Source organism: Actinomycetota bacterium, from assembly GCA_030776625.1.
Classification (GTDB): Bacteria; Actinomycetota; CADDZG01; order CADDZG01; family WHSQ01; genus MB1-2.
Genome location: JALYHL010000003.1, coordinates 108,038 through 223,380 on the forward strand (window position 1 = coordinate 108,038; position 115,343 = coordinate 223,380).

A 115,343-nucleotide genomic window follows, 5' to 3' on the forward strand; every position below is an offset into this window, starting at 1 on the left:
GCTTCATGCGCCTCTTCGGGGACCTGATCGGGGGCGCGATCGTCGATCGGAAAGGCGAACGCTGGACCGCGGTCGCGGGGATGGCATTGCTCGCAGTGTGCGCCACGGCGACGGGGCTTGCGCCGAACTACGCCCTGGCGCTCATGTCGTGGGCGATCGCGGGCGTAGGGTCGGCGGTGTCGTTCGCGGCGCTGTTCAGCTACGTCGTGAAGGTCGCGCCGAAAGACAGGGTCGGGCGCGTGCTGTCTTTCTTCTACGGCGCGTTCAACGTCGGTGTGATCGCCGGGGGCGCGGTCGGAGGTTTGGTCGCGGCTCGGTTCGGTTTGGCGGCGCCACTGTTCATCTACACGGGCATCCTGGTGTTCGCGGCTGCCTTCTATGTGCCGCGCTTCATCCCGACGATCGAGCAGGCGCCGGTAGAGGTCCCACTGGACGCCGCACGGGCTGAGGGACTCGCTAACGAGGAAGCTCCCTTGCCGAGCAAGGGGCCGATCCGCACGATGATGCGTTTGCCCGGCTTCGTCACCGCGCTGGTTCTCAACCTGATCTATCTGTGGATGGTCGGCTCCGTCTTCAACACGCTTCTTTCGCTGTTCGCTCAGGACGAGCTAGGCGTGTCGACAGCAGGGATCGGTGGGCTGTTCGCGCTCGCTGTAGCGGCGGAGTTCCTCATCTTGTTTCCTGCGGGGGCGTGGGCGGACCGCTTTGGGCGCAGAGCCGTCCTGGTTCCTGCTCTGGCCGCGCTAACGATCTCGCTGGCGGCTACGGGATTCGCGACGTCGGTGTGGATGCTCGCGGTGTTCCTCGTGCTGTTGTCGATCGCGGGAGGCTTCGCGGGCGTTCCGCCTGCGGCGATGATCTCAGATGTCGTACCCGAACAACAATCCGGGCGAGCGATCGGCGCGTTCCGGTTCTTCGGAGACCTCGGCTTTTTCTTCGGGCCCCTCATCGCGGGCGCGACGAGCAAGAGCTTCGGCTTCCGAACTGCATTCATCGTGACGGCGATCCCATCTGCAATCGGTCTCGTCTTGACCCTCCGCACCGCCGAGACCCTGCAGGAGAAGAACCGGGGCCTCGCCCGCTGAAGCGCCTGGATGATCGCTACCGTTACGTGTGGCGTACCACCCGCCGAGACGCGGGCCAGGGCACTCCTTACAAGTTCCGGGCGGTACTTGCTCACCACGACCGCTCGCGTCCTTTTCGGCGAGTGATGAAGACTCAGACGTAGACTTCGGCCATGGGCGGCGCAGAGGTCCTTCTCGTTCTGGTGGGGTGGGGAATACCTCTGGCGCTGGTCGTCTTCGTCGTTAGCTCGTTGTGGACGATGACGCGTTCCATGGGGGCGATCGAGCGGCAGCTGTCCGACATCCGCGAGCTCCTCGAGCGCGACCACACTGTGCTCTGAACGGTGAGCGGCGCGCAGCCATCCCATCAGCTCACCTTCCACAACGAGGACGCACCTTCTTCGGGTGTGACTAGGCGCAAGCGATGACCTCGCTCGCTCGCGGCCACCGCTCGACGTGGCCGGAGAAGACCAGATAGGCCGCGGAGTTGTCGTTCGGATCCAGCCAGAGCTCCATGAACTCGGTCCGGTAGCCGGTGTTCTCCGCCCCCTTCGGCAACTCAACATCGTCATCGAAGCTCGTCATGGTGCTTCCTGGTGGGAAGACCTTCTTTGGGTCACGCACGTACTGTCGCGATTCTGAGATGTCCGACGCGTTGTGTCCGAGCGGCCAGCCCACGTGCATGATCACGCCCGACTCCCAGTCACAATGGTCTGGCCCAGTGATGGCATTGATGACGTTCGACTCATCGGGTATCTCTTCGTCGTTGGGCCCGTACCAGGTGCTTCCCGGATAGGGCTCGAACTCGTAGTCGGAGGCGAGCTCGCTCTCAGCGGCTTCGTCGAGCTTGTTCCCGACGAAGGAGCCGCCGCCGCCGGGATCGCCACAGCCCCCGAGCGCGATGAGCGTCGACAGCGCCAACACCATGGGTCGTTTCATGCTGCGTTCGACGGTACAGGTCAGACTTAGGTTCCCGCAGCTGGACCGATTTAGGCTGCTGGAGCAAAGATGGAAGGGGGATGGCATGGGGCAGCGGCGCTGGATCTCGGTGCTCTTACTGGTTCTCGGCCTCGTATCCATCGGTGCAACCTCAATGGCGGGGAGGCCGAGCTGCGAGGGGCAGCCAACGAAGGTCGGTACGTCGGGAGATGACCGCCTCGTCGGAACTACCCGCACCGACATCATCAACGGGCTCGGGGGCGATGACGTCATCATCGGCAAGGGCGGCGGCGACTACCTCTGCGGGGACGAGGGCAACGACGTCCTCCGCGGCGGCCCCGGCCAAGACACCATGTATGGCGGCGACGGCAACGATCAGGCGTTCGGAGCCGGTGGCGGGGACACGCTGAACGACAACGCCGGGCGCAACCTCCTCGACGGCGGCGACAACAACGACTTCTTCAACAGCGAATCGCCGGGCCGGGACAAGGTAGTGGCGGGGCGCGGCGACGATTCGGGCGAGCTAGGTGGTGGTCCCGACGTTGTGCGCGCCGGTGGGGGAGCAGACCGGTTCTACACGCAAGCGGGTGACGATCGACTCTTCGGCGGCTCCGGTCCGGATCTGCTCGACGGCATGTCGGGGCGCGACGAGATCGACGGCGGCGGTGGCCGTGACGACTGCCGTCACGGAGAACGAACGACCTCCTGCGGGTAGCGAGTCGCGGCCGGGAGCAGCCCCTAGCGGGGGCGGGAGCCGTAGTCGCCGAAGGGGTTGTCTCTTTCTCGTACAGCCTCGCGGTAGCCAACCTCTTCGGCGCGATGCACGAAGTCCAGTCCCTCTTGCGTGTGCCTGGCGATACCGTCGAACAGTGTGCCCAGGGTTCTCGTCGAGTTGAGGCCCATGTTGTCCGCGACCTGGTTGCAGAATAGCTTCATCATCACGAGCTGCGACAGTGGGAGACGTGCCATCCGCCGCGCCAGTTCCCATACATGCTCCTGCAGCTCGGCATCGGGAACCGTCTCGAGGATCAGACCGATCCGGGCGGCCTCGGCGGCCGGGATCTCGTCGCCGGTGAAGAGGTAGCGCTTGGCCCGTTCGAACCCCATCCGATAGACCCACATCGGTGTTGTCGGCACGCCCCATACGCGCGCGGGCGGGTAGCCGAAGACGGCGCTCTCGCCGGCGACGATGATGTCCGAACACAGCACCATGTCGGTGCCACCCGCGATGCACCATCCCTGCACCCCGGCGAGCGTCGGCTTCGATGCGTGCCAGAGCTTCATGTACACGTCGACGAAGCTGGACATCAGCTTGAAGTCCGTGACCGAGTCCCACGTGCGCTCGGCGCTCTCCTGTTCACGCTGATACTCGGTGGACCAGTCGAGTCCATAGCCTGCGCAGAACGCGGGACCCTCCGCGGTAAGGAGGATCACGCGGGCCTGCGCATCCGCTTCCGCCTCATCGATAGCGTCGCGTAGGTCATCCCGTAGCTGCTCGGTGATCGTGTTGTACTCATCCGGGCGCGTAAGCACGATCGAGAACACCCCGTCTGCCAGCTCCGTCCGCAGGCTCGGCAGTCCGGTCATCGGAGCGCGGCCTGAGTACAACTCATGGTTCGAGACCGTACTAGCTACCTCCTCGACCAGAATATGTGCGCCGATTGCACTTCGTTCGACGTCGACACGCCCGGAGGTGTGCGCGCCACAGCCATGAAGCCACGACCCCTTCCAGCGACCGCTGCCTTGCTACGTTTCGCGGCCGCAGCCCGGTCTTGACGAACGCTCAGTCATTCCGCCGCTGTGGATCGGACTCGGATGGTTCTCCTTCATCGGCCGCGAACTCGTCTGCGGGTCCTGCCGCCCGATGCATAGAGGACCTGAGCCACAGCAAGAAGAACCCAACCACGAGTCCGGATCCCACCATCGTCCCTATGCCGGGGTAGACCGCCGATTCGAGCTCAGGACTCTCAACCGTCCGGTGTAGCCACCAGAGACCGGCTTGATACCCGCTGAATCCGCCGCCGATGACGCACGTAAGCACGAAGATGACTTTCATGCGGCTGGAGGGTAGACGGGATTAGTCGAATAGCTCGTCCTAGCGCAGTCGCCGATCACCCCACGCCCACGGCGTTGACGGCCCGACCCGCTGTGGCCGCTCCGCCCTGGGCTGTGCGCTTCTGGCGCGACCTACCGAGTCCTGCACTATTGCGCCCGGAAACGGCGAAACCCGACAATAGGTTCGTGGCGATCGGACGAGGCGGCGACGGGAACGGGCATGCCTGCCGAGACGGATTACGCCTATGGGGTGCCCATCGTGGTCCGTGACCCGCGCCCCGAACAGCCAGAGCGGCGCGGCACCTTGCGGGTCCTCATCGTCGACGACATGCCTGAGATCCGCTTCCTGTTCGAAGTTGCGCTGTCGAGGGAGCCTAAGATCCGGCTCGTCGGTCAAGCCGGGAACGGGCGTGAAGCTGTTGAGAAGACAGAGTTCCTGCGGCCCGATCTGGTTGTGGTGGATAGGCAGATGCCGGTGATGGACGGAGTCGAGGCCACCCGCGCGATCAAGGAGCGGTGGCCCCAGGTCGAGGTGGTGGCCTTCACGTCATCGGGTCATCTTCAGGGTCACCACGAGATGCGGGACGCGGGGGCAACGGCGGCCTTCGATAAGAGCGACCTCAAGCCGTTGCTCAACCTCATCCGCGAGCGAGCCGAGGCCCGCGGCGCGGCGTAACAATCTCGCGGTCTGCCCAACTCGGGAGAAGGTTGCGAAGGTTGTCGGCACCGGCCGTCAGCAGCGACATGCGTAGATCCAGTCAAGCGTTCACCTTCGTCATGCAGCGTTCGGATGACTTCGGGCGTCTATGCACCATCAACCAACTTTGGAGCTTTGAAGCCATGACAGTGCGACTGGATCAGCGGCTGAGTCGTTCCGCAGCCGTTCTCGTCATCCTCGCGGGGATCCTCATGGTCGGCAGCCCGCCTGCCGAAGCAGGCACGGAGACTTGCGCGGGGCTGCCCGCAACGATGGTCGGAACCGCGGGACCGGACCGCCTCGACGGTGGGCCCGGCGATGACGTCATCGTCGCGCTGGGTGGCGGTGACGTGATCACGGGCAAGGGCGGCCGCGACGTCATCTGTGGCGGGAAGGGCCCCGACGAGATCAGAGGGGGCCTCGGTGGCGACACGATCTCCGGGCAAGACGGTCACGATGTGTTGGATGGCGGCGCTGGCACGGACTGGGTCGGGAGCGAGGGCATGTCTACCAACGGCAGTGCCTACCGTCTCCGCTTCCAGGTGGCGGGCGGCTATCCCGAGGCAGGAAACGACGTCCATCGAGGCGGGGCCGGCCGCGACCACATCACCTTCTCGCCCGGCAACGACCGGATGTTCGGAGGTAGTGGCATAGACCAGGCTTCGTTCACGAGCGAGGAGGTGCCGTTCCGCGCCGACCTTGCACGCGGCGTCGCGTCCGGCGCTGGGAGTGATCTTGTTGCCGGGATAGAGAACCTGACGGCCTTCACCCGCGCCGACATCACCCTCACGGGCGACGAGAATCCGAACCAACTCGTGGGGAGCACGAGCTCAACCGAGCCTTTCTTCGCGAACGGCGGCGGCGGAAACGACGTCTTGTACTCGTGGAGCCCGAGTCGAGGCTCGAACGGACCGGGTCCCGTCACGTTCTTGGGTGGATCGGGAGACGACCTGATCGTCGACGCGTTCGGAGGAGCCGAACCCATGGATGTGTTGCGAGGTGGCGCGGGCAACGACGAGCTCTGGAACCGGTCCGGCGGTGCCACCCTGTACGGCGGTCTGGGCGACGACGCCCTCATCGTGAACGGACGCAGGGGTGACAAGGCCGCGGTCGGTGGGCCTGGCACCGACGTCTTGCGCTTCGACGTCGACATCGCGCGGGTGTATGTCGATCTATCTCAGGGCATCTTCGAGGCGTTTCGCTACCACGAGGCGGGTTCGGGAACCGGGACGGTCGCGGAGGTCGAGGATGTCGAGACCGAGAGCAGTACCTACGGCAACCTCGACGATCAGAACGGCGACGTACTGATCGGAGACGACGGGCCGAACAGGTTCAACGCGACCGGCGGCCACGATCGGATCGATGGTCGCGGTGGAGATGACTCGTTGTCGGGCGGAACCGGTGACGATGACATCGATGGCGGAGACGGGACCGATGTCATCGACGGCGGTGCGGATCAAGACGCATGTCGCAACGGTGAACAGGTCACGAACTGCGAGACCTAGCTCCGCGCCATCTCAAGCAGTCCTAAATACGGTGATGGACCCTCTTAAAGGCGCGCCAGCGTCTCTGCGAGGGGGCGAGATGGTGCCATCGCTAGACGCACGTTGCGGCCCCTACAGGTGACGACCGTGGTTCGGGTCGGGTCCGAGTAGGCGACTGCGCCGTCGGCGATTACCTCTTGTTCCGCGTAGTTGTACGCCTGCTCGTGCCACTCCATCAGCGAAGAGCACAGCACGCCGCGATGTTGCCTGTGTTCCATCAGCGACATCGCGAAAACGCTTGTGATGTTCTCCGGCCGCTGCCCCCAGACCACGTACCGTCCGCCTGCCCAAGCCGCCGCTCTTCCCAGCGGGTTGCTGAGAGCCAGAGCCTCGCGGTCGGCCGGCGCTTCGAACATCGCTTTCAGGTGCATCGCTCCGATCGTTCCTTCGGCATAGAGCTTCCACGGCTTCGGTAGCTTCGGGAATCCGGGCGGCCGTTCCGGTCGCACCTTCGCGAGGTAGCGATCGGGAAACATGATCTCTGCGCTGCTGGTCGGCGGCCGCGAGTAGGCACGGTCCACTCCGTCCCACCCCTGCTTCAGATACACGCTGCACACGAACGACAGGCCCCAGCGATACGGAAAGATGAACCGCTCGATGATCGCGTGTGGAGTGCCCGCCTCGCGTTCCAGGTTGTAGGTCTTGTCGTTCGTCAGGAGCCGCTCGAGCGTCTTGTCGATCGCCCGCTTGTTCGCGAATCGCGCCGACACCTGTAGTTCGGCAAGTGTGGCATCGCCCTCGATCAACGAGCTCATCGCGAGACTTTCGTCATCCACTAGGCGCGGCGACTTGCTGTGCGGCAGACCGAAGACCTGGTCGACCGCAGCATGACCGAGCTCGTGGGCGAGGATCACGTATTCGCTGTCGAGCTTTCCCTCCTCGGCGAGCACGATCTTGTCTTCTGCTGGGACGTAGAACCCCGCGACGAGATCGGCGCTGTCACCCTTCGGGTTGGTGCTGCCGTCGGTGCCCAGCAGCCGGAACCCGAGACTCCACTGGAGCCAGTCGTTGATGGCGCGATCTTTGGCCTCGAGCTTGGTCTGCGTCTGTTTCGCTAAGCGGCTGAACTCGGTGCGATCGACCATCTGGATATCACTGGGCGCGGTGAAGTCCAGCTCCCGAACGGTCTCCACCTGATCCATTACGAAGTCGATGGGGCCGAAGTACTGCCCGGCTAGCGACGCGATCTCGACGCGCTCCTTCGGCATGCAGCGCTCGATCTTTTCTGGGTCGAGGCTCAGTTTCACGCGCTGAGGACTGACCTTCGGTGGTGCCTCGAACTCGTGTCGGGTCGCGCTGGGGCCGCCGGTGGTGACCGAGGCGCCGCGCGTCGTGCAGCCGCCAACAAGCGCACACGCCGCGAGCAGAACACAGAGACGTTGCCGCATCGCCTGCACTCCCCAGATCACTTCGCCCGATCGTGCGACGATCCTATGCCTACGCGCACGTCCAACTCCTAAACCACGGTTAGGGGCCGAACCGAGCGCAGGACAAGTTGCTCGCTGGACATCACTCCTTGCTCGTGGCCTTTTCGTTGATGCGACGGCCGGCGCGGGCGCTGGCGTCTGCAGCCGAGCGAGCTTTTTCGAGAGCGTCTGAGGTCATGTCACCGGCACGACCCCCCTTGTCATCGCCCTTGACCTCACCCTTCTTGGCAGCCCGGTCCACGGAGGCCTGTATGCGACGAGAGCTGTCGGGCGAGAAGACGCCGAGCACGAACAGCACGACGCACACGATGGCGAACACGACGATGAGAAGCAGAACTTTCATCCCGGGTCTATACCCGGTTCCAGCAGTCGTAGCGGTAGCCGGGCGAAGATCGAGAGGCTATTCAAGAAGATGATCGTTGGGACCCGCAGGGAACAAGCGGAGGCGCCTGGCGTCGGGGTCGCTCGCCTCGATCATCGCGAGCAGCTTCTCTAGGTCGTCGGTGGCGTGGATGAAGCGGCCTGCGAGGGCGTCGTACCTCCCGGAGCACAGCTCCACGATGACTTCGCCCGTGCGTTCGACGGGAGTCCAGTCGTCCTCCGGTACGTCATCGAAGATGTCGATCTCGTCGGTCATCGCCGTCTTCACGAGGCCCGGGCTGAGCTCGAAGACGAAGCACCCCGTGCCGGCAAGCTCGGCGTTCACTGAATCCGTCAGCCGTATCAGGCCTGCCTTCGAGATGCTGTAAGCAGAGAAACCGTGCAGCGGGCGTGTTCCGACGAGGCTGCCGACATTGAAGATGCGCCCACGACCACGCTCGATCATCTTGGGGAGAACCGCATGAGTCATGAGCATCGGCCCCCGCAGGTTCACCTCGACCACGTTCCACCACTCATCAGGGTCAACGTCGACGAGCGGGGTCGTCTTCGGCATCACCCGGCCCGCGTTGTTCACCAGTACGTCGATATGTCCGAACGCCGCGAGGAAACCGGCTACCGCTGCGGAGACCTCCTGGGGTGAAGACACATCCGCCCGCATCGCCTCACAGCGTCCTCCGAGGTCTTCGATCTGGCCCTTCGTCTCTTGCAGCGCTTGCTGGGTTCGCGCTGTGATCGCTACGCCGGCTCCTGCTTCCGCCAGCCGCAGCGCCACGCTGTGGCCGATCCCACGACTAGCGCCCGTAACGAGGCCCACCTGGCCGCGGAGCGGCTGCGGTTCTTGTCCCATGGAGGGCGATACTCGCAGACCGCTGTGGCCTGGTGCGGGAGCGACCGCCAGACTGGTGTCGGTGCGGCTCGAGCGGGCGGATCAGTATCCGGAGATCACTCGTTATAGGTGCCGTGATGCACGGTGGCGGGGTCGAATCCGGCCTCGCTGATGATCGGTCCATCGAGCCCCGGATCACCGTCGTTCGGCTCGAGCGTCACAGCGAACCGGGGGTATTCGGTCGGGTTGACCCCGACGGCGAACGGGATCTCAAAGTCATCAGGTTCTTGCAACCTGAAGGTTCCAACCGCGACCTCGCCGGCGGACCCGATGACCCAAACCGCATAGTGGGAGCCGGGCGGCGTGGGATCAAAGCCTTCCACCGAAAGCGTGACACGGAAGTTGTCATGACGGTAATGGTCTACGACTGCGCTCGCCGGACCGGCGCCTTGTAGCGCTATCACTTGGGTTTCGTGACCGCGTGGGATCTTGTTGTCTTCGGCGACTTCACCGGCGGGCTTCTCGCCGATCTCGATCGCCGATCCCAAGGCCACGCCCGCGGTGAGGATCGCAGCGGCTGCGAGTAGGCGAGCGATCTTTTGCCGCCTTGGCTCGAGCGTCGTCACGGTCGCGCGACCGGTCCCTTCCGGGGGTTCCCGACCGACGGCGGCCAGTACCGAGCGCTTCAGTTCCGGACGTGGCGGTTCGACGGCATGATCCAGAAGCGGTGCAAGTCGCGCTGCTTCTACCGATCCAAGAACCGCAGCCCTGAGCTCAGCGGGGGGCGGTCCCGTACCGAACGAGGTCAGGCCAAGGATCGCTTGCCGGAATGTCGTCAACTCCTCACGGCAGGCTCCGCACGTCTCGAGGTGCCGTTCGACCTTCGCAGTGTCGAGGGCTGGGTCGTTCCTCGCGTAGAGCGGCAGGTCGATCGTGACGTCGTTGCAGCTCATCGTTCCACTCCTGCGGATCTCTCTTCCAGGGAGCGACGGAGCCGCTTCAGACCGCTGTAGATACGAGTCTTGACGGTTCCCAGAGGGATCTCCAGTCGATCTGCTACTTCTGCATGTGTGAATCCGGCGATCACGAAGAGGTCGATGACCCTTCTCTGGTCCTCCGGAAGGGTGGACAGAGCCAGGTTCACTTCCCAGCTCGCGCCTAGTTCGTCGGTGGCATCCGGTACGGATGCTTCTTCAGGCGAGAACTCCGAAGGCACGGGGGTCCGACGTTCGCGGCGCGACGCGTCGATGGCGGCACGCTTGGCGATCGTGAAGATCCATGCGCCTGCGATGCCTTTATGCGGGTCGAAACGGGCGGCGTTCCTCCAGATCTTCAGGAAGGTGTCCTGGACGACCTCTTCGGCTCGTTGCCTGTCGTTGGTCGTTCTGAGGGCGACGGAGTAAACCGGTCGTTCGAAGATGTCATAGAGCTCTCCGAACGCGTCCGTGTCGCCTCCCGCGATCGCGGCCAGAAGTTGGCCCCGATGAAGATCGACGTCGTGCTCCACGTTGTGGCGCTCCCTCAACTGGTTCGATGTCAGCATCTACACATACATACGGGCAAAAGGCGCGGCCGGTTTGCCGCTGGTCCGACGGCTAGAACCGTAGGCGAAGCGACGCGACAGTCGCTGCAGAGGTGGTCGCTGCTTCTGTTCCCGCTCTTTCTCGCTGTACTCGACAAGCTCTATCCAGGCGCGGTGGGGGCGCTAAGTGCGGTGATCGGATGCCAAACGAGGCCATCGCGCCTAACCTCGCCCCCGACCGGTGAGGAGGCGATGAAGATGAGGGTTCAGAAGCCGTTGCGCAGGGCGGCCGGAGCGGCCGGGTGAGAGCCGCGAGGTTCAACGCCGACAGTCGAGCGCTCGCGCTGACGGATGTCCCGGTGCCCGAGCCCGGGCCTCTCGAGGTCCTGGTCAAGGTCGAGGCGTGCGGGATCTGTCTCTCGGACGTCCACCTGATGGACGGCTCCATTCCCCCGGTGGTACCTGAGGTGACGCCGGGGCACGAGTCCGCCGGCGTGGTGGCCGCGGTCGGAGAGCTGGTGCCGGGGTGGAAGGAAGGCGATCGGGCCGTGCTGGCCGGCGGGCGACCGTGTGGCTCGTGCGCCCACTGCCGCATCGGGCGCGCCGAAGACTGCCTGGCCTTTCAGATCATGGGATTCCACTACGACGGCGCGTGGGCGGAATACGTGACCGTTCCGTACTTCGCTATGACACCTCTTCCCGCGGGCATCCCGTTCGAGCAGGCGGCGATCCTTGCCGACGCGGTCGCAACTCCGTACGCGGCGATCACCGAAAGGGGCGCTCTGAAGCCGGGTGAGGTGGTCGGGCTGTGGGGGATCGGCGGGCTGGGGACTCACGCCGTGCAGATCGCTCGCCTCTGCGGCGCGAGCTTTATCGTGGCGGTCGATCCGCTCGCAACCGCGCGCGACCGTGCGCTGAGGCTCGGCGCGGATGTCGCTCTTGATCCAGGCTCACAAGACGTCCCGCGCGAGATCCGGGTCCTGACCGACGGGACCGGGCTGGATCTGGCACTTGATCTCGTGGGGGCGAATGTGGTGCTGCAGCAGTGCGTCTCTTCGCTCGGGCTCGGGGGGCGCGCGGTGATGGTGGGGCTCTCGCTCGAGTCTTTGCACCTGGAACCAAGTCTTCTGTTCGGGATCCAGAAGCACTCCGTCCTCGGCCACTTGGGCTACGACCGCCGGCACCTGGACGCCCTGGTGCAGTTGTTGGCCCGGGGGAGGCTGGACCTCTCGGCATCTATCTCGGACGTGATCCCTCTGGACGACGTCGCCGATGGCGTCCGGCGGCTTGCGGAGAAGGACGGAGATCCCGTTCGGATAATGGTCCGTCCGCAGGGGTGATCGCAGGGGCAGAGCGTCGCGCCGGACCCCACCCGCTTTAGAGCGGCTTCTTCTTCGGCTGGACGTGGCCGATGTGCCAGCCGTTGCAGAAGCGGCACGGATAGATATCTAGATCCAGCTCGCCGCTTTCCTCGCGGCGATGAGCTGCGGTCGCTTCAGCCTCTGACGACGTCTCGTAGCGTCTCTTGGTCTCACAGCTCCGGGCGCGGATCCTTCTCCGAGACGGCATGGTGGGAGGCTAGCCGCGGGAGGAGCCGGGCCCTGAACCGCCAATACTTCGTCATGGGTTGGTGGAGGCGGGCCGCGGCGATTCACTTAGTCTGCGTCCTAGCCACGGCGGCTTCCCTGGTGGTCCCCGCGGGTTTGGGTCAGGCCGGGCCGGTTCGGGTGCAGCGAGGGACCTTCGAGGCGGCCGAAGCAGCCTGGCTCGTGCGCCAGGACGGCGGCATCTACATGTATTTCGTGCTGGCCTACCGGCTCAGCAAACCGCTCGGACCCGATAGGACCCGGTTGTTCGTCGACCGTTCCCGATGCCGCACTCATCGCGCCAAGCGGAAGCGGCTCGCCTCGTGCTCGCTCGAGGGGCGGGTGCAGGTGCTCGAGGCGAGTGACCTACGCGTTGGCCCTCTGCTGTCGGATGCAGTGCTGCGCTTCGGGCCCCACCGGATGAGATGGACGGGGACCCGCATGCGGGAACCTCAGGTCGATCCATTCGTCGACCCGAGCGCCGCCTTCGCCGACGCGTATCTGGAGCGAATGGCCGGGGCCGCCGGGAGGCTGTTCGGCAGGAAGATGCCCCGGCGGGCTCTCGACCACGCGTCTCTGTCTCTAGGCGCCTACGTCTCTGTGATAACCGCCGGGCCGAACGCCCGAGACGAGATCCGGTTCGAGGCAACGGCGGAGTTGCGGGAGAGGCGTTAGTTAGTAAAGCCGCTCCCCAGCCACCCGCACTTCTCCACGGTGCTGCACGCGGGCGCGTCTCTCGCTCCAGCCGTCGCCGCTGTGGGTGCACGAGGCGCCGGCGCCGCCGGGCGCGAACGAGCAATCGACAGATCCTGGTCCCGATGGCCCAGCATCGACGTGCGACTTGTCGCCGACCCCCACCACCTCCGTCTCCAGCTCGCCGTAGACGTACGTGTCGTCGGTGACGCGGACCCAGTAGTCCGTGGTGCGCGGCATCTCGCCCCTGGAGACGCCGGACCCGTCGGCCGCGTCTCCGGAGGCTGCGCCCTCCGATGCGATCTTCTGGTCGCCGCTCCGCCAGAACCGGTCGTTCGCGGCGCGAGCTGGTGCTTCGACGGAAGCGCGTTTCGAGGCGGTGGCGCCTCCGGTGTCACCCGAGGTGGCGGAGTTGCCGGCGCCGGCTCGTGCGGCTGGCTCTCTCGCTTCGCTGGGACTCTGGGGAACGACCGTGATGCCGATAGATAGCGCTGCGAGGAGCCCCAGCACCATGGTCGAAGCACCCTCGGGGTGCGACGGAAGCATCCTGCCGATGAAGATCTCTGCCTCCCGTACCAGGCGTCGGAGCTGCATGGCGACGGTCACCCCAAGCACCGACACCTGATCCATCAGGTCGTGCAACCGCTGACGCGCGCGCATGCGAAGCATCCGCGTCGCCGTCGCGTCCGGAATGCCCGATGGCCGAGTTGTCACCTCGTCGAGGATGACCTGACGCTGCGCGGTCGTCATCCGCGCCAAGGCTCCGCCGATCGCGCGCAGCTCGAGCCGAGCAAGACCCCGCTGTTCGACGTCTTCTCTCGACGGCGCATCCGGCACGATCGCCGCGAGCTCGCTCGAGCTGCCCTTTCGCATCTCGTCCCGCAAGAGGTTGAGCGCGATAGTCGCCGTCAGCGGCCACAGAGGTCTCGCCTGGTCGATGTCCTTCCACATCCGGATCAGCCGGAGTCCGGTCTCTTGAACGATGTCCTCGATCAACCACGGCGATAGGCGCTTGCGCCTCAGAAGGTGGTTGAGACGTGCCGCGAGGCCCGGCCACTGGTTCTCGAACTGGCGTTGCTGATCAGCCGTCATGGCTCGCCTCCGCGAAGACGCCTGGGGAGCAGTGCGGGGAATCGTACCGGAACAAGACATTTCGCCTGGTTGCGGGACCGCGTTACGCGTGGCCGGAAACGGCGTACTAGAGGGAAAGGTAATAGCGCTATCGAGAAAGAGGTGACGTGGCACTGGCAGCGTCGACCACACAGGAACCGTCGCTCTTGGAGCCGACGCCGGACGAAGTCGCTCTGTTGAGGTTGATGGCGCGCGGGTTCACCGACGAGGTGGTAGCGCAGAAGCTGGGCCTGACTGGGAGGACGTTGCGACGGCGTCTGCGCAGCGCCATGGACAAGCTGGGCGCCAGCTCGAGATTCGAGGCGGGCTTCAAGCTGGCAGAATCCGGCTGGCTCGAACGCGGCGGACCGAACGAACCAGTCTCCTCCTGACGCCGATATAGCGCTTAGACGTCTTCGATCGCGGTGGCGTACAGTCCGCCCTCGCGTTCTTCAAGCGCGACCTTCACCGGGTCTTCGCCATCCATGTGCTCGTGGAGGTGTTGCAGGTCGAAGCCGTAATCCCGCTCCGGGTCGATCAGGATGCGTCGCGCCTCCTCGCCTGGAGCCACGAGCTCGAAGCTCTCGATGGGTCCCTCTGCCGGTTCGATCGAGCTGATCAGGCCGGTGAGAGACGCCGGCGCCGGCTCCGGGGGCGCGGTGGCCTCACCGCCGTCTGAACATGCTGCGAGGAGCAGCAGCGCGGCTAACGCGAAGAGGTATCGAGATCGAGTGCGCACGAGTTGATGCAGAAGCGCTTTCCCTGTGGGCCGGGCCCGTCATCGAAGACGTGACCGAGATGACCACCGCAGTTCTTGCACGTGACCTCCGTGCGCACCATCCCGTGGCTGCGGTCCTCGTGAAGTTCGATGTTCTCGACGTTCTTCGGCTCCGTGAAGCTGGGCCATCCGCTGCCTGAGTCGAACTTGGTGTCCGAGCTAAACAGCTCGGTTCCACACGCGGCGCAGCGATAGGTGCCGTCGTCCTTGGTGTTCACGAACCTGCCTGTGAACGGCGGCTCCGTCCCCTTCCCGCGCAGGACCGCGTACTGCTGGGGCGTCAGCTTCTCCCGCCACTCTTGATCCGTATTGGTCGTGCTCATGGTTGCCTCCTCGATGTGGTCGAGCTAACACAGCACAACTGTCGCATGCTCCCGCGTCTACGTTGCACTACCCTCAGCCGATGGGTAAGCGGATCGCGGTGGCGCTGCTTCTAACGAGCGCCCTCCTCACCGGGGTAGCCCCCTCCGCCGCCGGGTGGTCCAACGGTCGCGCCGGGCCCGACTCCTTCGGCACCCACGACTGGATCCTCGACCGCGCGGCCCGCGCCGTCGCGTCCGATCTTCCGTGGCTCCGGCTGCGGGTCGCACTTCGCGCCACGGACGACCCCGACACGAGAGACGGCATCGACCACGCGAGCGGGAGCTGGTGGCACGTATGGGATGAGTGGGGCTCGACCTACGGCGGCGCGCCGGAGGCCGCAAAGGTGTGGTTCGCGCGAGCAGCCCGCCGCCACGAAGCGGGGCGGGACCGGGCCGCGAGCCGGGCGGTGGGGATCCTGGCGCACATCGTGGGAGACGTAGCGAACCCGATGCACACCGATCAGACGGACACGGAGGAGCGGATCCACTCGTCCTATGAGGTGGCGGTCGACTCCCGCAGCGAACGCGAAGACAACGTCTACAGCTTCTCCTTCAACGGCCGCGATCCGGCGAGGCCGTACCGCAAGACCCGCAGCGTCGCTCGCACGGCGCACCGCTACTACGGCGAGCTCGTCAGAAACTACGACCGCTACGGGTACAACGCGGCTGTTCACCGGATCACGCAGATGCAGCTGCAGCGGGCGGCGAATGCCTTGGCGGATCTGCTCGCGCGTCTGTAGGCATCTCCCGTTATGGCGCGGGTGCGGGGGGAAGGCTCCGGTACAAATCGCCGAAGGGAGGAGTCATGGATCCGTTGCACCTGCTGACCGAGGATCACGAGAAGGTCAAGAAGCTCCTGGAAGAGCTCGACAGCACCACGGCCGACGCCTCGGACCGCCGCCGCCAGCTCTTCTCGCAGATCAGGCGTGAGATGGAGATCCACGAGACGATCGAGGAGGAGATCCTCTACCCGGCTCTGAAGTCACACGCGGAAGCCAAGGAGGTTGTGCTCGAGGGCTACGAGGAGCACCATGTCGTCGACACGATCATGGCGGAGCTCGACGATCTCTCCTTCGAAGACGAGACCTGGGGCGCCAAGCTGAGCGTGATGAAGGAGAACATCGAGCACCACATCGAAGAAGAGGAAGAGGAGATGTTCGTGAAGGCGCGCGAGCTGCTCGAAGAAGCGGAGCTGGAGGGGCTCGGAGATCGGATGGCAGCGAGAAAGAAAGAGCTACAAGGCTCCTAACCGCTCCTGGACAACACGGCTGCGATCTCGCCCCACGGCATCCGGCCCATCCCCGACGAAGCGTGCCCTGGCGTAGAAACGCCTGGCGACGTCGGCCCAGCCCTCAGGTCTGCCGACTCCTTCGTGGGCGGCCGGAGGAGCCGGCAGGAGTCCGGCGAATAGGACGAACATGACCTCGTTCCTGCGGCGGCTCGCAGCGCTGTCTCTGCTCCTGGCCGTCGTCGCGCCCGCTCTAGTCGCGCCCGCTGTCGCCCGTACACCCGGCGCACCGCCGGACTCGGGCCCTGGGCGCCCGACCTACTCCGAGTTCACTTACGAGCGCCTGCGCGTTCCGATGCGGGACGGCGTGGAGCTGTCGGTGGATATCTGGCGGCCGGTCACGCCGAAGGGCGTGGACGTGCCGGTGATCTTGAGCCTCACGCCGTATCACGTCCTCTACAAGGCGCTCGACCCCAACGAGACAAACCTCCCGTCGGGTGACGCCGCTCTGTTCGTGCCGAAGGGCTATGCCTACGCCCGCGCCGACGTCCGCGGCACCTATAACTCTGGTGGTTGCTGGGATTACGGCGGCGTCAAGGAGCGCCAAGACGGTTACGACCTGGTGGAGTGGCTGGGGACCCGGGAGTGGTCGAACGGCAAGGTCGCGATGACGGGCGGGTCCTACGACGGCACCACAGCCAACGCTGCGGCGGTCGAGCAGCCGCCACACCTCGCGACGATCGTCCCGGTGTCTGCCATCAGCCGGTGGTGGGGTTACGCGTATCAGCAGGGCGCGCGAGCGACCTACTCGGGCGAGAGCCTCGATATCGACCCGCCTGCGGTGACGCCGACCGACTTCCAGTTCGGCTACGGGTTCCTCCCGCCGCCGGATCCCGGAGCCCTGACGCACGCCAACCAGATCGCGATGCGCTGGAACCTGTGCGATCGGGTCGAGCAGACGCTGCGGGGCTACAACGAGCAGCCCGACTACGACCGCTTCTGGAAGGAGCGCGACTACCTGCGGCTCGCTCACAAGGTCCAGGTGCCGGTGCTGGTCTCGCACGGGCACCTGGACTTCAATGTGAAGACGTGGGAGGGCACGGCCTGGTTCAACGCGCTCGACACGGAGAAGGCGATGGTGCTGGGGCAGTGGCCGCATGCGTCTCCGCGCGGGAAGTATCCCGAGTGGGACACGTTCCTCGAGAGGTGGTTCGAGCGCTGGCTCTACGGCGTCGAGAACGGCGTCGAGGACGAACCCGGCGTGCGGGTGCAGACGAACGACAAGGAGTGGCACGTCCAGAACGACTGGACCCCGCGCAAGGTGGCGAGGCTCCCTCTGCGTTCGGAGGACAAACAGCGCACCTACTTCGACGACGGGACGATGACCGAATCAGAGATGCTGCGGACACCCCCGTCGAACGAGCGCTGGGTCGGAGCCGAGATCCCGAACAGCTCCGGGATCCGGATCGCGGGCCGCCCGGTGCTGCGGCTGTCTGCCTCCAGTGACAGGAGCAGCACGCACTTCGTCGCCATCCTCTGCGACGTCGATCCCTCTGGACGGTGCGGCGTCATCTCGCGCGCTTTCATGAACGCTCGCTACCGCGACGGCCTCCACAAGGGCAAAGATCTGGAGCCGGGCAAGCGGTACACCTTCGACCTGGAGTTCATCGACAAGGACCACATCGTTGCGGCCGATCACCACCTGGAGGTGCGGATCTCGTCTTCCAGCAACACCTGGGTGCTTCCGGATCGGCAGCGCGCGACCAACACGTTGTTCCTCCGCGACTCGCAGCTCTTGCTCCCGCTCGGCCCCTAGGTGCGTTTGCTCGCGCTGCTGCGCGGGTAGTGCCTCTCGTGATCCGGCAAGGAGCCGAGACTCGATCAGGGGGGTGTCAAGACGATGCGCCAACTTGCGAGTGAGAAGAGCCTGTCGAAGTGGTTGGTCGCGCTCATGGTCGCGCTGTCCGCCTTCGGAGGCGTTGCCTGTGAGGAAGGCAACGGCGAAGGCGGAGGCGACGGTGTCGATACGGATGTCGACGTCGACGCCGACACGGAAGGCGGCGAGGGCGGCGAAGAGGAAGGTGACGAATAGGAGCCGGTAGCTCCTCCTCCCTCTCGTCGCGTTAGGCGTCGACCGGTCGGCTATAGCCGAACGCCAGCTCGTCGTAACAATCTCTGAGCCGCTGCGCGGCCTGGTCCCAAGTGGGCAGTCCAAGGGCGAACTCCGCGGCGCGTTGTTCCAGCGCGGCGCGGCGTGCGGGCCGGCGCAGGAGCCGGACCACCGCATCCGCGAAGGGAGCCGGCCGATCGTGGATCTCGAGCGCCGAGCCGACCTCCGGCCCGAATCCTTGCGCGCCGACCGAGGTGGTGACGATCGCTTTTCCGCGGCTGAGCGCCTCCAGAACCTTCACCTTCACGCCGCCTCCCACGCGCAGCGGACAGACGACGAGGGTCGCCGACGTCAGGTACGGCTCCACCTCGGCCACCCTTCCGGTCACGGTTACGCCTCCGGAAGCCGCTGCGAGGTCGGCCACGCTGGCGGGGGGTGCGTTCCCCACCAGCAGGAGCTGTGCGGAGGGGACCCGGGCGCGAACGCGCGGCCAGATCCGATCCAAGAGGTAGAGCGCGCCGTCGACGTTCGGCTCGTACGCGTAGTTCGCGATGAACGCGACCGTGTTCTGGAGCGGGGGAACGTGCCGCTCCGGCACGTCTCGAAGATGGTCTGCTCCGTCGGGAACCACCCGGACGTCGAGCCCCGGCTCCGCCGCAAGGATCGCCTCGCGGTCGTCGTCGGTGACCGCGGCGCACAGAGCGGCCGCTCGCCAGGCCTCGGTCTCGGCCTCCAGCGTCAGGAGGTACTCGCGCAGGATCGCCTCGCGTTCGTCGCGGCCGACGGCCGCCTCCGCCTTCTGACGCCATAGCAGGTACTCGACGTTCTGCTCCACGAGCAACACCGGAAGGCCAGCCCGCTTCGGCAGGTGCTGCATCACATAGAAGCCCTCGACGTGAACGACGTCGGGACGGGACCGTTCCAGTTCGGCCGCGAGGTACTCGCCCATCGCGGACGATCCGTGGCGGCGGACCTGAAAAGCGCGGGCCCCATCGCCCCGTGAACGCTGCTCTAGAGGGTCGACCGGGAGCAGCTGGATATCGCTGCAATAAGGACTGAGGCGGTCGATGTTCGCCGCGTCCTCCGCGTAGGTCTTCGACACCGCGCAGAGATGGATGTCGAGGTCGCCCCCGAGGCGCTTGATCAGTTCGAACTCGCGCAGGCGGCCCCCGCTGAACGGGGGGTACGGCAGGTGACACGTGAGAAACAAGATGCGCGTCACACCATCACTGCTCCTTCGGACCGTCGGCAAACCCAGCCCTGAGGCTACCGGGGAGCTCGCTGGGGGGCGTTTCCGACGGGACGCCCGCGAGGTGCGGCGGCCCGACGTACCGTTGCTCCAGCCTCTCGTCCTCCACCGAACCAGGGTTGTAACCCAACACCTCCGCGACCGCCAGCGCGCGGGGGTGGTCGAAGATCTGGCGCCAGTCGAACTCGATCCAGCTCCGGTGGTTCCACCGGTCAACGGGGCGGTCGACCCGCGCCGCCAATTCGCGGTCCGCGTCGAGGTGCAGGAAGTCCGCGAGCCGCTCCAGCGTGTCGGGATCCGCTGAGAGAACGTCTTCGCTCTTGCAGCGAAGGAACGGGATCTCCGGGTAGCGGCTCTGGATCTCGAGCCCGTACAGATGCACCTCGGTCCACCAGTAGAGGCACTTCTCATAGGGGCTCATCTCGCTCCACCTCGCGGCGTACTCCGGCTGGAAGACGCGCGGACATCCGGGATCCAGCGCTGCGAGCCTGGTGTAACCATCGTCACGGGGACTGCCTGCGTAGCACTGGTGAACCATGTGCGAGATCGAGGTTGGTACGGGATGACGCGTTAGGTGGATCACTGCGAGACGCGAGCCGAACCGCTCGACGAACAACGGCACGGCGGCGAACAGGGGCCAGCCCGTCTCCACGTAGAGCCGTTCTCTTGGGAGCGCGTCCACACGCTCGAGGTGCGCCGCCACCTCCGGGGTTGCGGCCAGGGCCCCCGTGTCTTCATAGGAACGAAAGAACAGCCGCGGTCTGTAGAGGGGGCCGAGCGGTTCGTGGGTTACCGCGGCGCGTTCTCCGTACAGCTCGGAGAGGTTCGACGCCAGCCACTGCGTCCCGCACCGTCCTGTGGAGATGAACAAGAAGACAGTCCGCGTGTCTGACATGAGCGCGTTCCTACCCCTTCATCTTCATCATCATCTTCTGAACGGTTTCCCTCTAGGGTGTCGCCCGTGAGCCGGATCGTCGACACCTCTCGTCGCGCCGCGGCGGAGACACCGGCAGAGGCTCCTGCTGCTGACGCCGCGCCACGGCGGGACGGCGACGAGGCCCTGATTGGCGTCGTCAACTACTTCCACATCCACGACGGAGCCGCCGTCGAGCGCGTCGTGCGCGGGCTGGAGAAGATGGATGTCACTCACGTCCGCACGGCAGTCTCTTGGTATGACTGGGAGACCGAGGGGGGACCCGAGTGGTACGAGTGGGTATTCGCACAGTTGTGCTCCCGCTTCTCCGTTCTCCCATGCCTTCTCTACACTCCGCCCGCTAAAGGTGTCCTCCCAAAGACGTCGTCGCCCCCGCGCGACCCCGAGGACTACGGCCGCTTCGTCGACCTCTTCTTGAGCAGCTATCCGGGCGCGTTCGAGCACGTCGAGTTGTGGAACGAGCCCAACAACTACATCGAGTGGGACTGGACGGTGGACCCCGAGTGGAACATCTTCGCCCGGATGATCGCGAGCGGCGCCGGGCGCGCTCACGCGCACGGCGTGGACACCGTCCTCGGCGGCATGAGTCCGCTGGATCCGAACTGGCTGAACCTGATGTTCCTGCGCGGCGCGATGCGTGACATCGACGTCGTCGGGATCCATGGTTTCCCGGGCACGTGGGAGGCTGTGTGGGAGGGCTGGGGAGCACACGTAGCGCGCGTGCAAGAGGTTCTGGATCGGCACTCGTCTCCTGCCGAGGTGTGGATCACCGAGTGCGGTTTCTCGACCTGGGCACACGACGAGTTCCGCCAGCTGCAAACGCTGGTCGATGTCATGGATGCTCCCGTCCCGCGGGCGTACTGGTATTCCGCCGAGGACCTCGACAGCGCCCGCGAGACGCTCGATGGTTTCCACTGCGATGAGAGGGCGTATCACTTCGGCCTGCACCGGCGCGACGGCACGCCGAAGTTGAGCGCCCGGATCTGGGGCGGGGGAGGCCTCGCCGCGGTCAGGCAGCTCAGCGGCTTGTGCCTTACTGATGCAGTACTCGACGCATCCTCGCCCGGGACTCTCGTCACCGGGGGAGCGGGGACGCTCGGCTCGGCGCTGGTGGAGCGGCTGGCGGCTGCGGGTCGGCACGTCGTCGTGCTTGACAACCTGTCGCGGCCCGGCAGCGAGCACAACCTGCGCCGGTTGAAAGAGTCCTACCCCGAGCTCGTTCGCGGCGAGATAGGGGACGTGCGGGATCCCTTCGCGATCCGGCGGTCGCTCGAAGGCTGCGACGAGGTCTTCCACCTCGCCGCCACGAGCCCGCGTTCCGCGCTGTTGGACCCGCCCCTGGACCTGGCGGTGAACCTGCAGGGCACGATGAACCTCCTCGAAGAGGCGCGGCGGATGGATGACCCTCCGGCTCTCGTGTACGCGTCGTCTCTGGAGATCTACGAGCCGGGTCTCAACGGGGTCCCGATCGCGGAGAACCAGCCCCTGTCGTTCCAGGGGATAGGCGCATGCTCCAAAGGCGGCGCCGATCAGTACGTGCTGCGCTATGGAAGCGTGTTCGGCTTCCCGACGATTGTGTTCAGGTTGGGGTGCGTCTACGGCAGCGAGGTGGATGAAGACCCGTGGCTCGAGTCGGCGTTGCGGGACGCCGCGACCATCGCGATCCGAGATCTCTTGTACGTCGACGACGCTGTTGCGGCTCTCCTCCTCGCGAGGGAGAACCACGGCGCGCTGAGCGGGGGGGCGTACAACATCGGCGGGGGCGCTGCGAATGCGGTGAGGCTCGCGGATCTCCGGGAGGAGCCTCTCGGAGCCGCGACGGCGAACACCGGAGACCTCTCCTCCGGCGGTTACCGCTCGTACGTCGCCGACACAGCCGCCTTTTCGACGATCACGGGGTGGCGGCCAACCGTGGGAGCGGGCGAGGTGGTGTCCCGCTTGATGACCCAGTTGCGACCGAGGCCCGACGAACGCTCGCTCGAGGCGTAGCGACTCATAACGCGCCGGTGCGCGCGATGTTGCCGAGCCACTGCGCGCTCGGCCTCGGGGTGCGCTCCTGCGTCGCCCGGTCGACCGCGATCAAGCCGAACTTCGGCCCGTAACCATGGTTCCACTCGAAGTTGTCCAAGGCGCTCCAGTAGAGGTAGCCGAGGACCTCTAGCCCATCGAGGAGGCAGCGATGAATCCCGCGCAGCGCCTCGGTGATGTAGGCGATCCGCTGCGGGTCGTGATCGGTGGCGATCCCATTCTCGGTCACCACCACGGGCTTACCCGTCACCCCTGCGGCCCGCCGCACGCAAGCCTCCAGTGCCTCCGGGCGGTACTCCCAGCCGAGTCCAGTTAGCTCGGCTCCCGCGCGCGGCGGCCTGATCCCCTCGGGTCCGACCTCGTGGCGCGTATAGGCATTCACGCCCATGAAGTCGTCATCCTGGGTAGCGGCCAGAAAGACGTCTTCGCGCACGTCACGGATCCTGTCCAACTCGACCTGGCCACCATCGACGGGATGCATCTCAACCATCGCCAGCGCCATCCCCACCCGCGCCCGGGTCCCGGACCTGATCGCCTCTACGCCCAGACGGTGCGCCCGGATGAAGGTCTCGTTCACCCGCTCTCTTGTAGCGGGATCCCGTCGCCCCGGCGGGAAGATCCCGTCCTGGTAGCCCAGCAGCGGCGGCATGTTGGGCTCGTTTATAGGGATCGCCCACTCGAAGAGATCACCCAGATGCTCGGCGGCAACCTGGCAGTAGCGGGCGAAATCCTCGGCAGTGTCCGGCCGCTCCCAACCCCCTTGCGCGGCCACCCAGCGAGGCGAGGTGAAGTGATGGAAGGTCACCATCGGCTCGACCCCGTGCTCGTGGCAGGACTCGAGCATCCGGCGGTAGTGGTCCAGTTGCGCCCGCGAGTACTCGCCCTGCTCCGGTTCGATCCGGGACCACTCGAGCGAGAACCTGTAGGTGTTGAAGCCGAGGTCCGCGATCATCTCGATGTCGCCGGGGTAGCGATGGTAGTGGTCGCAGGCATCACCCGACCGCTCGGCGCAACCGCTGCCCGCCTTCCTCTCCCACAGCCACCAGTCGGACGCGTGATTGCCGCCTTCCACCTGGTAGGCCGAGGTGGCGGTGCCCCATAGGAACCCCGGCGGGAACGAGAGCGCGCTCACTCCGGGAGCTTACGCGGGGGCGTTTTGACTACGGTGCGCGTCCAAGGCCGCCGCCCGCGCCACGCACAGCATCAACCGAAACGGCTTGGGAGGTATAAAGGTGCCGAGAACGGCTGAACCACCGCCGTCCGATGCGCCCACCGTCCAGCGCAGCTAGTGAGCCCACCGGCTGCCGGTGGAACCCCGCGACCAGGAGGACGACTTGAGCAGAGTTCTTATCACCGGTGGCGCAGGGTTCATCGGCTCGCATCTGGCGGATCATCTACTCGCTCACGGCTACGAGGTGCGGGCGCTCGACGACATCAACCCGCAGGTCCACGAGGGGGGAGAGCCGCCGGGCTACCTCGACGACCAGGTCGAGCTGATCCGCGGCGACGTGCGCGACAAAGACACGATCACGGCCGCCCTGGAAGGGGTCGAGAGCGTAGTCCATCTCGCGGCGCGGGTCGGCGTCGGCCAGAGCATGTACGAGATCGCCGAGTACGTGGACGTGAACACGACCGGGACGGCCGTGCTGCTCGAGGCTCTGCTGGACCACCCCCCGAAGAGGCTCGTCGTTGCCTCCAGCATGAGCATCTACGGCGAGGGGCTCTACGAGACCGCCGACGGCGCTCCCGCGGCTGCGGTCGAGAGGACCCGGGCACAGCTGGAGCGAGCGGAATGGGAGCCGGTGTCGCCCGACGGGCGGCGACTCCGCCCGGTCCCGACGCCGGAGATCAAGGCCCCCTCTTTGTCTTCCGTCTATGCCCTCAGCAAGTTCGACCAGGAGCGCCTTTGCCTGCTCTTCGGCTCCGCCTACGACATCCCCACGGTGGCCCTGCGGTTCTTCAACGTCTACGGGACGAGGCAAGCGCTGTCGAACCCGTATACGGGCGTGCTCGCGATCTTCGCGGCGCGGCTCCTGAACGACCGCCGGCCGTTGATCTTCGAAGACGGCGACCAGAGGCGGGACTTCGTGAGCGTGTCGGACGTGGCCACCGCCTGCAGGCTGGCCCTGGAGAAGACCCAGGTGACCGGCATCGCCCTCAACGTCGGCAGCGGCGACAGCGTCTCGGTGCGGGAGATCGCGGAGAAGCTGGCGAAGGTGCTGGGGAAAGAGCACATCGAGCCCGAGGTGACGGGCAAGTACCGGGTCGGAGACATCAGACACTGCTTCGCGGACGTGTCGCTCGCGGAGCAGCTCCTGGGCTTCCGTCCCTCCGTCGCCCTCGAGGACGGGATGGCCGAGCTTGCCCGCTGGCTCGAGGGACAGGTTGCTACCGACCGGGTGGACGCGGCTGCGGCCGAGCTCGCCGCCCGGGGGCTGACGATATGAGCGGCGGCCAGGTCCTGATCACCGGCGGGGCCGGCTTCGTCGGAACGAACCTCGCCGACAGGCTCTTGTCCCAGGGGAACCGCGTCACGATCCTCGACGACCTCTCACGACCTGGGGTCGAGCAGAACCTGCGCTGGCTTCAAAACGAGCACCCGACCGGGCTGTTGGTTGAGGTCGCCGACCTTCGCGACGAAGCCGCGCTCAGCCGGGGGGTCACCGGCTCTGCGGCCGTGTTCCACCTCGCCGCCCAGGTTGCCGTCACGACCAGTCTGCTCGATCCCGTCGACGACCTCGGGGTGAATCTCATCGGAACCGTGAAACTGCTCGAGGAGATCCGGCGTCAAGACGATCCTCCGGCGCTGCTGTTCACCTCGACGAACAAGGTGTACGGCGCACTTCCCGACGTCGACCTGCTCGAACGCGAGGCGTCCTACGAGCCGGCGGATCCAGACCTGGCGGCCCGGGGCATCGACGAGGAGCGGCCGCTTGCCTTCTGCAGCCCTTATGGATGCTCCAAGGGCGCGGCGGACCAGTACGTGCTCGATTACTGCGCGAGCTTTGGCCTGAAGACGGTCGTCTTCCGCATGAGCTGCATCTACGGCCCGCACCAGTTCGGCACCGAGGACCAGGGCTGGGTCGCGCACTTCTTGATCCAGGCGCTGAAGAGGCGGCCGCTCACGATCTACGGCGACGGCAAGCAGGTCCGCGATGTGCTCTTCGTCGACGACCTGATCGACGCGATGCTGCTGGCACAGGAGCGGATCGACGGCGTGCAGGGCCGAGCTTTCAACATTGGCGGGGGCCCCCGGAACACGCTCAGCCTCTTGCAGTTGATCGGCCACATCGAGGAGCTGGCGGGGGTCCGGCCGGTCCTGGAGTTCGAAGATTGGCGCGTGGCCGATCAGCGGTACTACGTATCCGATACCTCGCGGTTCACGGCCGCGACCCGCTGGACGCCGCGCGTTCCCGTCCTGGAGGGCGTTCGGCGTCTCCACGACTGGCTGCGTGAGCGGGCGGATCAAGGAGCCGCATCGCTCGCCGGGACGGTGTCCAGATAGAGGCCGCCTCTGCGGCGGCGCCCGCTGCTACCCGAACGGGGGTTGCCACGATCGTGGCCGCGCCGCGGCGGGTGGAGGTGGCCTCACAAGCTCCGGCCGAACCGGGTCCCGGACAGATACGGATCGCGCTGGAGGGGTCCGGCCTGTGCGGCTCGGAGATCCCGGTATGGGAGGGGAGGCCGTGGTTCGAGTACCCGCAGTCTCCCGGAGCGCCGGGGCACGAGGGATGGGGCACGATCGACGCGCTGGGAGAGGGCGTCGACGGCCTCACGGTAGGCCAGCGCGTCACCGCACTCTCGTATCGCGCCCACGCTACCTACGACGTTGCAGACGTTCATAGCGTTGTCGGACTTCCTGCAGCGCTCGGCGACCGTCCCTTTCCGGGCGAAGCATTGGCCTGCGCGATCAACGTCTTCCATCGGACGGAGGTTCGGGCCGGCGAGGTGGTGGCGATCGTGGGGATCGGCTTCCTCGGCGCACTCCTGACCCAGCTGATATCGCGCGCCGGCGCGACCGTGATCGCGATCACGCGGCGCAAGTACGCGCTGGAGGTGGCGCGCTCGATGGGCGCGGCGCACACCATCGCTCTCGGTGACGGTGACGCCGTCGTCCGCCGGGTGGAGGAGCTGACCGGCAGCGCGTTGTGTGATCGGGTCGTGGAGGTGACCGGCAAGCAGCAGCCGCTCGACGTCGCGGGTCGCGTCACACGCGTTCGAGGGCGTCTCGTGATCGCGGGCTTCCACCAGGACGGGCCGCGATCCGTGGATATGCAGCTCTGGAACTGGCGCGGCCTCGACGTCATCAACGCCCATGAGCGCGACCCCGGGGTGTACGTACGCGGGATGCGGGAAGCGGTGGTCGCGGTGGTGGAGGGACGCCTCGATCCCGATCCCCTTTACACCCACCTGTTTCCGCTGGACGCGGCCGCAGCTGCCTTCGATGCCGCGACCGCCAGGCCCGATGGGTTCATGAAGGCGTTGCTGGTCACATGAGGTCGGCACTAGAAGCAGGCGGACGCGGGACCCAGGTGCTTGGGCGGCCGCGGCTGGGCTTCGCCGGAGTCGGCTGGATCGGGCGTCACCGCCTCGAGGCGGTCGTCTCAGCCGATCTGGCAGACATAGTTGTCATCGCGGATCCTTCGGCCGAGAGCGCGCAGGCGGCGCGCGACGCCGCGCCAGGTGCTGCGGTCGTCGATTCATTCGAAGAGGTGCTCGATCACCAGGACCTCGACGGAATCGTGCTCGCCACCCCCAGTGCTCTCCACGCATCGCAGTCGATCTCTTGCCTCGAGCGCGGCCTCGCCGTGTTCTGCCAGAAGCCTCTCGCACTAACCGCGCCGGAGACCAAGAGCGTGCTGGAGGCCGCCGCGGCCGCGGATCGGCTCCTCGCGGTCGACCTCTCCTATCGCTGGACCGATGCGCTTCAGAAGATGCGTTCCCTGATCGGGGCCGGCGAGATCGGTCGTGTGTTCGCGGCCGAGCTCACCTTCCACAACGCGTACGGGCCGGACAAGCCGTGGTTCCTGGATCCGCGGCTGTCCGGCGGAGGGTGTGCGATCGATCTGGGCACTCACCTGATCGATGCCGCACTGTGGGCGCTGGAATGGCCGCAGGTCGCCGCAGTGTCGTCGCGTTTGCTGCGCCGAGCTAGGCGCGTCACATCCGGCGAGGAGGTCGAGGACTACGCCACCGCGGAGTTGGAGCTCGCGGATGACGTGCGCGTTCGGCTCGCATGTTCGTGGTTCCTGCACGCAGGGCGGGACGCGCAGATCGAGATCAGCTTCTACGGCGAGGACGGGTCCGTGTCGCTTCACAACGTCGGCGGGTCCTTCTACGACTTCAAAGCCGAGCTCTGGAGGGGCACAACCACCTCCGTGATCAGCGAGCCCCCGGACGCGTGGGGTGGGCGGGCGGCGGTCGAGTGGACGCGCCGCCTCGCTGCCGGTAACGGCTTCGACTCCGACATCGATCACCTACTTCAGGTATCCGAGGTGCTGGACCGCATCTACGGGAGGGCGGCGTGAGGGTCTTGATGACCGCCGACGCTGTGGGCGGTGTGTGGACCTACGCGCTGGAGCTCGTCGACGCACTGGCAGCCAGCGACGTGGAGGTGCACCTTGCGGTCATGGGTCCTTCGCCCTCGGACGCGCAGCGCGCCGAGGCAGAGGCTTCATCCATCGCGGGTCTGCATGAGAATCCGGGCCCCCTGGAATGGATGCCGGATCCGTGGGATGAGCTTGCCGACTCGGGCGAGTGGCTGCTGCGGCTGGAGGAGCTCCTCCGGCCCGACCTGATCCACCTGAACTCGTACGTCCATGGCGCATTGCCTTGGCGCGCTCCGGTTGTCGTGGTGGGTCATTCCTGCGTCCTGTCATGGTGGGAGGCGGTCCGAGGAGAGCCAGCCCCGCCGGCCTGGAACCGCTATCGGGATGAGGTCGCTCGGGGTCTCGCCTCTGCGGACGCAGTGGTCGCGCCGTCCTCCTGGATGCTCGACGAGCTCGGCCGGCTTTATGCCGTGCGCGGCGGCAGGGTTGTCCTGAATGGATTGCGGCCGCGACCGGACGCGGCTTCTCGGAAGGAACCGGTGGTGCTGACCGCCGGGCGCTTGTGGGACGAGGCGAAGAACGTTGCCGCCGTTCTGAGCGTCGCTCCAGAGCTCTCCGGCCACGTAGAGATCGCAGGGACCGAGAGCGGTGCGGCTAGAGACAACGTTCGCTGCCTCGGCCGGTTGCCGCGGGCACGGCTTCTGGAACGGCTTCGTCGTGCCGCGGTGTTCGCGCTACCGGTCCGTTACGAGCCCTTCGGCCTCGGCCCCCTCGAGGCGGCTGCTGCGCGATGCGCTCTCGTGCTGGGAGACACCCCGAGCATGCGCGAGCTGTGGGGGGATGCGGCCCATCTCGTCCATCCGGATGACCACGCGGGCCTCCGGGACACGTGCAACGGCTTGCTGCTGTCGGACGATCGTCGGGCTCTGTGGGCCGAACGCGCTCGCCGCCGCGCCGCTGAGCTCACCGCAGAGCGGATGGCCGCTCGATACCTGTCGCTGTATCAGGTCCTCACGGTACGGGAGCATGCCGGCTCGCGGGAGGCGTCGTGAAGGTAGCGATCTTCTGTCACTCGCTCGTGTCGGGTTGGAACCACGGCAACGCCCACTTCCTGCGCGGCATCGTGACGGAGCTGCAGGATCGCGGGCACAGCGTCAGCGTCTTCGAACCCCGAGACAACTGGAGCCGGACGAATCTGGTGCGCGACAAAGGCGCGGGCGCGGTCGCTCGGTTCGAGGCGAAGTTCCCGGCACTGCGCAGCGAGGCATATGACCTGGACAACCTCGATCTCGCTGCGACCCTCGACGACGTCGACCTCGTGCTGGTGCACGAGTGGAACGAACCGGAGCTGGTGAGACGTGTCGGCGCGCATCGCGCCAGCCGCCCCGGACTCCGGGTGCTCTTCCACGACACCCATCACCGCGCGGTCACGGCGCCGGAGCAGATGCAGCGTTTCGACCTCAGTTACTACGACGGCGTGCTTGCGTTCGGCGAGGTGATCCGGCAGATCTACGCGGAACGAGGGTGGTCCGAGCGCACCTGGACGTGGCACGAGGCGGCCGATACCACGGTGTTCAAGCCGACCCCGGGTGTCGACCTCGAGCAGGATGTCGTGTGGATCGGCAACTGGGGGGACGACGAGCGCACCGAGGAGCTGTACGAGTTCCTCCTCGGGCCCCTTGGAGACCTCGGTCTGTCCGCCACGATCTACGGCGTCCGCTACCCGGCCGCGGCGCGAGCCGAGGTCGCCGCTGTGGGTGCGGAGTACCGCGGCTGGCTGCCGAACTACGAAGTACCTCGAGCGTTCGCGGCCAGCTCGCTGACGGTGCACGTGCCGCGCCGACCTTACGTGAGAGCGCTTCCTGGCATCCCGACGATCCGCGTCTTCGAAGCGCTGGCCTGTGGGATCCCGTTGATCTGCTCGCCGTGGGATGACGCCGAGCACCTCTTCAAGCCGGGCGAGGACTATCTGGTAGCGCACAACCGGCAGCAGATGACGCGCCACATGAAAGAGATCCTGAACGAGCCGGAGCTCGCGGCTTACCTCAGACGCAGTGGACTGGAGCGGATCGCCCAGCGACACACCTGCGCGCACCGCGTGGACGAGCTCCTGCGCGTGTGCACGGAGATCGGGGTTGCGTCGTGAGGATCTCGTTCTTCGGCTCCAGCCTCGTCTCCTCGTATTGGAACGGCGCGTGCACCTATTACCGCGGCATCATCCGGGCTCTGAACGAGCTCGGGCACGAGGTGACTTTCTACGAGCCGATCGCGTACGAGCGGCAGGAGCATCGAGACATCGACGATCCACCGTGGGCCACCGTCGTCATCTATCCCGCGGAAGCCCCAGCGGACGTGCTGTCGACGGTCGAGCGGGCGGCGGGCTCCGACGTGGTTGTGAAGACGAGTGGCGTCGGTGTCTTCGACGAGCTGCTCGAAGAGTCGGTGCTGACGCTGGGCTCGGCCTCCACGACGACGATCTTCTGGGATGTCGACGCTCCTGCAACGCTGGGCCGGATGGAGGCGGATCCATCAGATGGACTGCGGTCTCTGATCCCCGTCTACGACATCGTGTTCACCTACGGCGGCGGCGACCCGGTCGTGGCGCGCTATGAGGCCCTCGGCGCCAGGCGCTGCGTGCCGGTCTACAACGGACTGGATCCGACGACGCATCACCCGGTGGAGCCGGAGCCGCGGTTCGAGGCGGACCTCTCCTTCCTCGGCAATCGTCTTCCGGACCGGGAGGCGCGAGTCGACGAGTTCTTCTTCCGTGCGGCGAGCTTGCAACCAACCAAGACGTTCCTACTCGGCGGTAGCGGCTGGGACACGAAGTCCTTCAGCGACAACGTCGACTACATCGGCCACGTCTCGACCATCGATCACAACGCCTTCAATTGCAGTCCGGGTGCGGTGTTGAACGTGAGCCGTGACTCGATGGCAACGAATGGGTTCTCGCCTGCCACCCGCGTCTTCGAGGCGTGCGGCGCGGGGGCTTGTCTCATCACCGACTACTGGGAGGGCATAGACCACTTCCTGGAGCCCGACAGTGAGGTGCTGGTGGCGCACGACGGAGAGGAAGTCGCAGAGATCGTGAGCGCGCTAGATGTCGCTGCTGCGCGTCGCGTAGGCGAGGCGGCGAGGCGCCGCGTGCTTCGCGACCACACCTACGCAAGTCGCGCGGCCCAGGTGATGGAGATCCTCGAGGGGCGGTTGGCTCCGTCCGGAAGGTTGCACGGGTGACGGAGCCGTTGCGCATCGTCATCCTGGGGCTCTCCGTGACCTCGTCGTGGGGCAACGGCCACGCGACCAACTACCGAGGGCTGATGAAGGCGCTCTCGCAGCGGGGCCACTCGGTTCTCTTCCTCGAACGCGACGTGCCTTGGTACGCGTCGCAGCGAGACCTGCCGGAGCCTCCTTACGGCCGAACCGTCTTGTACGACTCTCTGGCACAGCTGTACGACGCTCACGACCAGGACGTTCGCGACGCCGACCTGGTCGTGGTCGGCTCGTACGTGCCGGAGGGCGTCGAGGTGGGGAAGTGGGTGACGTCGCAGGCGCGAGGTGTAACCGCCTTCTACGACATCGACACGCCCGTGACCTTGGCGAAGCTCGCCCGCGGGGATCAGGAATACCTGGCCCCCCAGCAGATCGCCTGCTACGACGTGTACCTGTCCTTCACGGGGGGCCCCACGTTGAACAGACTTGAGAGCGAGTACGGCGCGCGCCGAGCCCGGGCCTTCTACTGCATCGCTGATCCCGAAGCACTCTGGCCGGAGCCCGGCGGCACGCGTTGGGACCTCGGCTACCTGGGGACCTACAGCGACGATCGGCAGCCGGCGCTCGACGAGTTGCTGGTCCGCGCCGCGCGTCTCGATCCCGCGCTGAGTATGGTCGTGGCGGGCCCGCAGTACCCAGAAGACATCAACTGGCCCGTCAACGTGCAGCGGATCGACCACCTTGCCCCCGCGCACCACCGCGGCTTCTACAACTCGCAGCGTTTCACCCTCAACATCACGCGGCGCGACATGGTGAGCGCCGGGTACTCGCCGAGTGTGAGGCTCTTCGAGGCCGCTGCGTGCGGAGTGCCGGTGATCTCCGACGCCTGGCCGGGGCTGGAGGAGTTCTTCGTGCTCGGTGAAGAGATCCTCATCGCGGGCAGCGCGGAGGAGACGCTGCAACACGTCTGCTCCACCTCGGATGAGGAACGGCGCGAGATAGGGGAACGCGCGCGTCAGCGCGTCCTGAATGAGCACACCGCCGAGCATCGGGTGCGCGAGCTCGAGACGTACGTAGACGAGGTGCGACGGGGTCGGCCCCATCTGGGATCGCCTGCGCGGATGGCTACGTGACCCTGCAGTCGATGGGTGGGGGTGACGCCGCCTCTGCCGATATTGGCAAGAAGATCGTGGAGCTCGCTCCTTGGTTCCACAACCTGCATCTCCCCGATGGGAGCCAGACCGCGCCCGACCACCCGCTCGGAGACTTCCCTGCTTTCAAGTGGCGCCAGATAGCAGATGCGATTCCGGACGACCTGACCGGATGGTCGGTGTTGGACATCGGCTGCAACGCCGGCTTCTATTCGTTCCAGCTCGCCCGCCGCGGTGGGAGTGTTCTGGCGATAGATCACGACGAGCACTACCTGAGCCAGGCGAGATGGGCGGCGAGCGTGTTGGGTCTCGAGGAGCGCGTGCGGTTCGCGGGCATGGGCGTCTACGACCTCGCGCGTCTCGACCGGACCTTCGATCTCGTCCTGTTCATGGGCGTGCTTTATCACCTTCGACACCCGCTGCTGGCGCTCGACATCGTCGCGGAGAAAGTGGTCCGCACGCTTGTGTTCCAGACTCTGACGATGCCCGGAGACGAGGTCGTGACCGCTCCGGACGACGTGGCCTTCGAAGATCGACAGGAGCTGCTCCGGCCGGGCTGGCCCAAGATGGCGTTCGTGGAGAAGTCGCTCGCCGGCGATCCCACGAACTGGTGGGTCGCGAACCGCGCCTGCGTCGAAGCGATGCTGCGCTCTGCAGGGCTCGAGGTCGAGGCCGCTCCTGCTCACGAGGTCTACGTCTGCCGCCGCGCCTCAACAGATGGATCGCCCCACAAACAGGAGCTGGAGGCAGCAACCGGTCGGGCCGCCAACGAGGCCTGTGACGATCGCCGATAGGCCCGCGTCGTTGTAGCTATAGCCTCGGTCGATGGAGCAGGGGAGTCTCGTGGCGGTCACCGTGGTCGGGAAGGATCGACCCGGGATCGTCGCCGGTGTAACCGGTGTGCTGTTCGAGGCAGGCTGCAACCTCCTGGATGCGACATCGACCATCCTGCGCGGGCACTTCTCGATGATGCTGATCGTGTCGGCACCGGCCGAGACCGGTGCCGAAGAGCTGGAGGCGCGGCTTGCCATCGTCGCCGATCAGCTTGGGCTGATCGCGACGGTTCGCTCCGTCGAGCAGGCCGCGGGCCAGGTTTCTCGTTCGACCCACGTGGTCTCCGTCTACGGCGCGGATCAACCGGGGATCGTCTACAAGGTGGCCCGGCACCTGTCCGAAACCGGAGTCAACATCACCGCTCTCAGCTCACGCGTCATCGGGTCCGAGGAACGCCCGGTCTACGCGCTCCTGCTCGAGATCGCCGCCGCTGCCGACGTAGAGGAAGGCCTCCAGTCGTTGCGGGACGAGCTCGGGCTCGACCTGTCCGTGAATCCCATCAGCTCCGAGGTGCTCTAGGCGGGTGTCGATCCGCCCGGTGTTCCAACTGCCCGACCGCGTCTTGAAGACGACGGCAGCGGAGGTGGGGCCGTCGCTGGATCCCGATCTTGCTCAGGATCTCGTCGACACGATGAGGGCGTCTCCGGCTTGCGTAGGACTCGCCGCTCCCCAGATAGGTGTGGCCAGGCGCGCCTTCGCACTTGACGTCTCGGCGCACCCGAAGGCTTCTGTGAACCACGGGCTCGTCGTGATGTTCGACCCGGTGATCCTCGAGGCGACCGGCCGCGAGGTGGCTCGCGAGGGATGTATGAGCGTGCCCGACCTCACCGCGAACGTCGCCCGCGCCACCCACGTGGTGGTGCAGGGGACGACACCTGATGGCGATCTACGCGTGGTCGCTGCCCAGGGGTTCGAGGCACGGGCGTTCCAGCACGAGTTGGATCATCTGGATGGACTGCTGATACTCGATCGCGTCGCGTCTTTGCACCACGACGTGTTCCAGCGTAAGACCTACCGGTAGACCAGCGCCTTACTGGACGGTGACGGTCTTGCCCGCGCGCCTGCGCGAGCGAGTCACGCGATCGCGTCCTGCGCGCTTTGACTCATACAGGGCTTCATCCGCCGCGGCGATGAGCCTCTCGGGGTCGGGCGCGTGGGTTGGGAAGGTGGCGACGCCCGCGCTGGCGGTGATCGGCACGGGGTTGTCCGCCTCGCCGATGGCGCGCCGCAGGCGCTCGGCGACCACAAGTGATTCCTTCGAGGCGCAGGAAGGCAGCACGACCGCGAACTCCTCGCCGCCGTAGCGGGCAGGGACGTCGAAATCGCGGCAGCCCTGCGCGATCGTGGCAGCCACCTTCTTGAGCACTTCGTCGCCCATCTGGTGACCGTGGGTGTCGTTGATCGCCTTGAAGTGGTCGATGTCGAACATGACGAGCGTTACCTGCTCGCCACTGCGTCCGGCGCGACTCACCTCGCGCTCGAGGACGCTCTGGAAGGTCCTGCGGTTCGAGACCCCCGTGAGGGCGTCGGTGTCAGCCATCTTCTGGACCTGCTGGAGCAGCCACGCGTTGCGCAGCGCCAACGAAGCGTGAGCGGCGAACTGCGACACCATCGCGACCACGCGTCGTTCGATGCGCGCTCCGCCGTCCGTGGCATATTCCACCGCGAGCACCCCCAGCGGCTGACCTTCTGCGAACAGCGGCGTGATCACCACGTTGCGGGCGAAGGGGAGCAACGTCGCGAGTTGCGGATCGGCGTCCGGGTCGAGCTGCTTCACCAGGATCGTGTCGTGCGCATCCCACGCCCGTTGCATCGCCGAGTCGACCCCGGGTTTCGCCTCGGGGGAGTCGCCGGGCCCGCGGAACGCCATCAGCGAGGGATTCCCGCCGTTCGGCGCCGCCACGACCGCGCCCCTGTTGAACCCGAAGGCGTCACACACGTTGTTCAAGAGCGCATCGGCAACACCGCGTGGGTCGTCCTCGTCCTCCAGTCCGTGCGCCATCTCCGTCAGTGCCTCGAGGTCCACCTTCCGCCGTCGCAGCTCTCGTTCGTTGATCGAGGAGAAGGCGGCGGTGCCGAGCGCGAATACGAAGAAGCCCAGCACCGTGAGGATGGACTCGGTCCGCAGCGACCCCTGCTCTGCCGCGGGATCGATCGTCTGGATGATCTCGGCTGCCTGCGCATAGAACACCACGAAGAAGAGCAGCGAGTGCCACAGCGCGATCTTGAGGCCGGTCGTGTAAGCGGCCAGGAGCGTCACGGCGATCAAGTGAAGGTAGAGGAGGAACTGAAGCGGACTCTCGCTGCCACCGGTCAGGTACGTGACCCACGCGAGATAGATCCCGTCGATCAGGAGCATCCCCGCCACGACCGCAAGCCCGCGTCCGCGTCCGGTGCGTCGTAGGCCCTCGGCGGTAGCCGACAACAGCAGGTACCCGGCGGTGAAGAGAACGAGGTCAGAGAGCGATGCGCCGATCGCGTCGGCGGCGAAGAGACCTGCGGCAAGAACGACTACGGCAAAGGCAACGCGGAGCGCTTGGAGAAAGCCCATCCGCTCCGCAAGGGAGACCAGCTCACTCGATTGTGGGCGGGCTCCCGATGCCGCGGAGCTCTGGCTCACTGGAAGCTGAGGAGGTCTTGTTCCGAGTCGATCGGGGCAAGAGCCAGCTTGGCGTCCTTTCGGTCGATGCGTCCCTGAACCATCAGGAAGGCGCCCACCATAAGGGCAAGTCCAAGCGGGAAGGCCAACTTCTTCGTTGCTTCGACGGCAGCCTTGGTCAGCTGGGTGATGAAGCCCTCACGCTGCGGAGGAGCGATCGCAACGGGCGTCCGGTTCGCAGCGGCGAGACGGGACTTCTTCTCCAGGTCGAACAGCGCCGAGCGCTTCGCACGGGCGGCCGCATCCCGGCGACCGTCACCGGAGAGGCTGTCCCGGTAGGCGGCGCGGTGAGCTTTCTTTCCTCCGCCGGCCGTGTTCTGCAGGTTGCGCTCCTTCGTGCTGACCTTGCCGTCGCCGTCCAGGTCCTTCGGCTCGAGCGGGTTCTTGACGGTGAGGTCGGGGTTGATGACGCCGCCGCCGCCCGAAGCCGTTCCGCTGACGGTGTCCGTCGTGCTGGTTGCGGTCTCGCCCGTGCTCTTCGTCGTGTCGTCGACGGTCTTCTGCGTCTGGTCGATCGTGCTGCCGCCGGTGTCGGTAACGGTGTCGGTGGTGTCCTTGACGGCGCCGCCAGTGGTGTTGCCGATTCCATCCTGCACCGGCTTCGTGGTCCCGATCGTCTCCTGCACCGGGTCTTTCGTCGTGCCGACCGTCTCCTGCACCGGCTTCGTCGTGCTGTCCACTGTGTCGGTGACGGTTCCGATGGGGTCCGACGTCCCGGGGATGTCCGTGGACACCTGCGCCGACGCGACAGGCCCGAGCGCGTTGAGGGCGACGAAAGCCAGGACGACCAGGGTCGCTGCTGCTCGGGTCTTCCTCGTGCGCTCCGTCACGTTGGCTTCCTCCCCATTCGGGTAGTGGCTCTGACCTTTTGGGTATCGGCAGCAGGAGCGGGGAGCTTTACTAGAGCGGACTAGTCCTTTCGGACCATCTCTTCCCTCGACCGAGGGATTGGCCACCCTCACGCACACCGGTTCTTAACGTGCGCCGAGAGAGAAAGTTGCGGCGGTTTTCCGTTGACCCTCCGCGAACGACTGACTACTCTTTGTCTCCGTATCGGTCGAGTCCGAGGGGGCTCCTCATCTTTCAGGGGGTGTACTTGAGCAGGCGTTTGCTTGCGGCTTTTGCCGTAGTAGGTCTGGTTTCGTCGTCGATGGCGACGGCGACAGCAGGATCCGCCGGCGGTAACCGCGCGGATGGAGCCAAGGTGCGGGCCATGGAGGCCGTGACGGCCGCCGAGGCTCCGGACGATCAGCACGGGGGCCAGGTGGGGCATCTCCCCGGCAGGCAGAAGAACATGAGGCTCCTCGGCAAGCTCGACCTGGCCGACGGTATCCAGGGGAGCGTCACCGACGTCGACGCCCACAAGGGGTTCGCCTACCTCGGCACCGACTATGCGATGTGTCCCGAAGAAGGAGGCACGGGAACGGGCGTCCACGTCGTCGACATCCGTCGCCCGCGCAATCCCAGGAAGGTCGCCTTCATCCCAGCAGGGGCCCGCGTGGGCGAGGGCATCCACGTCCTCCACGTAGACACCCGCAGCTTCACGGGCGACCTGCTGCTGTTCTCGAACGAGTCTTGTTCCGACGACCGCCCCGGCGGCGGGATCTCGATCGTCGACGTCAGCGACCCACGCAACCCGAAGATGCTTGCCGACCAGGTCGGGGACACGGACGCGAATGACCCGGAGGACCCAACTCCGCTCGAGGAGCCGAACGACGTCCACAGCGTCATGGGCTGGGACGCCGGTAAGAGGGCGTACGCGATCCTGACGGACAACTTCGAGTTCCTGGACGTCGACATCATGGACATCAGCAACCCGCGCGCTCCGACGCTGATCGCCGAGACCGGCTACGACGAGTGGCCGGGGATCAGCCCGCAGCTCGCGCACGGAGACCTCGTCCTGCACCACGACATGTGGGTCAAGAAGATTGGCGGCGACTGGTTCGCGATGGTGTCCTACTGGGATGCGGGCTGGGTGCTGCTGAACCTGAACAACCCCGCGGAACCGGTGTTCGTGAAGGACTCCGACTACCAGACGCCGGACCCGCTCGCGCCCGCCTTCCAGCTCCCTGAGGGGAACGCGCACCAGGGAACGTGGAGCAGCAACAACAGGTTCTTCGTTGGTACCGACGAGGACTTCGCTCCGTTCCGTATCCAGAGGCTGTCGATCACCTCGGGTCCGAACGCAGGTGACTTCGACGCCGCGGCCGTGGGCGGCGGCGCCGCACCCAACACGCTTCCGGATCAGGTGATGAACGGGCCGACCGTCTACGGCGGGTACGGCTGTCCGCCGGAGACCTACGAGGGCTCGACGCCGGTGCCGCAGCGCTCGGACTTCAACCTCGACCTCCAGCGCGGCGAGGAGGCGATCCTGGTGCTGCAGCGAGGTCCGGTGGAGGACCCGAGCGAGCCGACGGATCCCTGCTTCCCAGGTGAGAAAGCGGCTGAAGCGATCGAGGCCGGGTGGGATGCGGTTCTGATCGTCCAGCGCCACCTCGGCGACCCCGAGCTCGACTCGGCGTTCTGCGGTTCGGGGGGCTACCCGGCCGACGCTCCGCCGATCGTCACCGCTTGCACCACGCACACCGCGTTCCACCACATCTTCAACTCGCCGCCGGCGTACGACCTGCCATACGACCCGGCGAAGGAGCCGGACATCGGCGACGTAGGCGAGCGGATCTCGACCACGGGTGACTTCGACGGGTGGGGCTACGCGCACCTGCTGAACGCGCGGACGCTCCAGGAGATCGACGTCTACGCGCCGCCCGAGGTCCACGACCCTCGGTTCGCGCTCCAGAACTTCGGCGACCTGACGGCGCACGAGGTAGAGACGGACCGTCGTCGCGGCGTGAACCTCGCCTACTTCTCCTGGTACTCGGCCGGTGCCCGAGTGACGAAGTTCGGCGCCAAGGGCTTCCGGGAGGTCGGGGTGTACATCGATCCCCACGGCAACAACTTCTGGGGCGTCGACACCGTGAAGCGTGGCAAGAAGCGCCCGATCCTGCTGTTCTCGGACCGTGACTTCGGGCTGTTCGTCCTGAAGTACACGGGGCCGCAGTAGCAACTCTGGGCTCGATCGGTTCACAAAGAAGGCCCCCGGGGACACCGGGGGCCTTCTCCTCTATATGGGGGCCTCCAGAGGCTTGACCGGACCCGCCGCGGACTGTGTAGAATGCCCAAGCTGCAACCGAGAAGAAAGGTCTGTTCTTGCGCAAGACTCTCCCAGGGGTAGGTGCCTAAGCCAGCTTCTTGCTGCCGCTTCGAGTTCCTTTCCCCGCCGTCCAGAAAGTTCGGACCGGCGGGAATTTTTTGCCCCGGGAACGCTGTTGTGAGTCTCTGCTGCGGGAACACACCGCACTTCTCAGAACCTTGGAAACTCCATAGCGAGCGCGAGCATCTATGCCAAGTTAATAAGGGCGTACGGTGGATGCCTAGGCGCTAGGAGCCGACGAAGGACGCGGTAGGCTGCGAAAATCCCCGGGAAGGAGCCAAACATCCATTGATCCGGGGGTGTCCGAATGGGGAAACCCACCAGTGGTCATGCACTGGTACCCAGGTCTGAACACATAGGGCCTGTGGAGGGAACCGGGTGAATTGAAACATCTAAGTAACCCGAGGAAGAGAAATCAAATTCGAGAGTCCCTTAGTAGCGGCGAGCGAAACGGGATCAGCCCAAACCTCTGTGGTGTTAAAGCCTGGTGGCGTTGCCACAGGGGTGTTGTGGGACCCATCTGAACCGGCACCAGACGGTTCAGGGAGTTACAAAGTCAGCGGTTAGCCGAAGTTTCTGGAAAGTAAAGCCACAGAAGGTAATAGCCCTGTAGGCGAAAACCGACTGACCTCCCGATGGTGTTCCCAAGTAACACGGAGCCCGAGAAATTCCGTGTGAATCTGCGGGGCCCACCCCGTAAGGCTAACTACTTCCTAGCGACCGATAGTGAACCAGTACCGTGAGGGAAAGGTGAAAAGTACCCCGGGAGGGGAGTGAAATAGTACCTGAAACCGTGCGCTTACAAGCAGTCAGAGCGTCGTCATGACTTCGGTCATGGCCGTGATGGCGTGCCTTTTGAAGAATGAGCCGGCGAGTTACCGATGTGTGGCGAGGTTAAGGAGAGATCCGTAGCCGTAGCGAAAGCGAGTCTTAATAGGGCGCCCTTAGTCGCATGTCGTAGACCCGAAGCCGGGTGATCTATCCATGGGCAGGCTGAAGCGAAGGTAAGACTTCGTGGAGGGCCGAACCCACCAGGGTTGAAAACCTGGGGGATGACCTGTGGATAGGGGTGAAAGGCCAATCAAACCCGGTGATAGCTGGTTCTCCCCGAAATGCATTTAGGTGCAGCGTCACGTGTTCAGTATCGGTGGTAGAGCACTGGATGGACTAGGGGCCCAACAAGGTTACCGAATTCAGCCAAACTCCGAATGCCGATACTCCAGAACGTGGCAGTGAGACTGCGGGGGATAAGCTCCGTAGTCGAGAGGGAAACAGCCCAGATCGCCAGCTAAGGTCCCTAAATCTTCGCTAAGTGGGAAAGGATGTGGAGTTGCATAGACAGCCAGGAGGTTGGCTTAGAAGCAGCCACCCTTTAAAGAGTGCGTAACAGCTCACTGGTCGAGTGATTCGGCGCCGACAATGTAGCGGGGCTAAGCGAAGTACCGAAGCTGCGGGATTGTTCACTTTCGAGTGAATGATCGGTAGGGGAGCGTTGTAACAACTGCGAAGGTGTTCTGTAAGGAATGCTGGAGTGGTTACAAGTGCGAATGCCGGCATGAGTAGCGAAATGGAAGCGAGAAACTTCCACTCCGTATGTCCAAGGGTTCCTGGGGAAGGCTAATCCGCCCAGGGTAAGTCGGGACCTAAGCCGAGGCCGAGAGGCGTAGGCGATGGACAACTGGTTGATATTCCAGTACCACCACACGCGCGCCCACTCCGAATCATCTTGCTAAGGGAACCCTTCGGGGCTACCGACCCAGGTGTTCTAGGAGAACGAAGGGGTGACGGAGGAGGGTAGTCAGACCCACGCGTTGGTCGACGTGGGGTAAGCAGGTAGGAGGATCCCTTAGGCAAATCCGGGGGATCATTAACTCTGAGACGCGATGCCGACCCGATTGAGGGGAAGCTGATGAGCCCATGCTCCCGAGAAAAGCCTCTAGTGAGTTCGTGTGGTGCCCGTACCCCAAACCGACTCAGGTGGACAGGTAGAGCATACCGAGGAGATCGAGAGAACTCTGGTTAAGGAACTCGGCAAATTGGACGCGTAACTTCGGGATAAGCGTCGCTTCTGGTGGTGTAGGGACTTGCTCCCGAAGCTGCTGGGAGTTGCAAAAACCAGGCCCAAGCGACTGTTTACTAAAAACACAGGAGCGTGCTAAGACGTAAGTCGCCGTATACGCTCTGACGCCTGCCCGGTGCCGGAAGGTTAAGGGGAAGGGTTAACTGGGCTTCGGCCCAGTGAAGCTCTGAACCTAAGCCCCGGTAAACGGCGGCGGTAACTATAACCGTCCTAAGGTAGCGAAATTCCTTGTCGGGTAAGTTCCGACCTGCACGAATGGCGTAACGACTTGGGCACTGTCTCAACCAGAGACTCGGCGAAATTGCAATACGAGTAAAGATGCTCGTTACCCGCGGAAGGACGGAAAGACCCTAGGACCTTTACTACAGCTTGATATTGGAGTTCGGGGCAGTTTGCGTAGGATAGGCGGGAGGCTTTGAAGCGGGGACTCCGGTCCTCGTGGAGCCATCCTTGAAATACCGCCCTGATTGTCTTGAGCTTCTAACCCGGGTCCGTTATCCGGATCGGGGACAGTGTCAGGTGGGTAGTTTCACTGGGGCGGTGACCTCCCAAAATGTAACGGAGGTGTTCAAAGGTTCCCTCATCCTGGTCGGCCATCAGGAGTTGAGTGCAATCGCACAAGGGAGCTTGACTGCGAGAGAGACATCTCGAGCAGGTACGAAAGTAGGAGATAGTGATCCGGCGGCTCCTCGTGGTAGGGCCGTCGCTCATCGGCTAAAAGGTACCCTAGGGATAACAGGCTGATCGTTCCCAAGAGTCCATATCGACGGAACGGTTTGGCACCTCGATGTCGGCTCGTCGCATCCTGGGGCTGGAGCAGGTCCCAAGGGTTGGGCTGTTCGCCCATTAAAGCGGCACGCGAGCTGGGTTTAGAACGTCAACTTCCAGGCGTCCCCACCGAGTAATCGGTGGGTGCACATCGGCTTATATCGGTGAAACCCTAACTGTCACACCTTCTCAATAGGTTGTGATGATGAGGGCAATGCCGAGGGAAGGCCATTCAACAAAGACAGCGACATCGGATCTTTCCTACCTTGCGGGATTCTTGGACGGAGATGGAAGCATCCATTTCCAACTCGTCCGACAGAAGGAGTATCGCTTCGGGTTCTACATCCGAGCGACCATGTCTCTTTCTCAGTCAACCCCCGATCGTTACGGGCTGGAGCATCTTCAGCGTTTGATCGGAGGGGGGTACATAAGAGATCGAGGCACCGGCATGAGTGATCTAGTGCTCACAAGCCGCCCTTTGTTGGAAGAGGTCCTGACCGGAATCAAGCCTTACGTCATCTTCAAGAGGCGTCAGGTCGAAAGAGGGCTGGAGTTACTCAGCCGGCTCCGGAGAGGAATGAGTCCAGAAGAATTCCTAGAGGTGGCGAAAGCAGTCGACGACTTTGCATCCCTAAACCATTCGAAAACGAAGCGGATCTCCGCCGTGGATGTTGAACAGCATCTACGTGGCACGGGAAGACTGGCCCCCGTATCGACTTCTCTTCCAGTTCAGGAGAGAGATGGGTTCTGCAACGGCGCAAGCCGGAATCTATGGAACCCATAACACGCCGGCCCCTCGAAAGAGGGTGAAGACATAGTCAGTGCCTGCAGAGATGCAGGACTCACATGCGTGAGACAGTTCGGTCCCTATCCTCCGCGGGCGTAAGAGATTTGAGAGGAGCTGTCCCTAGTACGAGAGGACCGGGACGGACGCACCTCTAGTGTGACAGTTGTTCTGCCAAGGGCATGCTGTTTAGCTACGTGCGGATCGGATAAGCGCTGAAAGCATCTAAGTGCGAAGCCGACCTCAAGATGAGATCTCTCACCGGGTTAACCGGGTAAGGCCCCTTGCTAGACGACAAGGTTGATAGGCCGGAGCTGTAAGCACAGCAATGTGTTCAGGCGACCGGTACTAATAGGCCGAGGACTTGGTTTTGCTCGCGCTCGCTCTGGAGATTCCAGGGTCGCTGTTTCGCCTCGCAAGAGGCGGCAACGGCATGTTGAAAACTGAATACAGGTTTCCGGTGGCTTTAGCGAAGGGGACACACCTGGTCCCATTCCGAACCCAGAAGTTAAGCCCTTCAGCGCCGATGGTACTGCCCGGGAGACTGGGTGGGAGAGTAGGACGCCGCCGGGATTTCTCTAGGGGAAGCCGCCTTTCGGGGCGGCTTCTTCGCGTTATGGGGGCCGAAGGTTCGGAAGGTGCCAATCCGCGGGCTGGCGGACCTGCTAGCCCGCGGCGGCCTCATCTGCCGCAGGCGTTCGGGTGAACCGGCGCATTAGTGGCTAAAGCCCCTTCCACCGGCCTCCGATGGTCCTTACGATGACCCCCATGAAGAACCCTGGTCGGATCGCCATGATCCTGACGGTCGCTCTCGCAGTCGCGTTGGTGCCGGCGGCCTCGTTCGGTGCGACGAAGACGGTGACCGCGCGCTCTTCCGCGTGGGGGCCGGCGAAGGTCGAGATCGTGCGTGGCACCACCCTCGAGTGGGTGAACCCGAGCTCGTTCCTCGAGCACTCGGTAAAGGCGTACGGCGGCGGGTGGCGCTACAACGCGTACCTCGGTCCGGGAGGTGACGTCTCGAGGCGCTTCCGCGATCTCGGCAGGTTCAAGTACCGCTGCGAGATCCACTCCACCAAGGCCGCGGGTCAGCCTTGCGAGGGGATGTGCGGTGTCGTAAAGGTCGTTCGTCCCAGCTGATCCTGCTCGCTCAGCGGACCTCGAACCGGCTGACGTTGCGAGACTTCTCGAACGACCGCTCGACGTTGTCGAGCTCGTCGATGCCGCGCGACCAGGCTTTGTAGAACTTGATGTTCGTTCCCCGGCTGGGCCGCAGCTTCTCGGGCAGCGTGTAAACGACGGTATCGGCGCCGGCCCGGCGGATCCCCCACAGCTTCTTGTTGCACGGCCCGGGGACGAAGCCCCTCGCTTTCCGACTGAACCACCGGCACGAGCCGTTGGTCATCTTGGCCCGCAGCGCGACCTGCACCGTCTTCACGCCGGCGCCTTCATCTTCGCTGAACACCAGGATGTCCCGGACGTTGCGTGGCGAGTAGGTGTAGCCGTGCAGCGGCTGGTGGAACGCGGTCACCGGAGGCGTGGTGTCGGAGCTCGGCGTCTCGTCGTCGCTGATCACGACCTCTACCGTGGCGGGCTCCTGCAGCTCCGATCCGGCGGGGGCTTCGAGGGTGACGGTGAACGATTCCTCGCCCTCGGCGCTTCGGTCGTTGACAAGCGGGATCTCGATCGGCTTGCTGATGCGAGAACCCGCCGCGATCTCGATCATGCCTGTGGTTTCGGTGTAGTCGTCGCCCGAGACCGCGCTTCCGTCGCCGGTGGAATAAGAGACAGAGGTGGCGGTAGACGAGTCGCCGGAGCGGACGACGATCAGCTCGACGGTCCCGAAGTTCTCGAAGGTAGAGGTCGACGCCTTCGCGAACGAGAGCCGGGACAGTCCGTCGTTGTCGATGACCGTCACCGTTCCAGTGCGGTTGGCCGATAGCGCCATCCGGCCGGTTGCGTTGCTGAGCGCGACGTCGATGGTCTCGAGCGTCTCGGCCTCACCGTCGTCGATCACCGGGATGTCGATGTCTCCCGCGTCGATCGGCTCCCGGAACGTGATCGTGCGGGAGGTCGCGGTGTAGTCCTCCCCGGCCGTTGCAGTGCCACCTGTGGTTGAAGCGTCCACCGTCGCCTCCGAGCGACCGTGGCAGCAGCGTTCGGCGGTGACGGTCGCGAGGCCCGAGTTTTCGATCGCGAAGGTCTCGGTGCGCCGGATGAAGACGATGTCGTGGCTAGCCGGTGCTGCAGCCACCGCCGCGGTGGGCGCCATCAAACCGAACACAAGCACAGCCGCCACTGATCGCCGCAACGTTCCCCCTCGCTGGCCGCCGTTGGTCTCCGGCGCTAGATGCTAGTCCTAGAATGAGCGCATGAGGACCAAGATCTTCCGGCTAGCGGTGGTCGCGGCCGGAACCGCTGCTGTGCTGGTGGCGCCGGCGACTTCGTTCGCGAACCACACGGTGGTGAAGGCGACGGCGCGCGACACGTGGAACGACAGCTACAACCACGTGGTCCCAGGCACACGAGTCGTGTGGAAGAACCCCGCGCGTCTGAACGACACACACGACGTCACCGCCTACGGGCGCAACTGGGACAGGCAGGTAACGCTGCGGCCCGGCGAGTCCACGGCGAAGAGGTTCCGCAACACCGGGACTTACAAGTACCGGTGCCGCATCCACTCGCAGCTGAACAACGGCGAGTGCGAGGGGATGTGCGGTGTCATCCACGTCGCCAGATACTAGATAGCGCCTCCCGGGCGCATGGCGACTCCCCGTAAGCCTCCTCCGTCGCGGCGCGGCCAACCGCCTGCTGCACGCGCGGGCGGTCGCCGGCACCGGTCGGTGCAGCCGCGCCATCAGGAGCGCTCGCCGCAGCGGGAGGAGAGACGCTACGACGCCGTTCACCTGGACGACGCTCTGACGGCAGAGCTCCGGGCGACAGCGCGGCCCGGGAAGGGCGACATCCTCGTGAAGGTGTTCGCCGATGCGGTCGCCGCCTACGACGCTGGGGACCTGGAGGAGGCGATCCGGCTCGGGGAACAGTCGAAGCACATCGCGCTGCGCGCCATCCCGGCGCGTGAGTTCTTGGGTCTCGCTTACTACGCGGCGGCTAGATGGCAGGAGGCCGCGCGGGAGCTTGCGGCCTTCCGGCGGTTATCCGGATCGACCTCGCAGAACCCCGTGATCGCAGACTGCTACCGCGCGACCGGAAAGCCGGAGAAAGCGATAGAGATCTGCGACCAGATGCGGCCCGGCGAGGTCGAGCGAGCCGCGTTCTACGAAGGCAGCATCGTCGCCGCCGGCGCGCTCGCGGATATGGGCCGCGTCGAGGAGGCGGTCGAGCGCCTTCGATCACTGGACCTAAGGCCCGCTGTAGCCGAGGCTCACCACATCCGCGCCTGGTACGCGCTCGGAGACCTCCTCGAGAAACAAGGACGCTTCACCCAGGCGCGTGAGTGGTTCGAGGCCGTGGACGCGGCGGATCCCGATGCGACCGATGCCGCGGAGCGTGTGGCACGGCTGCGTGGCGGCAGCTCCTAACCCGCCTGGCGCGCTTTGTCCTTCTTGTCGAAGTAGCGCAGGTACCCCGAGACGTTCATCCGGTACGACGTCGTCAGCTCCATCCGCGCCGCGTCGGCGTCGGGTAGGCGACTCTCGAGCTCCTGACTTGCCGCGCGTTGAACTGCTGCGGTGACCTCGTCGAGATCGCTGGTCGACGTACGGGCCGCGTCCACCCACGTGGCCCATTGGTTCAGCACGTCGGACGCCTGCGAGCAGGCACCGTCAACGTCGCCGCCGGTTGGGCCGAAGTGGGTGAGCCACAGTGCGGTCGGACGGGTCCGGCGGATCTTCTCGATCGATCCAAGCGTGCGCTCGAGGTTGAACTCCGGCGGGGGAGTCGCCGGACGGAAAGCATCCACGCCCTGTGGGCTCACGCCGAGAGCGTCCCCGGTGAACATGATCCCAGTGTCGCTGTCGAGGAACGCGTGGTGGTGAGAGGCGTGGCCGGGCGTCTCGAACGCGGTGAGGGTGCGCCCGCCGAGGTCGATGGTGGCGCCGTCTCCGACGGTCTTGATGCGATCCGGGGCGATTGGATCGATCCCGCCCCACAAGCGCTCCATGTCGTCGCCGTAGATGCGCGAGGCGCTCGACCACAGCTTGGTCGGGTCGACCAGGTGTGGGGCGCCGACGGGGTGAACCGCGATCGTCGCGTCGGGGAAACGCTGCGCCAGCGTCCCGGCCGCACCTGCGTGGTCGAGATGTATGTGCGTGACGACGATCCAGTCGAGGTGATCTACGCCGGCGCCCTCGAGACCGGCGATCACGTTGTCGGCGACCGACTTCGGCCCGGTTTCCACCAGCGCGGTCCGCTCTCCCGCTATAAGGAACGACCCCGTTATCCCCTCCGCGCCGTGCATCTTCGTGTCGATGATGGTGGGCGCGCTCAAGCGTTCTCCTCACTGGGGCGGGTAGCGTGCTCGGGATGATAGCCCGCGCCGATCCTGAGGCGGTCCTGATCGTGAACCCCAACGCGGGACGCCTGTCGGAGTCGGTGCGCAACGATGTGATCGACGTGTTGAGGGCGCGGTTCCGGCTCGATGTCTACGCTACGACTGCGCGCGACACAGGTATAGCGATCGCGCAGGAGGTAACCGAGGGGGAAGGTCAGCTCGTGATCGCGTTCGGCGGCGACGGGCATGTGAACGAGGTTGCGAACGGGGTGGCCGGAACTACGTCCAGGATGGCGATCGTGCCGGGCGGAACGATGAACGTCTTCGCCCGCGCCCTCGGCCTGCCGCTCGACCCGTTCAAGGCGATCGATCATCTCGTCGCGTCGCTGGGACGAACCCCTCGCCGCGTGAACCTGGGACGGGTGGACGACCGTTACTTCACGTTCTCCGCCGGGTGCGGGTTCGACGCTGAGGCGGCCGAGCGCGTCGAACGCTACGTCCCGAACAAGAGGCGCTTCGGAGAGCTGTTCTTCTACTGGAGCGCGTTCCGGGTCCTCGCTGGGTCACACAGACACCGGAAGCCGACGATGACCCTGCGGGGCCCGTTCGGCTCCGAGCGAGTCGCGATGGCGATCGCATCGAACGCAGGCCCATACGCCTACCTGATCGACAGGCCGATCAGCGTGGCTCCTAACGTTCGGCTGGAAGCTGGCCTCGACGTCTTCGCGCTGCGATCGATGCGGATCGAGGCCTTCCCCATGTACGCGTGGCGTTCGGCCGTGGCGGGAGACCTGAGCGGGCACCCCGACGCCTTCTATGCGAGTGACCTCAACAGCTTCGAGCTAGAGGGGGATCGCCCGTTCAGCAGGCACGTGGACGGTGAGCCACTGTCGCCGAGGCGCTCCGCTCGGTTCGAGATCGTGCGGGATGCCCTGCGGGTGCAGATATGAGCATCCTGATCGTCGCCGGCGGCTCCGAGCTGGACGAGGCCATCGTGCGGCGGTTGATCGAGCAGGGTGACGACCCGCGGATCCTCGAACAGAGCTCTGGACGCAGGGACTTGTGGCGATCCCTGGGCGCTCATGTGGCCGTGGGAGATCCCGCGGATGCAGACCTTCTCGAGCGCGCTGCGCAGAACGTGCGAACGATCGTGGTCGCGGGTCCGGAGGTGGACCAGCTGGTGCTCGAAGCCGTCGTGGCGTCGGCTCCCAGAGCGGGCGCCGATCGGATCGTGGTGTGCGTGCCAGCGATCGGCGAGGCCGTCACGCGGCTGCTGCACGAGTCGACGTTGTCGTACGTGCTGATCGCGACGGGCCGCCGCGGCGTATTGCGACGGTCCACCGCCGCGCCCGAGCTTGTGGCGGAGGCGGTAGATGCGGCGGACGACCTCGACGGACACCCTCGGCTGGAGGTGAACCTGCGCGACGGCAGCGGTATGGAGGACCTGGGGCTGGTCGCTCGCGACGACTAGCGCCCGGACGGGGGCCGGCGGCATGGAATAACCTGGCTGCGGCAGGTGGACCGACTGGGGGAGGCGGGCGATGAGGTTCAACAACATCGGCAGCAGGCGCACGAGATCGAGCCTGGTGGCGGCAGTTGTTGCGAGCCTCGTCCTCGTGGGCGCGTCTCCCGCCTACGCGGCGGTTCCCGTTGCGTCCGTGTCCGATGTCACGGTCACGGAGGGGGACAGCGGCTCTACCTCGGCGGTGTTCACCGTAAGGCTCTCGACATCCGATGGGACGACCACGGTCACGTACACGACCGTCGACAACACGGCCGACGCGGGCTCTGACTACACCGGGACGAGCGGGACCCTCACCTTCGGCCCAGGGGAGACCCAGAAGACGGTCACCGTTCCGGTGCTCGGCGACGTCAGCGACGAGCGCGACGAGAGTTTCTTCCTCGCCCTGACGACGATCCAGAACGGGACCTTCGAGGGCGGCGACCCGAACGGCACCGGGACGATCCTCGACGACGACGCGACCCCGACGTTGTCGATCTCAGACGCCGCCGTCCCCGAGGGAAACAGCGGAACCACCACCGCGACCGTCACCGTCTCGCTGTCGGCCCCGAGCGGGGAATCCATCACGGTGGACTTCACGACCGCGGACGGGACCGCGACCTTCGCCGGGTCCGATTATCACGAGACGAGCGGGCGCCTCGTCTTCGCGGCCGGCGAGACCGCGAGGACGATCACTCTCACGATCCTCTCCGACACCATCGATGAGAACGACGAGAACTTCTTCGTGAACCTGTCGGCGCCGGTGCGTGCGACCATCGCGGACGGCAGCGCGACGATCACGATCCTCGACGATGACGACCCGGGGCAGAACCCGCCGGGGCCGGATCCCACGATCTCCATCACCGACGCGTCCGCGACGGAGGGCAATACAAGCACGGTCCAGACCACGGTCACCGTGTCGCTGTCGGAGGCGAGCGCCGAGGAGGTGACGGTCGATTTCGCCACGGCGGACAACACCGCAACCTTCGCCGGCTCCGACTACCACTCCCAGAGCGGCCGTCTCGTGTTCGCGTCGGGGGAGACCAGCAAGACGATCACGCTCACCGTCGTCGGGGACACCGTCGACGAGCCCAACGAGACCTTCTTCGTCAACCTGACGCAGCCGACCGGCGCGTCTCTCGCGGACTCTCAGGCGACGGTAACGATCCTCGACGACGACACCACGACGACACAGCCTCCGCCGGCGTCCGGCGCGACCCCGTCGATCTCGATCTCCGACGTGACCGTCAGCGAGGGCGACACAGATGAGACGAAGGTGACCGTCACGGTCTCTCTGTCGTCGCCGAGCGACACGAACGTGACGGTCGATTTCACTACGGCCGACGGCACCGCCACCTTCTCGGGATCCGACTACTGGAGCACCAGCGGCCGCCTCCTGTTCGGCCCCGGCGACACGACTCGCACGATCACGGTGACGGTGGTCGGCGACGTAGTCGACGAGGCCGACGAGCGCTTCTACATCGATCTCTCCAACGCCGCGAACGCGACGATCGGTGACGGCCGGTCGACGATCACGATCGTTGACGACGACGGGGCCACGACACCTCCGGGCGGCGGCACTCCCTCGATCTCGATCACCGACGCAACCGTGCAGGAGGGGAACGCAGACACAACCGTCGCGACCCTGACGCTGACGTTGTCGGCCGCCAGCACGGAACCGGTCTCGGTCGACTTCGCCACCGGCGATGGCACCGCAACCTTCGAGGGCGGTGACTACTACGAGACCCGGGGCCGCTTGTTCTTCCAGCCGGGGGAGACGACGGAGACAATGCAGATAACCGTGAACGGGGATCTGGTGGCGGAGGGTGACGAGGTCTTCTACGTGGACCTGACGAACGCTGTGAACGCGACGGTCGCGGATGCGCGCAGCGTGCTCACGATCCTGGACGACGACGCGCCGGATGGCAGCCGGACGACGCTCTCGATCCGCAAGGGGTCACAGCGTGTCGTAGCTCGGGGCCAGGTCATGCCTCCTCACCCGGGAACCCGGATCCGGGTCGTTCTGAAGAAGCGGCGCGACGGCCTCTTCCGCACGTTCGCGCTGAAGCGGCCGACGCTCAGCGAGGCCCTGGACCGCGATGGCGACGGCATCTTCGAGAGCACGTACCGAGCGCGCTTCAGCCGTCCGGGTAGGGGACGCTGCTTGATCAAGGCAATCTTTCCCGGCGACGCCGACCACACAAGAAGCGTCGCGGTCCAGCGGTTCCGCTGCTAGCCGGCCCGCATCCTGCCGCTATGCAGGGCGAGGGAAGCTCCGCCTGAAGCGACCTCGCACCGCCGGCAGCGCGTCGCTACCTCGACGGCGGCACCGGCGGATCGCGTGGCTTGAGGTCAAGCAGCGCGGGCTGCTAGACCAACTCGGCTTCGCCGAGGTATGCCTCGCTGATCTCGTGCACGTCGAAGGCGCCCTCCGAGCGCGCCTTCGAGTAGATGATCGTGCCCTTCTCCATGACGAAGACGCGATCCGCGATGTCGAGAACGCCCGCGTTCTGCTCCACGAGGAAGACGGTCGTGCCGTCCTGGTTGATCCGCTTTGCGACCTCGAACACCGTCAGCGTGAGCTTCGGCGACAAGCCGAGCGAGGCTTCGTCGATCAACAGGAGCTTCGGGCGGGCCATCATGCCGCGGGCGACCGCCAGCATCTGCTGCTCTCCACCGGAGAGCGTGCCCGCGAGCTGCGTCCATCGCTCTCGCAGGCGGGGGAAGTACTCGACGGCTTGCTCGACGATCTCGCGGGTGCCCTTGCGGTCCTTCTTGTAGGCCCACGCACCGAGGCGGAGGTTCTGGGCGACCGTGAGTTGCGGGAAGACGCGCCGCCCCTCGGGCACGAGCGCGACGCCCTGCGCGACCAGCTTGCGAGGGTCCACCCCGGTGATGTTGTTTCCGTTCAGGGAGACCGTCCCCGACCACGGCTTCAACAGTCCCGCCAGCGCGAGCACCAACGTCGTCTTGCCGGCGCCGTTCAAGCCGAGCAACACCGCGGTCTCGCCCTCTTCGACGTCGAGCGAGATCCCGCCGAGAACGGGGAGCGACCCGTAACCGGCCTTTAGGTCGCGGACCTCAAGCAGTGACACCGGCGGGCTCCTCCTGCGGCTCCGTGTCCTCGGACGGCACCTCGCCGCCGAGGTATGCCGCTACGACTTCGGGGTGGTTGCGCACGGCCTGCGGCTTCCCCTCGGTCAGTACCTTCCCGAAGTTCAGCACGTAGACGTAGTCGCAGACGTTGACCACGAGCGGGACGTGGTGCTCGATCATGAGGACCGTCAGGTTCAGGGTCTGACGGAGCTTCAACAGACGCTCTCCGAACTCGTGCGCCTCGTCGGGTCCCATGCCCGAAGACGGCTCGTCCAACAGGAGGAGGTCCGGGTCGGTAGCGAGGACCGTGCCCACCTCGATCAGCTTGAGAGTCCCGTAGGGGAGCCCATCCAGCTGCGAGTCCGCGAGGTGCGCGAGTCCGATGAAGTCCAGGACCTCCATCGCGTTCACCTTCAGCCTGCGCTCTTCGGCGAACGAGCGTGGGACGCCGATCAATGCCCCCCACGCGCCGTAGCCGATGCGGGAATGCTGCGCCACCATGAAGTTCTCGAGGACCGTGAGCCCGCGCACGAGCCCGATGTTCTGGAAGGTCCGGCCGATGCCCAGCGCGGTCCGGCGGTGCGTCGGCAACAGCGAGATGTCGCGGCCGCGATAGATGATCTTGCCCGTGTTGGGCGTGTAGGCGCCCATGATGCAGTTGAACAAGGTGGTCTTGCCGGCGCCATTCGGCCCGATCAACCCGACGATCTCCCACTCGGGCACGTTCACGTTCACGCCCTCGAGCGCGACGAGCCCGCCGAAGCGGATCCCGGTGTCCTGCACCTCGAGAACGGCCGTCATCAGGCGTCCTCCTTCTCGCGGCCCGCGCTGCCGACCGGTTCCTCTGGCTGAGCCGCAAGCGCGGGAGCTGCGTCGCTGCGGATCTCTTCCGTGGATGCCTCCGTCGGAGCCTCCTCGTTCTTGTGCAGGCCGAGCTTGGCGAGGAGGGCCCCTTTCTTGTGGCCGTGGCCTCCCTTGTGGTGCCCGTGGCCCTCGGGGTGCATCGAGAACTTCTGGCCCCTCAGCCATCTCGTGATCGGAGAGAGTTGCTCGGCGATGCCGCCGGGGAACTGGATCATCGTCAGGATGGCGAGTGCCGCGCCGACGACGATAGTTACCTGCCCGAAGGCGCGTCCGCTTTCCACAACCCTTTCTTCGAGCCAGTGGATCTGTTCCAACAGGAAGGGGAACAACGCGAAGAAGGCCGAGCCGATCACTACGCCCGTCCGGTTGCCCAGGCCGCCGACGACGACCATCAGGACCCACAGGAGCGCGATAGCGAAGTTGAAGTCGTTCGACACCACGTTCTGCGTGTGGAACGCGAGTAGTCCGCCGCCGAGGCCCGCGAACAGCCCTGACAAGATGAACGCGAGCGTCTTGTACGCCGTGACGTTGATGCCGTATGACGCCGCGACGGGCTCGGAGTGTTTCACCGAAAGGACCGCCCTGCCCACCTTCGAACGCAGCAGGCGCCAGTCCACGAAGATCACGAGCGCCAGGAACGCGTAGCAGAGGAAGGCGTAGGCGCGGTCGGTGGTGAAACCTTCTGGGCGGGGTGCAGGCATCCCGGCACCGCCGCGGGTGAGGAACGGGATCTCGAAGATCGAGCGCTCCGCCATGAACCCGTAGGACAGCGTGATCAGCGCAAGGTACAAGCCCTTGATGCGCAGGGCGATCAGCCCCAACAGCAGGGCCGCGACGCCACCGCTCAGGACACCGAAGCCGATGCCCGTGGCGAAGGCTCCGAACGAGCACTCGTTCGCGACGCACCCGGCTTTCTCAGTGACGTAGTAAGCCGACACGAACGCGGCGATGCCGACGAATCCATGGTGTCCCAGCGATACCTGACCCACGTATCCCAGCACCACGTTGAGCGAGAGCCCTATGACCGCGTAGATAGCGGCGAGCGCGAACCGATCCGCCCAGAACTGTTCGATGGTAGCGGTGCGCCAGATGATCCCACCGAACACCAGCGCGAGAACCGCGAGCCGCACCACCCACCCCTGTGCGCTCGGACGCCAGCGCGCAGGGGCGCGGGAGATCGCGGGGGCCGATACGGTCTCGGCGGCCGTGGCCGTCATGCCTCCCTCCCGAGCAGGCCCTGGGGTCGTGCGAGCAGGACTATCAGGAGCGCGAGAACCACGGCCACGTCGGGCATGCCCTTGATGATGTCGCCGAGCAACTTCGCCTGAACGCCGTCGCCGATGAAGTAGTGACCGCCCGCCCAGTTCGACAGCGAGCCGATCAGGCCGACGATGATCCCTCCGACGAATGCGCCGGGAAGGCTGGTCATCCCGCCGATGACGGCTCCGGTGAACGCCGGGATCAGCACACCGGTCGTCATCGCGCCTGGAGTCAACACCGTCAGCGGCACGTAGAGGACGCCTGCCACGGCACCGAGGAACGCAGCAGAGCCCCAGATGAAGCGAGACATCCTCTCCACGCCGATGCCCACGACACGGGTTGCGAAACTGTCTTGGGAGATGGCCAGCACGGCGAGTCCGAGATCGGTCTTCGAGAAGAAGTAGGCAAGCCCCGCGGCCATCCCCCCCATCACGAGCAGGATCAGGATCCGCTGCGGTTCGAGGGTGAACGCGAAGATCTCGAAGCTCTCGCGGCCGAAGATCGACGTCACCATCGGCGGCAGCGACTTCGCCTCGGGAAGGAAGGCGAGCACCTCGACGCCGATCGCGAGCAGGGCGAAGGCGATCGTGGCCACGAGCAGGATCACCCTCGGCGAGTTCAACAGCGGCCGAACGACGATCCGCTCCATGATCAAGCCGATCAGGACCGTCAGTGCGATCGCGATAACGGCCGCGGCCACGTAGGGGACCTTCGTCGGGAACCTCTGCTCGACCATCATGAACACCAGGAAGGCGGCGATCGTCCCGAACTCGCCCTGTGAGAAGTTGAAGACCCGGCTGCCCTTGTAGACGAGAACCAGGCCAAGCGCTACCAGACCGAACACAGCTCCCTGCGACAGGCCGATGATCACGAACGCGTTGGGACCTGTTGGGTCCCCCGCACCGAGCGCGAGGATGACCGCAACGAGCGCGATTACGACCCCGACAACGATGGCGCTCTTCATGATTGCGCCGAAACTACCTCAGGCACGCCTGAGAGTGCCAAATCCTAGAAGTCGGTCGCGTTGGCTTGGACCGTGTGCCATCTCCCTGTGCTGCAGCGGGCCTCGAGCACGTGCACCGCGCTCCCACCGAAGTGGTCGCCAGAGCTGAAGCTGATCGGCGGGAACACGTCGGTCTTGAGGTTGCGCGTCTTCTCCGCAGCGGCGACGAAACCGCCTCTGGTGAGGTTCGGTCCGGAGCGCTCGAGCAGCGCGGCAGCGACCTGGCCGGCTCCCCAACCCACGTACATGAAGTCGTCTCCGGCGCCCTCCTCGGGGAAGATCGCTTTCACGGCTTTCTCGAAGTCGGGCGAGTAGCGGTTGCGGTCGATCCAGGCCTGGAACGGAGAGAAGAACTTGGCCCCGTCGATCGTCCCGTTGCGACAGCCGACGTTGGCGACGGTGTCGAAGGTCATCGTGATGCCGACCCCCATCCACTGGGGCGTGTAGTTCTGCGTCCGCGCTGCTTGGAGGACCTGCAGCCACCACACCGGCGATGCGAGGACGTAGACGTTGTCGATGCCGGCGGTCTTCATCTCCTGCACCACCGACTGTGCCTCCGTGGTCCCGGCTCCCTTGCTGACGGCACGGTCGTAGGCGAGGCGGGCGCCTTTATCCGCCATGGCGCCGGCGAAGGCGTCGTGGGCATCCTGGAAGTTCGGCGTATCGAAGCGCAGCATCCCGTTCTGCTCGCCCTTGGCACCCAGCTTGTTGATCGCGTAATCTGCGAGCAGCGGCCCCTGCTCTGCGTAGGTGAGGCTGATCGCGAAGTAGTTCGGGAGGCCGTCGAGCCCGATCTCGGTGACGCCGGCGGAGCTGTAGGGGACGCCGACGCTGGCGGCATACCGGGCACAGGCCTGGATCTGGTCGGTTCCGGCCACGCCCGAGAGCGCGAACACCTTGTCCTTCTCGACCATCTCCTTGCACACCGCAACCGCCTGTGACGGGTTGTAGTTGTCGTTCTTCAAGATGATGTCGACGTTGCGCCCGTGGATCTTCTTGTTGTTCTCCTGCAACCACCTGAAGTACAGCTCCGCGCCCTTCTGAGCAGAGTCCGACGGCACCGGGGCGGCGCCCGTAAGGGGGGCATGGCTGCCGAGCAGGATGCTGGAGCTGGTTACGCCGGTGGCGTCGCTGCCTCCGGTGGACCCGGTCGCGCCTTCGCTCGTCCCGGGGGTGTCTCCCGCGGTCCCGCCGGTGGTCCCGGCGGCGCCTGTGGTCCCGCCGGCCCCCGTGGTACCTCCGAGCGAGCCGGAGCCGCCGGTCGCGAGGCCGGAAGAGTCGGTGCCGCCGAGCGCGCTGGCGTCTCCGAGCACCTCGCCGGTCTCCGAGTCGACGATCTTTCCGTCGACGATCTCAGTGCCCGGGGGAAGGCCACCTCCCGCGGCGAGCCCGGCCTCGTACACCCCCTCCTTCTGTCCACACGCGGCGGCAGTCATCAGCAGCAGCGCCACGAACGCCATGAGCTTGATCTTCGGGGGGTGAGTCGTCACTGCCTTCATCCCTTCTTCGTGAAGTTGAGCTTGCCCGTGAGTGCGCCGATCTTCTGCTTCGCCGCGGTGAAGCCCGCAGCGAGAGGTGCAAAGGGGGACGTCGTGCCTGACCCCGACGCCGCTCCTCCGTTTCGCTCCGCGTTCAACCTCTGGATCTGAGCGAGCACGCCGTTCGGACGGATGCCGGTGGCGCTCTCCAACACGATCGAACGGACCATGGAGAAGCCGATGATCCCGGCGAGGACGGCCAGCCACACGTAGCCGGGCATCTTGATCGGCTCCGTCTCGGCGCCGGCGACCTCTAGCGGGAGCTCTTCAGCGGCCGCGGGGGCCTCGCCCTCAGTGCCTTCGGCACCGGTGGTGCCGCCCACGCCGCCCGTGGCGGTCCCGGTGCCGAGCGTGCTGGTCCCCGTGTCACCGAACCCCGTGGTCCCGGTGGTATCGCCGAACGATCCGGTGGTGCCGGTGGTGCCGGTCGTCGGCGGTACGGGAATCGTTGGAGTCTCACCCGGGATGAACGAGATCTCGGTCTCGATGCCGGGGATGTTGCCCGCCTCGAACTTCGGCCCCGTGAGAACGACGCGCCAGGTGTCGTTCGGGTCGCCCCGGTCCGCTTCCTTCTCCGGCGCGTGGCCGACCAACATCACTGCGGTGGTGGTCGACAGCTCCTTGACCCACCCCTGCGCGAACTTCGTGAGGTCGAAGGTCCAGACGTGCTCGACGCCGCCGTCTTTCGTCTTCACCTCTTTGCGCTTCGCGACCGGATCCGTATCGGAGCAGGTGAATCGCGGTGCTTCTTTGAAGGGCCGTCCCTCGCCCTCCGTCAGGAAGCCCTCGATGATGCACGCCTGGAGCTCCTTGCCTTCGACGTTGATCGGATCCGTCTCTTCGCAGTACCGGTCGCTGGGGCCGCCCTGTCCACCCTGTCTCTCGTAGCAGCCCGCCTTCGCCTCGAGGAACGTCGCGGTGAACTTCTGCACCTTGGAGCCGAGCGGGATCAGGCTCATGTCGAAGCCGACAGCGGAGATCTTGTTCTGCTCCTCGGGCTCGTAGTTGCCGTTCCGCACCTCGATCGGCAGACGCCCCTCTGCGCAGGTACCTGGGATCGCCCCTAGCGAGCCTGGGATAGAGGGGCAGAAGGGATTGGGGCTCTCCACCGTGTAGGTGTTACCGAGGGGGTCCTTCTCCTCCCGGCTGACCTGGTCCTGGCCGTACCAGGCGACGGTATTGACCGTGATCTCGGTTGTCTTCGCGAAGGCGGGGCTCATCGCGAGCACCAGGATGCCGCTCACCAGCGCGCTGAGAGCTACGTAGAAGGTCTTCCGCTTGTCTGGCACTCATCCCTCCGGACTGTTCAGGCGCCTGGCGCAGGCGCCGCTTTCTGGCCGCTATGTCGTGGTTCGACCGATCTGCGGCGCATCCTCCCCGAACCTCAGAGATTAGCACCGCACCTTTTTACTTCGCCGCATGGATGGTCCTTTGCTACGCTGTAGGCAGTGAAACGTCTTCGCGCCATCTGGGATTCCCTCGCGGGCGACGCCGACCGCAGAGTCCGCCTCGGCCGCCTTCTCGGCCTCGTCTTTATGACCGCCGGGTTCGTCGTCATCGGTTTCGCGTGGGAGGGCTCGGCGAGCATCAACTTCGTGCAGGGCCAGATGCCATACCTGCTCTCGGGTGGCTTCATGGGCCTTGGGCTCATCGTCACCGGCGCCACGCTTCTCCTGCTGGCGACGGTACGGTCGGAGCGTGAGGTAACGAGCAAGCAGTTCGACGAGATGTTGAGGTTGCTGGGGCGCAACCTCAACCGGTTGTCGATCTCTTCGAACGGCGCGGGGGCCGCGGGTGTCAACGGGCAGGTGGTCGCCGGGGCAACGGCGTTCCATCGCGCCGAGTGCAAGGTCCTCGAGGGCAAAGAGGGCCTGTCGACGGTCACCGTGGAACAGGCCGAGGCCGAGGGTCTGACGCCGTGTCGTGTGTGCAGCCCGCCCCACACCGAGAGGAAAGAGGAACCCGCGCCCACGAGCGCCAACGGTGGGAAGACGGAGGTCCTGACGCCTGCGAGCGACGGTGGCGCTAGCTCAGGGAGTGAAAAACCAACCCCGTAACTGCTTTGGGCCAGAAGTAGCTCGCCTTCTGTGGCATCCGCTCTCCTGAAGAGGCGACGTCGACCACCTGCCTCGCGGCGACCGCCCTCAACAGGATCCCCGCATCCCACTCTCCCGCACGCACCGAAGCCAGGATCTCGTTCGCGTCGCGCGAGAACCTGAGCTCCGGCTCCGCCTCGCCGAGCACGGCGGGAAGAACGACCTCGTGCAGAGCGACCACGTCCAAAGCGCGCCACGAGGCGTGGCGCGGCCCTGCGGCCGCGATGACGTCGGCGTCGCCCACGCGGGCGAGGTAGGAGCCGTCGGCGAACGCGAAGACGAAGGAGTGATCCGCGTCATCCCGCTCGAGGACGGACGAGGCTTGCTGCGCGTCCACCGGCTCGGCCGCGAATCGCTCCGTCAGCACCTTCGCGATCGCTTGCTTCGAGGCCGGTGCTCGGAGAGCGCGGTGATAAGGCAGAACGACCAGATCCTCGGAGTCTGCGTCGACGCAGAAGCACAGGATCGAGCCGTGATCGCCCGAGGCCTCCCGCGCGCGCTGCTCTTCGTGGAAGGCGAGGGCGGTCTCATAGCGGTGATGCCCGTCCGCTATGACCAGCGGCCCGCGAGCGACGGCACCGGCCAGCATCTCGCGCTCCGCCGGAGCGGTGATCACCCACAGCCGGTGGAGGATTCCCGCCTCGTCCTGGAAGCGCGCTTGCGGCGGCCGGTTCTCGAGTGAGGTCAGGAACGGCGCGATGCCGCCGCCCCCCCGGTAGATCGCGTAGATCGGAGAGATGTTCACGGGACACGCCCGCATCAGGGCGAGCCGATCCTCCTTCGGGCCCGCCATCGTCCGCTCGTGTGGCAGCACCCCGGAGTCGCGGCCGAAGGCCTCGAGCTCTAGCGCGCCGAGCACGCCCGCGACACGGTGGAGAGCGCCGTCTTCCGTCGAGAAGTCCTGCCGGTAGACATACAGCGCATCGACGTCCTCTTCGGCCAGCACCCCTTCGTCGACCCAGCGTGTGAACGTCGTTTGGACCTGCGCGTATCTCTCGGTGCCCTCACCGTCGGTGCGCGCCAGCTCGAGACGCACCGCGTTGTGCTCGTGGCGCTCGTAGAGGCGCGACTGCTCCTCGGGCGAGATCACGTCGTAGGGCGGGCACACGACTGCGCCGAGCTCGCTCGTCGCGTACCTGATCCCGCGGAAGGCCCGCAGCGTGGGCAAGCTAGTAACGCCAGCCGGGGCGGAGCAGATGATGCGGTCGCTGCGGCCGGCCTCCGAGCAAGAGGATCCCAAGGGCGCCGAACACGAAACCACCGACGTGTGCCATCCAGGCGACGCCGCTGTGTTCGCCGACCCCGGCGATGTCGGGACCGCCGATCAAGAACTGATAGACGAACCACAACCCGAGCACGACGAACGCGGACATCTGGATCACGGTCCAGATGATGACGATCGGCACCAGGACGTTCACCTTGTGGCGCGGGAACAGGATCAGGTACGCGCCCATGACCGCGGCTACCGCGCCCGACGCCCCGACCGCCGGCACGTACTGGCCGATGCCGCCGCAGCCCTGGGCCGCGCCGCCGAGGCAGGCCTGGACCGCGTCGGAGGGCAGCGCCTCCAAGCGAAGCGTCCACAAGACGTGGGCCAATCCCGCCGCGAGCCCGCCGAGCAGATAGAACGCCACGTACTTCACCCGTCCGAGGTAGTCCTCGATGTTGTTGCCGAAGACCCACAGGAACAGCATGTTGCCGCCGAGGTGGAGGAACCCACCGTGCAGGAAGGTCGAGAACAGCAACGCCCACACGAACTCCGACAGCGTGGGCTCGGCGATCTCCGGGGGGAAGAAGTCCGCCGGGCATTCGTCGGCGAGTTGGCAGGGAACCGGAGCGTTCTCGTAGAAGTACTGCGTCGCCTCGGGACTCGTGCCGAAGCCAGGTTCCACGAAGAAGAAAACCAAGACGTTGATCGCGATGAGAGCGATCGTGACGACGGGGAAGTTCCTGGTGGGATTCGCATCCGAGATCGGGATGAGGGCGAGCACCGGGGGAGTATAGGTTCCGAGCACCAACGAACCAGGGGGGAGGTACAGCGTGCTCGACGAGCTTCGGCGCGTCGCGCTTTTCAGCTCCGGTGTAGCCGAGCTCACCAGATACCGCGCCGAGCAGTTGGTGAAGGACCTCGTCAAAGCGGGGGACGTCCGGCGCGAACAAGCCTCGACGATCGTCCGGGATCTGATGGAGACGTCGAAGTCGAGCCGCCAGGAGCTGATCCGCTTCATCCGCTCCGAGATGCAGACGCAGGTGGGAGCGCTTGGCTTGGCCGACCGGCGCGAGGTGGATCGACTGGAACGGAGGGTCGCGCGTCTGGAGGCCGAGCTCGCGGCGGCGAGATCCTCGACACCGTCGGGCCAGAAGACGACCTCGAAGAAGAGCACGGCGAAGAAGGCGGCGGCGGGCGGCCCGCGCAAGTCCACCGGTACGAGAACGCCCGCGAAGAAGCCCACGGCGAAGAAATCCACCGCGAAGAGGTCGACGGCCTCGAAATCAACGTCTTGATGGATCCTCATCGTCATAATCGAGTCATGGCTGATGACACCTTGGATCTGACCGACGACATCGCTGCTGCCGCGCTCGTCGAGCTCGAACGTGGAGCCGGGTCGGGCGATGAGGCGCGGCTCCAGATCCTGGAGGAGCTTTATCGCTCTCTCGAAGGACACCTCGACGCATCTGGATCAGACGCGCTCAGGTAGGGGCCTCTCCTCACAACGTCTGACCCGCTCGTGAGCAAGCCGGCGCGCCTCGACGCCGAGCTCGTGCGGCGAGGGCTCTTCCGCTCGCGTTCCGAGGCCAAGCGGTCGATCGACGCGGGACGTGTGTTGGTGAAGGGGCTTCCGGCGGATCGTGCCGCGACCCTCGTCACCCCGTCGGACCCGATTTCGCTGGCGGAGGAGGCGCCGCGGTTCGTATCGCGCGGAGGAGAGAAGCTCGACGGCGCGCTCGCTCGCTTGCAGGTAAAGGTCGAGGGGCGGCGATGGCTCGACGCCGGGGCCTCCACCGGAGGCTTTACGGATCGGCTGCTGCAAGGTGGTGCCGCCGCGGTGGCCGCGGTCGACGTCGGGTACGGGCAGTTGGACTGGAAGCTCCGCAACGACCCTCGCGTCGTCGTGATCGAGCGGACGAACATCCGCTTCCTCCGGCGCGGCGACCTCCCCTTCGCGCCGGATGGCGTAACCGCCGATCTTTCTTTCATCTCGCTTACCGTTGTCTTGCCCGCGCTGGCCGCCGTCGCGGGGGATGGCTGCGACCACGTGTTGATGGTCAAGCCTCAGTTCGAGGTTGGGAGAGAAGCCGTCGGCAGAGGAGGCGTGGTGCGGGATCCGGACCTGTGGCGAGCCGCGGTCGAAAAGGTGGTGATGGAGGCGCGCGAGCTTGGGCTTGGCCTCGTAGGTGTGGCTCCGTCGCTGCTTCCGGGACCGGCGGGGAACCGGGAGTTCTTCGTGCACCTGCGAGCGGGTCGCGAGCCGGACCCGGACGCCATCGACCGAGCCATCGCCGAGGTGTCCGCGTGACGATCAAGCGGCTTTCTCTAGTTACCCACGATGGCAAGCCGGCCGCCGTCGAGATGCGCCGCGTCCTGACCGAACTGGCCGCCGCGAAAGACATCTCGATCCAAGACGACGATCCCGATCTCGTCGTCGCGCTCGGAGGGGACGGAACGGTTCTTCGCGCCGCTCAGGTCGCTCACGCGGCCGACGCGCTGCTGCTCGGGATCAACCTGGGCACGATGGGCTATCTGACTGAGGTGGAGGGGGATGCTCCCGCAGACGCGCTCGAGTGGGTCCTGCGCGGCGACTTCGAGGTGGATGCGCGCATGATGTTGCAGTGCGAGCTCATCACGGGCAGCGAAACGCGCGAGTTCGTCGGGTTGAACGAGGTCCTCGTGGAGCGCGCGTCCCGTCGACGGCTGGTCAGGCTGGAGGTGACGCTTGGCGGAGAGTCGCTGGCGGCTTTCAACGCCGACGGGCTGATCGTCGCGACGCCCACGGGGTCCACCGCTTACGCGCTCAGCTCCGGCGGACCGATCGTGTCGCCGCGGGCCGCCTGCCTCGTCCTCGTGCCGGTGAACGCGCACATGATCTTCTCGCGCCCTTTCGTCCTGTCGCCCGACGAGACCGTCGAGATCCGGCTCGGTGAGGAGGGGCAGACGGCCTCGCTCGTGCTGGACGGCGCGGAAGGCTGTGATTTCACCACCGGATCGACCATCCGCGTTCGCCGCCACCCTCAGCCGCTGAGATTGGTGCGGCTGCCGGGACCCGGATTCGTCCAGAGGTTGCGGACGAAGCTGGACCTTCCGCACTGAGGCTCGCGACCGCCCAAACCTCCCGGCCACGCGGTGCTCCCCGTAGGATTCGCGGGTGCTGAGAGAGCTGATCGTTGAGAACCTCGGCGTGATCGAGCGAGCCGAGCTCGAGCTGGACCCGGGCGGCAGCGCTCTCACCGGAGAGACCGGAGCGGGCAAGACGCTGCTGGTCTCTGCGCTGGGGCTCCTCCTCGGCGGCCGCGCCGACCGTTCTCTGATCCGGCATGGTGCCGCCGCAGCGCGCGTGGAGGCGCGCTTCCACCTTGTAGCGGGACACCCCGCGCTTGCTGCTTTGGAGGATCAGGGCCTCGTGGAGCCCGGCGACATCGAGGTCGTGATCTCGCGCACCATCGCCGAAGCCGGCGGAAAGGTGCGGATCAACGGGCGTCTCGCTGCGGCGTCGCTGCTCGCGGAGGTAGGGCCTCTTCTGGCGGAGATCGCAGGGCAGCACGAGCAGCATCGGCTCGGCTCCAAGCGGTATCAGCTGGAGCTGTTGGATGCGTACATCGGCGGCGACGCGTTAGGACTCGCGCGGGAGGTCGCGGAAGCTGTCCGGCAGGCCAGCGCCGCGCGCAGGACGGTCGACGAGCTCGAGACGGGAGCGCGCGAGAGGGAACGAGAGCTCGACGTCCTCCATTACGAGATGCAAGAGATCGAGGCGGCAAGCCCCGGCGCGGGCGAATCGGACGAGCTTCGCTCGGAGGCGGCGCGCCTGGAGCACGCGGAGGCGATAGCGGCGGCCGTAGCCGTGGCTCGCGCCGCGTTGGAAGACGAGGGAGGCGCGCTCGACCGCCTGCGCGAGGCAGGCGTCGCTCTCTCGCGGGTGACCGACCGCGACCCTTCGCTGGAGCCCTTGGTCGCGCGGCTCGACCCCGTCGTGGTCGAGCTGGATGACGTAGCCCGCGACCTCGCACACTGCCTTCCCTCTCTTGATCCGGACGCTCTGGAGGTGGTGCGGCAGCGACTCGCGACGTTGACACGACTGCAACGCAAGTACGGTGTCGACGACGCAGACGTGCTGGCTTATCTCGAACGCTGCAGAGCCCGCGCCGCGTCGTTAGAGGGCGCGTCCTCGGACATCGACCGGTGCGTGGCGGAGGCGGAGAAGCACGAGGCTCGTGCCCGTTCTCTGGCTGAGGAGCTGTCACGGCTGAGGGCCGCGGCGGCACCGCGTCTCCAGAAAGAGATAGAGGACATCCTCGGCTCCCTCGCTATGGCGGGCACGCAGATACAGATCGCGCTTCAACCCGCGGAGCTGTACGAAGGCGGGCTCGAGACGGTCGAGCTGCGCGCTGGTTCCGCGGGACATCCTCCACGGCCCATAGCGAAGGTCGCGTCGGGGGGTGAGCTGTCGCGCATCGCGCTTGCGCTCAGGCTCGCGACGGGACGAGGGACGCCTTCGGCTCCAACCGTCGTGTTCGATGAGGTCGACGCCGGGATCGGTGGCGAGGCAGCGCGGGCCGTCGGGCGGGCGCTCGCCGATCTGGCGCGTGGGAGCGGCATCCAGGTCTTGGTGGTCACGCACCTTCCTCAGGTCGCGGCATTCTTGAACTCGCACCATCGGGTCCAGAGGGTGCTGTCGGGCGGCGCGGCATCGGCGACGGTCGAGCCTTTGACCGGCAAAGCCAGGGTCGAGGAGCTCTCGCGCATGCTCGCGGGGCTCCCTGAGAGCGACACCGCGCGCGAGCACGCGCAGGAGCTCTTGGAAGTCGCGGGCAGAGCGTGAAGAAACTTCTCGGCCGCGACAGCCCCGACGTCGTCGACGGCGCGATCCGCGGTCGCGCGCGCGTCGGCAGGAGGACCAAAGACCTAACTCACACGCTGCAGCCGGGTGACATAGCGGTCATCGACCACGAGGACATAGATCGCATCGCCGCCGAGGGCCTGGTCGCCAAGCAGGTGAAGGCGGTGGTGAATGCGTCGCGCTCGTCCACCGGGCGGTACCCGAACCTCGGCCCCCTTCTTCTCTGCACGGCGGGGCTGCACGTGATCGACGAAGCGGGTTCGGATGTCATGAACATCGTCGACGGGACGAAGGTCGTGTTGCAGGGCGGTCGCATCCTGCGGATGAACGGCGACGGCGCGATGGAGATAGGCCGCGGCAAGGTGCTGACCGTCGAGGAGGCCGAGAAGACCCTCGATCTGGCGAAGCAGTCGATCGCAGTCGAGCTGGAGCGGTTCGCAGAGAACACGATCGGCTACATAAAAGACGAGCGAGACGTGCTGCTGGAGGCGGCCCGACTCCCGGAGGTGAAGACCGACTTCCACGGCCGCCATGTGCTCATCGTGGTGAGGGGCTACGACTACAAGGACGATCTCGCGGCCCTCGGCGCTTACGTGCGGGAGGTCCGGCCTCTGCTGATAGGGGTCGACGGAGGGGCCGACGCGCTGATGGATGTGGGCCTGAAGCCCGACATGATCATCGGCGACATGGACTCGGTCACGACGCAGACGCTGTTGTCGGGGGCCGAGCTCGTCGTCCACGCTTACGCGGGAGGACATGCCCCCGGGCTGGAGCGGATCGAGGCCCTCGGGCTGCACGCGGTCCCGTTCGAGGCGTCGGGGACTTCCGAGGACATAGCCATGTTGCTCGCCTTCGAGCGTGGTGCGGAGCTGATCGTCGCGGTGGGGACGCATGCCAACCTGGTGGAGTTCCTCGACAAGGGCCGCAAGGGCATGGCGTCGACCTTCCTCGTGCGGTTGCGGGTCGGGCCGATCCTGGTGGATGCGAAGGGCGTCGGGAGGCTCTATCGCGGCCGCGTACGACGGTCCGATCTCGCGCTGTTCATTCTTGCCGCGCTGCTGACGGTGGCGATCGTCATCACGTTGTCGCCGGCGGTGCAGCTGGACCTCAGGATCTACTGGCAGACGTTCCGAGACCTGCTCTTCGACCTCCGCCAGAAGATCTTCTAGTGATCGATTTCCGGTACCACCTCATCTCTCTGATGGCTGTGTTCCTGGCACTCGGCCTCGGCATCCTCATGGGGTCGGTGGTGCTGAGCGAGAAGTACGTCGAGCGACTCGAGGGCCGCGTCTCGAGGTTCGAAGAAGAGCTGGAGGGGCGCCGAGAGGAGGTCGGTCAGCTGAACGACCGCATCGAGGCTTTCCAGGAGTTCGCCGCCGAATCGCAGCCGCGGTTGGTGGAGGGAGCGCTGGCCGGGCGCGAGGTGGTCGTGTTCGAGCTCGACGGGACGGACGAGCAGCTGGTGGATGGGCTGGCGGAGACCATCGAAACGGCGGGTGGCACCGTCGTCTCCACCATCACGCTCACCGACGCCTTCACTCTCGATGACCAACCCGAGCGGGATCAACTCGCTCTCCTGCTGGGGTCCCCGTCGGATGACGCGGCCCAGCTTCGCGAGGAGCTCGGGTCGCAGCTTGGCAACCGCGCGGCGGCGGCAGCGGCCGAGCGCGTGGACGCGGAACGCGGAGGTGCCGCGGCGCAGCGTTTGGCGGTGTTCCTCGAGGACCTGCGGGACGCCGAGTTCGTGGGCGTGAGCAGCTTGCAGGACGGAGCGGTGCCCGCGGGCGCCGCTTTCGTGATCGCGGGCGGGTCCGCGGAAGATCCGGGCGAGGGCGCGGTCCCGCTTGGGCTGAGCCTGGCGTCGGGCCTGACGGAACTCGAAGCGCCGGTGGTCGTCGCGGAACCGACCACCAGCGCCTGGGGTCTTGCTGCCGCCGTCCGGGATGACGGGGCGCTTGGCGCGGCGGTATCTACGGCGGATCATGCCGAGACCGTTCCCGGGAGGGTGGCCACCGTGCTCGCGCTGGACCTGACGATGGAGGGAGCAACGGGGCACTACGGCACGCGCGACGGTGCCACTGAGGTCCTGCCTCCTCCAACGCCTCGCGCCTGAGCTCGCTCGCTTGACTGGCGCCGGCTCGTTAGCTCGAGGCGCCGCGGTGATCACCGCGGCGACCGCGCTGTCGCGTGTCACCGGGTTCGTTCGCGTCATCGTCGTCGCCGCGGCGATGGGCACGACGTTCCTGGCGAACACCTACCAGACCGCGAACACCGCTCCAAACATCATTTTCGAGCTCGTTGCTGCAGGCGTGCTCACCTCGGTGTTCGTTCCGACCTTCGTCGACTATCTCGTCAAGGGCGAGGAAGAAGAGGGGTGGGAAGCGGCGAACGCCTTGGCGTCGGCCGCTCTGGTCGTCCTGGTGCTGATGGCGGTGTTGGTTGCTCTCGCAGCGCCCCTGATCATGCGCCTGCTGACGGTCGGCGTTACCGACGAGGCCTTGCGCAACGACGAGATCGCGCTCGGCTCCAGCTTCTTACGGCTGTTCGCGCCACAGATCGTCTTCTACGGCGCGGGGATGATCATGACCGCCGCGCTGCACGCCCGCCGGCGCTTCGCGCTGCCGGCGGTGGCGCCGATCTTCAACAACATCGTCGTGATCGGCGTATACCTGGGCTACGCGGCGATGCGCGGCGACGATCCTCCTACCGTGGGGGGTATCTCAGGCGCCGAGGTGTTCCTGCTGGGCGCGGGCACGACTGCTGGTGTGGTCGCCATGACCGTCGTCCTCATCCCGCAGCTGAGGCGGCTCGGGTGGAGGTTCGCGTTCCGCGTCGATATCTCTCATCCGGCAGTGAGGCGAGGAGCCCGGATCGGCGGGTGGGCGCTCGGGTACGCAGGGGGATACCAGGCGGGACTGATCGTCGTCCTCTTGTTGGCGAACAAGGTCGAGGGCGGCGTGGCCGCGTACCAGTGGGCTTACACCTTCTTCTATCTGCCACATGCTCTTGTCGGGATCCCCATATTCCACGTGTTGTTTACGGCCATGTCGGAGCACGCCGCGCGCAAAGAGAGCCTCGAGTTCCAGGATCGTCTGGGCGACGGGCTCGCGATGTTGTTCTTCCTATTGCTCCCCATCGGCGCGTTCGTACTGGTGGCAGCAGGGCCGCTGACGCGGCTGACGTTGCAATACGGGGTGATGACGGACGCCGGCGCGGAGCAGGTGGCGCGTGTTCTCGGCGCGTTCGCGATCGGTCTTCCGACCTACTCGGCGTTCCTGGTCTTCACGCGTGCCTTCTATGCGCTCGGGGATGCCAAGACGCCCGCCCTCGTAAATGCTGTAGCGGTGGCGGTCGCGAGCGCCGTGGGCGCGGCAGCGTTCTTCGCGTTGCCGGACAGCTATTCGGTCGCGGGGCTGGCCCTGGGACATTCCGTGGGTTTCGCGCTGGCGCTGTGGGCGCTGGCACGCCGCTTCTCTGCGCGGTGGGGGGACGCCGGTGGGCGCAGCCTGCGGACCGCCGTCGCCCGAGCCGCGGCGATGTCTGCGGTGGCGGCGGCGATGATGGCGGCGACCCAGGCCGTCGTGCCCGAAGGTGGGAAGCTCGCGTCGGCGGCGAACGTCGCCGCGGTGGCGGCGGCGGGAGCGGTGGTCTATCTCGCCGGAATGGTGGTTCTCCGTTCGCCCGAGCTACGCCGCGTCCGTCGCCTCGTCGTGAGGTCATCCCGGTGACGCGCGTGCTCCAAGTGCTCGGACGTTCTGCGGGAGGCATAGCGCGGCACGTGTCGCAGCTCGCGGGCGCGCTCGACGGGCGGGACGGGCTGACGATCGACGTGGCGTGCCCGCCAGACCTCCCCATCCCGATGCCGAAGCCGTCGCTGGACCTGGTCGTTCCCGATGGGCTCCGCGGCCACGGGCCCGCGATCGCGAAGCTGCGCGGCCTGGTGAAAGAGCACCGGTACGACCTGGTCCACGCCCACGGGCTGCGAGCGGGGATCGACTCCGCTGTGGCGGCGCGTGGGCTTGCGCAGGTCGTGGTGACAGTGCACAACCTGGTTCGCGATGACATCGCGGGACGCCGCGCGCCCATCGACCGACTGGCGGAGCCCGCGGTGGTCCGCTTGAGCGACAGGACGCTCGCGGTATCGAGGGACATAGCCGCTCACCTGGTCGCTGCGGCGCGTTCTTCCGCGCACAAAGTCGAGGTTCTGTATCTCGGGGTGGGGGATCCTCCGCAGGTTCGGCGAGCGACGGCGGAGGTCCGTGCCGAGCTCGGCCTCCGATCGGCCGACCGCTGCTTGTTGGTGACGGTGGCACGACTCGCGCCCCAGAAGGCGCTTCCGGTCATGTTCGAGGCCGTAGCCGGGATGAGCCCCCGCCCCCTGCTCGCGGTCCTGGGCGAAGGTCCGCTGGAGGGCGAGCTTCGCGAGCGGGTTGCGGACCTGGCCCTCGAGGAAGACGTCCGCTTCCTCGGCTTCCGAGGCGACGTCGCGGATGTAGTCGCGGCCGCTGATGTCTTCTGCCTCTCCTCGACATGGGAGGGCGTGCCGCTTTCGGTTCAAGAGGCGATCCTGCTCGGCACCGTGGTGGTAGGTACCGACGTCGGCGGGATGAGCGAGGTCATCACCGACCGCGAGACCGGGCGGCTGGTGGCGGCGGGCGACTCCGCCGGGCTGCGGGCTGCCGTCGCGGAGCTGTGTGGTTCACCAGAGCTGAGGGAGCGGTACGCGACCCGAGCGCGCGAGGCGCTCGTCGAGAGGTTCTCCACGACCGCGATGTTGCAGCGTCTGAGCACCCTTTACCGGGACGGCGTCCATGCGACTTAGGGGAGCGGCGGCGGTAGCGCTCCTCAGCGCAGCAGTGGCGTTCACCGCCGCGCCCGCGAGCGCTCAGGAGGGTTGCTCACGCGCCGTGATCTTCACTCTGCCCACCGTGACGTGGGAGGAGGTGATGGCGGTGCAACCGCCGACCCTGCTCGAGCTCGCCGCACATGGAGCGGTCGGCTCGATGTCGGTGCGTACGAACGCGTCCGTTACCACCTACGCTTCGGGCTTCGCCACGATCGGCGCGGGAACGCGCGTCGACGTCCCGCTTGGATCCTCCCAGCCTTATGGAGCACAGCATGCCGGCCTGCAGCCGGTGACCGTTCCGGGCGTGGAGGCGATCGACGAGCTGGCGGCGGAGGAGGGGTACTCCGTCGCGCAGCCGGGTGCGTTCGGAGAGGCGGTCGCCAATGAAGCCCGCACGGCTGCGGGAGGCATCGCCGCGATCGGTAACGCAGACGTAGGCGCTCCGCCCCCGCGTCCGTTCGGCTTCGCGCGCTATACGGCGCTGGCCGCGATGGACGCTTCAGGCGAGGTTGCCCTGGCCGCCACCGGGAGCGACCTCCTCTCGCCCAGCACGGGCTCGCCGTACCGGGTTCGGACGGACGACGAGGTGATCCGCCGCTACGTCGACGAAGTGCTGAACGACCCGTGCGCGGTGGCGGTGATCGACCACGGAGATCTGATCCGCGCCGATCAGCTCTCCGCTGCCGCCGTCAACCCCGCCCTGCACGCGGACGATCGTCGCGAGGCGTTGCTCGCCGCAGACGACCTCCTTGCAGAGGTCATCGAGGCGTTGGACCCAGCCCGCGATCTGCTCGTCGTAGCGGCGCCGGCCTCACCGCGCTGGGATCGGGACATCCACTTCGGAGTCGCGGTCGTCCACGGTCCCGGGTTCGCCGCCGGTAGCTCCTTGATCTCCCCTTCTACGCGGCGCCACGGCATCGTCACACTGCCCGACATCGCCCCCACGGTCCTGAAGCATCTAGGCATCCCGAGGCCGACCTCGATGCTGGGACGCGCCTTCGCTGCGGAACCGGCGTCCTCGGTCGAGGCTCGGGTGGCGGATGCCGTAGACCTCGACCGCGAGGCGGTCTTCATCGACCGCGTTCGGACACCGGTCTCAACGGGGTTCGTGCTGTTCCAGCTGCTGGTCTACGCGGCCGCGGTGTTGGTGCTGACGCGATCGATGAGGAGTAGGGGAAGAGGGCGGTCCCGGGGCGGCACGGCTCTCCAAAGTGCCGCGCTGTTGCTGGCTGCGTTCCCGTTGGCGACGTATCTTGCCGGGTTGATCCAGGGCTACCGGATCGGCGCGCTCGCATACGGCGCCCTGTTGATCGGGGTCGCGGTGGTTGTCGTCGTGGCGGTGAACCTCGCGGTCCGCGCACCCTTGGATCGACTGCTGGTGGTCGTGGGATCGACCTTCGCCTCCCTGATCGTCGACCTCGTCCTCGGTGCGCCCCTTCAGCTCAACACCGTCTTTAGCTACTCGCCCATCGTTGCCGGTCGCTTCGCGGGGATCGGGAACATCGGCTTCGCGATCCTGTCGGCAACCAGCCTGCTGACCGGCGCATTGATCGTGCACAGGTGGGGCGCCACCACGCGGTCCCTCACCTTCGTCGGGGCGATCTTTGCCCTCACGGTCGTCGTCGACGGCGCGCCGCAGTTCGGTAGCGATGTGGGCGGCGCGATCGCGCTGGTGCCCGGGCTCGGGATCGCGTGGCTGCTGCTCGCCGGCAAGAGGCCTACGTGGCGGGCGCTCGTGGCCGCGGCGGCCGGCGGCGTCGTGGTGTTGGCGCTGTTCCTGGCCCTCGACCTATCGCGACCGGAGGAGTCGCGGACGCACCTCGCCCGGTTGTTCGAGGATGTGAGGAGCGGGGGCGGGAGTGTCTTCGCGGATGCGATCATGCGCAAGATCCGCACGAACCTGAGGGTGCTGGGGTCCACGATCTGGACGTTCTTGGTCCCCCCGGCTCTCATGCTCCTCGCGTGGCTGTTGCTGCGGCCGCGCTGGCAGTGGCTGTCGCGCACTTACCCGAAGGTACGAGCGGGGCTGCTGGGAGGCCTGGTGATGGCCGTCCTCGGGTATGCCGTGAACGACTCCGGCATCGTGATCCCGGCCATGATGTTCTCTTATCTCGTGCCGGTGGCGGTTGCCCCGCTGTCTGAGACAGCCGGTAACGCGCATGAAGGAACGGCTGCATGACGATCGAGCACCTGGCCACGTTGATCGCGGCCGCGGTGGCCGGCTATGGATGCGCCTGGGTCGTGACGCGCCGCGTGCTCGCGAGCCCTCCCGCTGCGCTCGTTCGAACCAACGTCAATGGGCGGGCGGTTCCGGCTGTGCTGGGCGCTCCTATCGTCGCCGCGGGCCTCATCGTCCTCGCGGGCCTCGCTGCGGTAGCCGCCGCCGGGTGGTGGCCGGTGCCGGCGGGACGGATCGCTCTCGCCGCAGGTCTCGTGGTCGTCGTGCTGGCGGGCGCCGGTCTCGCGGATGATCTGCGAGGGGATGAGGTCGACCGCGGTTTCGCGGGGCATCTCTCTGCCCTCAGAGCGCGACGCCTGACCGGCGGGGTGGGCAAGATCCTCGCGGGCGCGCTGGCAGGAGCCGGGGCTGGCTTGTTGCTATACGCACATGATCTCGGCAGCGCGGCCGCCACCGGGCTGCTGGTCGCACTGACGGCGAACGCGATCAACCTCTTCGATCGCGCCCCAGGCCGGGCCGGAAAGGTGGTGCTCGCGCTGGTGACCCCGTTGATGGCGCTGGGCCACGTGCAGTGGTCGATCGCGGTTGCGGGCGCGGTCGGCGCGTTGCTCGTCTGTCTGCCCGTGGATCTCGCAGAGCGAGGCATGCTCGGAGACGCGGGCGCGAACGCGCTCGGAGGGGCGGCGGGGCTTGGCCTCGCAGTCTCGTTGGACAACGGTGGCCGCTGGATCGCCGTGACCCTCCTCCTCGCCCTGAATGCCGCTTCCGAGCGGTGGTCCTTCTCAGAAGCGATCCGCAGGACGCCGTGGCTGGATGCGGTCGATCGGATAGGGAGGAAATGAGCCGGGGGGCCCGGCGCGCGTGCTAGCTTGGGACGACTTCCCCCCGAAGCCTGCCGGCTGGTCCGGCGTGTTGTTGTTTTAGGGGGTCGTCACCGTCGTTCGGCCATGCGAGGACCTAGAGCAGCGGTCCAAGGGAGGGATGGGACAGGTGGCGAAGCACGTTTTCGTGACGGGTGGCGTGGTCTCGAGCCTCGGAAAGGGCCTGACCGCCGCCTCGGTCGGACGACTTCTCAAAGAGCGCGGGCTCCGGGTCATGATGCAGAAGCTCGACCCCTACATCAACGTCGACCCCGGCACCATGAACCCCTTCCAGCACGGCGAGGTGTTCGTTACAGAGGATGGCGGCGAGACCGACCTGGACCTCGGGCACTACGAGCGCTTCATCGACGAGAACCTCTTCCGCGCCTCCAACGTGACCACGGGGGCGGTCTACTCGAACGTGATCGCGAAGGAGCGTCGCGGCGACTTCCTCGGAGACACCGTTCAGGTCATCCCACACATCACGAACGCGATCAAGGAACGGATCCGCTCGCTGGGGGAGGACTCGGGCGCGGACGTGCTGATCACCGAGGTCGGCGGAACCGTAGGTGACATCGAGTCACTGCCGTTCCTGGAAGCGATCCGCCAGCTGCGCACGGAGCTCGGCCGGGACGAAACCTGCTACATCCACGTGACGCTGGTCCCCTGGATGGGCCCGGCCGAAGAGCTGAAGACGAAGCCGACGCAACACTCGGTCCGCGAGCTGCGAAGCATCGGCATCCACCCGGACGCGATCGTGTGCCGCTCCGACCGGCCGATCAGCCCGGGGTTGAAACGGAAGGTCTCGCTGCTCTGCGACGTCCACACGGACGCCATCGTGTCCGCCGTGGACTCGAACAACATCTACGAGATCCCCCTCGTGATGCAGGCCGAGGGCCTCGACGACATCGTGGTGGATCGCCTGCGGCTCGAGGTGCAGGGGGAGCCCGACATGGCGCAGTGGCGCCAGCTCGTTTCCCGTATCGATTCTGCGACCGACCAGGTGCGCATCGGGATCATCGGCAAGTACGTGACGTTGCCGGACGCTTATCTGTCGGTGGTCGAGAGCCTCAAGCACGCGGGGTTCGCTCATGACACGAAGGTCGACATCGCCTGGATCGCCGCCGATGACCTGGAGACGGCAGACCTGCATCAAACGTTGGGGCACCTAGACGGCATCCTCGTCCCGGGCGGCTTCGGCGTGCGGGGTATCGAAGGCAAGATCCAGGCTGTCCGATACGCCCGCGAGAACGGCATCCCCTTCTTCGGCATCTGTCTAGGGCTCCAGTGCGCCGTCATCGAATTCGCCCGGGCCGTGGCGGGGCTCGACGCCGCCAACTCGTCCGAGTTCGACGCCACCACTCGATTCCCAGTGGTGGACATCCTGGCGGGACAGGACCTCGATCGGATGGGCGGAACGATGCGCCTGGGGGCCTACCCGTGCAAGTTGAAGCCGGGCTCGAAGGCGGCGAGGGCTTACGCCGCGGAGCTCGTGTACGAGCGCCACCGCCACCGGTACGAGGTCAACCCCCGGCTGCGCCGGAAGCTGGAAGAGGCGGGACTCGTGTGCTCCGGTGAGTCTCCGGACGGGACCTTGGTCGAGATCATCGAGCTGGCGGATCACCCCTGGTTCGTCGCGGGGCAGTTCCACCCCGAGTTCAAGAGTCGTCCCGATAGGGCTCACCCGCTGTTCCGCGACTTCGTGGGGGCAGCTCTGGCTGGACGTGCGGCCGGCGGCCGCGTCACCGAGGTGCGGGTGGACGAGACCGCACCGGCTTCTTCCTAGCGGAAACGTCTAAGGTCTAGCCTCATGAGGGTCGGGGTTCCACGCGAGCTGAAGGACAACGAGTACCGCGTCGCGATCACTCCGGCGGGTGTGCGCGAGCTGGTGGTGTCCGGTCACAGCGTGATCATCGAGCGCGGCGCAGGGCTCGGCTCGAGCATCCCCGACACCGACTTCGAGCGCGCGGGCGCAGCGATCGTGCCCGATGCCGACACCGTCTTCGGTGAGGCTGAGATGGTGCTGAAGGTGAAGGAGCCGATCCCCGAGGAGTTCCACCGGCTGCGCGACGGCCTCATCTTGTTCACGTACCTGCACCTCGCTGCTAGCGAGCCTGTGACACGCGCTCTTATGGAGTCGGGCACCGCGGGCGTGGCGTACGAGACAGTCGAGCTGCCCGATCACTCCCTTCCCCTGCTGGCTCCGATGAGCGAGGTCGCCGGACGCATGGCGCCACAAGCCGGAGCCAAGCTGTTGGAGAGAGAGCATGGGGGCCGGGGGGTGCTGCTGGGCGGCGTCTCGGGTGTTCGCCCCGGCCGCGTGGTCGTGATCGGGGCCGGGATGTCCGGCATGAACGCGGCCTGGATCGCACAGGGCATGGAGGCCGAGGTCGTGATCCTCGACAAGAACATCAACAAGCTCCGAGACGTGGACCGGATCCACCAGGGGAAGATCCTGACGCTCGCGTCGAACCGCCTTGCGGTGGAAGAGGTCGTGACCGAGGCTGACCTGGTCATCGGGGCGGTTCTGGTCCCGGGCGCCGTCGCGCCCACGGTCGTGACGGAGGACATCATCAAGGAGATGAAGCCCGGCTCGGTGGTGGTCGACATCTCCATCGACCAGGGCGGCTGCTTCGAGACCTCGCACATGACGACTCATTCCGACCCGACATACGTGGTCCACGACGTCGTGCACTACTGCGTCGGCAACATGCCGGGTGCCGTCCCTCACACCTCTACGTACGCGCTGACGAACGCGACGCTTCCTTATGTGGTGGCGCTCGCCGACCATGGTCTGGCCGGGGCGGTTCGACTCGACCCCGCCTTGGCGAAGGGGGTCAACGTCCTCCAAGGCCAGATCGTGTACGAGCCCGTGGCGGAGGCCCACGGGGTTGCCTCTGTGGCACTCGAGTCCCTTATCTAGAAGCGGCGTCTTCGATGGGGGTCGAGACCGCCTCGCGGTGGATCGATGAGTTCCTCACGTACCTGCGCTTCGAGCGAGGTCTCGCGGACAACACGATCTCGGCGTACCGAAGAGACCTGGCCGTGTGGCAGAGGTTCTGCGAGGGGCGCGGGATAGCGGCCGATGCCGCCTCCGGGGACGATCTCACTCTCTACCTCGAACACCTCCGATCCAGCGGTGTCGACGGCGGGTCTTACAGCGCGTCGTCCGTCGCCCGGATGCTGGTCTCACTGAAGGCATTCCACAGGTTCCTGGTGCGCGAGGGGCACTCGCAGTCCGACCCAACCGCCCGGGTGGGCGCGCCGAAGAGGCCGCGCTCTATCCCGAAGGCCATCGCTATCGACGAGATCGAGCGATTGCTCGAGCTGCCACCCAGCAACAACCTGGGGCGGCGTGACCGCGCGATCCTCGAGTCCCTCTACGGCGCCGGCCTACGGATCTCGGAGCTCGTCAACCTCGATGTCGACGATGTCGACCTCGACGAGGGTTCGGTCCTCATCAGAGGCGGTAAGGGCGGGAAGTCGCGGCGAGTTCCGATCGGCCGAGCGGCGCGCTCGGCGATCGGGGACTATCTGACGGCAGTGCGGCCCAGCCTTTCCCGTAAGGCGCTCTCACCGGGTGCCGCCTTGTTCCTCAACGCGCGTGGAGGCAGGCTCAGCCGGCAGGGCTGTTGGAAGATCTTGAGGCGCTACGCTGAGCTGGCAGGTATGGAGGATCGCGTCTCGCCGCATACCCTGCGACACTCGTTCGCCACCCACATGCTCGACGGGGGTGCGGACATACGGGTGGTGCAGGACCTACTCGGTCACGCGAGCCTCGCGACGACTCAGGTCTACACGCTCGTGAGCGACTCGAAGTTGCGGGAGGTCTACTACTCCTCCCATCCGCGGGCTCGAACCTGAACATAGGCACGAGGGGGACAACGATGGAGCAGGAACAGTTGGAATCGGCACGCGCTCGGCTGGAGGCCGAGAAGACGGCGGTGGATAGGCAGCTTCTCGACCACGGCGTCGAGCTGGAGGGCGACGAGAACATCTCCGTCGACGGACACGAGGGCTTCGCCGATTCTGCGCAGGTGACGGCAGAGCGCTCCCAGGAGATCACGCTCGTGGAGCAGATGAGGAGCCGCCGGGCGGACATCATCGTGTCTTTGGAGAAGATCGCGGAGGGCACCTACGGAACCTGTGATCGTTGCGGGAGCGCGATCCCTCCGGAGCGGCTTGAAGCCGTCCCGACCGCGACCCTCTGCGTGGGGTGCAAACAGAAGGGGGGCTGACGCCCGGGTGTCGTTTGAGCCGCTCCGCGCAGTAGGTCTGATCGTTCTCGACTCTGTCGGCGTGGGCGAGGCGCCCGACGCCGCGGAGTTCGGAGACGAGGGCTCCGCGACTCTGCCTCACGTCGCCGAGGCCGTCGGGGGCCTGGCTCTCCCGAACCTCCAGCGGCTGGGCCTCGGGAACATCGTCGACATAAAAGGCGTCGAGCCGAGCGACGCGCCCCAGGGCAACTATGGCTCCATGGTCGAGCGGTCCCCCGGCAAGGACACCACTACGGGGCACTGGGAGATAGCCGGCGTGATCCTGGATCGGCCGTTCCCGACCTACCCGGACGGGTTCCCGGCGGACCTGATCCAGGCGTTCGAGCGCGAGGCGGGAACCGGCTCGTTGGGAAACGTCGCCGCCTCGGGGACCGAGATCATCGAGCGCCTCGGTGCGGAACACCTACGCACCGGTCACCCGATCGTCTACACCTCAGCCGACAGCGTCTTCCAGATAGCCGCCCACGTGGATGTGATCCCGCTCGAGAGGTTGTACGAGCTGTGCCGGATAGCGCGCGAGATCATGAGGGGACCGCACGAGGTCGGGCGCGTGATCGCACGGCCCTTCCGCGGCACGCCCGGAGCGTTCGTGCGAACCCCGGACCGGCACGACTTCTCTGTTCTACCTCCGGCAGCCACGGTTCTGGACGAGATCTCGGCGGCGGGCCTCGAGGTGCGAGGTGTCGGCAAGATCTCCGACATCTTCGCCGGCCGCGGCGTCACCTCATCCCGGCCTACGCTCTCCAATGCGGACGGGAGTGTCGCGGTCGCGGACGAACTCCGCGCGGTCAGGAGCGGGTTGGTCTTCGCGAACCTCGTGGACTTCGACCAGTCCTTCGGGCACCGCAACGACCCGGCCGGCTACGCACAGGCGCTGGCGGAGTTCGATTCGTCGCTGCCGGCGATCATGACGGCGCTGGGGCCGGAGGATGCTCTGTTCATCACGGCGGACCACGGGAACGATCCCACGACCGCGTCGACCGACCATTCGCGCGAGGTGGTCCCGCTGCTTGCGGTGGGGGACAGGTTGCATCGCGGCGTGCCCATCGGGCGACGAGGAAGCTTCAGCGACCTCGGCGCCACGGTCGCACAGATGCTAGGGGTCCCAACCAGCACGCCGGGCGAATCCTTTGCTCGGCTGCTGCTGCGCTGACCCAACGCCTCTGCCACCGTCTACGCGACCGACTCCGCGCTTACAGAGTCGCCTCGAGCCGGGGCGGGGGCTCCCGCGCGGTCAGCGGCCGGGCCGTGCCGCCGCCACGGTTCGCCACAACGATTTCCCCAGACAGGCACTCGGAAGGGGAGGAGGTCCTGCGTCTTGTGATCTCGTCCTGCCCACCGAGCACAGCGGGGCGCCCGCGGGTCGGCGAAGGATGCATCCGTTTTGGTCGCGGGTCGCGAAGAGTTTTCCTTGTGCCGCCGCAGTGGCGCGGGTAACGTCCGAGGCGCCTAGCAACTTGTAGATAAGTTTCCTTAGACATTCCCGGAGGTGCCATGGAGGAAGGACGCGTGGCAGAGACCGACGTCACCGAGCCAGACGCGGCAAAGGCCGGCTCCGCGGCGCCCTCGGCGGCGGGATCGGTGACTGCGACGACGCCGCCGCCTGGATCTTCACCTGGCTTTGGCCCCGCGTCTCGCCAGGGCCGGATCATCGCCCTGGCGAACCAGAAGGGCGGCGTGGGCAAGACCACCACGACGATCAGCCTCGGCGCGGCCTTGGCCGAGCTGGACCGAAGCGTGTTGCTGGTGGACTTCGACCCCCAAGGTGGATGCGCCCTCGGCCTCGGGATCGAGCCCGGGAGCCTGGATCTGTCGGTCTACAACGCCCTGCTCGATCGCTCCTGTGCCGTCGAAGACGTGGTCTTGAAGACGTCGGTGCCGAACCTCGAGCTCTTGCCGTCGAACATCGACCTCTCGGCCGCGGAGCTGCTGCTGGTGCAGGAGGTAGCGCGGGAGCAAACCCTGATGCGGGTGCTGGCGCCCCTAAGGGTCAAGTACGACTTCATCCTTATAGATTGCCCGCCGTCACTAGGCTTGCTCACGATCAACGCTCTGACCGCCGCGGACGGGGTCATCGTGCCGCTGGAGTGCGAGTACTACGCCCTCCGGGGGATGGCGCTACTGATGGACTCGATCGAGAGGATCCGGGAGCGACTGAACCCGCGACTTCAGATCGACGGCATCCTGGCCACGATGTTCGACAACAGGACCGTGCACAGCCGCGAGGTCCTGGAGCGGGTCGAAGATGCGTTCGGATCCTGGATCTTCGACACGAAGATCCGAAAGACGATCCGGTTCGCAGAGGCTCCGGTGGCGGGGGAGCCGATCCTGACCTACGCCCCCACCTCGACCGGTGCGGCCGCCTATCGGAAGCTAGCCATGGAGGTGATCAGCCGTGTCTCGTCGCGCGAGCTTGCCCGGAGCTGAAGAGCTCTTCCGCAGGACCAGCGGTGGAGAGCGCAGCCGCCCGGAGGCGGAGGAAAGACCACAAGAAACTAAGTCGACAAAGCTACAAGTAGCCGCTCCGGAGGCGCCGGAGCCCTCTGCGCCTGCTCGTCGCGCTCCTCGGCATGACGAGAAGATCACCTTCTATTGCACCAGCGACGACCTCATGGGCCTCGAGAGGGCGAGATTGAAGCTGCGAGCGGAGCATGGCATCGCAGCGGACCGAGGCAGGATCGTTCGCGCCGCCCTCGCTTACGTGCTCGAGGACTTCGACGCGCGCTCCGACGATTCGATCCTGCTGCGTCGCCTGAGCGACTAAACAGTAAGGCTCTACCTCACGCACAGATGGGCGCTGTGGGCGCCGGCGGCCCGTCGACACGCACGGCCGCAAGGGGAGAGGTGGGCCTCGATCGGCGTCTGTCCCCACGGGGTCCTTCTGCACTCCGACCGGCCGGCCGTGTGGAGCACCAGTGGCGGCCTCGCGTCACGAGCCTGTGCAGAGCCGCAGGGGCGACCATGAACAGAGTCAACAAATCAACAGAGGAACTTATCTCCAAGCTGACGTGTCCCCCCGTCTGTCTGGCGACGGGCCCAGCTCAGCGGCATCATCACCTAGTTGACTTGTAGTTCTGTATCCGAATAGGTAAGTACTCAAATCACTATAGAGACGACCCCGCGGTGGGCGGCGCAAGGGACCGACCGGTCGGTGGAACCGCGTCGGGGTCGGGTCAGACGCGAATTCGAGACCACGGGGCTTTGACCGCAGGTACCCGCTTACGGTGGGCCGACACGCGACACCAGCTCGGCGTCCCGGATCGGGATCGCCTGAGGAGAGCTAAGCCTCACGTATACGTCCAGGTCTCGTTCCTCGCGTTGGACGGTCGCCTTCCACCCGCGCAGGCCGGGGTGGAGGACCGGCCCGGGACACTCCGGGCGCAAAACCGAGGCGCCCTCCGGAACCCGACCCGGTCCTCTTCCCCATAGAGATCACCCCTCCCCGGACGCAGACCTCTGCAACGGCGGAGGGGCGGCCGTTTACGAGCGGAGGCGGCGGCGTGTACGGGTTTGAGCGGGCCGTCGTGGAGGGCCACGTCGTCGATAGCCGAACCAACAAGGCGCGTGGCCCGGAACGGAGAGAGGCCGGCGCCGATCAGGCGCCCGCCGAGCGTGACGGCGATGCCCGCGCCGGCCGCCCGGAGCGGGGGCCGCCTCGCGATGGCCGTGCCGCCTGCCCGGAGCGAGCCCTTCAGGCGCCCGCCGACCGTGTTCCAGCGATCCCCGGCCGCCGCCGCCGGGGCGGGGTGGCGCCTGGGCGTACCAGCTACGGCCGCGGCGCCCCCGTGCTTATCGCATCATCGACTTGTCGACCTGTAGATAAGTCTCCGGGTCAGCTCGGCAGGTAGGTCAGGCCGGTGAGGGTGCCGACCACCCGGATCACGAAGTCGATGATCGGGTCGAACAGCGTGCGCGGTCCTAGGAAGACCACCACCAAGAGGATGAGGAAGCCGTAGCGGTCGAGGAAATAGATGATCTTCTGCTTGCTGGGCGGCAGGAAGATCGTCAGGAGGCGCGACCCGTCGAGCGGCGGGACTGGAATCAGGTTGAACACCGCCAGGACCGCGTTGATGAAGATGAACTGCTGCAGGAAGAGGTCGAGGAACTGAAGCTCCGGCCCGAGCAGGGACAAGCGGTACAGGAATCCGCCCAAGATGGCGAGCAGGATGTTCATCATCGGCCCGGCCAGCGCGACGATCGCGGCGCCGAACCGGCGTGACGACAGCGCCTCCGGGCGGAACTCCACGGGCTTACCCCACCCGAACCCGGCGATGAAGATGAGGACGGTGCCGAGCGGGTCCAGGTGCCGTAACGGATTGATCGTTAGTCGTCCCATCGCGCGAGGGAGCCGGTCCCCCTGAAGATCTGCCGCGAGCGCATGCGCGTACTCGTGCAGCCCTATAGCGACCACGAGTGCGCCCGCGAGCAGGACGAACGCAATCAAACCGGGGAGGCCGCCCTGGAGCAGCCCGAGGGGGCCTGACATCATGGGCCGGTATTGTAGGCGCCTCCTTCGAGTCCCTCTCCATCGGGCCTCGTCCAGCGCGCAGTGGGGGTCAAGCTCAACTTGATAGTTAGCCAGAAGAAGCGATTGTTCAGCGGGATCCAGCCCACGGGCGAGGCCCACATCGGCAACTTCTACGGCGCGATCAGGAGCTGGGTGTCCAACCAGGACGCGCACGAGGCCTTCTATTGCATCGTCGACCTGCACTCGATGACGCTTCCGTGGGATCCCGACGAGCTGAAGCGGGCGACCCTTGCAAAGGCGGCGGAGCTACTGGCCTGCGGCATCGACCCCCAGCGCTCGGTCCTGTTCGTGCAGTCGCATGTAGCGGCCCACTCGGAGCTCGCGTGGATCCTCAGCTGTGTCGCCCGGATGGGGGAGCTCCGCCGGATGGTGCAGTTCAAGGAGAAGTCGAAGGGCGAGACGGAGTCAGTGGCGGTCGGGCTCTTCACCTATCCCGTCTTGCAAGCCGCAGACGTGTTGCTCTACCGGGCGCACGGGGTCCCGGTGGGTGAGGATCAGAGACAGCACGTCGAGCTGATGAGAGACATCGGGCAGCGGTTCAACAACCTGCTGGGAGAGACCTTCGTGCTGCCCGAGGCTTGGATCCCTTCGACCGGAGCCCGAATCATGGCTCTGGACGACCCCACGCAGAAGATGAGCAAGTCGGCGGAGCGACCTGGTTCGGTGGTCCAGCTTGTCGACCCTCCGGACGTGATCGTAAAAAAGGTGAGGTCCGCCGTCACCGATTCGGGCCGCGAGGTGCGAGCGGCCGAGGACAAGCCGGCGATGTCGAACCTTCTCTCGATCTTCTCCTTGGCCAGCGGCACCGCTGTGGCTGAGCTCGAGGAGCGCTTCGGGTCCAGCGGCTACGGCGAGTTCAAGGCGGCCCTGGCGGAGGTGCTGGTCGAGACGCTGGCTCCGATCAGGCAGCGCTACTCGGAGCTGATGGCGGACGGTGCCGAGACGCAGCGTCTGCTGGCGGGCGGAGCCGAGGCCGCGGCTGCCGTCGCTGAAGACACGATGGCGGACGTGAGGTCCAAGACGGGGCTGGTGCCTCGCGGGTAGAGAACCGCCGGCGGCCAGTCGCGCAGGCCGAACGCCCCGGGGCGTCCCACCAGGGCGCGTGCCGCCGGCTCCGGCGGATTTCCGGCGCACCGGGCGCGGGCGCCGATAGGGTTGACGGGCAACGCGAGGCCGCGGTCGACGTGTCGATAAGTCGACAACTACGAGGGAGATGTCGCGTGGTTCACGAGGTCAAGACCGAGGTGTTCGAGGGTCCCATCGACCTCTTGCTCCAGCTGATCACGCGTCAACGGGTGGATATCTACGAGGTCTCACTTGCGGCCATCACGGAGGAATACCTACGGGTGCTCGATGACCTCGAAGGCTTCGACCTCGAGCAGGCGACGGGCTTCCTGGTGATCGCGGCGACTTTGCTCGAGCTGAAGTCGGCTCGCCTGCTGCCGCAGGCAAACCGCGACGAAACCGACCCGCGGCTACTCGAAGAGCGAGATCTGCTGCTGGCGAAACTGGTCGAGCTCTCGACGTTCCGGGAGGCGGGGGCGTGGCTGTCGTCGCAGCTCACCGCGGGCGAGGGATTCATCGGCCGGACCGCTGCCCTGGAGCCCCACCTCCTCGACCTGGTTCCAGATCCATTGCAGGGGCTCACTGGATCACATCTCGCCCGCGCCGCGGCGCGGGCGCTGGCTCCTGGGCCCCCGGCGGAGGAGTTGGATACGTCTCATGTGGCTGCGGTAAGGGAGTCCGTGCGCGATGCGATCGCTGAGCTCGCCCTGGGGCTCGGTGAGCGGGGGCGGGCGAGCTTTCGCTCGCTGTGCGGTCACGGGCGTACGCGCATCGAGGTGGTGGTGCGCTTCCTGGCGCTCCTGGAGCTCTTCAAGGCAGGCGCGATCGACCTGCAACAAGCGGACCGCTTCGGTGACATCACGGCTTCGTGGACAGGCGAGATGGACGTCCAGACGATCGTGGAGGGGGCGGAGGAATACATGCTCGAAGCGGGAGGTGACCGGTGACGCCGTCGGAGAGAAAGATCGTCGAATCCATCCTCCTCGTGGCGGACGAGCCGGTGCCCGCCGGGATGATGGCGGAGGTCCTGGAGCGGTCCGCTGCCGAGGTCCACGCGCTCCTCGAGGACCTGAGCGCGGAGTACTCGCTGCAGGAGCGCGGTTTTGTTCTGCGCGAGAGCGCTGCGGGATGGAGGCTGTACACCAGCCCCGACACCACGCCGTGGCTGGAGAGGTTCGTCCTGGGGCACCGGCGGGGCCGGTTGTCGGGGGCGGCGCTGGAGGTTCTAGCCGTCGTTGCCTACAAGCAACCCGTCTCCAGGGCAGAGATAGCCGAGATCCGAGGCGTGGATTCAGACCGCGTCGTGAGGACCCTGCTCCAGCGGAACCTCATCTCCGAGAGCGCGCGCGACCTCGGCCCCGGCGCTCCCTCCTTGTTCACCGTGAGCGACGAGTTCCTCGAGCGGATGGGACTGAGGTCCGTCGACGAGCTCCCACCTCTCGTGGGGTTCATGCCCACCACCGAAGCCGTCGAGGAGATGGAGTCGAGGCTCTCGCCCGGAGCGTGAACGAGGCCCAAGGCGAACGCCTGCAGAAGGTGCTCGCTCGCGCCGGCGTAGGTTCTCGCCGAGCGGTGGAAGAGATGATCGAGCGCGGCCGGATCGAGGTCAACGGCATACGAGCTTCCCTCGGGCAGCGGATCGATCCCGCGAAGGATCTAGTAAAGGTTGATGGTTCCCTAGTTCCGCTCCAGGAGGATCTCGTCCACTATCTCCTGAACAAGCCAGCTGGCGTGGTCTCTACTGCCGACGATCCCGAAGGGCGTCCGACGGTGGTCGACCTGATCGAAACCGAGGCGCGCGTGTGGCCGGTCGGTCGGTTGGATCTCGAAACCGAAGGGGCTCTGCTGCTTACGAACGACGGAGAGCTCACCTTGCACCTCACTCACCCGCGCTTCGGCGTCTCGAAGACCTACGTCGCGGAGGTCCAGGGGAGCGTGACACCGCGTACGGCCCGCCTGCTCGCTCGCGGCATCGAGCTGGAGGACGGTCCGACCGCACCCGCCCAAGCCAGGGTGCTGGAACGGGCCGCAACGGCGAGCGTGGTAGAGCTAGTCCTGAAGGAAGGTCGCAACCGGCAGGCGCGGCGGATGTTCGAGGCCGTCGGGCACCCCGTCCGCCGCCTGGTGCGTACCTCCATCGGTCCCCTTAAGCTGGGCCGGCTCAAGCCGGGTACGTACCGGAAGCTGGGGCCCGCGGAGGTGCGGGCGCTATATCGCGCGGCGGGACTGTAGGTACTTGTAGACAAGTCTCTTGTACGAACAGCCTCTACTTGTCGACATATCTCCAGTTCCAGCCCGGCGGCAGTGTGCGCGATCGGGCCTGCGCCCCGGCGGTCGGCGTAGGGGCGATATGTAGACAAATAAACGAGTTGAGGAGTCGCTGGATCGATGGGTGTACAAGCTCTGCGAGGGGCGACCACGACGACGGCCGATGACCCCACCGCGATCGCCACCGCGACCCGGGAGCTGCTGGGCGAGATGTTGGCGAGGAACTCCGTCCACCCGGATGACCTAATCAGCGTCGTATTCACCGCCACGTCGGATCTGACGGCGGACTTCCCCGCGGCCGCGGCGCGCGCTCTGGGCATCTCAGACGTCCCCCTGCTGTGCGCGCAGGAGCTGGACGTCCCCGGCGCCACCCGCCGCTGCATCCGGGTCCTGATGCACCTGAACACGCCGTTGTCGCGGGCCGAGCTGCGTCACGTGTACCTGAACGAGGCGCGGTCCCTGAGGACGGACCTCCTCGATGAGTAGCGCTGTAGTAGAGGGTTAGATGTTTAAGAGGGTTGCCGTCGTAGGGACGGGTCTGATCGGAGGCTCCATCTGCCTCGGACTCCGCGCCGCCCTGCCGCCGCCTCACGTGGTGGCGTTCGACACTGATCCGGACGCGGGGCGGGCGGGGTTGGAGCGGGGTGCGTTCAGCGAGGTGGCGGAGTCGGTCGGAGAGGCGGTGCAGGCTGCGGACCTCGTGGTCGTTGCCACCCCCGTCGACACAACCGCTGATGTCTGCGCCCGCATGCTGGACACGCTGGCGCCAGATGCCGTGGTGACGGATGTGGGCAGCGCCAAAGCAGGTGTCGTTGAAGAATGTGAGGCGCTGCTCGGCGCCCGGTTCGTCGGTGGCCATCCGATGGCGGGCTCCGAAAGGCACGGGATCGCCGCCGCCGATGCCGAGCTCTTCCAAGATGCGTGGTGGATCCTGACGCCGACGGCCGCCACGAGGTCGTTTGCCTACCGGGCCGCGAGTGCCCTGGCAGCGACGCTCGGCGCCCGCCCCATTGCCATAGAGCCCGATGCGCACGACCGGCTGTTGGCGCGGCTGAGCCACCTTCCACAGGTAGTGGCCAGCGGGATCGTGGCCGCCGCGGTCGCGGCCGAGGACCAAGAGAGCTTGCTCGGGCTGGCTGCCGGCGGCTTCCGAGATGTCACGAGGATCGCGGCGAGCGATCCGGGGATGTGGGTCAGCATCCTTCGGTCCAACCGTGTAGCCGTGCTCGAGGCTTTGGAGGAGTTCTCCAGTGGCCTCGTGGAGGTCGCGACGGCACTGCGAGAAGAGCGGTGGGGGGATCTGGCGGCGTTTCTCGGGCGGGCCCGTCAGGCGCGGATGGAGCTCTTCGCGAAGCCGCAGATGCATGACGTACCCGTGGCTCTGTCTCTACCGATCCTCGACCGCCCGGGCGTTCTGGCGGAGGTCACGACCGCCGCGGGCGGTCTGGGCGCGAACATCGAGGATCTGCGCATCGTGCACTCCACCGAGGGAGGCAGAGGCCGGCTCGAGCTGATCGTGGCGGGGGAGCGGCCCGCTGAAGACCTGGCGGAGAGGCTGCGTACGCTCGGATATCGCGTCGAGCGCGGCCGGCCCGCATGATGCCGTGATCTTGTCTACAAGGTGACATATAGATGAAGAGACTCCGGACCAAGACCCGGCCGCTGCGGGGTGACGTCACCATCCCGGGCGACAAGTCGATCTCGCACCGCGCCCTGATCATCGGTGCCCTAGCCGCCGGCGGCTCGCGTGTCCGGCGCCCGAACTTCGGCGCCGACGTGCACTCGACCGCGGAGGTTCTCCGTCGGCTGGGTGTTCGGGTCGAGCTGGACGAGATGAAGGGTCAAGCTAAGGTGGAGGGGGTCGGTGGAGCGGCCTTCCGTGAACCCGAAGCCGTCCTCGATGCGGGCAACTCGGGCACCACGATGCGGCTGATGGCGGGCGCGTGCGCGGGGGCCGACGGGCTCTTCGTTCTCACGGGGGATGACTCCTTGAGACGGCGGCCGATGTTGCGCGTGGTAGCTCCGCTGCGTCAGATGGGGGCGCGGATCGACGGGCGCAACCACGGAGATCTCGCTCCGCTCACCGTCCGGGGGGGCGCACTGACCGGGGTGGACGTAGAGCTGCCGGTGGCGAGCGCCCAGGTGAAATCTGCTCTCTTGCTGGCGGGGCTGAATGCCGCGGGCGTCACGAGGGTGTCTGAGCCGCGCCGGAGCCGGGACCACACCGAGAGGATGTTGGCCTCCGCCGGGATCCACGTCGAGTCGGAGGGCCGCGCGGCGTCGGTCCGGGGGGGCCAGCGCCCACACGGCTTGGAGGGTCTGGTGCCGGGCGACATCTCGTCAGCCATGTTCTTGATCGCCGCTGCGGCCCTGGTTCCGGGATCCGACCTGAACTTGCTCGACGTTGGTCTGAACCCGACGCGCCGAGCGGCCTTGGACGTCTTGAGGATGATGGGTGCGGAGGTGGATGCGATCGAGTCCGCATCTTCTCTCGGCGAGCCGCTCGGAACGGTGCGGGCGCGCGCCGCCTCGCTCCGCGGCATCGCCGTGCCCGAGGAGTGGGTCCCGTCGCTGATCGACGACATCCCGGCTCTCGCCATCGTGGCGACGCAGGCGGAAGGCGAGACGTCGTTCACCGGCGCCGGGGAGCTGCGCGTGAAGGAATCGGATCGCATCGCGGCGCTCGTTGCCGGTCTGCGCGAGCTCGGAGCGGACGCGGAAGAGCTACCGGACGGGTTGATCGTGCGTGGGCCGACCAGCTTGACCGGCGGACACATAGACAGCGTCGGCGATCACCGGATCGCTCTCGCTTTCGCTGTCGCCGGCCTGATCGCGTCCGACCGCGTCAGGATCGCCGGGTGGAGCTGTGTCGACACGTCGTTCCCCGAGTTCCTGGACGTGCTCGGGGAGGCGACCGACAGACGGTGACGGTGAGATCCATAGACAGGCCCGCGGATAGGCCGGGGGCCTTGGTGACGCGGGGACTCGCCGCGCCGCTCCCGAAGTTCCTGAACGTAGCGCGGGAGGCGCTCAACCGGTGACAGCGATAGCCATAGACGGACCTGCGGGCGCCGGGAAGAGCTTCGTCGCGCGCTCGGTCGCGGCCAGCTTGGGTATCCGCTACGTCGACACGGGAGCGATGTACCGCGCGGTCGCTCTCGCGGCGATCGACGCAGGAGCGGATCCGCACGACGCGGGCGAGGTCGCGGCGGTGTTGGCGAGGTCGCGGGTCGAGTTCTCCGACCGAGGCGTCACCTTGAACGGGCGGCCGGTGGAAGATCGGATCCGCGCTGCGGACGTGACCGCGGCCGCGGCGAAGATCGCGCGCCACCAGATCGTTAGGGACGCACTGGTGTCTCTCCAACGGACCGCGGCGCGCGGGGGAGACGTCGTGATGGAAGGTCGCGACGTCACGACCGCCGTCCTTCCGGACGCGGAGGTGAAGATCTTCCTCACTGCGTCTCTGCCCGAGCGGGTCCGCAGGCGCGCACGACAGCTGGGACTGGATGAAGATCCCGACACGCTCGCCCGGCTAGAGAGTGACATCCGCCGCCGAGACGACAGCGACAGCAGCCGAGCGATCTCACCTCTCCTGCAAGCGGAGGACGCCATTGCGATCGATACGACACAGATGTCCACGGAGCAGGTGATCACTCGGATCTGCGATATCGCCCGTCCTTTTTTGCGGCGAGATGGCGATGAGCACAGCTGACGGCGGAGGCCGCTTGCCGGTGGTGGCAGTGGTTGGACGTCCGAACGTAGGCAAGTCATCGCTCGTGAACCGCATCCTGCAGCGGCGGGAGGCGATCGTGGAAGAGACGCCGGGGGTCACACGCGACCGACGCGGGTTCATCGCGGACTGGGGCGGTCGCCGGTTCGAGATCTTCGACACAGGCGGGCTCGAGCCCGGCGCGGAGGGCCTCGATGCGCGCGTGGCGGAACAGGCGCACGTCGCGATCGAGTCCGCGGACGTGGTCGTTCTCGTCGTGGACGCCAGCGTGGGAGCGCTTCAAGACGACCACCTTGTGGCCGACGCGCTCCGACGATCGGGGAAGCCTGTCGTGCTGGCAGCGAACAAGGTGGACGATCCGCGCGACATCCCGATGGCGGCGTCCTTTCACCGGCTCGGCCTCGGTGAACCGCTACCCCTGTCCGCGCTCCACGGCCGCGGCTCCGGCGACTTCCTCGACGTGCTCGTAGCGGAGCTGCCGGAGCAGACTGGTGATGCCGAGGATGCGTGGGCATCCATCGCGATCGTTGGGCGTCCCAACGTCGGAAAGTCGTCGCTTCTGAACGCGCTCCTGGGGGAGCAGCGCTCGATCGTCGACTCGCGGCCCGGCACCACCCGCGATCCGGTCGACTCGGAGCTGCTGTTGGAGAACGGTCGCAGGATCAGGATCGTCGACACGGCAGGGATGCGCCGCGAGGTCCAGATCAAGGACCCGCTCGAGTATTTCAGCTTCCTGCGGTCACGCCAGACGCTCGGCCGGGTGGATGCGGCCGTCCTCGTGATCGACCTGTCGGAGCGAGTAACGGGTCACGATCAGCGGATCGCGCAGGAGATAGTCGAAAGCGGACGCGCCTGCGTCGTGGTGCTCAACAAGTGGGATCTCATCGAGTCCGATCCGGTGGACCGGGAGCGGCTCGAGCGCTTCGTCCTCGATCGTCTTCGCTTCATCCCGTGGGCGACGATCGTCCGAACATCTGCGCTCACCGCGAGGGGGGTGCAAAGGGTGGTGCCGGCGCTAGAGGCGGCCATCTCTTCGCACCGGCGGCGACTGCCGACGTCCGTCGTGAATCAACTCGTGCGGGAGGCCCAGGAGCGGAAGCCTCACCCGCGGGTCGGCGGAAGGGCGAGCCGCATCCTCTACGCGGTTCAGGCTTCTGTGGCGCCTCCGCGCTTCTTGCTGTTCAGCTCCGGCCGCCTGGAGCCTGCGTACCTACGCCATATAGAGCACAGGATCCGGGCGCGGGAGCCCTTCGCTGGAAGCCCGATCCAGATCGAGGTCCGGCTCAAGTCTCGAGATGAACGAGAGGGTTAGATACTGGCACAGCGGCCCACACACGGCGCCGCCGCCACCACCCGTTCCGAGCGCCCGCTGGCGCCCCCGCGTGGCGAGCGACGGACCTGGGCGATCCGCATGTCAGCCCGTGGCGCTTTTGGCGCAGGGGTTGTCCCTCAGCCACTAGCTCGAGGTGCAGCGCAGCACGTGGCATAGGCCGTCTACACAAGGCACTTGTAGACAAGTCACCGTGTCTTCTTGTTGTCTCTCGCTGGCGGATGCCCACGGGCGACTCGTTATGATTCGCGCCCGAGCGCCGCAAGCTCGGCTAGCAGCGGGACGTGGCGCAGCTTGGTTAGCGCACTGGTCTGGGGGACCAGGGGTCGCCGGTTCGAATCCGGCCGTCCCGACCGGACGCCTCGACAGGCGTAGGCAGTACCGAAAGGGGGTCGGCTCCGCGACGTGGAGATGGATCCCTCTCCCGCGGCTGCCGCCACCAGCACCCGTATCGCGACGATCCCGAACCTGATCTCGTTCGTGAGGCTGGCCACCGTCCCGGTGTTCGTTTGGCTCTTCGTCACCAACCGTGAGAACCAGGCCGTCGCCCTGTACGCGGTCGGCGCATGGAGCGACTTCCTCGATGGTTACATCGCCCGGCGAACGAACCAGGTGTCGGAGCTCGGGAAGCTCCTCGATCCGTTGGCGGATCGCATCTTCATCGCCGCGCTGGTTCTAGCCCTCGTGGCGCGCGAGACGCTTCCGTGGTGGGTGGCGGCCTCGATCGTGGGTCGAGACCTGGCGGTCCTGAGCTTTTTCCCGTATCTGGAGCGCAGGAAGATCGAGCGCATCGCGGTCAACCGCACCGGGAAGGCCGCCACCGCCTCTCTGTTCCTCGGTCTCACGCTGCTCGCTGTGTCAGAGACCACGCTGCCCGTCGCGGCGTCGATCGAAGGTCCCGGCTTGATCACAACGCTCGTCGGCGCGGCCTTGTACTGGGCCGCGGCGGCCGTCTACGCGCGCGAGGCAGTGAAGAGACTGCGCGCTCTGAAGGGCGCGGGCCCGTGACGACGAGCCCGGAGACCCTCGGACCGAGCGCGCGGTGCAGGATGTGGTCGGGGCGGAGCAGGAGCGCGCCCTCGGGAGCTTTATCAACATATCGATATGTTTCCGAAGTGAGAGTGACTAGCAAAGGAGGATCGGTGTCCGAGTTCCCCGAAGATCGCCGCTACACCAAGGACCACGAGTGGGCGCGCCCGGACGACGGCCGGATCGTCGTCGGCATCACCGACTACGCGCAGGATCAGCTGGGAGACATTGTCTTCGTGGGGCTGCCGGAAGCGGGGACGGAGGTGCAGGCGAATCAACCTCTGGGGGAGGTCGAGTCGACGAAGTCCGTCTCCGATGTCTACAGCCCCGTCAGCGGCAGGGTCGTGGAGAAGAACCCGGAGGTCGAGCAGAACCCCGAGCTGATCAACGACGACCCCTATGGTCGCGGCTGGCTGGTCGCTCTCGAGGGCAGTGACGGGAGCATCGACGGGCTCATGACGGCAGACGAATACCGACGCTTCACGGAGGAGGGCTAGTGACGCTCCTGCAAGCGTTGACCAAGCCTAAAGCTGTGCTATAGGGTCCGCGCGATGTACTGCACGAACTGCGGACACAAGAACCCTGAGGGCAGCAACTTCTGCGCCTCTTGCGGCACGCCCCTCACCGATCGGGTCGGCGGCCACGACACCACGATCACCTTCGCGACCCCCGAGCTGGAGACCGACCTCGAGGAAGAGGTTCACATCTCCCCCGAGGAGTTGGAGGACGGGCGGGGGGTCTTGATCGTGAAGCGCGGCCCCAACGCCGGCAGCAAGTTCTTCCTCGACTCCGACAGCACCGAGATCGGGCGCCACCCGGACAGCGAGATATTCCTCGATGACATCACCGTCTCCCGGCGCCACGCGGAGATCCGGCGGACCGGGGACGGGTTCGCGATCCACGACGTAGGCAGCCTGAACGGTACCTACGTCAACCGCGAGCGGGTCGAGCAGGGAGGTCTCCGCAGCGGTGATGAGATCCAGGTGGGGAAGTTCAAGCTCGTGTTCCTCGGCGGCGGTTGATCGATGCCGCTGTCACGGTCGCGCGATTACCTGAGCATCGGTGAGGTCCTAGAGAGCGTCAAAACGGACTTCCCGGAGGTGAGCATCTCGAAGATCAGGTTCCTGGAGGCGGAAGGGTTGATCGTCCCCGAGCGGACCGCGTCGGGCTACCGCAAGTTCTATGAGAGCGATGTGGCGCGGCTGCGATACATCCTGTCCCTCCAGCGTGACCAGTTCCTGCCGCTGCGAGTCATCAAGCAGAGGTTGAGGGACGCAGACGCCAACGGTGGGATCCCTCCCGGAGACCCCGCCGCTGCCGCCCCTCCGACGGACTCCGCGGCTGGAGGGAACGGCGCCGGAGCCGACATGACCGCGGTGCAGATGAGCCGGGACGAGCTTCGGGCGGCCGCGAATCTGTCCGAGCAGGAGATGCGCGGTTTGGACGAGTTCGGCATCCTGCCCGGCACCTCCAGCGGCACCTACGACGAGAACGACCTCGTGGTCGCTCGCGCGGCCAGGCGGTTCTTCGACTTCGGCGTCGAGCCCCGCCACCTCCGGATGTACCGGCAGTTCGCGGAGAGGGAGGCGACGTTCTTCGCGCAGATCGTTTCTCCCGGCGCCCGCCGCCGCGATCCTTCGGCACAAACCCAAGCCATCGAATCCGTCCAGGAGCTCGCGCGGCTATCTCGCCAGCTCAAGGAAGCCGCGCTGAGGTCGAGCCTGCGCGAGATCCTGTAGCTATTTGTGTATCTATCGATAAAGCGACACCTCCTCTGCTTCGTCGCGGCCCTGTTGGTGCTGACCCCGGGCGTGGGCACCTCGGACCAGAGCGGCGCGGCGCAGGCTCAGGAAGGCCCGGTCGAGGTCACCTGCCGCGCCTGCCTCGTCTTTGACCCCGCGACGCAGCGCGTGCTGTTCGCTAGGAACATGCACGAGCGCCTGCCGAACGCCAGCACCACGAAGATGATGACCGCCCTCTTGACCGTGGAAGGCGCGGAGATGGGCGATCTGGTGCGGGTGCCGGCGGATGCGGCGGCCGTGGGCGGGGGAGGCCTCGACCTCGAGGCCGGAGATGTCTTCTCGGTAAGAGATCTTCTCTACGCGCTGCTCCTCGACTCTTCGAACGAAGCGGCGGCCGCGCTGGCCTCTCACGTCGGTGGAGACATCGACCGCTTCGTGCGTGACATGAACCGGGCCGCCGCTGCCCTTGGAGCCGAAGACACCTCGTTCGCCAACCCCCACGGTCTCGACGAGCCGGGGCACGTCTCCACCGCTTACGACCTCGTCCTTATCGCGCAAGACCTGCTCGCGACACCCGAGCTCGCACGGATCGTGACGACGCCCCGACGCGCGATCGCCACACCCGAAGGCAGGGTCACGGTGGAGAACCGTAATCTTCTACTCGAGAGTTACCGCGGCGCGATCGGCGTCAAGACCGGCCGAACCCTGGGCGCGGGAGAGGTTCTGGTTGCGGCCGCGGAACGCGGTCCCCGGAGGGTCATCGCCGTCGCGATGCGCTCGGTCGACGCGGCCTCGGACTCGCGGCGATTACTCGACCTCGGGTTCGCTCGCCTTCGGCTGCTCGAGAAGCGAGCCGCCGCCAGGACCTCGGTCCTGGTTGCGGAGCGTGAACGCGTCGGGTCGTTGGTGTTCGATCCCGGCGGCGCGACCGGGATCGTGGCCGGTGCAGAGGTCACGGGACCCGCTTCGGCCGCCGACCAGGTCGCGATCACTTTCACACCCTCCGACGACCTGCTCCTGCCGCTGGACGCGGGCCAGGAGGTAGGGACGCTCGAGGTAGCGGTTGGAGACGCGGTTCAGACGATCCCCGCGGTTGCGGAAGATGCGGTGGCGCTTGACCCGCCGTCGTGGGGCGCCCTCGCACTCTCCGGGCTCCTGCGGACGGCGGCGACGGTGATCGGCGCGGGAGCTGCGTGACGACAGGCGATCACTCCATGGATCGGTTGATCCCCGCGGACGAGCTCGCCGCGAGGATCGAGGAGCTCGCACGCCAGATGAGCGAGGACTTCCGCGACCCGATCCGGCCCCCGCTGTTGGTCGGGGTGTTGAAGGGATCGACCTTGTTCCTCGCCGACCTCGCGCGGTCGATGCAGGTCGAGATCGAGATCGACTTCATCTCCATCTCTTCGTACTCCCAGTCCGGAGCGTCCTCGGGCGTCGTGCGCATCGAGAAGGACCTAGAGATCGACATCGCGGAGCGCGACGTCGTGATAGTCGAAGACATCGTGGACACGGGGCTGACTCTCAACTATCTGCGCCGCACGTTGGGCGAGCGCCGGCCGTCATCGCTGCGCGCGGTAACTCTGCTCGACAAGGTCGCGCGCCGCATCGTGCCCGTGGAGTTGGAGTATTCCGGCTTCGAGATCCCCGACGTGTTCGTGGTGGGGTATGGGCTCGACTTCCAGGGTCTCTACCGCAATGTTCCCGAGATCCTGGCGATCAAGGACATCGCGAAACTGGCGAACGATCCGATGCTTCTCGTCCCCCCGTTGTTCGTGGGTTCGGGCGCGTAGGGGAGTGTTAGTTTCGATTCCATGAAGGAGCTTTCGCTCGTCGGCGTGCGCGTCGAGCTCCCGTCGAACCAACCGATCGTCCTTCTGAAGGAGTCCGACGGCGATCGGTACCTCCCTATCTGGATCGGAGCCGTTGAGGCAACGGCGATCGCATTCGCGCTGCAAGGCATCCAGACCCCGCGGCCGATGACCCACGACTTGATGCGCGACATCTTGGGAGAGACGCGTGTCGCCGTCGAGCGGATCCTCATCTCGGAGCTCGTCGACCAAACCTTCTACGCCCTCATCCGGATGAGCAGCGACGGCCGCACCGTCGAGGTGTCGTCGCGCCCCAGCGACGCGATCGCCCTTGCGGTCCGGATCAACGCTCCGATCTACGCGGCCGAGGAGGTTCTGGACCAGGCCGGGATCGAGCTGCGGGACGAAGAGGAGACCGAGGTGGAGAAGTTCCGTGAGTTCCTCGACCAGGTCACCCCCGAGGATTTCGCCGCCGACCAGTAGCGGGCCCGATCTTCTGTGTCTCGAACTGCCTGTATCGGCTAGCCGCGCTCCGGCACTGGTGAAGAGCGGGGACCGACCGCGGCGTACGCGCGACCGTCTAGTTCCGCTTTAGGGTTGTTCTTGACATAGGCGCCGGCGGCCCCTACTGTTTGCCATCCACGTAACTACGAAGGTGTCACTCACTCGACGGGGAGAGATGATGAGCGAGACCGGCTACCGCGGACCGCAGACCTGCAAGATCGTCGACATCACCTACCGCCAGCTCGACTACTGGACCCGCACCGGCCTGGTCGTGCCCTCGCTACAAGAGGCGAAGGGCTCCGGAACGCAGCGTCTGTACTCGTTCAACGACCTGCTTCAGCTGAAGGTGATCAAGAGCCTGACCGACGCGGGTGCCAGCCTCCAGAAGGTCCGCCAGGCGATCGAGTATGTGCGCGATCACCTCGACGACGACTGGTCGAAGGTCACCATCGTCACCGACGGCAACGGCGTCTACGCGTGCACCTCCGATGCGCAGGTCGTCGATCTGCTGCGCTCCGGGCAGGGAGTTCTCGGGGCCATCGTGGCGGTGGACAAGGTGCGCGACCAGCTCGCGGGAACTTTGCGAGAACTCCGCCCCGTAGGGGAGCAGGTGGAGTACCGTTCGACGGACCCGAAGGTGACAACGGCGGCCGAGGAGGGGTAAGCGATCCTGGAGGGCATCGGCGGCCCGAGCGATCGGGCGACACCCTCACTTCCCCACGAACGCGTCGCCTTCGCGCACAACAGCGAGCGTCAGTTCGCCAGGCTTCTCGACTTCTATCGGATCGACTGGTGCTACGAGCCCACGACCTTCGACATCGAATGGGATCGTTCCGGCACCCCCACCCAGCGCTTCTCGCCCGACTTCTACCTGCCTGCGTTCGACCTCTACATAGAGATCACGACGCTCAACCAGAAGCTCGTCACGAAGAAGAACCGCAAGGCGCGCCGCCTGATGGAGCTCTACCCCGACGTCAAGTGCAAGATCCTCTACCAGCGGGACTACCTGAACCTGTTGATCAAGTACGGACTCGAGGAGCCCTCCCAGGGATCGTTGCTGACGGCGAAGGCGGCGGATGCGCCGCCGGTCTCTCTGTTCGAAAAGCCGCTCGCGGGTTAGTGCTACAGGAGAGATCGAGCCCGCTGCTCGCCGAGCATCGGGAGCTGGGGGCGAGGCTCACCGACTTCGGCGGCTGGCAGATGCCCTTGCAATACACGGGTGTGATCGCGGAGCACAACGCCGTACGCACCGCGGCGGGCGTCTTCGACGTCTCCCACTTGGGAAAGCTCCGCGTTGCGGGCGCCGCGGCTGAAGCCGCGCTGCAGAGGGCCCTCACTGCAGATATCGCCGCGCTGGCACCGGGTCGCGCCACCTACTCGCTCGTCCTCACCGACGAAGGCGGCTGCATCGACGACGTCTTCGCGTACCGCATCGGCGACCAGGAGTGGCTGGTGGTGCCGAACGCGTCGAACGTCACCGCGGTGGCCGACGCGATAGCAGAGGCCGGGTCGGAACCGACCGACGAGTGGGATCGATTCGCCATCCTGGCGCTTCAGGGCCCGCGCTCGTTGGAGCTGTTCGAGCGGGGATGGCCTGGATCCGGCGCTCATGAGTTAGCGCTTCATGCATGGGCCGAGCTGCCATTCGAGACGGGCCTCGGGATGGTCGCCCGGACGGGCTACACCGGAGAGAAGGGAGTCGAGCTGTACGTCCCCGCCGCGTCCGCCCCCGCGACGTTCCAGAGGATCGTTTCCCTGGGAGCGACCCCCGCCGGGCTCGGCGCCCGCGACACCCTCCGACTGGAGATGGGATACGCGCTCTACGGACATGAGATCACTCTGGCCGTGAACCCTCTGGAGGCGGGGCTCGGCTGGACCCTCGCGTGGGAGACGCCTTTCCGCGGCCGCGAGGCTCTCGAGAAGGTGCGCGCCGCGAAGCCCGAGCGGAAGCTCTTCGGCGTGCGCTGCACCGACCGCGGTGTGCCGCGTCAGGGCCACTCGGTGAGGCGCGGCGGCGAGGAGGTGGGAACGGTCACCAGCGGGAACTTCTCGCCCACACTTCAAACCGGGATCGCACTGGCGCTGGGTCCCCGCGCAGGTGCGCCCGCGGCCGCCGACGAGGTCGCTATAGAGGCGCGCGGCCGCCGGATCCCGGGGGTTATCGTCAAGCCGCCGTTCATCGAGAGAGGCAAGAAGTGACCTTGTCCACATGTAGACAAAGGACCTCCTGACGTGGACTTCATGCCACACACGGCCGACGACGTGGCCGAGATGCTGGCGCGCGCCGGGTTCGCCGACGTCGCCGAGCTGTTCGCGTCCATCCCACAGGACCTGAAGCTCGGCCGCGCCCTCGATGTGCCGGAGCCGCTGGCGGAACCAGAGCTCGCGGCTCATATGGCCGATCTCGCGAGCCGCTCCGCGAGCGGGCGCGACCTCCTGTGCTTCGCCGGTGGGGGAGCGTACGACCACCACGTTCCGGCGGCCGTCGGAGCCCTGGCGGGTAGGGCGGAGTTCGCCACCTCCTATACGCCCTATCAACCGGAGCTCTCGCAGGGCGTGCTCCAAGCTGTATTCGAGTTCCAGAGCCTCGTCTGCGAGCTCTATGGCATGGACGTCGCGAACGCCTCCCTCTACGACGGCGCGAACGCTTTGGTGGAGGGCGTGAACCTGGCGGTTCGGTCGACGCGCCGCGAGAAGGTGCTGGTCGCCGACTCCATCCATCCACACTACCGCCAGGTGCTCAAGACCTATACCTCAGGTTTAGATCTCGAGATCCAGGAGCTGCCGCACGGCCCCCGCGGCGTGGTCGATCCTGGCTCTATCGACCCGCAGGGGGCGGCCGCAGTCGTGCTGGGGTACCCGAACTTCTTCGGACGGCTGGAGGATGTGGCGGCGGTGTGCGAGCGCGCCCACGAGGCCGGGGCCCTGGTCGTCTGCGTCACCGATCCCACCGCCATGGGCGTGCTTCGCTCGCCGGGGGAGATGGGCGCCGACGTCGCGGTCGGAGAGGGCCAGGCGCTCGGGAACCTGTCGTCTTACGGCGGCCCTTACGTGGGGCTGTTTGCGACGAAGCTCGAGCTGGTGCGCCAGGTGCCGGGACGGATCGCGGGCCAAACGCTGGATGCAGACGGCCGCCGAGCCTACGTGTTGACCCTCCAGGCGCGCGAGCAGCACATCCGTCGCGCCAAGGCGACGTCGAACGTTTGCACCAACCAGACCCTGATGGCGATCGCGGCCGCCGTCCATCTGTCGTGGCTCGGCCCCCAGGGCCTCGCCCGGCTCGGCGAGGTGTGCATGCGCAGAACGGCCGCGGCCGCAGCCCGGCTGCAGGAGATCCCCGGCTGCACGGTTCGTTTCGCAGGTCCGCACTTCAAAGAGATCGTGCTGGAGACGCCCGTGGTGGCGGGGTCGTTGGTGCGCGCGCTGGCGAAGCGGGGTGTGCTCGCCGGTCCGGCCCTCGGCACCTGGTACCCGGATCTAGATAGGTGTCTGTTGGTTGCGGTGACGGAGAAGCGCACGGCGGCCGACATCGACGCTCTCGCCGAAGCGGTGGAGAAGGAGCTGGCGGAGCGGTGACCCGGACGCTGGAGCCCTCGGGCGGCACGCGGACCGCTACTCGCCCCGGAGGGGATGCGGACACGTTTCCGTTGATCTTCGAGACCTCCCGCCCCGGACGGCGCGCCTGGTCGCTTCCGGAGGTGGCGGTCGACGCGCCGGAGCTAGACGATCTGCTCCCCGTGGAGCATCGGCGCACGGCTCCACCCGCGCTGCCGGAGGTAAGCGAGCTGGATCTGGTGCGTCACTACACGCGGCTTTCCCAGCGCAACTGGGCGATCGACGTAGGGCCGTACCCCCTGGGGTCGTGCAGCATGAAGTACAACCCGAAGATCGCCGAGCAGGCGGCGAACCTGCCGGGTTTCGCGACGCTGCACCCGTTCGCGGGCGAGGAGCTCGTCCAGGGAGCTTTGGAGCTTCTCGGCACTCTCGAGCGCGCACTGTGTGAAGCCACCGGGATGGCGCGCCTCACGTTCCAGCCCGCTGCGGGCGCTCAAGGCGAGCTCACGGGGCTTCTCATGATGCGCGCGTTCCACGCGAGCCGGAACGACCAGAGGGCCAAGGTCATCATCCCGGACTCCGCCCACGGCACGAACCCCGCGAGCGTGTCGCTTGCCGGCTATCGCGCCGAGGAGGTTCGCTCCGACGAGCGGGGCTTGGTCGACCTGGACGCGCTGAAGGCCGCGCTGGACGACGAGACCGCGGGCCTCATGCTCACCAACCCCAACACGCTCGGTCTCTTCGAGCGCGACATCAAAGAGATAGCGGCAGCCGTCCACCGCGTCGGCGGCCTGCTGTACTACGACGGCGCGAACTTCAACTCGATCGTCGGCGTCGTTCGGCCCGGCGACATGGGCTTCGACATCGTCCACTTGAACCTGCACAAGACGTTCGCGACCCCCCATGGCGGCGGCGGCCCGGGCTCTGGGCCCCTAGCCGTCTCCGAACGCCTCGAACGCTTCCTGCCAGCGCCCGTTCTCGCGCCTCCGGCACACGAGGGCGACAGGTGGAGGTGGGACCACGACCGGCCAGACTCCATCGGGCGGATCCACTCCTTCCACGGGAACTTCGGCATCAACGTCCGCGCGTACGCGTACCTGCGCTCGCTGGGACCCGAGGGGCTGCGGCTGGTCGCGGAGCGGGCTGTTCTGAACGCGAACTACCTGAAGGCGTTGATCGAAGAAGCGTTCCCCACGGCCTATCCGGGCGACTGCATGCACGAGTTCGTGTCGACCGCGAAGCCGCTCAAGAGGCACGGGGTGAAGGCTATGGATGTAGCCAAACGCTTGATCGACCTCGGCTATCACCCGCCGACCGTCTACTTCCCGCTCGTCGTCGACGAGGCTTTGATGGTGGAGCCGACGGAAACGGAATCGAAAGAGACGATCGACGGTCTCGCTGCAGCTCTGAACCAGATCGCGTCCGAGGCCGAGACGAACCCGGACCTGTTGAAGGGCGCGCCGGTCACCACGCCGGTGCGACGGCCGGACGAAGCCAAAGCTGCACGAGAGCTGAGGCTGCGCTGGTCGCCTGAGTAGAGCCGTGCCCGCCACCGAGCGCCGGTCGCCGTGGGTCATCGCGGGAGTCATCGTCCTCGGCGTGAGGGTCGTTTTCTTCGCTCTCGCCTACGTCGCTTCGTTCCTGTTGTCCGGCGATACGCAGGGGTTGCCGGAGCGGGGGCCGTTCGATATGTGGGTCAACTGGGACGCGACCCGCTTTCTCGTCACGGCCGATCTCGGATACGAGGGACCGGGAAGCTTTACGAACTCGTATGCCTTCTTCCCCTTCTTCCCACTCGCCATCAGGGCGCTCGGGTTCCTCGGCATCCCGAGCCTCGCCGCCGGCCTGCTCGTCTCTGCGGTTTCTTCCTGGATCGCTTTCACGTTCCTGTTGAAGCTCGCGGATGAGGAGCTTGGCCAAGGCACAGGGCGGCGCGCGGTGCTGTACCTCGCGCTCTTCCCGACCGGCGTCTTCCTCATCGCTCCCTACAGCGAAGCCCTCTTCCTCGCGGGAGCGGTCCCGGCCTTCTACATGGCGCGGCGCGGACGCTGGGATCAGGTCGGGCTGCCAGCCGCGATCGCGATGGGGAGTCGTTTCGCGGGGGTATTCCTGCTCTTCGGGCTGCTGGTGGAGTTCCTGCGGCAACGCGATTTCTCGGCGCCTAGGAACATCGCGGCGGCAACGTCACTGCTGATGGGCACTCTGCCCTTGCTGGGATACGGCGCCTTCCTGGCCCTGACCAAAGGGGATGCCCTCTACTTCTTCACCGAACAGCGCCTGGGATGGGGCCGCGCCTTCGTGGGGCCGGTGAACGCGCTGCGCAACACGATCGATAGGTGGGACGATCCCACGCAGAGCACCAACTTCCTTGTCGCCTATCGCTTCGAGGTCGTCGCCGGGATCGCCGGCACCGCCTTCGTCGTCTGGGCGCTCAACAAGAAAGAGTGGGGCTACGCGGCGTACATGGGCAGCATGCTCGCGGTGCTGCTCACCAGCACGGAGTACTTCAGCGTCCCCAGGATCCTGCTCTCTTTCTTTCCTGCTGCGCTGTTCATGGCCCAGCTGACGCTGCGGTTTCCGAAGCTCCACGAGTCGTATCTCATGGTGACGTCCACGGTGGCGGCGGTCGGGGTCGTCGTCTACACCCGAGGCGCGTGGTTCTTTTGAACGAGGACCTGCTTATCCTTCAGAGGTGAGCTCCATCGACGCCGCGACCGGCGAGCGCCTAGAGACCCCGCGCTCTGCCACCACAGCGGACAGCCTCGTTCAACGAGCGTGGACCGAGTCGCTCCGCCTCGCGCTGCTGTCTCGGGTGTCCTTCTTCGGCGTCGGCCTCGCGGTCAGCTGGATGCTGACCACGAACACGACGGGCGCCCCCGCCACCGGTTTCGAGGAGATGTGGCGGCGATGGGATGCGGACCACTTCCTCACCATCGCGGAGTATGGCTACACCGCGCCGCAGAGCGACGAGCATGCGGCCGCATTCTTTCCCGCCTTCCCTCTCGCGGTGCGCCCCCTGTTGTGGCTCGGATTCTCTCCGGTGGTAGCCGGCCTCGTCGTGGCGGCGATGGGCGCGATCGTTGCCGGCGTCTTCCTCTTCAGGTTGGCCGAAGAGGAGATCGGTGAGGGCGCAGGGAGGCGCGCCCTTCTGTACCTCACGATCTTTCCCACGGCGGTGTTCCTGATCGCTCCCTACAGCGAATCGATCTTCCTCGCGGGAGCGATCGCCGCCTTCTACTACGCGCGCCGCGCCCGCTGGCACCTGGTGGCGCTGCCGGCGGCAGTTGCGATGGGAGCGCGCGCGGCGGGGCTGTTCCTGATCTTGGGACTCGCCGTCGAGTTCGTGCGCCAGCGGGAGTTCTCATTCGAAAGGGTGGGCAATGCGCTCTTCTCGTTGATCGTCGGCCTCCTGCCTCTGCTTGCCTACGGCGCGTTCCTCGCCCGCGCCATGGGGAACCCATTCCAGTTCCTCGTTCATCAGAGGGAGGGGTGGGGGAGGACCTTCGTGGGTCCCGTCGCTTCGTTCATGAACACCTGGAACACGTGGGACGTGTCTACGCACCCGACGAACTGGCTCCTAGCCTGGCGGCTAGAGATAGTGGCGGCCGCGGTCGGCCTCGCGTTCGTCGTGTGGGCCCTGTGGAAGAAAGAGTGGGGTTACGCCACGTTCATGGGCTCGTTGCTTGCGGTGCTCGTGACGAGCACCTGGTACTACTCGATCCCGCGCATGCTGTTGACGATGTTCCCGGTCGTGTTGTTCCTGGCAAAGGTGACACACGAACGGCCGCGGTTGCACGAGTGGATGATCATCGGGCTCGCTCCGCTTGCGACGTTGGGAGTAGTGGTCTTCACCCAAGGCCACTGGTTCTACTAGGGGACGGGCCGGCGTCTTATCTGGGGAATGACCCCCTTCCGATTGTGGTTCCATTACTTCATGGGCGGGGTCGTCTCTTCTCGTAGTCGGGTCCTGGTCGTGCTATGCGTCGTGCTCGCGGCACTGACGGGCTCGGTCGGCACGCGCGCCCAGGTTCCGGTCGCAGATGGCCCCGGCCCCCAGGCGTGTGATGACCCCACCAACTCCGTGTCGTTGTTCGCCGAGGAGCTGCCGGGCGGACGTATCGGATACGGGCGCTCGGCGGGTACCGCGCAGGTTCCGGGACCTACCCTCGAGATGACTGAAGGTGAGTGTTTGCAGGTGACGTTGGTGAACGACACCGACAAGAAGTTGAGCATGCACGCGCACGGCGTGGCCTACACCTTCGCGAGCGACGGGACCCCTCACAACCAGGGCTGCGTCGCGCCCGGCCGGGCAAAGACCTACGTCTTCAACGCGCCGGGGCCCTCTACCCGCGCGGACGGGACGATCGATCCCGGTACCGCCGGCTACTGGCACTACCACGACCACTGCATGGGCACTAATCACGGCAGTGGCGGCGTTCGGAGCGGTCTTTACGGTGCCTTGATCGTTCGTCGCGCCGGGGACCCCGAACCGGATCGAAAGCCCGTCGTCCTCGTGATGAACCAGATCACCTTCAACAACAAGGTTGCGCCTCGCACTCCGATGCCGATCGTGAACATGGGCGAGCGTGTCGAGTTCGTCGTGATCGGACACGGCGATCTTTTCCACACCTTCCACTTGCACGCGCACCGCTGGGCCGACAACCGCTCGGGGATCATCACGGCACCATCGGACTCGGCGCGACTCATAGACAACAGGACCGTTGGACCCGCGGACTCGTTCGGGTTCCAGGTGGTGGCGGGTGAGCACGTGGGGCCGGGGGCGTGGATGTATCACTGCCACGTCCAGAACCACTCCGATTCGGGGATGGAGGGCCTCTTCGTCGTCAGGACCGCAGGCGGCGAGATGACCGAGCAGACGAAGGCCGCTATCCGGCGCTGGAAGCGCGGGACCCGACACCATGGCTGAGGTGCGGCGGCAGGCCGTCTTGCTGTTTGCGTTCGCAGGTCTGATCGCGGCGTCTCTTGTCGCCGCACTCCCGGAACGCGCCGAAGCCGCGTCGACGACGGTGTCGGTCCGTGACAACGTGTTCTCGCCGGAAGAGGTCCGGATCGACCCGGGTGACACGGTCCTGTGGGCGTACGACCGCGGGCAGAACACCCACACCGTCACCTCCGACGAACGCGGCGAGTTCGCGTCGGGGGACATGCGCCCGGGGGAGACGTACTCACACACGTTCAGCCAGGAGGGCTACTACCCGTACTTCTGCCGGTACCACGGCGGCCGCGGGGGAGCGGGCATGGCGGGCCTCGTGATCGTCGGTGACCCTCCGGAGCCGCCCCCGACCACGACCCCCTCGGGAGAAGACCGTCCTCGCCTCGTGGTTCCTACGGAGTTCCCCACGATCCAGAAAGCCGCAGACGCGGCCAATCCCGGCTCCACGATCGTGATCCGGCCCGGCGTCTACCGAGAGGCGGTCATCGTCAAGACGCCGCGTCTCGTGATTAAGGGCGTCGACAGGTTCAGAACCGTCCTTCACGGCGGGGACTCGAAGGAGAACGGGATAATCGTGGACGGCGTCCACGACGTGACGGTGAAGAACCTCACCGTCCGGAACTTCCTCCAGAACGGGGTCTTCTTCAACGACGCCACCGGGTACGCGGTGAGCCGCGTCGACTCGATCAAGAACCGTACCTACGGCATCTACGCCTTCAACTCCTACGACGGCATCATCAAGAAGTCATTCGGGTGGGGGAGCGGGGACTCAGCCTTCTACGTCGGCCAGTGCCTCGGCTGCTCCGCGCTTATCGAGAACGTTCACAGCGAGATGAACTATCTCGGTTACTCGGGCACCAACGCGACGGGTGTGGTGATCAGAGACTCGACCTTCGTGCGCAACGGCGCGGGCGTGGTTCCGAACACGCTTCCGACGGAGGAGCTGTCGCCGAACCGGGGCACCACGATCATCGACAACGTCATCGAGAACAACAACTACGAGAACATCCCGGCGGCGGGCTTCTCGGAGAACGTCGGCATCCCCTTCGGCACCGGTGTCTGGCTCGCGGGCGTTCACAACAACATCGTGAAGAAGAACGTGATCCGGAACCACAACCGGTACGGCGTGCTGATAACGCAGAGCATCGACGAGGACTCGCTGCCGATGAACAACCGCGTGCGCTACAACCTCATCCGGTCGTCGCGCAAGTACGACCTCGCGTGGGACGGAACGGGCGCGAACAACTGCTTCTACAAGAACGACTTCACCGGCCCCACCGGTCCTCCCGAAGCGCAGACGATCTATGCGTGCCCGAACCGGCCTTTCGTCGGAGTGCCGTTCCCGCCCGTCCAGGCGGACGTCGCCGCGGCGGTCGCGAACAGCCAGACCAGAGAGCAGGAAGAGCCGCCGGAGCCGGATCGGCCGCGGTGTCAGAAGGGCGCGCCCGGCTGCACGCGCTAGACAGACGCGCCTAGAGCGTCCCACCGTCCTTTTGTGGTCGAATCGCACAACCGGCGCCTCGCAGGGTGGCGCGTTCGTGATCGAGAGGGGGACTAGATGCGGCTGCCGTCTGCACGAGGGCCCATAAGCGAGTCCCTCGTAGAGCGACTGCCGGGCTCGCCCGGAGGCATCGCTCCTATAGACGAGCACGGCGACCCGCTCTTCGACGACGACTTCCAGTTGTCGCTGTTCGTCTGTTACGAGCTCCACTACCGGGGGTTCGATGAGGTTTCGGACGGGTGGGAGTGGGAGCCCTCAGTCATCGCGCTCCGCAACGAGCTCGTTGCCGCTTTCGAGTCGGCTCTCGAAGCCAAGGTCCAGCGGCGGCAGGTTCGGGCCGAGGACGTCCCGGCAGCTCTGAAGAAGCTCGCGCTCGCGAGCGGCGGACCGTCGCTGTCGCGGTACCTGGAGGAGCGTGCGACGGTCGAGCAGTTCCGCGAGTTCGTGATGCACCGCTCGATCTATCACCTGCGCGAGGCGGACCCGCACACCTGGGTCGTGCCGCGCCTGGGCGGCGCGCCGAAGGCGGCACTGGTCGAGATCCAAGCCGACGAATACGGCGGGGGGATCTTGCACAGGATGCACTCGAGCCTTTTCGCCGGCTTGATGGCCTCCTTCGGGTTGGACAACTCCTACGGCGCCTACGTCGAGCAGGCGCCGGGGGCGACGTTGGCGACGCTCAACCTGATGTCGACCTTCGGGCTGCATCGCCGCCGCCGCGGAGCGGCCGTGGGACACCTCGCGCTTCTCGAGATGGATTCATCGATTCCTAACCGCCGCTACGCGAATGGGTTGCGCCGGCTGGGGTTCGGTGGAGAAGTGACTCGTTTCTACGACGAGCACGTCGAGGCGGATTCGGTCCACGAAGCGATCGCGGCTCATGACCTAGCAGGCGCTCTGGCGGTACAAGAGCCGGAGTTGGCGACGGACATCGTTTTCGGCGCGGAGGCCCTCGCGTTCGTCGAGAGCTACTTCGCACAGACGCTGTTGTCGGCGTGGGAGCAGGACTCGACCTCCTTGAGGCAGCCCGCGCCACACAGCAGATGATGCCGGGGGACGTCTCCTACGTCCTTCCGCTCAAGTGGCAGGAAGACTCCGAGCTCCCGGAGCTGACGTCCTATCTGCGGTGGCTGTCGGAGCAGGTCGCCCAGGTGATCGTGGTAGACGGCTCACCGCCAGAGGTCTTTGCCGTCCACGCTCGCGAGTGGGGGAGCCACGTCCTCCACGTGCGCCCCGACCCCCGTCTTGGCTTCCGGAACGGCAAGGCGCTGGGAGCGACCACCGGCGTGCGTCTGGCGGAGACCGAAGCCGTCGTGATCGCGGACGACGACGTCCGCTACGACCGCCGCTCGTTAGAGCGGGTCGCGGCGTTACTGCGCGCCCACGATCTGGTGCGGCCACAGAACTTCTTCGACCCGCTGCCGTGGCACGCGGCGTGGGACAGCGCGCGGTCGCTGATCAACCGGTCGGTGGCGACGGACTACCCGGGCACGCTGGGGATCCGCAAGAGCCTCTTCGAGCGCGCCGGGGGTTACGACGGCGACGTCTTGTTCGAGAACCTCGAGCTGATCCGTACGCTTCGCGCCGCGGGCGGTCGGGAGGCGGCTCCACTCGACCTCTACGTGCGCAGGCGTCCCCCTGAGACCTCGCGCTTCTTCGACCAGCGGGTACGCCAGGCCTACGACGAGTTCGCTCTGCCCGGGCGGATGGCCGTGTGGCTCTCGATCGTGCCGGCGCTGGTCTGGGCCGCTCGGCGCCGCGCCTACTGCCACGTCGCGATCGCCGCCGGCGCGTCTGTCGCCGTGGCAGAGGTCGGGCGCCGAAGGGGAGGAGGAGCTGCGGTCTTCCCGGCCCGGGCCTCGCTGTTCGCTCCGGCCTGGCTGCTCGAACGGGGTGTCTGCATGTGGCTGGCCGTAGCTCGGCGGGCGAGGGACGGTGGCGTCCGCTACGCGGACGGGGTGATCGAGCGAGCCGCCACCCCGATGAAGGAGCTCGAGCGGCGCTTCGGCTAAGACGCCGGCGTTGTCGAGCGAGTCGCCACCCCGATGAAGGGGGCCTGACCATCGCTTCGGCCGATCCGCCGGTGTTAGAGGGCGCCGCCACCCGTTAAGGGCTTCAGCGGCGGTTCGGCTCCTTGGGCTAAGAGGCCGGGCGCGGGGCCTCGCAGCCACTCGGGGCCTGGAAGCGAGACGTCTTGTGCATCCCGTCGCAGAACGGCTTGATCTTGGACCGGCCGCAGCGACAGAGCGCGATGGTCTTGCGGCCCGGGTCGATCTCGTTGCCGTCGACGTCGGTGAGCTTGAACGAGCCGCGGATCAGGTAAGGCCCGTCCTCGTGTGGCGTGATCGTGACGTCCTCCATGACGCCAGCCTAGTCGCACACGGTCGCCCTAGGGGAGCCGCTGGCAAATCAAGTAGACATAAAGTCGCACGCGATCGCCCTAGGGGAGCCGACGCCGAATCAAGTAGACATAAGATTCATTATGGGCACACAGCAACGCCAGCGAGGGCGCCGCCATACTCGAGGCTAACTTCGGCTTCACGCATACTTCCGGCATGGGTCGGCGCGACGTTCATCTGCTGGATGGCGTAGCGGAGGACGCCAGGAAGCTGGTGCGGCGCAGGAAGCAGCCGAACTGGATCGACCCGATGCTGGCGACGCTCACCGAGGAGTACTTCTCGGACCCCGCGTGGGTGTTCGAGCCGAAGCTGGACGGCGTGCGGTGCCTGGCCTTCAAGAGCGGCAAGCGGGTTCGGCTCATGTCGCGCAACCAGTTGTCGCTCAACGATCGTTACCCGGCGGTGGTCGACGCCGTGAGCCGGCTCGAGCTCGCCGAGGGCATCCTCGACGGCGAGGTCGCCGTCGTTAGCGCCGGCGTGTCTCGGTTCCAGTCGCTTCAGCGGCACCTACTCGAGGGCGCGGGCTCGCTCGCGTACTACGTCTTCGACGCCCCGCACCTGGCGGGCCACGACCTGACGGCGCTCCCCCTCCTTGATCGCAAGCAGATCCTTGCCAACGCCGTTACTCCTGGTGCCGTCATCGAGCTGGTGGGATACCGGGAGGGATCCGGAGAGGCCTATCTGCAGGAGGCGTGTGAGCAGGGATGGGAGGGCCTCATCGCGAAGCGCGCCTCGGCTCCTTACGTGCAAGGCCGCGCTAAGGAGTGGCTGAAGTTCAAGTGCTCCAAGGAGCAGGAGTTCGTCGTCGGAGGCTTCACGGATCCGCAGGGAGCGCGCGAAGGGTTCGGCGCGCTGCTGGTCGGTTACCACTCCGACGAGGGGTTCCTCTATGCGGGCAAGGTGGGTACCGGCTACAACCACGCACTGCTGCGGTCGCTCACGGCGCGGCTCACGGCGCTAGAGCAACCAGAAAGCCCCTTCGCCGGCAAACCTCCGGCGCGTAAACGGGTCCACTGGGTGCGACCGGAGCTGGTCGTGCAGGTCGGGTTCAGCGAGTGGACGAGGGATGGGCGCCTGCGACATCCTCGCTTCTTGGGCGTCCGTGACGACAAGGACGCCGGCGACGTCGTAAGGGAGGCCGGGTAAGACGATGCGCGTCGCGCTTCGACCGAGTGGCCTAGCTGGCGGCGCCACAGAGCCCGGACACGTCATAAGGGAGAGAGGCTGATCGTGTGGAGGTGACGTTCGACGAAGCCGTCGAGTTCGCGGGGCAACTCATAGATGGCCTCGGGATCCTCATCTTGGTCGTCGGCGCGTTGGTGTCTCTGGCGCGCTATCTGGTGCCTCTGGCGATGCGCCGCGCCGGCGACGACGAGTACCACCAGGTGCGCAGGAGGCTCGGGCGCGCGATCCTCCTCGGGCTGGAGCTCCTCGTGGCGGCAGACATCATCCGCACGGTGGTCATCTCCCCCACCCTCGGATCGGTCGCGGCGCTCGCGCTGATCGTGCTGATAAGGACCTTCCTGAGCCTTGCTCTGCAGATAGAGATCGAGGGCAAGCCGCCCTGGCAGCGCAGATCGTCGGGGGGCTAAGACCTCCGCAGCGCTGCTTGCGACGCCTCCCGGGCTCCCTCCTCGGCTCCAGGGCGATCCTCGAGCGTCCCTGCTCGGGCTTACGGGCCGCTCAGGATGGCTCTTGACCGCCGCCTGTTTCGCCGACCGTCGACGCGAGTCGCTCTACTAGAGGAACGAGCTCGGTGAGTACCTGATCCTTGCGCAGGAACGAGTCGGACCACGTCGTGTCTATGTCGGAGATCGCGGATACGCCGATGATGTGGACGCCCGGCGAGAAGCTGCGCAGCATCCGGCCCGTAACGCCACCGTTGAAGCCCGGCATCTTGTAATCGAGGATCACGATCCGAGGTTGCTCCTGTCCTGCCGCGACGAGAGCCTCCGATCCGTCCCACGCGACCTCGACCTCGTGTCCGGCGCGGGCCAGCAGCTCCTTCACCGCGAGCACGAAGGCGGGGTCGTCGTCGACCAGCAAGATCCTCATAGAGCCTCCACCGTAGCGGTTGATGACGACTCGGGGCGTAGGGCGCTCTCGATGTGGTCGAGGAGCTCCTTCGGTGGCACGGGCTTCGAGAGGTAGTCGTGGCACCCCAGGGCGAGGGCTTCTTCCCGCAGGCCGGGCCGAGCGTCTGCCGTGAGCATCAGGACCGGCAGCTGAGGGATGACGCCCTGCTGCGACCACGCCTCGAGAACGTCCATCCCGCTGATCCCCGGCAGATTCAGGTCGAGCAGGACGAGGTCGACGCCGCCGGCCATCTCCAGAGCCTCCTCCCCCCTGTGGGCCTCCGCGACCTCGTATCCTCGCCCGGCCAGCATCAGGCGCAGCAGCAGTCGCATGTCGGGCTCGTCGTCTACCACCAGGATCCGGTGTCGGGTCACGGTGCAGCCTCCAGGCGGATGACGAACCGCGCTCCCCCACCCGCTCCGGGCTCGTACGAGATCTCTCCCCTGCTCGCTTCCACCAAGCTCTTAACCAACGCGAGACCGAGGCCGGAGCCGCCGACGGAAGATGCCGACTTGCCACGGGTGAACGGCTCGAACATCTTTGGGACGAGATCGGGAGGCACGCCTGCTCCGTCGTCGCTGATCGTGACCGCGACCTTACCGTCTTGCCGGCGCGCCTCCAGCTCGACGGTGGGGCCGCCGTATCTGTACGCATTCACCAACAAGTTCGAGATGACGTGATCCATCCCATGGGGATCCGCGAGAACCACTGCATCGTCTGCGATGTCGAGGTGAACGTCTTTGCCTTCCGGAGGAGGGATGTTGTCCACGGCCTGTTGCGCGACGGCGGCTAGCTCCACAGCGTCGAGCTCGGCCTTGAACGTTCCTTCCTTGAGCCGAGCGATGTCCAGCAGATTGCGAACCATGGCGGTCAACCTCTCCGACTGGCGGTGCAAGGCCGTGACGCATTGGTCGATCTCCGCGGGCTTCATCCGGTCCCGGCTCTCATGGAGCAAGGCGGCTGTTCCTGCGATCACCGTCGCCGGCGTCCTTAGCTCGTGCGCGGCGTGTGAAACGAAGCGCTCCCGGAATGCCTCGAGCTCGCGGCGATCGGTGATGTCGGTCATCTGCACGATGTAATGCGGACCGAGTGAGACGGCCGCCGGGATGAACGAGGCCGTGACGAGCACGTATCTCTGGACCGGGTCGCGCGATATGAGCTTCCTCTCCGCGTGCGACGCTCCGGCGGGGTTGCTGGTGCTGAGCTCGCTGAGCTCGAGCGGCGGTTCCTGCGGATCGAAGAGCTCCCGGATCGAAAATGACCCCGCGGTGGTGACGGCCTTGCCGGTCATAGCCTCTAACGCTCGGTTGGCGCGGAGCACCGACCCGTCCAAGGCGACCAGCGCGACGCCGGTCGGCGCGTCGTGGAAAGCTCTGCGGAACCGCTCCTCGCTTATCTGCAGCTCTTTGTTCTTCTGGTGCAGCTCGATGAACACCGATACCTTCGACCGCAGCACGGTCGGGTCGAAGGGCTTGAAGAGGTAGTCGACGGCACCGGCCGAATATCCACGGAAGACATGCTCGGCTTCCTTGTTGATGGCCGTCAGAAAGATGATCGGGATGTACCTCGTCCTGTCCAGCTGCTTGATGTAAGCGGCTGTCTCGAACCCGTCCAGCCCCGGCATCTGGACGTCGAGGATGATCACCGCTACCTCCTTCTTGAGCAAGCATCGAAGGGCCTCGTCTCCGGAGCCGGCCCTGATGATCTCTTGCTGCAGAGGTTCCAGAGCCGCCTCGAGGGCCAAGAGGTTCTCGGCACGGTCGTCGACGATCAAGATCCCCGCACCGCCGCCACCGCCGCTCCCGAGGCGCTGGCCTATCGGCAGATCCGTCCGAAGAGCCATCAGCGCGGCTCTCCCGCAAGCTTCGTCAGGTATGTGGGGACGTCCTCGAGATCCAGCACCGCTCCGGGTCGTCTGACCGCATCGAGGGCGGCGGACGGCATGTCGGGTCGCTCCGCGGTCGCGGGGTTCTGCACGATCGTGAAGCCTCCCGCCTTGTGGATAGAGGACAACCCTTCAGCTCCGTCCGCGTTGGCGCCGGTCAGAACCACGCCGATCACCCGGTCGCCGTAAGCGTCCGCGGCGGATTCGAACAGCACGTCGATCGAGGGCCGGCTGAACTGCACCGGCATGTCTACGCTCAACTCGAAGAATCCGCGATCCACCAGCAAGTGATAGTCGGGTGGTGCGAAGTAGACGCGTCCTGGCTCGATAGGTTGCTTGTCGTCAACGGTGCAGACTGGAAGCTCGCAGCGGGCGTCGTAGTACGCCGCCAGTCCCTTGTCCCGCGAGTCCGCGCTGCGGTGCTGCGCGATGACGACGGTGGGCCTGAAGTCTCCCGGGAGGCCGCCCAGCACCGTCTTGACGGCGGCCAGACCGCCCCAGGAACTGCCGATCGTCACGATGTCGTACCTCACGCTGGCCGCCTGTAGATCTTGTGTTCGGGTTCGGCCCGGCCGTATGACAAGGCGTTGTCGTAGGTCATTCCGCCCGCCTGTAGATCTTCTCTTCGGCGTCGAGCTCGTCGTAACGGGACGCGACGCTGCTGAACCGGATCGACTCCTTGTTTCCGAGGGCGATGATGCCCAGGTTCACGAGGCTCTCGTAGAAGAGCTCGTGAACGTGATCCTGCAGCTCCTTGTCGAAATAGATCATCACATTCCTGCAGATGATGAGGTGGAACTCGTTGAAGGATCTGTCCGACACCAGGTTGTGGTGGGCGAAGACGACGTTTTCGAGCAAGCTGCGGTCGATCCGCGCCTGGTCCCGGTCTGCCTTGTAGTACTCGGAGAAGGCAGACGTCCCGCCCCCGCGGTGGTAGTTCTGCGTGAAGGTCTGCATCCGATCGAGCGGGATGGTGGCCTCGTGCGCTCGCTCTAGCACGCGCTCGTTGATGTCTGTCGCGTAGATCCGCGCCCGCTCGAGGAGACCCTCCTCCTGCAGGAGGATCGCAACCGAGTACACCTCCTCGCCGGTCGAGCAGCCGGCGTTCCATATCCGGATGAACGGATAGGTCCGCAGTATCGGGACGACCTTCTCCCGCAGCGCCAGGTAGAAGGTGGGGTCGCGGAACATCGCGGTCACGTTCACCGACAGGTCCATCAACAACGCGTCCATGGCCACCGGGTTGTGCAAGACGCGCTCCTGCAAGCCCGAGATCGTCTTTACTCCCTCGGCATCTGCACGTCTCCACAACCTTCTCCGCAAGGAGCCGCGGGCGTACCTCCGGAAGTCGTACCCGTAGTGCTGATAAACGGCCTCCAGCAGCATCCTCATCTCGATGCTCTCGATGTCGTCTCTCGGAGGGTCCGAACCCCGGTGCGCAGGCATGCCTGTTGTAGGTCCTCGCCTACTGGTAGAGCCACACCCTCATCAACGACAACAGCTGATCTGGGTCGACGGGCTTCGTGATGTAGTCCGATGCGCCCGCGGCGATGCTCTTCTCCCGATCGCCCTTCATCGCCTTCGCCGTGAGGGCGATGATCGGAAGCCCCGCGAAGGCCGGCTCGTTACGGATGTGGCGCGTCGTCTCGTAGCCGTCCATCTCCGGCATCATGATGTCCATCAGCACGAGATCCACGTCGGGGTTCTCCCGAAGCGTCTCTATGCCGTCGCGGCCGTTCTCCGCGTAGACCACCTGCATACCTCTCGTTTCGAGGATGCTGGTCAGCGCGAAGACATTTCGGACGTCGTCATCGACGACGAGGATCTTCTTGTTCTGGAAGACAGAATCGGCCCTGTGAAGGTGCTCGATCATCTGTCGCTTCTCCGCGGGAAGACCGGCAGCCAGGCGGTGAAGGAAGAGGGCCGTCTCGTCGAGCAACCGCTCCGGTGAGTTCACGTCCTTGATGATGATCGCGTCGCTGTACTTGCGCAGCTTCGTCTCGTCTTTGCGCGTCAGGTCCTTGCCGGTGTAGATGATGATCGGAAGGTCCCGGAACCGCGAGTCGTTCCGCAGCTTCTCGAGCAGATCGAAGCCGGTCATGTCCGGGAGCTTGAGGTCCAGCACCATGCAGTCGAAATGCTTGGCCTCCATCTGCGCGAGCGCCTCCTCGCTCGATCCCACCGCAGTGATGTCGACGTCGTCGCCCGTCCCGATCAGTTCGACGATCGCCGCCCGCTCGCGCTCGTTGTCCTCGACGACTATGAGGTTCTTCACGCCGCGCTCGATGAAGTACGCGGCCGCTCCTAGCAAGCTGGACAGCGCCTCGGCAGTCACGGGCTTGTCCACGCATGCAGCGGCTCCCGACCGCATCGCTTCCTGGCGCTGGTCCGGATCGGTCACCAGGTAAACGGGGATGTGGCGGGTGGCGGGATCGAGCTTCAGCCGGTGGAGCAGGACGAGCCCGCCTACGCCGGGCAGGTCGGAATCCAGCAAGATCGCATCCGGCTGGTACTCCCGTGCGAGCGCCAGAGTTGCATCTGCCGTCGTCGCGCCGAGGGCTTTGAACTGCTTGTCCCTCGCCGCGTCCATCCACCCGCGTGCAGTATCTGGGTCCGCCACGACCAGGAGCGTCCGGTCGCTGCTGGACAGCCCCGCCCTGTCGTCGTCTAGAGCGTTCGGCAGGTCCAGGACCTCGTCATCGTCCTGATCCGGCACCGGCACGAGGCGCACCGATGGAGCCGGGTCCTCTCCCGGAGGCTGGGTCACCAGCTCCGGCCGCCCGAGCTGGATCGGCGGAGCCTCCGCGACCGCGGGAGCAGCGACGTAGGTCTCCGGCAGATACAGGGTGAAGGTGCTGCCGGTGCCGGCCTCGCTCTCGACCCGGATCTCGCCTCCCAGCAGGCGTGCGATCTCCCTGCTGATCGAGAGGCCCAACCCCGTGCCGCCGAACCTGCGGCTGGTCGTACCGTCCGCCTGCTGGAAGGCCTCGAAGATCAAGCGCAGCTTGTCCTCCGCGACCCCGATCCCGGTGTCGGTGACGGCGAACCCGATCACCTTCTCCGTCCGATCCAGCTGATCGTTGAGGAACCGCATCCCAGCGGGAGCTCTGTCGATGTCGACCCTGACGCCTCCCTCGGTTGTGAACTTGAACGCGTTCGAGAGGAGATTGTTGAGGATCTGCTGAAGCCGCTGCTCGTCGGTCGTGATGCTCGTCCCTGCTCCCTCGGAGATGTTCACCTCGAACGACAGCCCCTTCTGATCCGCGACCGGGCGGAACGACTGCTCGATGTTGTCGGCAAGCGCGGCGAGTCGGACGTCGTGCGGGTTCACGTCCATCTTGCCGGCCTCGACCTTGGACAGGTCCAGGATGTCGTTGATCAGCGAGAGCAGATCCGCGCCCGCGTTGTGGATCGTCTTCGCGAACTCGATCTGCTTGTCCGTGAGGTTCTTCTCGTCGTTGTCGCCGAGAAGCTTCGCCAGGATCAGCAAGCTGTTCAGCGGCGTTCGGAGCTCGTGTGACATGTTCGCGAGGAACTCCGACTTGTACTTCGAACTGAGCGCCAGCTGCTGCGCCTTCTCCTCCAAGCTGGAACGCGCCAACTCGATCTCCTGGTTCTTGATCTCGATGTTGCGGTTCTGCTCCGCGAGAAGGGCCGCCTTCTCTTGCAGCTCCTCGTTGGTCTGCTGCAGTTCTTCCTGCTGCGTCTGGAGCTCTTCCGATTGGCTCTGCAGCTCGCGGGTGAGTCGTTGCGATTCCTCGAGCAACTCCTCGGTCCGCATGTTCGCGATGATCGTGTTCAGCACAACGCCCAGCGTCTCGATCAGCTGGTCCAGGAAGGTCTGGTTCACGTCGCTGAAGGGGCGCAGGGATGCGAGCTCGATCACGCCCAGCACCTGGTCTTCGAAGATGACCGGGACGACGATGATGTTGACCGGTGCGGCCTCGCCCAACCCAGAGCTGACCTTGATGTAGTCCTCGGGCGCCTGCGTGATGAGGATGGGCTTCTTCTCGAGTGCCGCCTGTCCGACCAGCCCCTCCCCCAGCTTGAACTTGTTGGACACGGTCTTGCGCGCCTTGTAGCCGTAGCTCGCCTTCAATTTGAGGACGAGGTCCTCTTCGGACGCGGCGGTCCCGTTCCCGTTTTCTGTCTCGGCGAGGA

At 66.2% G+C, this 115,343-nt stretch carries 114 protein-coding genes, 1 tRNA gene and 2 rRNA genes (2 of these 117 running past the window's edge); 82 read left to right on the top strand and 35 right to left on the bottom strand.

Annotated features, from left to right (window positions below; genetic code table 11):
* A protein-coding gene (locus tag M3N53_06640) for an MFS transporter (GenBank protein ID MDP9068007.1) crosses the window boundary here: on the top strand, positions 1–1,085 show its 3' portion. The gene continues 199 nt to the left of window position 1, outside the view; 1,085 of the gene's 1,284 nt are visible here — the last part of the coding sequence; its start codon lies off the left edge, out of view; its stop codon occupies positions 1,083–1,085.
* A 152-nt stretch (positions 1,086–1,237) separates the two neighbouring features.
* A complete protein-coding gene (locus M3N53_06645; GenBank protein ID MDP9068008.1) occupies positions 1,238–1,405 on the top strand; it encodes a hypothetical protein in 168 nt (55 codons plus the stop codon).
* A 70-nt stretch (positions 1,406–1,475) separates the two neighbouring features.
* Here M3N53_06645 and M3N53_06650 read toward each other — a convergent pair whose 3' ends face one another.
* Positions 1,476–2,003, bottom strand: coding sequence for a hypothetical protein (locus M3N53_06650; protein ID MDP9068009.1), 528 nt, complete (start codon positions 2,001–2,003; stop codon positions 1,476–1,478).
* 85 nt (positions 2,004–2,088) lie between these two features.
* Between M3N53_06650 and M3N53_06655 the strand changes: the two genes are divergently transcribed.
* A complete protein-coding gene (locus tag M3N53_06655; protein ID MDP9068010.1) occupies positions 2,089–2,718 on the top strand; it encodes a hypothetical protein in 630 nt (209 codons plus the stop codon).
* Between the two features lie 23 nt (positions 2,719–2,741).
* On the opposite strand, the gene M3N53_06660 is transcribed toward M3N53_06655, so the two are convergent.
* Together M3N53_06660 and M3N53_06665 are read right to left on the bottom strand one after the other, a co-directional pair.
* Positions 2,742–3,590, bottom strand: a complete 849-nt coding sequence (locus M3N53_06660; GenBank protein ID MDP9068011.1) for a crotonase/enoyl-CoA hydratase family protein — start codon at positions 3,588–3,590, stop codon at positions 2,742–2,744.
* Between the two features lie 196 nt (positions 3,591–3,786).
* On the bottom strand, positions 3,787–4,059 hold the full coding sequence (locus M3N53_06665) for a hypothetical protein (GenBank protein MDP9068012.1): 273 nt from the start codon (positions 4,057–4,059) through the stop codon (positions 3,787–3,789).
* 219 nt (positions 4,060–4,278) lie between these two features.
* Between M3N53_06665 and M3N53_06670 the strand changes: the two genes are divergently transcribed.
* Positions 4,279–4,734 carry a response regulator gene (locus M3N53_06670; GenBank protein ID MDP9068013.1) on the top strand — a complete coding sequence of 152 codons (456 nt, stop codon included), beginning with the start codon at positions 4,279–4,281 and terminating at the stop codon, positions 4,732–4,734.
* A 164-nt stretch (positions 4,735–4,898) separates the two neighbouring features.
* Entirely contained in the window at positions 4,899–6,260 is a 1,362-nt protein-coding gene (locus M3N53_06675) for a hypothetical protein (protein ID MDP9068014.1), read from the top strand.
* 44 nt (positions 6,261–6,304) lie between these two features.
* On the opposite strand, the gene M3N53_06680 is transcribed toward M3N53_06675, so the two are convergent.
* From M3N53_06680 to M3N53_06700, 5 genes are all read right to left on the bottom strand, one after another.
* Positions 6,305–7,687 carry a hypothetical protein gene (locus tag M3N53_06680; GenBank protein ID MDP9068015.1) on the bottom strand — a complete coding sequence of 461 codons (1,383 nt, stop codon included), beginning with the start codon at positions 7,685–7,687 and terminating at the stop codon, positions 6,305–6,307.
* A 121-nt stretch (positions 7,688–7,808) separates the two neighbouring features.
* Positions 7,809–8,069, bottom strand: coding sequence for a hypothetical protein (locus M3N53_06685; protein ID MDP9068016.1), 261 nt, complete (start codon positions 8,067–8,069; stop codon positions 7,809–7,811).
* A 57-nt stretch (positions 8,070–8,126) separates the two neighbouring features.
* Positions 8,127–8,954: an SDR family oxidoreductase gene (locus tag M3N53_06690; protein ID MDP9068017.1), complete on the bottom strand. Its 828-nt coding sequence runs from the start codon at positions 8,952–8,954 to the stop codon at positions 8,127–8,129.
* Positions 8,955–9,049: 95 nt separating this feature from the next.
* On the bottom strand, positions 9,050–9,886 hold the full coding sequence (locus tag M3N53_06695) for an anti-sigma factor (protein MDP9068018.1): 837 nt from the start codon (positions 9,884–9,886) through the stop codon (positions 9,050–9,052).
* Complete coding sequence (locus M3N53_06700; protein ID MDP9068019.1) at positions 9,883–10,476, bottom strand: sigma-70 family RNA polymerase sigma factor; 594 nt, start codon at positions 10,474–10,476, stop codon at positions 9,883–9,885. Before M3N53_06700 ends, M3N53_06695 begins: the two co-directional genes overlap by 4 nt.
* A 281-nt stretch (positions 10,477–10,757) precedes the next feature.
* Between M3N53_06700 and M3N53_06705 the strand changes: the two genes are divergently transcribed.
* A complete protein-coding gene (locus M3N53_06705; protein MDP9068020.1) occupies positions 10,758–11,795 on the top strand; it encodes a zinc-binding dehydrogenase in 1,038 nt (345 codons plus the stop codon).
* Between the two features lie 37 nt (positions 11,796–11,832).
* Here the strand turns inward: M3N53_06705 and M3N53_06710 are convergent, their stop codons facing one another.
* Positions 11,833–12,024, bottom strand: a complete 192-nt coding sequence (locus M3N53_06710) for a hypothetical protein (protein MDP9068021.1) — start codon at positions 12,022–12,024, stop codon at positions 11,833–11,835.
* A gap of 119 nt (positions 12,025–12,143) precedes the next feature.
* On the opposite strand from M3N53_06710, the gene M3N53_06715 reads away from it, so the two are divergent.
* Positions 12,144–12,716, top strand: coding sequence for a hypothetical protein (locus M3N53_06715; GenBank protein MDP9068022.1), 573 nt, complete (start codon positions 12,144–12,146; stop codon positions 12,714–12,716).
* On the opposite strand, the gene M3N53_06720 is transcribed toward M3N53_06715, so the two are convergent.
* A complete protein-coding gene (locus M3N53_06720; GenBank protein MDP9068023.1) occupies positions 12,717–13,826 on the bottom strand; it encodes a sigma-70 family RNA polymerase sigma factor in 1,110 nt (369 codons plus the stop codon).
* Positions 13,827–13,972: 146 nt separating this feature from the next.
* Here M3N53_06720 and M3N53_06725 point away from each other — a divergent pair, with 146 nt between their 5' ends.
* The gene (locus M3N53_06725) at positions 13,973–14,236 is read left to right on the top strand and encodes a LuxR C-terminal-related transcriptional regulator (protein ID MDP9068024.1); all 264 of its coding nucleotides are present in this window, start codon (positions 13,973–13,975) and stop codon (positions 14,234–14,236) included.
* A 14-nt stretch (positions 14,237–14,250) separates the two neighbouring features.
* Here M3N53_06725 and M3N53_06730 read toward each other — a convergent pair whose 3' ends face one another.
* Positions 14,251–14,583, bottom strand: a complete 333-nt coding sequence (locus M3N53_06730) for a hypothetical protein (protein MDP9068025.1) — start codon at positions 14,581–14,583, stop codon at positions 14,251–14,253.
* Positions 14,550–14,945, bottom strand: coding sequence for a peptide-methionine (R)-S-oxide reductase MsrB (gene msrB, locus M3N53_06735; GenBank protein ID MDP9068026.1), 396 nt, complete (start codon positions 14,943–14,945; stop codon positions 14,550–14,552). Before msrB ends, M3N53_06730 begins: the two co-directional genes overlap by 34 nt.
* A gap of 80 nt (positions 14,946–15,025) precedes the next feature.
* On the opposite strand from msrB, the gene M3N53_06740 reads away from it, so the two are divergent.
* The 4 genes from M3N53_06740 (at position 15,026) to M3N53_06755 (ending at position 18,304) form a co-directional block, all read left to right on the top strand.
* Positions 15,026–15,724, top strand: a complete 699-nt coding sequence (locus tag M3N53_06740; GenBank protein MDP9068027.1) for a hypothetical protein — start codon at positions 15,026–15,028, stop codon at positions 15,722–15,724.
* 65 nt (positions 15,725–15,789) lie between these two features.
* Positions 15,790–16,233 carry a hemerythrin domain-containing protein gene (locus tag M3N53_06745; GenBank protein ID MDP9068028.1) on the top strand — a complete coding sequence of 148 codons (444 nt, stop codon included), beginning with the start codon at positions 15,790–15,792 and terminating at the stop codon, positions 16,231–16,233.
* A gap of 169 nt (positions 16,234–16,402) precedes the next feature.
* Positions 16,403–18,028: a CocE/NonD family hydrolase gene (locus M3N53_06750; GenBank protein ID MDP9068029.1), complete on the top strand. Its 1,626-nt coding sequence runs from the start codon at positions 16,403–16,405 to the stop codon at positions 18,026–18,028.
* Positions 18,029–18,112: 84 nt separating this feature from the next.
* Entirely contained in the window at positions 18,113–18,304 is a 192-nt protein-coding gene (locus M3N53_06755) for a hypothetical protein (protein ID MDP9068030.1), read from the top strand.
* A 31-nt stretch (positions 18,305–18,335) separates the two neighbouring features.
* On the opposite strand, the gene M3N53_06760 is transcribed toward M3N53_06755, so the two are convergent.
* Positions 18,336–19,544 (bottom strand): glycosyltransferase family 4 protein, encoded by a 1,209-nt coding sequence (locus M3N53_06760; protein MDP9068031.1) that lies wholly within the window; start codon positions 19,542–19,544, stop codon positions 18,336–18,338.
* 4 nt (positions 19,545–19,548) lie between these two features.
* Entirely contained in the window at positions 19,549–20,466 is a 918-nt protein-coding gene (locus M3N53_06765; protein ID MDP9068032.1) for a sulfotransferase domain-containing protein, read from the bottom strand.
* A gap of 66 nt (positions 20,467–20,532) precedes the next feature.
* On the opposite strand from M3N53_06765, the gene M3N53_06770 reads away from it, so the two are divergent.
* Positions 20,533–22,494, top strand: a complete 1,962-nt coding sequence (locus M3N53_06770) for an NAD-dependent epimerase/dehydratase family protein (protein MDP9068033.1) — start codon at positions 20,533–20,535, stop codon at positions 22,492–22,494.
* Between the two features lie 4 nt (positions 22,495–22,498).
* Here the strand turns inward: M3N53_06770 and M3N53_06775 are convergent, their stop codons facing one another.
* Positions 22,499–23,665, bottom strand: a complete 1,167-nt coding sequence (locus tag M3N53_06775; GenBank protein MDP9068034.1) for a family 1 glycosylhydrolase — start codon at positions 23,663–23,665, stop codon at positions 22,499–22,501.
* Between the two features lie 202 nt (positions 23,666–23,867).
* Between M3N53_06775 and M3N53_06780 the strand changes: the two genes are divergently transcribed.
* From M3N53_06780 to M3N53_06830, 11 genes are read left to right on the top strand one after another with little or no spacing between them, the layout of a single operon-like run.
* Entirely contained in the window at positions 23,868–24,980 is a 1,113-nt protein-coding gene (locus tag M3N53_06780; GenBank protein ID MDP9068035.1) for an SDR family NAD(P)-dependent oxidoreductase, read from the top strand.
* Positions 24,977–26,038: an NAD-dependent epimerase/dehydratase family protein gene (locus M3N53_06785; GenBank protein MDP9068036.1), complete on the top strand. Its 1,062-nt coding sequence runs from the start codon at positions 24,977–24,979 to the stop codon at positions 26,036–26,038. The genes M3N53_06780 and M3N53_06785 overlap by 4 nt, the downstream gene beginning before the upstream one ends.
* A gap of 53 nt (positions 26,039–26,091) precedes the next feature.
* Positions 26,092–27,030: a zinc-binding dehydrogenase gene (locus M3N53_06790; protein MDP9068037.1), complete on the top strand. Its 939-nt coding sequence runs from the start codon at positions 26,092–26,094 to the stop codon at positions 27,028–27,030.
* Positions 27,027–28,061, top strand: a complete 1,035-nt coding sequence (locus M3N53_06795) for a Gfo/Idh/MocA family oxidoreductase (protein ID MDP9068038.1) — start codon at positions 27,027–27,029, stop codon at positions 28,059–28,061. The genes M3N53_06790 and M3N53_06795 overlap by 4 nt, the downstream gene beginning before the upstream one ends.
* Positions 28,058–29,134 (top strand): glycosyltransferase family 4 protein, encoded by a 1,077-nt coding sequence (locus M3N53_06800; GenBank protein ID MDP9068039.1) that lies wholly within the window; start codon positions 28,058–28,060, stop codon positions 29,132–29,134. The genes M3N53_06795 and M3N53_06800 overlap by 4 nt, the downstream gene beginning before the upstream one ends.
* Positions 29,131–30,228, top strand: a complete 1,098-nt coding sequence (locus tag M3N53_06805) for a glycosyltransferase (protein ID MDP9068040.1) — start codon at positions 29,131–29,133, stop codon at positions 30,226–30,228. Before M3N53_06800 ends, M3N53_06805 begins: the two co-directional genes overlap by 4 nt.
* A complete protein-coding gene (locus M3N53_06810; protein MDP9068041.1) occupies positions 30,225–31,319 on the top strand; it encodes a glycosyltransferase in 1,095 nt (364 codons plus the stop codon). The genes M3N53_06805 and M3N53_06810 overlap by 4 nt, the downstream gene beginning before the upstream one ends.
* Positions 31,316–32,428 carry a glycosyltransferase gene (locus M3N53_06815; GenBank protein MDP9068042.1) on the top strand — a complete coding sequence of 371 codons (1,113 nt, stop codon included), beginning with the start codon at positions 31,316–31,318 and terminating at the stop codon, positions 32,426–32,428. Before M3N53_06810 ends, M3N53_06815 begins: the two co-directional genes overlap by 4 nt.
* An 11-nt stretch (positions 32,429–32,439) precedes the next feature.
* Complete coding sequence (locus M3N53_06820) at positions 32,440–33,240, top strand: TIGR04290 family methyltransferase (protein MDP9068043.1); 801 nt, start codon at positions 32,440–32,442, stop codon at positions 33,238–33,240.
* Between the two features lie 31 nt (positions 33,241–33,271).
* On the top strand, positions 33,272–33,799 hold the full coding sequence (locus tag M3N53_06825; protein MDP9068044.1) for an ACT domain-containing protein: 528 nt from the start codon (positions 33,272–33,274) through the stop codon (positions 33,797–33,799).
* A 4-nt stretch (positions 33,800–33,803) separates the two neighbouring features.
* Positions 33,804–34,301 carry a peptide deformylase gene (locus M3N53_06830; GenBank protein MDP9068045.1) on the top strand — a complete coding sequence of 166 codons (498 nt, stop codon included), beginning with the start codon at positions 33,804–33,806 and terminating at the stop codon, positions 34,299–34,301.
* 9 nt (positions 34,302–34,310) lie between these two features.
* Here M3N53_06830 and M3N53_06835 read toward each other — a convergent pair whose 3' ends face one another.
* Both M3N53_06835 and M3N53_06840 read right to left on the bottom strand, forming a co-directional pair.
* Positions 34,311–35,831, bottom strand: a complete 1,521-nt coding sequence (locus M3N53_06835) for a sensor domain-containing diguanylate cyclase (protein MDP9068046.1) — start codon at positions 35,829–35,831, stop codon at positions 34,311–34,313.
* A gap of 65 nt (positions 35,832–35,896) precedes the next feature.
* Positions 35,897–36,769, bottom strand: coding sequence for a hypothetical protein (locus M3N53_06840; GenBank protein MDP9068047.1), 873 nt, complete (start codon positions 36,767–36,769; stop codon positions 35,897–35,899).
* A gap of 320 nt (positions 36,770–37,089) precedes the next feature.
* On the opposite strand from M3N53_06840, the gene M3N53_06845 reads away from it, so the two are divergent.
* The 4 genes from M3N53_06845 (at position 37,090) to M3N53_06860 (ending at position 43,919) form a co-directional block, all read left to right on the top strand.
* Positions 37,090–39,000: a hypothetical protein gene (locus M3N53_06845; GenBank protein MDP9068048.1), complete on the top strand. Its 1,911-nt coding sequence runs from the start codon at positions 37,090–37,092 to the stop codon at positions 38,998–39,000.
* A gap of 339 nt (positions 39,001–39,339) precedes the next feature.
* A 23S ribosomal RNA gene (locus M3N53_06850) occupies positions 39,340–43,154 on the top strand.
* 84 nt (positions 43,155–43,238) lie between these two features.
* A 5S ribosomal RNA gene (rrf, locus tag M3N53_06855) occupies positions 43,239–43,355 on the top strand.
* 195 nt (positions 43,356–43,550) lie between these two features.
* Entirely contained in the window at positions 43,551–43,919 is a 369-nt protein-coding gene (locus M3N53_06860) for a hypothetical protein (protein ID MDP9068049.1), read from the top strand.
* A 10-nt stretch (positions 43,920–43,929) separates the two neighbouring features.
* Here the strand turns inward: M3N53_06860 and M3N53_06865 are convergent, their stop codons facing one another.
* Positions 43,930–45,090, bottom strand: a complete 1,161-nt coding sequence (locus M3N53_06865) for a hypothetical protein (protein MDP9068050.1) — start codon at positions 45,088–45,090, stop codon at positions 43,930–43,932.
* 61 nt (positions 45,091–45,151) lie between these two features.
* Between M3N53_06865 and M3N53_06870 the strand changes: the two genes are divergently transcribed.
* Both M3N53_06870 and M3N53_06875 read left to right on the top strand, forming a co-directional pair.
* Positions 45,152–45,523, top strand: a complete 372-nt coding sequence (locus M3N53_06870) for a hypothetical protein (protein ID MDP9068051.1) — start codon at positions 45,152–45,154, stop codon at positions 45,521–45,523.
* Positions 45,524–45,541: 18 nt separating this feature from the next.
* The gene (locus M3N53_06875) at positions 45,542–46,321 is read left to right on the top strand and encodes a tetratricopeptide repeat protein (protein ID MDP9068052.1); all 780 of its coding nucleotides are present in this window, start codon (positions 45,542–45,544) and stop codon (positions 46,319–46,321) included.
* Here M3N53_06875 and M3N53_06880 read toward each other — a convergent pair.
* Positions 46,318–47,229, bottom strand: a complete 912-nt coding sequence (locus M3N53_06880) for an MBL fold metallo-hydrolase (protein MDP9068053.1) — start codon at positions 47,227–47,229, stop codon at positions 46,318–46,320. The genes M3N53_06875 and M3N53_06880 overlap by 4 nt on opposite strands.
* Before the next feature lie 35 nt (positions 47,230–47,264).
* Between M3N53_06880 and M3N53_06885 the strand changes: the two genes are divergently transcribed.
* The 3 genes from M3N53_06885 to M3N53_06895 all read left to right on the top strand — a co-directional run bounded on the left by M3N53_06885 (position 47,265) and on the right by M3N53_06895 (position 50,969).
* Entirely contained in the window at positions 47,265–48,182 is a 918-nt protein-coding gene (locus tag M3N53_06885; GenBank protein MDP9068054.1) for a hypothetical protein, read from the top strand.
* Entirely contained in the window at positions 48,179–48,703 is a 525-nt protein-coding gene (locus M3N53_06890; protein ID MDP9068055.1) for a hypothetical protein, read from the top strand. The genes M3N53_06885 and M3N53_06890 overlap by 4 nt, the downstream gene beginning before the upstream one ends.
* Before the next feature lie 70 nt (positions 48,704–48,773).
* On the top strand, positions 48,774–50,969 hold the full coding sequence (locus tag M3N53_06895; GenBank protein ID MDP9068056.1) for a hypothetical protein: 2,196 nt from the start codon (positions 48,774–48,776) through the stop codon (positions 50,967–50,969).
* A gap of 133 nt (positions 50,970–51,102) precedes the next feature.
* Here M3N53_06895 and M3N53_06900 read toward each other — a convergent pair whose 3' ends face one another.
* The 6 genes from M3N53_06900 to M3N53_06925 are packed head-to-tail and all read right to left on the bottom strand — an operon-like array spanning position 51,103 to position 57,783.
* Entirely contained in the window at positions 51,103–51,828 is a 726-nt protein-coding gene (locus M3N53_06900; protein ID MDP9068057.1) for an ABC transporter ATP-binding protein, read from the bottom strand.
* Positions 51,815–52,630: an ABC transporter ATP-binding protein gene (locus M3N53_06905; protein MDP9068058.1), complete on the bottom strand. Its 816-nt coding sequence runs from the start codon at positions 52,628–52,630 to the stop codon at positions 51,815–51,817. The genes M3N53_06900 and M3N53_06905 overlap by 14 nt, the downstream gene beginning before the upstream one ends.
* Positions 52,630–53,910 carry a branched-chain amino acid ABC transporter permease gene (locus M3N53_06910; GenBank protein MDP9068059.1) on the bottom strand — a complete coding sequence of 427 codons (1,281 nt, stop codon included), beginning with the start codon at positions 53,908–53,910 and terminating at the stop codon, positions 52,630–52,632. Before M3N53_06910 ends, M3N53_06905 begins: the two co-directional genes overlap by 1 nt.
* On the bottom strand, positions 53,907–54,917 hold the full coding sequence (locus tag M3N53_06915; GenBank protein MDP9068060.1) for a branched-chain amino acid ABC transporter permease: 1,011 nt from the start codon (positions 54,915–54,917) through the stop codon (positions 53,907–53,909). The genes M3N53_06910 and M3N53_06915 overlap by 4 nt, the downstream gene beginning before the upstream one ends.
* A gap of 44 nt (positions 54,918–54,961) precedes the next feature.
* Positions 54,962–56,446: an ABC transporter substrate-binding protein gene (locus M3N53_06920; GenBank protein MDP9068061.1), complete on the bottom strand. Its 1,485-nt coding sequence runs from the start codon at positions 56,444–56,446 to the stop codon at positions 54,962–54,964.
* A 5-nt stretch (positions 56,447–56,451) separates the two neighbouring features.
* Positions 56,452–57,783 (bottom strand): hypothetical protein, encoded by a 1,332-nt coding sequence (locus M3N53_06925; protein ID MDP9068062.1) that lies wholly within the window; start codon positions 57,781–57,783, stop codon positions 56,452–56,454.
* A 159-nt stretch (positions 57,784–57,942) separates the two neighbouring features.
* Between M3N53_06925 and M3N53_06930 the strand changes: the two genes are divergently transcribed.
* On the top strand, positions 57,943–58,551 hold the full coding sequence (locus M3N53_06930) for a hypothetical protein (GenBank protein ID MDP9068063.1): 609 nt from the start codon (positions 57,943–57,945) through the stop codon (positions 58,549–58,551).
* On the opposite strand, the gene M3N53_06935 is transcribed toward M3N53_06930, so the two are convergent.
* Entirely contained in the window at positions 58,520–59,758 is a 1,239-nt protein-coding gene (locus M3N53_06935; protein ID MDP9068064.1) for a DUF1015 domain-containing protein, read from the bottom strand. The two genes, M3N53_06930 and M3N53_06935, sit on opposite strands and share 32 nt — an antisense overlap.
* Before the next feature lies 1 nt (position 59,759).
* Positions 59,760–60,581 (bottom strand): rhomboid family intramembrane serine protease, encoded by an 822-nt coding sequence (locus tag M3N53_06940; protein MDP9068065.1) that lies wholly within the window; start codon positions 60,579–60,581, stop codon positions 59,760–59,762.
* Positions 60,582–60,630: 49 nt separating this feature from the next.
* On the opposite strand from M3N53_06940, the gene M3N53_06945 reads away from it, so the two are divergent.
* The 18 genes from M3N53_06945 (at position 60,631) to M3N53_07030 (ending at position 79,569) form a co-directional block, all read left to right on the top strand.
* Positions 60,631–61,095: a hypothetical protein gene (locus tag M3N53_06945; protein MDP9068066.1), complete on the top strand. Its 465-nt coding sequence runs from the start codon at positions 60,631–60,633 to the stop codon at positions 61,093–61,095.
* A gap of 26 nt (positions 61,096–61,121) precedes the next feature.
* Positions 61,122–61,289 carry a hypothetical protein gene (locus M3N53_06950; protein MDP9068067.1) on the top strand — a complete coding sequence of 56 codons (168 nt, stop codon included), beginning with the start codon at positions 61,122–61,124 and terminating at the stop codon, positions 61,287–61,289.
* A gap of 30 nt (positions 61,290–61,319) precedes the next feature.
* Positions 61,320–62,108 (top strand): TlyA family RNA methyltransferase, encoded by a 789-nt coding sequence (locus M3N53_06955; protein ID MDP9068068.1) that lies wholly within the window; start codon positions 61,320–61,322, stop codon positions 62,106–62,108.
* Entirely contained in the window at positions 62,105–62,899 is a 795-nt protein-coding gene (locus M3N53_06960; protein ID MDP9068069.1) for an NAD(+)/NADH kinase, read from the top strand. Before M3N53_06955 ends, M3N53_06960 begins: the two co-directional genes overlap by 4 nt.
* 55 nt (positions 62,900–62,954) lie before the next feature.
* Positions 62,955–64,625 carry a DNA repair protein RecN gene (gene recN, locus M3N53_06965; GenBank protein ID MDP9068070.1) on the top strand — a complete coding sequence of 557 codons (1,671 nt, stop codon included), beginning with the start codon at positions 62,955–62,957 and terminating at the stop codon, positions 64,623–64,625.
* Positions 64,622–65,812, top strand: a complete 1,191-nt coding sequence (gene steA, locus M3N53_06970) for a putative cytokinetic ring protein SteA (GenBank protein MDP9068071.1) — start codon at positions 64,622–64,624, stop codon at positions 65,810–65,812. The genes recN and steA overlap by 4 nt, the downstream gene beginning before the upstream one ends.
* Positions 65,812–66,756: a copper transporter gene (locus tag M3N53_06975; protein ID MDP9068072.1), complete on the top strand. Its 945-nt coding sequence runs from the start codon at positions 65,812–65,814 to the stop codon at positions 66,754–66,756. Before steA ends, M3N53_06975 begins: the two co-directional genes overlap by 1 nt.
* A 46-nt stretch (positions 66,757–66,802) precedes the next feature.
* A complete protein-coding gene (gene murJ, locus M3N53_06980; protein ID MDP9068073.1) occupies positions 66,803–68,371 on the top strand; it encodes a murein biosynthesis integral membrane protein MurJ in 1,569 nt (522 codons plus the stop codon).
* Positions 68,368–69,465 (top strand): glycosyltransferase family 4 protein, encoded by a 1,098-nt coding sequence (locus M3N53_06985; protein ID MDP9068074.1) that lies wholly within the window; start codon positions 68,368–68,370, stop codon positions 69,463–69,465. The genes murJ and M3N53_06985 overlap by 4 nt, the downstream gene beginning before the upstream one ends.
* On the top strand, positions 69,455–71,668 hold the full coding sequence (locus M3N53_06990) for a hypothetical protein (GenBank protein MDP9068075.1): 2,214 nt from the start codon (positions 69,455–69,457) through the stop codon (positions 71,666–71,668). Before M3N53_06985 ends, M3N53_06990 begins: the two co-directional genes overlap by 11 nt.
* Complete coding sequence (locus M3N53_06995) at positions 71,665–72,510, top strand: hypothetical protein (GenBank protein MDP9068076.1); 846 nt, start codon at positions 71,665–71,667, stop codon at positions 72,508–72,510. The genes M3N53_06990 and M3N53_06995 overlap by 4 nt, the downstream gene beginning before the upstream one ends.
* 148 nt (positions 72,511–72,658) lie before the next feature.
* Entirely contained in the window at positions 72,659–74,314 is a 1,656-nt protein-coding gene (locus M3N53_07000; protein MDP9068077.1) for a CTP synthase, read from the top strand.
* Positions 74,315–74,338: 24 nt separating this feature from the next.
* Positions 74,339–75,451, top strand: coding sequence for an alanine dehydrogenase (ald, locus tag M3N53_07005; GenBank protein MDP9068078.1), 1,113 nt, complete (start codon positions 74,339–74,341; stop codon positions 75,449–75,451).
* Positions 75,452–75,465: 14 nt separating this feature from the next.
* Positions 75,466–76,392 (top strand): site-specific tyrosine recombinase XerD, encoded by a 927-nt coding sequence (gene xerD / locus M3N53_07010; protein MDP9068079.1) that lies wholly within the window; start codon positions 75,466–75,468, stop codon positions 76,390–76,392.
* Between the two features lie 23 nt (positions 76,393–76,415).
* The gene (locus M3N53_07015; GenBank protein ID MDP9068080.1) at positions 76,416–76,766 is read left to right on the top strand and encodes a TraR/DksA C4-type zinc finger protein; all 351 of its coding nucleotides are present in this window, start codon (positions 76,416–76,418) and stop codon (positions 76,764–76,766) included.
* A gap of 7 nt (positions 76,767–76,773) precedes the next feature.
* On the top strand, positions 76,774–77,958 hold the full coding sequence (locus tag M3N53_07020; protein ID MDP9068081.1) for a phosphopentomutase: 1,185 nt from the start codon (positions 76,774–76,776) through the stop codon (positions 77,956–77,958).
* Positions 77,959–78,314: 356 nt separating this feature from the next.
* Positions 78,315–79,232, top strand: a complete 918-nt coding sequence (locus M3N53_07025) for an AAA family ATPase (GenBank protein MDP9068082.1) — start codon at positions 78,315–78,317, stop codon at positions 79,230–79,232.
* Positions 79,201–79,569, top strand: coding sequence for a hypothetical protein (locus tag M3N53_07030; GenBank protein ID MDP9068083.1), 369 nt, complete (start codon positions 79,201–79,203; stop codon positions 79,567–79,569). The genes M3N53_07025 and M3N53_07030 overlap by 32 nt, the downstream gene beginning before the upstream one ends.
* A gap of 1,068 nt (positions 79,570–80,637) precedes the next feature.
* Here M3N53_07030 and M3N53_07035 read toward each other — a convergent pair.
* Entirely contained in the window at positions 80,638–81,294 is a 657-nt protein-coding gene (locus tag M3N53_07035) for a site-2 protease family protein (protein MDP9068084.1), read from the bottom strand.
* A gap of 60 nt (positions 81,295–81,354) precedes the next feature.
* Here M3N53_07035 and trpS point away from each other — a divergent pair, with 60 nt between their 5' ends.
* The 28 genes from trpS (at position 81,355) to M3N53_07175 (ending at position 106,834) form a co-directional block, all read left to right on the top strand.
* Entirely contained in the window at positions 81,355–82,377 is a 1,023-nt protein-coding gene (gene trpS / locus M3N53_07040; GenBank protein MDP9068085.1) for a tryptophan--tRNA ligase, read from the top strand.
* Positions 82,378–82,553: 176 nt separating this feature from the next.
* The gene (locus tag M3N53_07045; GenBank protein MDP9068086.1) at positions 82,554–83,345 is read left to right on the top strand and encodes a segregation/condensation protein A; all 792 of its coding nucleotides are present in this window, start codon (positions 82,554–82,556) and stop codon (positions 83,343–83,345) included.
* Complete coding sequence (gene scpB, locus M3N53_07050) at positions 83,342–83,905, top strand: SMC-Scp complex subunit ScpB (GenBank protein ID MDP9068087.1); 564 nt, start codon at positions 83,342–83,344, stop codon at positions 83,903–83,905. The genes M3N53_07045 and scpB overlap by 4 nt, the downstream gene beginning before the upstream one ends.
* Positions 83,902–84,630 (top strand): rRNA pseudouridine synthase, encoded by a 729-nt coding sequence (locus M3N53_07055; protein ID MDP9068088.1) that lies wholly within the window; start codon positions 83,902–83,904, stop codon positions 84,628–84,630. Before scpB ends, M3N53_07055 begins: the two co-directional genes overlap by 4 nt.
* A gap of 156 nt (positions 84,631–84,786) precedes the next feature.
* The gene (aroH, locus tag M3N53_07060) at positions 84,787–85,152 is read left to right on the top strand and encodes a chorismate mutase (GenBank protein MDP9068089.1); all 366 of its coding nucleotides are present in this window, start codon (positions 84,787–84,789) and stop codon (positions 85,150–85,152) included.
* A gap of 19 nt (positions 85,153–85,171) precedes the next feature.
* Entirely contained in the window at positions 85,172–86,266 is a 1,095-nt protein-coding gene (locus M3N53_07065; GenBank protein ID MDP9068090.1) for a prephenate dehydrogenase, read from the top strand.
* A 32-nt stretch (positions 86,267–86,298) separates the two neighbouring features.
* The gene (gene aroA / locus M3N53_07070) at positions 86,299–87,594 is read left to right on the top strand and encodes a 3-phosphoshikimate 1-carboxyvinyltransferase (GenBank protein MDP9068091.1); all 1,296 of its coding nucleotides are present in this window, start codon (positions 86,299–86,301) and stop codon (positions 87,592–87,594) included.
* A 109-nt stretch (positions 87,595–87,703) separates the two neighbouring features.
* On the top strand, positions 87,704–88,378 hold the full coding sequence (gene cmk, locus M3N53_07075; GenBank protein ID MDP9068092.1) for a (d)CMP kinase: 675 nt from the start codon (positions 87,704–87,706) through the stop codon (positions 88,376–88,378).
* On the top strand, positions 88,365–89,708 hold the full coding sequence (gene der / locus M3N53_07080; protein ID MDP9068093.1) for a ribosome biogenesis GTPase Der: 1,344 nt from the start codon (positions 88,365–88,367) through the stop codon (positions 89,706–89,708). The genes cmk and der overlap by 14 nt, the downstream gene beginning before the upstream one ends.
* A 296-nt stretch (positions 89,709–90,004) precedes the next feature.
* A tRNA-Pro gene (locus M3N53_07085) sits at positions 90,005–90,079 on the top strand.
* Between the two features lie 58 nt (positions 90,080–90,137).
* Positions 90,138–90,734 (top strand): CDP-alcohol phosphatidyltransferase family protein, encoded by a 597-nt coding sequence (locus M3N53_07090; GenBank protein ID MDP9068094.1) that lies wholly within the window; start codon positions 90,138–90,140, stop codon positions 90,732–90,734.
* 134 nt (positions 90,735–90,868) lie between these two features.
* The gene (gcvH, locus tag M3N53_07095; protein MDP9068095.1) at positions 90,869–91,252 is read left to right on the top strand and encodes a glycine cleavage system protein GcvH; all 384 of its coding nucleotides are present in this window, start codon (positions 90,869–90,871) and stop codon (positions 91,250–91,252) included.
* A gap of 54 nt (positions 91,253–91,306) precedes the next feature.
* The gene (locus M3N53_07100; GenBank protein MDP9068096.1) at positions 91,307–91,777 is read left to right on the top strand and encodes a zinc-ribbon and FHA domain-containing protein; all 471 of its coding nucleotides are present in this window, start codon (positions 91,307–91,309) and stop codon (positions 91,775–91,777) included.
* Between the two features lie 3 nt (positions 91,778–91,780).
* Positions 91,781–92,494 (top strand): MerR family transcriptional regulator, encoded by a 714-nt coding sequence (locus M3N53_07105; protein ID MDP9068097.1) that lies wholly within the window; start codon positions 91,781–91,783, stop codon positions 92,492–92,494.
* Between the two features lie 6 nt (positions 92,495–92,500).
* Positions 92,501–93,694 carry a D-alanyl-D-alanine carboxypeptidase gene (locus M3N53_07110; protein MDP9068098.1) on the top strand — a complete coding sequence of 398 codons (1,194 nt, stop codon included), beginning with the start codon at positions 92,501–92,503 and terminating at the stop codon, positions 93,692–93,694.
* A gap of 17 nt (positions 93,695–93,711) precedes the next feature.
* The gene (hpt, locus tag M3N53_07115) at positions 93,712–94,290 is read left to right on the top strand and encodes a hypoxanthine phosphoribosyltransferase (protein MDP9068099.1); all 579 of its coding nucleotides are present in this window, start codon (positions 93,712–93,714) and stop codon (positions 94,288–94,290) included.
* 21 nt (positions 94,291–94,311) lie between these two features.
* Entirely contained in the window at positions 94,312–94,791 is a 480-nt protein-coding gene (locus tag M3N53_07120) for a bifunctional nuclease family protein (GenBank protein MDP9068100.1), read from the top strand.
* A gap of 199 nt (positions 94,792–94,990) precedes the next feature.
* Complete coding sequence (locus M3N53_07125) at positions 94,991–95,476, top strand: MerR family transcriptional regulator (protein ID MDP9068101.1); 486 nt, start codon at positions 94,991–94,993, stop codon at positions 95,474–95,476.
* 291 nt (positions 95,477–95,767) lie between these two features.
* Complete coding sequence (locus tag M3N53_07130; GenBank protein MDP9068102.1) at positions 95,768–95,932, top strand: hypothetical protein; 165 nt, start codon at positions 95,768–95,770, stop codon at positions 95,930–95,932.
* Complete coding sequence (gene gcvT, locus M3N53_07135) at positions 95,932–97,011, top strand: glycine cleavage system aminomethyltransferase GcvT (GenBank protein MDP9068103.1); 1,080 nt, start codon at positions 95,932–95,934, stop codon at positions 97,009–97,011. The genes M3N53_07130 and gcvT overlap by 1 nt, the downstream gene beginning before the upstream one ends.
* Before the next feature lie 42 nt (positions 97,012–97,053).
* Positions 97,054–98,388: an aminomethyl-transferring glycine dehydrogenase subunit GcvPA gene (gcvPA, locus tag M3N53_07140; GenBank protein ID MDP9068104.1), complete on the top strand. Its 1,335-nt coding sequence runs from the start codon at positions 97,054–97,056 to the stop codon at positions 98,386–98,388.
* Positions 98,389–98,459: 71 nt separating this feature from the next.
* Positions 98,460–99,905 (top strand): aminomethyl-transferring glycine dehydrogenase subunit GcvPB, encoded by a 1,446-nt coding sequence (gcvPB, locus tag M3N53_07145; protein MDP9068105.1) that lies wholly within the window; start codon positions 98,460–98,462, stop codon positions 99,903–99,905.
* A gap of 4 nt (positions 99,906–99,909) precedes the next feature.
* The gene (locus M3N53_07150; protein ID MDP9068106.1) at positions 99,910–101,034 is read left to right on the top strand and encodes a hypothetical protein; all 1,125 of its coding nucleotides are present in this window, start codon (positions 99,910–99,912) and stop codon (positions 101,032–101,034) included.
* A 25-nt stretch (positions 101,035–101,059) separates the two neighbouring features.
* Positions 101,060–102,241: a hypothetical protein gene (locus M3N53_07155; GenBank protein MDP9068107.1), complete on the top strand. Its 1,182-nt coding sequence runs from the start codon at positions 101,060–101,062 to the stop codon at positions 102,239–102,241.
* A 27-nt stretch (positions 102,242–102,268) separates the two neighbouring features.
* Entirely contained in the window at positions 102,269–103,294 is a 1,026-nt protein-coding gene (locus M3N53_07160) for a multicopper oxidase domain-containing protein (protein MDP9068108.1), read from the top strand.
* A gap of 1 nt (position 103,295) precedes the next feature.
* Entirely contained in the window at positions 103,296–104,783 is a 1,488-nt protein-coding gene (locus tag M3N53_07165; protein MDP9068109.1) for a plastocyanin/azurin family copper-binding protein, read from the top strand.
* Between the two features lie 96 nt (positions 104,784–104,879).
* Positions 104,880–105,869, top strand: coding sequence for an iron-containing redox enzyme family protein (locus M3N53_07170; protein ID MDP9068110.1), 990 nt, complete (start codon positions 104,880–104,882; stop codon positions 105,867–105,869).
* Positions 105,818–106,834 (top strand): glycosyltransferase family 2 protein, encoded by a 1,017-nt coding sequence (locus M3N53_07175; GenBank protein ID MDP9068111.1) that lies wholly within the window; start codon positions 105,818–105,820, stop codon positions 106,832–106,834. The genes M3N53_07170 and M3N53_07175 overlap by 52 nt, the downstream gene beginning before the upstream one ends.
* Positions 106,835–106,961: 127 nt before the next feature.
* Here M3N53_07175 and M3N53_07180 read toward each other — a convergent pair whose 3' ends face one another.
* Positions 106,962–107,183, bottom strand: coding sequence for a CDGSH iron-sulfur domain-containing protein (locus M3N53_07180; protein ID MDP9068112.1), 222 nt, complete (start codon positions 107,181–107,183; stop codon positions 106,962–106,964).
* A gap of 194 nt (positions 107,184–107,377) precedes the next feature.
* On the opposite strand from M3N53_07180, the gene ligD reads away from it, so the two are divergent.
* Positions 107,378–108,367, top strand: coding sequence for a non-homologous end-joining DNA ligase (gene ligD, locus M3N53_07185; protein ID MDP9068113.1), 990 nt, complete (start codon positions 107,378–107,380; stop codon positions 108,365–108,367).
* Between the two features lie 92 nt (positions 108,368–108,459).
* The gene (locus tag M3N53_07190; protein MDP9068114.1) at positions 108,460–108,813 is read left to right on the top strand and encodes a DUF1622 domain-containing protein; all 354 of its coding nucleotides are present in this window, start codon (positions 108,460–108,462) and stop codon (positions 108,811–108,813) included.
* Between the two features lie 91 nt (positions 108,814–108,904).
* On the opposite strand, the gene M3N53_07195 is transcribed toward M3N53_07190, so the two are convergent.
* The 6 genes from M3N53_07195 to M3N53_07220 form a co-directional block, all read right to left on the bottom strand.
* Positions 108,905–109,276: a response regulator gene (locus tag M3N53_07195; GenBank protein MDP9068115.1), complete on the bottom strand. Its 372-nt coding sequence runs from the start codon at positions 109,274–109,276 to the stop codon at positions 108,905–108,907.
* Positions 109,273–109,671, bottom strand: coding sequence for a response regulator (locus M3N53_07200; protein MDP9068116.1), 399 nt, complete (start codon positions 109,669–109,671; stop codon positions 109,273–109,275). Before M3N53_07200 ends, M3N53_07195 begins: the two co-directional genes overlap by 4 nt.
* Positions 109,668–111,140 (bottom strand): response regulator, encoded by a 1,473-nt coding sequence (locus tag M3N53_07205; GenBank protein ID MDP9068117.1) that lies wholly within the window; start codon positions 111,138–111,140, stop codon positions 109,668–109,670. The genes M3N53_07200 and M3N53_07205 overlap by 4 nt, the downstream gene beginning before the upstream one ends.
* Positions 111,140–111,715, bottom strand: coding sequence for a chemotaxis protein CheB (locus M3N53_07210; GenBank protein ID MDP9068118.1), 576 nt, complete (start codon positions 111,713–111,715; stop codon positions 111,140–111,142). Before M3N53_07210 ends, M3N53_07205 begins: the two co-directional genes overlap by 1 nt.
* A 64-nt stretch (positions 111,716–111,779) precedes the next feature.
* Complete coding sequence (locus M3N53_07215) at positions 111,780–112,628, bottom strand: protein-glutamate O-methyltransferase CheR (protein MDP9068119.1); 849 nt, start codon at positions 112,626–112,628, stop codon at positions 111,780–111,782.
* Between the two features lie 19 nt (positions 112,629–112,647).
* On the bottom strand, positions 112,648–115,343 hold the 3' portion of the coding sequence (locus M3N53_07220; protein MDP9068120.1) for a HAMP domain-containing protein. The gene runs 3,826 nt beyond the window's last position; 2,696 of the gene's 6,522 nt are visible here — the last part of the coding sequence; the start codon falls outside the window, past its right edge; the stop codon is at positions 112,648–112,650.

Excerpts from the sequence above, each read along its gene's own strand:
- der (MDP9068093.1), top strand. The coding sequence starts at position 88,365 with ATGAGCACAGCTGACGGCGGAGGCCGCTTGCCGGTGGTGGCAGTGGTT.
- M3N53_07215 (MDP9068119.1), bottom strand. The coding sequence starts at position 112,628 with ATGCCTGCGCACCGGGGTTCGGACCCTCCGAGAGACGACATCGAGAGC.
- M3N53_06745 (MDP9068028.1), top strand. The coding sequence starts at position 15,790 with ATGGATCCGTTGCACCTGCTGACCGAGGATCACGAGAAGGTCAAGAAG.
- M3N53_06695 (MDP9068018.1), bottom strand. The coding sequence starts at position 9,886 with ATGAGCTGCAACGACGTCACGATCGACCTGCCGCTCTACGCGAGGAAC.
- M3N53_06890 (MDP9068055.1), top strand. The coding sequence starts at position 48,179 with ATGAGCATCCTGATCGTCGCCGGCGGCTCCGAGCTGGACGAGGCCATC.
- M3N53_07100 (MDP9068096.1), top strand. The coding sequence starts at position 91,307 with ATGTACTGCACGAACTGCGGACACAAGAACCCTGAGGGCAGCAACTTC.
- M3N53_06755 (MDP9068030.1), top strand. The coding sequence starts at position 18,113 with ATGCGCCAACTTGCGAGTGAGAAGAGCCTGTCGAAGTGGTTGGTCGCG.
- M3N53_06675 (MDP9068014.1), top strand. The coding sequence starts at position 4,899 with ATGACAGTGCGACTGGATCAGCGGCTGAGTCGTTCCGCAGCCGTTCTC.
- M3N53_06750 (MDP9068029.1), top strand. The coding sequence starts at position 16,403 with ATGACCTCGTTCCTGCGGCGGCTCGCAGCGCTGTCTCTGCTCCTGGCC.
- M3N53_07090 (MDP9068094.1), top strand. The coding sequence starts at position 90,138 with ATGGATCCCTCTCCCGCGGCTGCCGCCACCAGCACCCGTATCGCGACG.
- M3N53_06685 (MDP9068016.1), bottom strand. The coding sequence starts at position 8,069 with ATGAAAGTTCTGCTTCTCATCGTCGTGTTCGCCATCGTGTGCGTCGTG.
- M3N53_06870 (MDP9068051.1), top strand. The coding sequence starts at position 45,152 with ATGAGGACCAAGATCTTCCGGCTAGCGGTGGTCGCGGCCGGAACCGCT.
- M3N53_06895 (MDP9068056.1), top strand. The coding sequence starts at position 48,774 with ATGAGGTTCAACAACATCGGCAGCAGGCGCACGAGATCGAGCCTGGTG.
- M3N53_06655 (MDP9068010.1), top strand. The coding sequence starts at position 2,089 with ATGGGGCAGCGGCGCTGGATCTCGGTGCTCTTACTGGTTCTCGGCCTC.
- M3N53_06665 (MDP9068012.1), bottom strand. The coding sequence starts at position 4,059 with ATGAAAGTCATCTTCGTGCTTACGTGCGTCATCGGCGGCGGATTCAGC.
- M3N53_07065 (MDP9068090.1), top strand. The coding sequence starts at position 85,172 with ATGTTTAAGAGGGTTGCCGTCGTAGGGACGGGTCTGATCGGAGGCTCC.
- hpt (MDP9068099.1), top strand. The coding sequence starts at position 93,712 with ATGGATCGGTTGATCCCCGCGGACGAGCTCGCCGCGAGGATCGAGGAG.
- M3N53_07105 (MDP9068097.1), top strand. The coding sequence starts at position 91,781 with ATGCCGCTGTCACGGTCGCGCGATTACCTGAGCATCGGTGAGGTCCTA.
- M3N53_07160 (MDP9068108.1), top strand. The coding sequence starts at position 102,269 with ATGACCCCCTTCCGATTGTGGTTCCATTACTTCATGGGCGGGGTCGTC.
- M3N53_06660 (MDP9068011.1), bottom strand. The coding sequence starts at position 3,590 with ATGACCGGACTGCCGAGCCTGCGGACGGAGCTGGCAGACGGGGTGTTC.
- M3N53_06720 (MDP9068023.1), bottom strand. The coding sequence starts at position 13,826 with ATGACGGCTGATCAGCAACGCCAGTTCGAGAACCAGTGGCCGGGCCTC.
- xerD (MDP9068079.1), top strand. The coding sequence starts at position 75,466 with ATGGGGGTCGAGACCGCCTCGCGGTGGATCGATGAGTTCCTCACGTAC.
- M3N53_06910 (MDP9068059.1), bottom strand. The coding sequence starts at position 53,910 with ATGACGGCCACGGCCGCCGAGACCGTATCGGCCCCCGCGATCTCCCGC.
- M3N53_06885 (MDP9068054.1), top strand. The coding sequence starts at position 47,265 with ATGATAGCCCGCGCCGATCCTGAGGCGGTCCTGATCGTGAACCCCAAC.
- M3N53_06820 (MDP9068043.1), top strand. The coding sequence starts at position 32,440 with ATGGGTGGGGGTGACGCCGCCTCTGCCGATATTGGCAAGAAGATCGTG.
- M3N53_07120 (MDP9068100.1), top strand. The coding sequence starts at position 94,312 with ATGAAGGAGCTTTCGCTCGTCGGCGTGCGCGTCGAGCTCCCGTCGAAC.
- M3N53_07195 (MDP9068115.1), bottom strand. The coding sequence starts at position 109,276 with ATGAGGATCTTGCTGGTCGACGACGACCCCGCCTTCGTGCTCGCGGTG.
- aroH (MDP9068089.1), top strand. The coding sequence starts at position 84,787 with ATGGGTGTACAAGCTCTGCGAGGGGCGACCACGACGACGGCCGATGAC.
- M3N53_06905 (MDP9068058.1), bottom strand. The coding sequence starts at position 52,630 with ATGACGGCCGTTCTCGAGGTGCAGGACACCGGGATCCGCTTCGGCGGG.
- M3N53_07180 (MDP9068112.1), bottom strand. The coding sequence starts at position 107,183 with ATGGAGGACGTCACGATCACGCCACACGAGGACGGGCCTTACCTGATC.
- msrB (MDP9068026.1), bottom strand. The coding sequence starts at position 14,945 with ATGAGCACGACCAATACGGATCAAGAGTGGCGGGAGAAGCTGACGCCC.
- M3N53_06690 (MDP9068017.1), bottom strand. The coding sequence starts at position 8,954 with ATGGGACAAGAACCGCAGCCGCTCCGCGGCCAGGTGGGCCTCGTTACG.
- M3N53_07125 (MDP9068101.1), top strand. The coding sequence starts at position 94,991 with ATGAGCGAGACCGGCTACCGCGGACCGCAGACCTGCAAGATCGTCGAC.
- M3N53_06740 (MDP9068027.1), top strand. The coding sequence starts at position 15,026 with ATGGGTAAGCGGATCGCGGTGGCGCTGCTTCTAACGAGCGCCCTCCTC.
- M3N53_06915 (MDP9068060.1), bottom strand. The coding sequence starts at position 54,917 with ATGAAGAGCGCCATCGTTGTCGGGGTCGTAATCGCGCTCGTTGCGGTC.
- ald (MDP9068078.1), top strand. The coding sequence starts at position 74,339 with ATGAGGGTCGGGGTTCCACGCGAGCTGAAGGACAACGAGTACCGCGTC.
- M3N53_07035 (MDP9068084.1), bottom strand. The coding sequence starts at position 81,294 with ATGATGTCAGGCCCCCTCGGGCTGCTCCAGGGCGGCCTCCCCGGTTTG.
- M3N53_06845 (MDP9068048.1), top strand. The coding sequence starts at position 37,090 with ATGGCGACGGCGACAGCAGGATCCGCCGGCGGTAACCGCGCGGATGGA.
- M3N53_06710 (MDP9068021.1), bottom strand. The coding sequence starts at position 12,024 with ATGCCGTCTCGGAGAAGGATCCGCGCCCGGAGCTGTGAGACCAAGAGA.
- M3N53_06825 (MDP9068044.1), top strand. The coding sequence starts at position 33,272 with ATGGAGCAGGGGAGTCTCGTGGCGGTCACCGTGGTCGGGAAGGATCGA.
- ligD (MDP9068113.1), top strand. The coding sequence starts at position 107,378 with ATGGGTCGGCGCGACGTTCATCTGCTGGATGGCGTAGCGGAGGACGCC.
- M3N53_06860 (MDP9068049.1), top strand. The coding sequence starts at position 43,551 with ATGAAGAACCCTGGTCGGATCGCCATGATCCTGACGGTCGCTCTCGCA.
- M3N53_06835 (MDP9068046.1), bottom strand. The coding sequence starts at position 35,831 with ATGGGCTTTCTCCAAGCGCTCCGCGTTGCCTTTGCCGTAGTCGTTCTT.
- M3N53_06645 (MDP9068008.1), top strand. The coding sequence starts at position 1,238 with ATGGGCGGCGCAGAGGTCCTTCTCGTTCTGGTGGGGTGGGGAATACCT.
- M3N53_07130 (MDP9068102.1), top strand. The coding sequence starts at position 95,768 with ATGGAGCTCTACCCCGACGTCAAGTGCAAGATCCTCTACCAGCGGGAC.
- aroA (MDP9068091.1), top strand. The coding sequence starts at position 86,299 with ATGAAGAGACTCCGGACCAAGACCCGGCCGCTGCGGGGTGACGTCACC.
- M3N53_06875 (MDP9068052.1), top strand. The coding sequence starts at position 45,542 with ATGGCGACTCCCCGTAAGCCTCCTCCGTCGCGGCGCGGCCAACCGCCT.
- M3N53_06680 (MDP9068015.1), bottom strand. The coding sequence starts at position 7,687 with ATGCGGCAACGTCTCTGTGTTCTGCTCGCGGCGTGTGCGCTTGTTGGC.
- M3N53_06990 (MDP9068075.1), top strand. The coding sequence starts at position 69,455 with ATGCGACTTAGGGGAGCGGCGGCGGTAGCGCTCCTCAGCGCAGCAGTG.
- M3N53_06650 (MDP9068009.1), bottom strand. The coding sequence starts at position 2,003 with ATGAAACGACCCATGGTGTTGGCGCTGTCGACGCTCATCGCGCTCGGG.
- M3N53_07170 (MDP9068110.1), top strand. The coding sequence starts at position 104,880 with ATGCGGCTGCCGTCTGCACGAGGGCCCATAAGCGAGTCCCTCGTAGAG.
- M3N53_06785 (MDP9068036.1), top strand. The coding sequence starts at position 24,977 with ATGAGCGGCGGCCAGGTCCTGATCACCGGCGGGGCCGGCTTCGTCGGA.
- M3N53_07205 (MDP9068117.1), bottom strand. The coding sequence starts at position 111,140 with ATGGCTCTTCGGACGGATCTGCCGATAGGCCAGCGCCTCGGGAGCGGC.
- gcvPA (MDP9068104.1), top strand. The coding sequence starts at position 97,054 with ATGCCACACACGGCCGACGACGTGGCCGAGATGCTGGCGCGCGCCGGG.
- M3N53_07015 (MDP9068080.1), top strand. The coding sequence starts at position 76,416 with ATGGAGCAGGAACAGTTGGAATCGGCACGCGCTCGGCTGGAGGCCGAG.
- M3N53_06795 (MDP9068038.1), top strand. The coding sequence starts at position 27,027 with ATGAGGTCGGCACTAGAAGCAGGCGGACGCGGGACCCAGGTGCTTGGG.
- M3N53_06995 (MDP9068076.1), top strand. The coding sequence starts at position 71,665 with ATGACGATCGAGCACCTGGCCACGTTGATCGCGGCCGCGGTGGCCGGC.
- M3N53_06950 (MDP9068067.1), top strand. The coding sequence starts at position 61,122 with ATGGCTGATGACACCTTGGATCTGACCGACGACATCGCTGCTGCCGCG.
- M3N53_06670 (MDP9068013.1), top strand. The coding sequence starts at position 4,279 with ATGCCTGCCGAGACGGATTACGCCTATGGGGTGCCCATCGTGGTCCGT.
- M3N53_06765 (MDP9068032.1), bottom strand. The coding sequence starts at position 20,466 with ATGTCAGACACGCGGACTGTCTTCTTGTTCATCTCCACAGGACGGTGC.
- M3N53_06700 (MDP9068019.1), bottom strand. The coding sequence starts at position 10,476 with ATGCTGACATCGAACCAGTTGAGGGAGCGCCACAACGTGGAGCACGAC.